This is a genomic window from Bacillus sp. AG4(2022) (genome assembly GCF_031844465.1).
GTDB classification, from domain to species: Bacteria; Bacillota; Bacilli; order Bacillales; family Cytobacillaceae; genus Bacillus_AB; species Bacillus_AB infantis.
This window is the reverse complement of the sequence record NZ_JAUZVH010000001.1, coordinates 111,713-227,055: the sequence shown is the minus strand read 5'-3', so window position 1 is coordinate 227,055 and position 115,343 is coordinate 111,713. Positions and strand designations below refer to the sequence as shown.

Below are 115,343 nucleotides of genomic sequence, written 5' to 3'. Positions count from 1 at the left end.
CAATGATTTCTCCATCCTTAATCAGGATAGAAGGCTCACCCAGAAAGAACCTGTTCCCGATTTGATTCAGGGTTAAGTAAGAAAAGCAGATATGAAGCACAACCAGGATGGCCAGGGAACCGAGGGTAGGCCAGAATTCTGTGCTGATCAAGGGTTCAGATGCGACCGTGCCGACAATGATAATGGCGACAAGGTCATAAGGTGTCATCTGGACAATGGAAGACTTCCCCATCAGCCGCATGATTGCGATCGTTACAAGGTATAATACCAGAATTTTTATAAACAGGAACAAAATGACCTCTCCCAACGCTAAAAAAGATAATGTCAGTTTTCCCAGTTTTAATCTGTTTAAGCCTTCTTTACAGTCCCTCCAGCAGTCTTTTGGCGATCCTTTCATAGTCATCCTTTGTAATGCCAGGTGCAAATTCTTCCGGAAGCTCATCAAGGTCAGGGACCGGGCCGCCCTCAGGCGTGCCGTAAATAACCTTCAATGGCTCGCCGTTTTCCGGGTTCGTCCCTTTCCATATCTGTCCTATTCCCTTGAAATCCGTGTCGCTCCATGTATAGAGGACATTGCTGAGCCCTTTTTCTTCAAACTTGCGCGCCGCATCAAAACGGGAATTGTTTAAGTCGGGAATTGGCAGCATCTTTGTTAAGTCGACGCCTGTCGCGATATCGAGCGCCTTAGCGTAGGCTAATATGTGCGTACCTCCCCTTACCAGAAGATAGCCGATCATTTCTCTGGCAACAGGATGGTCTGTCATTTCATACACCCGCATTTTATGGGTTCTGGCACCAACCTCCAGGAAAAAATTATGAAGAAGATCCAGCACGAGATTGCCGCTGCTGAACACATTGTCCCCGGTCCATGCCCTTCCCATTGAATCGCCGGGAAGACCTGTCTGGGCAGAGGCTATAAAATGATAGGTGTTCCGTGCATCTTTCCCGTTCTGCAGAGGTGCAATATCCGGATCACCAGGAAAGGTATTTCCTTTCGAGAGCAGATTAATTGCATTTGTCACAAGCTCCACATGGCCAAACTCTTCTGCGGTGATGCTGGCGACCAGATCGTAAAATGGCTTCAGTTTCTTTTTACTCCGGAAGTTAAAGGATTGAAACATATAGTTATTGAGAGTAGACATTTCGCCAAACTTGCCCCCGAGCAGTTCCTGGACGGCAGCTGCAGCATTCATGTCGCCATGAGACGGCTCAGGGAGTTCGATCGCAAGCCTGTTTATTCTTTTGAACATATTTTTCCCTCCACTGGGTTGTTAGCCTGGAAATATCCAGACAATCTGCTGAATGCGGATATAGAAAGGTGTATTGGCAGACTTGACTACCAGATGGTCCGGCAGGGCATTAATCAAGACGCCCCTTACTGATCCATGAGTTGTCTGCACCGTTATAGAATCTCCTATCAAAGAAAGGGCGGCCTGATATACATATGGATCAAAGCTTGAATTAAAAGAGACAGCTGTACCGTCCATCTTTTCAGCTCCTTTTCGCCAAAATCTATCATAAGCCTATGAGCGTCAATGAAGTTTCAGAATATGTCCGTGAAAGAAGGACAGGAGGGCGGAGGTTTTATTGGAATATAATTTTGTGTGAAACAAAAGGCAGTGGAGGAAAAAAAATCCCCCATGCCTTTCAGCAGGGGGGATAATGGTTATGCCTGATTCTTTTTTTTGGACCATTCTTCAACGTTCCAAGTCTTAGTTACCCAGTCTTCATAAAAGTCAGGCTCATGGCATACCAGCACAACAGTGCCTTTATAAGCCTTCAGCGCACGCTTCAGCTCTTCTTTTGCTGTAATATCCAGGTGGTTTGTCGGCTCGTCAAATAATAGCCAGTTGCTTTCATTCATTAGGAGTTTGCAAAGGCGGACCTTCGCCTGCTCGCCGCCGCTCAATTGATTCAGCGGGCGTGAGATATGTTCATTTTTCAGCCCGCATCTCGCCAATGCTGCACGGACCTGGTGCTGGTCAAGGCTTGGGAACTCGCTCCATACATCGTCGATCGGAGTGATGTTGCCAGCTTTTACTTCCTGTTCAAAATAGGAAGGGAATAAGAAATCCCCGCGCTCGATTTTTCCGCTGAGAGGGGAAATTTTGCCGAGCATTGTTTTCAGGAGCGTGGATTTACCCACTCCGTTGCAGCCAACGATCGCAATCTTTTCGCCTCGTTCAACTGTCATATTCAGTTTTGGAAGGAGCGGATCGGAATAGCCGATTTCAAAATCTTTGCCTTCAAATACATACCGGCTGCTGCTGCGGGATTCCTTGAATTCGAAGGCAGGCTTAACGGCAGTTTCCGGGCGGTCGATCCTTTCCATCCGGTCAAGCTGCTTCTGGCGGCTTTTTGCCCGGCCTGTTGTTGAATAGCGGGCTTTATTTTTAGAGATGAAATCTTCCTGCTTTTTAATGAACTCCTGCTGTTTTTCATATGCATTGATATGCTGATTTTTATTGATTTCAGCAAGCTCGAGGAATTTATCATAGCTGGCGGTATATCTGCTGAGCTTCGAAAATTCCAGATGGAAAATGACATTTGATACGGAATTCATGAATTCTGTATCATGGGATATCAGCATGAATGCATAAGGATATTCCTTCAGGTAGCCGGTGAGCCAGCGGATATGCTCTACATCAAGATAGTTGGTAGGCTCATCAAGCAAAAGGACCTGCGGCTGCTCGAGAAGAAGCTTGGCCAGAAGAACCTTTGTACGCTGTCCGCCGCTCAGTGCAGCAACATCGCGGTCAAGGCCGATTGCGTCAAGGCCCAGCCCCCGCGCAGCTTCCTCAATCTTGATATCAAGAGAGTAGAACCCGCCGGCATCCAGCCTGTCCTGGATTTCCCCCATCTGCTCAAGAAGCTCTTCAAGCTCTTCGGGTGCAGCGTCAGCCATCTTGGCTGTCACTTCATTAAGGGCTTTTTCCTGTTCGAATAATGGAAGGAATGCATCCTTCAGCACATCGCGCATGGTCCTGCCAGGAGTAAGGATTGTATGCTGGTCCAAATAGCCGTAATGCACATTTGGAGTCCATTCCACTTTGCCGCTGTCGTGGATCAGCTGATTGGTTATGATATTCATAAGAGTCGATTTTCCTACTCCGTTTGCGCCTACAAGTCCGACATGGTCTTCCTGCAGAAGGCGGAAGGACACATCTTTGAATAAAGTTCTATCGCCAAAAGTATGGCTTAAATGATCTACATTTAATAAACTCATCGTTTATATTCCTCGCTTTGCATGTATAATCCATTATTACATCATACTAAAAAACAATAGTGTAAACCAGGTGTGTTAGATGCCAATTATCATTAGAGGCAGTCCATTTTTCCCGGGTAAGGGGAAACAATGTTTTTGACACCCTTTATATGGCTGTTATAATAGAATGTGTTGAAAAATCCGGTATAGGGCTGCCTGCCGGAACAGAATCTTGCATTTGGTCTGGAAAGGAAAGAAAAAATCATGGATACACAATCATATAGAATTTTGCTTTATTACAAATATGTTCATATAGAAGATCCTGCGGCACAAAGAGAAGAGCACTTGAATTTCTGCAACGGCATCGGCCTTAAGGGGCGCGTGCTGATTTCTGAAGAGGGCATCAACGGCACTGTGTCAGGCACAGTGGAGCAGACACAGGCCTATATCGACATGATGGACAATCATCCTTTATTCGAAGGCACAGTTTTCAAGATTGATGAAGCAGAAGGGCATGCATTCAGAAAAATGCGCGTCAGAGTGAGAAAAGAACTAGTGAACTTGAGCCTTGAAGATGATGTCGATCCATTAAAGCTGACAGGGACACACTTAGAACCAAAAGAATTTTTTGAAAAGATGCAGGACCCTGATACTGTCGTCCTTGATGCACGAAATGACTATGAATACGACCTTGGACATTTCAAGGGGGCGATTAAGCCGGATATCCAAAATTTCCGCGACCTTCCTGAATGGATCAAGGAAAATAAAGATAAGTTTGAAGGCAAGAAGATCCTGACTTATTGTACTGGAGGCGTCCGCTGCGAAAAGTTCTCAGGATGGCTTCTAAAAGAAGGTTTTGAGGACGTCGGCCAGCTGCACGGAGGAATCGTGACGTACGGTAAAGATCCTGAGGTGCGCGGCAAGCTGTGGGACGGCCAATGCTATGTGTTCGATGACCGGATCAGCGTTCCTGTCAATCAGGAGGAGCATGTCATCGTCGGCCGCGATTATTACACAAACGAACCTTGCGAGAGGTATGTAAGATGCGCAAACCCTGAATGCAACAAGCAAATTCTGACCTCTGAAGAAAATGAGCATAAGTATCTGCGTAGCTGCAGCCATGAATGCCGGGTGCATCCGCGCAACCGCTATATCAGTGAACACGGCCTTACAGAAGAGGAAGTGTCTGAGAGAATGAAGAAGCTTGAAGAAGAAGCTGTTCAATCTTGATAAAAGACGTGCAGGAGGCTGCACGTCTTTTTTATATGGAAGTTAAGACTGAAATCCCCCGAATGTTTTAATATTCTTCACCTAAGGTCGACAGCCGCTGTTTTGCCTGGATAGTACTTTTTTTCATTTTCAGCTGCATTTTCTTTCGCAGTTATAATGTCAGGAATGATTTTAATGACGGCCGTCCTGCTTCCAAGCGAGGAGCGGTATTTTTCTAGATGGGCTTTTGGCAGAGGTGACTGGAAGTAGCCGGGTACATACTTGTCCAGCATGTTCTGCATAACCCTAGTTGCTTCATCTACATTGGCTAGCACAAATGCTTTCCCAAAAACCATTACACTCATATAAGCTGTATCTGTTTTTGCGGGGACGGGGTCGGTAAGTGTGCCAAAATCTTCGCTTACTGTAAAGCAGACATGAGGACTATTATTCAGCAGCTCCATTTTCCTTCCTTCTGAGGCTCCATGAAAATAGATACAATCATCCTGCCAAATATAATTAAGAGGCACCACATAAGGGTAAGAACTGTCATTGAGTCCAAGATATCCTGTTCTGGCCTGCTTAAGGAAGGTGCTGATTTTTTCAGGATCTTTGACTTCTAGCATTGATTGGCGCATTGGAAACATATACTCCACTCCTTAGATATTTATGGTATATTCAGATTAATATCAATTTGACCATCTTTAAAGTGACAGTTTCATATAATCTTAAAGGGTCAGATGGGAGTGTACGATGACGCCGTTTTTAGACAGGGAAAGCCAGCTGCCTTTATATGTGCAGCTATATCAGTATATCAAGTCGGAAATCGAGTCAGGAAAAATGAAGCCAGGGGAAAAGCTCCCTTCCATCCGCAAGTTTTCCCGATTTCTGGACGTAAGCAAAAATACAGTAGAAGAGGCGTATCACCAGCTGATTGCAGAAGGGTATGCCGAGAGCAGGCCGAAGAGCGGAATCGTTGTAAACAAAATAGATGAATTTCCCTTGAAACAGGTTAAAGAACAATTGCCTGTTATTTTAAAAAAAGAGCAGGCAAAACCAAAAATTGATTTTCAATATGGCCATATTGATGCAATTGCTTTCCCAGCCAGGAGATGGAAAAACGCCCTGTCTGAAGCAGCATTCGATCTCTCTTTTCTGCAATATGGAGACAAGCAAGGCCAATTGTCCCTGAGGACCGAGCTGACAGGGTATTTGTACAGATCAAGGGGGATAGAGTGCACTCCAGAACAAATCATCATCACTTCAGGAACGCAAAATAGCATTTCAGTGATTATGAGTATACTCGAGCTTCGCGGAGAAGTGATAGCGATGGAAAACCCAGGCTATGATGGGGTGAGGAAAGTGCTGATGCATCAGGGAGGAAAAGTAGAACCCGTCTCTGTGGAGGAAGATGGAATCAGTGTTGAAGAGCTTGCAGAAAAGAGGGCAAAAGCGGTTTATGTGACACCTTCCCATCAATTTCCGCTCGGTATGGTCCTATCAATCAATAAACGGCTGAAGCTGCTGAAATGGGCTGCTGAAACTGGTGGTTATATTGTGGAGGATGATTATGACAGCGAGTTCAGATATCAGGGACAGCCGATTCCGCCGCTTAAAAGTCTGGATCAAAATGATCGCGTCATTTACCTTGGGACTTTTTCAAAATCCTTTCTTCCTGCAGCCAGACTGAGCTTCATAGTTTTGCCGCCGGCCCTTATAGCTGGCTATAAAAGGGACTTCAGCCTGTACAGCCAGCCAGTCTCTCCCATAATGCAAGAAGCTGCAGCACGCTTCTTGAAGGAAGGAGACTTTGACCAGCATATCCGGAAAATGCGTGTCCTTTATCAGGCAAAGCATAAAGTGCTGCTGGAGTCGGTAAGTTCTATGATGGGAAATAAAGCGGCTGTGATTGGACAAAAGGCAGGGCTTCATATCCTCATAAAGCTGGAAGGGAGGAAAAGTGAAGAGCTTGCTGCCAAGGCTGCCAAAAATGGTGTGAAAGTGTATTCTGCGAACCAGTATTGGGCAAATGGAGATGGTGATGATTCGATCATGCTGGGATTTGGAGGACTTTCTGCCGAAGAAATTGCAGAAGGGATAAAGATTCTTACCGAGGCGTGGTTTGAATAAAGAGCAAAAGAAAAGGGCCATCCAGGCCCTTTTACAGTTCTCCTCTGACAATCGGCATACTCATACAGCGCGGGCCGCCTCTGCCGCGTGAAAGTTCAGAGCTCATGATCTCGAGCACCTCGATCCCATTTTGCCTCATCATATCATTGGAAACATAGTTGCGGTCATAGGTAACTACTACTCCAGGGGCGATTGCCAGGGTATTGGAGCCGTCATTCCATTGCTCCCTGGCTGCTGCAATGACATCTCCACCGCCGCATGGCAGGAGGACCAGTTCTGGAAGATTCAGGACTTCCTTCAGGGTTTCCACAAGGCTGTCCTTTTCTGTGATTTTCAGTTCACCAGAATTCCCCTGCTCGAGAATATAAATTTTCATTTTCCCGTCGCTGTTCTCAATCGCAGGATGATAGGTGAATTTATCATGATCAATCATTGTAAACACAGTATCCAGATGCATGAAGGCCCGTGATTTAGGAATCTCGACAGCTACTACTTTCTTAATATCCTCCTGGCGGGCAAACAATTCCCTTGCCAGCTTTTCAATTCCCTGTGCAGATGTCCTGGCACTGACACCTATAGCAGCAACTTCTCTGCTCAGCACCAGCTCATCTCCGCCTTCGAGTGTATAATGTTCATCCCGATTAAAGAAAACGGGAATATCATGCTCTTTAAAGCGAGGGTGGTGCTTGATGATATAATCCATGAAAATTGATTCGCGTCTTCTGGCCGGTTCATTCATATTGTTAATGGTTATGCCTTTGCCGATGACTGCTGCAGGATCTCTTGTAAAATATAAATTCGGCATTGGATCAAGGAAGAAAGGGTAAGAATCCGCCATGATTTCATGAAGGTGCACTTTTTCTTTTAAATCAATTTCATTCTTTCGTACCCCGGCCATCACTTTCCTCACCAGTTCATCAGCCGGCAATGAATTCAAATACTCAGAGACCGCCTCAAAAGAGCCATTTACATTGGATTGGCTTTCCATCAGGATCTGTTCCGTGAACCGGCTGCGGATTTCAGGCTGTGCAAGCGTCTCTGTCATCAGCTTATCAAGATAAAGAACTTCAATGCCCCGATTGCTCAGAACTCCTGCAAAATAATCATGTTCCTTTTGAATCGCCGGCAAATAGGGTATATCATCAAATAACAGCCTCTTTAAGTATTGAGGGGTAAGGTTTTCTACCTCCTTGCCGGGTCTGTGCAGAAGGACCGACTTTAATTCCCCTATCTCCGAAGTAACATTTAACGGATGCTTCATTTATATAACCTCCAAATATGTATACGAGCCAGTTTTGTCTGGTTTCATGTCTACTGTTCATTTTCCTTTAAAGCAATGTGAGTAAACTAATCAATTTTTTGTATGTTTATTCAAAAGTTGTTAAGCGAAAAGCCAAGATAACAGTGAAAATACTGCTTCTTTTGGTACCTGCTGCAGCAAAGATTGGCAGTTTAATGTCTGCTGGTGCGCTGTTTATAGGACTTTCTCATTATTTACCAAAAAATATATGTAAATTCTTGTTTATTTTTCTAATTCTCTATATTACTATTTAACTTTATGTATTATAATGTTGGAGAATAGAAGAAATTTGACAATCTTTTCTTCTTGATTCGACAGCAATCTTAGAAATAGAAATGAGGGTAATACAGTGGGCATTATAAATGAAGATCGTTTCATTGAAACAGTCCACATGAAAGGCTTGCAGATTTCCCTGATCGCATCTGGCGATGGTACAGAGGTTATATATCATAAGCTGCATGCCGATACGAGATGGGGCCTTGAACCACAGGAAGATTGGAATGCTATGGAATTTATACATATTCTTTCAGGAGAGCTGATTCTCCAATCAGATAATCCTAAGAAATCGTATAAAGCTGGAGATTCCTTTTATAAAACTCCTGTCAAGGAGCATTATTACTTTCAGGCTGAAGAAACGACAGAATTCTTATATGTTACATCCCAGCCGGTTTTCCACCATTACAGCATGATAACTAAAAACCTGATGGATCTGGCTGTATCAATAGAAGAAAAAGATGGATACACCGTTGACCACTGCAGCAGGATTAATAAGCTGTCTATGTTGTTTGGTGAATATTTGGGTTTTAATTCCAAACAGCTGATGAGTCTAAATATAGCCTCCTTTCTGCATGATGTTGGCAAGTTGAAAATACCTCTTGAGATCTTGAGAAAGCCAGGGAAATTGACTAATGAGGAATGGGAAATCATGAAAAAACATTCCGAGTTCGGGAAAGAAATTCTTGAGCAGACTGGCCTGCCAATCTTAATTCAGGCAGGAAAGATAGTAGAGCAGCATCATGAAAGACATGATGGCAAGGGCTATCCATACGGACTGAAAGGCGAAGAAATTTCCGTCGAAGCTTCTATTATAGCAGTTGTAGATTCCTATGATGCCATCATAAGCGATAGAGTCTATCGAAAAGGAAAAACAAAAGATGAGGCATTACAAGAAATACTCAGATGCAAAGGAACTATGTACAATCCGTACATTGTTGATATTTTCCTTAAAATGAAAGACAAAATTTAAAAAGGGGGAAAAATAATGAAAAAGATCAGCGTTTTGGTCATGGCACTATTAATTGGTGCAGTTTTCAGCATTAAGCCTGCAGAAGCAGCTTATCTGCCTGAGTACGACAAATATGTAGAGGTATCTTATGATGAAGCAAGAGCGATTGCTGATATGCTTGGATTACAGGGTATCGAGCTCGGAGAGGAAACAGCCCAAATTACTTTTGAAGCTCAAGAGAAAATTATCAAGAAGCTTGAAAAATTACTTAAAACTGAAATTGACCATTATTATGTATGGCTGACAGTTGATGGTGAAAAAGTTTTAGGATTTGATCCTCCAGTACCACAATACTAAGAAGAAACTTGCCTGATTTAATTTCAGGCAAGTTTTTTTTTAATATAAAATTAACAATTTAAAGAGACAATAAAACTAGCAGTTGAAAGACATATCTAATACAAAAATCATCAATTAGGTCAGGTAGAATTATTCATTCAAAGGGCAGTTTCCTAATCAAAAGAAGTTTGGTTTTACATAGAATAAATGTCATTAAAACCTGTTGATTGTAGTGGAAGGCACGAAGACTCCTGCGGGAAATAGCGGCAAAGCTGAGACCCCGCATGAGCAAAGCGAAGAGGAGGCTCAGCGCCGCCCCGCGGAAAGCGAAGTGCCTGTAACGAAAATCAGCAGCCCCATTTTTCAGCCAAAATTGAAGACAAATGGCATTTTGATCTGTCTTCAATTCTGAGGAAGCTTGAAGGTTTCCTCTTTAATTTACAACTAAGATTAATTCCTATTGGGAAAAATAAAAGCACCTTCTATATTGTCCTTTTCATGTGTACAATTCAATCAAATATGTTAAAGTAATCAGTATGGAACTCCTTGATATACAAGTCTTTTTCGAATGTCGAAATGTCTTTATGAGGAGTACAGATGTATATTTACAGATGACATTAAATTCTATATAAAGAGAGGGATTATTATGTCCAGCAAAACCTTGGATAGCTTTTTAAATGAAAATCTCGAGGATCTGAAAAGCAGGGGCCTTTATAATGTAATTGACCCGCTGGAAAGCCCGAACGGTCCAATGATCAAAATTAATGGAAGAGAATTAATTAATTTATCCTCAAATAATTACCTGGGCCTTGCTACAAGCGACAGGCTCAAAAATAGTGCCAAAAAGGCAATTGATACATACGGTGTAGGAGCAGGTGCTGTCAGGACAATCAACGGCACAATGGATATCCATATCAAATTGGAAGAAAAACTGGCAGAATTCAAGCATACAGAAGCAGCCATTGCTTACCAATCAGGCTTTAACTGTAATATGGCTGCCATCTCTGCAGTCATGGACAAAAATGATGCTATTCTTTCCGATGAACTGAACCACGCTTCCATCATTGACGGCTGCAGGCTGTCCCGTGCGAAAATCATCCGCTTCAACCACTCTGATATGGAAGATCTGCGTGCGAAAGCAAAGGAAGCGACAGAGTCCGGACAATATAATAAAGTCATGGTCATCACCGATGGAGTATTCTCCATGGATGGAGATATTGCGAAGCTCCCTGAAATCGTGGAAATAGCTGAAGAGTTCGACCTGATCACATATGTTGACGATGCACATGGATCTGGTGTACTCGGCAAAGGCGCAGGTACAGTTAAACATTTTGGATTATCCGATAAAGTGGACTTCCAAATCGGTACGCTCTCCAAGGCCATTGGAGTTGTCGGCGGATATGTGGCCGGGAAGAAACAGCTGATTGACTGGCTGAAAGTCAGAAGCCGCCCATTCTTATTTTCAACGTCCCTTACACCTGCAGATGTAGCTGCTTGCATCGAATCTATTAGCATCCTTATGGAAAGCACTGAGCTGAACGAGAAGCTTTGGGAAAATGCCGATTATCTGAAAAAGGGGCTGAAGGAGCTCGGCTTCAATATTGGAGACAGTGAAACGCCTATCACTCCTTGCATTATCGGGGATGAAGTGGCTACCCAGGAATTCAGCAAACGATTAAATGATGAAGGCGTTTATGCTAAATCAATCGTGTTCCCAACTGTTCCGCGGGGCACCGGGCGTGTCCGCAATATGCCAACAGCTGCACATACGAAGGATATGCTGGACCAGGCACTTTCGATCTACAAAAAGGTCGGCAAGGAAATGGGTATCATTTAAGAATCAAATATAGATATGAAACGACGGATTTAGGTGGAGGAAAACGATGAAAAAGATCTTTATTACAGGTGCTCTTGGCCAGATCGGTTCAGAGCTGACTGTCAAGCTTAGAAATATATATGGAACCGATAATGTCATTGCAACTGATATCCGCAGGAATGATTCTGAGGCGGCCCAGTCCGGCCCTTTTGAAATCGTGGATGTTACGGATGCTAAATCTATGTTTGATACAGCAAAGAAGCATAATGCTGATACAGTCATTCATATGGCAGCATTGCTGTCTGCGACGGCTGAGGCAAACCCGGTTTTTGCGTGGAACCTTAATATGGGCGGCCTGATGAATGCACTGGAAGCTGCACGGGAGCTGAATAGCCAGTTCTTTACGCCAAGCTCAATCGGCGCTTTCGGTCCATCTACGCCAAAGGATTCTACTCCGCAGGATACCATTCAGCGTCCAACGACAATGTACGGGGTCAATAAAGTTGCCGGCGAGCTCCTTTGCGATTATTATTTTCATAAATTCGGCCTGGATACGAGAGGCTTGCGCTTCCCAGGCCTGATCTCTTATGTGACTCCTCCAGGCGGCGGGACTACCGATTATGCTGTGGAAATTTATTATAAAGCGATCGAAGAAGGCAAGTACACCTCTTATATCGATAAAGGGACATATATGGATATGATGTATATGCCGGATGCCCTTGATGCTATTATCAATTTGATGGAAGCTGATGCAGGCCGGCTCAAGCACCGCAACTCATTCAATGTTGCGGCAATGAGCTTTGAGCCTGAAGAGATTGCTGAAGCCATCCGCCAGCATATTCCTTCATTTGAACTTAGCTATGAAGTGGATCCAGTCCGCCAGGCAATTGCTGACAGCTGGCCGAATTCAATAGATTGCACAGCAGCAAAAGAAGAATGGGGCTTTAAGGCTGAATACGATCTTGCTAAAATGACGGCAGATATGCTGGAAAAGCTGAAAGTTATAACCGTTTAATCAGGTGAAAAAAGCTGGCAGGAGACCATCTCCGCCAGCTTTTTCTATATGAAGCAATTATTCCGCTACTATTCCAAAGAACTCTTTTAGCGCCACCAGTTTTGAAGTCTTGTCTAAATCTGTTTTAGACTTTTCCCCGTTCTCTGTTTTTACCAGTGTGTGCCCTGATAGCGTGATTCTTCCGTTTACTGTGGCAATCGTAATAATATCATCTTTGGTGAATGGCGATTCTGCTGACGTTTGATTGAAGCTGCAGGAACCTTGGAAAAAATCCAAGTCTCTTTTTTCATCAGTAAACCGGTACTTGATGACCCATTCCCCGCTGGCATAATGCATCAAATCGTAGCAGCCGCCTCCCAGACTCCTGACTTTATATTTACCGCTCGCATCCTCCTTCTCAGTGCCATCAAGCGGTATAGGCTGCCTGGCAGAGTCCCCGAAGCCTACATCTGTCAAATACGGCTGGTCTAGATAGACCAGTATGGCAGCATGGCTGTTTTCCCTGGCCCATCCGCCCGGTGTTTTGACTGTACCGGAGATAAGGGCTGAGCTGTAGCCCATCTTGGAAAGAAGGGTTTGGAAAAGGCCGTTCAGCTCATAGCAAAAACCGCCCCTGTTGTTTTCCACTACTTTTTTGTAAAACTGATCCCTGTCCAAACTGATCGGGACCTTCCTGATAACATCCAGATTTTCAAAAGGTATGCTTAGCATATGCCTTTTTTGCAGATGTGCCAGCGCTTCCAGTCCCGGTTCCTTTATATCTGCCTTAATCCTGGCTAGATAACGGTCAATATTCATATATTTTCACCTTCTATGCTAAAAAAAATTAGATTTATACTGTATCGGGCTGGTCCCTATTACTATTCTAACATGCTGTCCGATATAAGGATCGTATACTGCCTGCTGTCTGTTTAGCCTTTATAAATCTAACAGCTCATGTTCTAAAAAAAGTATGCTGTATTTCGATTGCGCGAAGCCCATATTCCTCAAAAATGAAAATGAGAGAAAGACAGCACGGTTGCAGGCCCCGGGATGCTTGTACTACAATAAATACAAACTTGGCAGGAGAGGAGGATAATTGATGGCAAAGTATGAAGTGAAGGTAGAATTCTGCATGATGTGAAACTACGCACCAAAAGCCGCGAGTTTCGCGGAGGACCTATTTAATCATTTCCGGTCTGAAGTAGGAAAAATGGAGCTGGTCCCCAGTTCAGGCGGCGCCTTTGAAGTGACAGTGAATGGAAGCAAAATCTATTCAAAGCTTGAGACAGGCGTCTTTCCTAAAAGCCAGGAAATCATTGATAAAATGAAATGACAATAGGAACAGCCCCGCCTTCTTTTTGGAGCGGGGCTTCCGTTATATTTAACCTCTAAATGGCCGGTTATTGTACAGGCACCTTGCGATCTTTGCCGGAGCCTTTACTGGTTTTGGAAATGAATACTTCCAGTATGCCGCAGGAAAATCGGGAGGTAACCAGTTTTTCTGTTATAAGAAATGGAAAATCGACTTCCCGGCTGACTGTTTCTTTATCCTTTTCTGCCCTGATGATCAGCTCATGGCCGTTTAATATGACGGAAAGCATCGCAGCTGTGAAATCTGTCAGCAAGGCTTCCACAATATATTCCGCATCCGTCTCATAAATGTCGATCCGGAAAGCTGATTGATCAAGATAAGAAGTCAGCGGATCAAGAAAGAAATGCTCCATCCATTTTTCCATTTCCTTGAATGGATTATCTTCGCTGTTCTTTCCCATAATAATGCCCCCTTGTTGCGACCATTATATTCATTAGAACCGCACAGGGTGAAAATGATATAATACTTCTAATTAATATGCTGGAGGATTAAAAAAGTGAACAATATTCTCAGACAGATCCCCCCTGTACACGAGATGCAGAGGGATGAAAGGGCACTTAGCCTGCAGGAAAGGCTGGGGCTTGAGCACGGCCGTTTTGCCGAGCTGATCAAGGAGGCGCTTGACTCAGTAAGACAGGCGATCCTGGCAGGGAACTACAGCGGTCCCGAGCCGGGAAGCAAGGAATTTCTGATCCGTTTATTTAATAATATCGAAGCTGCCGCTGAGCAAAAATACAGCTTTGCCTTACAAAAAGTGATCAATGCAACAGGCACCATTCTTCACACCAATCTGGGAAGGGCAAGGCTTTCAGAGGCTGCTGTTGAACATATGTCCAGCATTGCCAGGAGCTACTCTAACCTTGAATACAATTTGGAAAAAGGCAGCAGGGGGTCCCGCCATGATCTCGTTGAAGGTTTGGTTAAGGAGATCACGGGTGCAGAAGCGGCAATGATCGTCAATAACAATGCGGCTGCCGTATTCCTCGTTCTGAGGGCGCTGGCTTCTGGCAGCGAGGTCATTGTTTCCCGGGGCGAGCTTGTTGAAATTGGCGGTTCTTTTCGGATTTCTTCCATTATGGAGGAATCAGGGGCCAGGCTGGTAGAAGTGGGAACGACGAATAAAACTCATCTCCGGGATTATAAGGAAGCAGTAACAGAGGATACCGCGATGCTGATGAAGGTACATACGAGCAACTTCAAGATCGTCGGCTTTACCAAAAGTGTTCCTGCCGGTGAACTGGCAGAAGAAGCCGCAAAGAGCGGGCTTATCTATTACGAAGATCTCGGAAGCGGGGTGCTGTATGATTACAGCAAGCATGGGATTGGGGAAGAGCCTGTGGTAAGCGAGGTTCTGAAAGCCGGCGCGAGCATTGTGTCTTTCAGCGGTGATAAGCTGCTCGGTGGGCCCCAGGCAGGAATCATCGCAGGACGGAAAGATTTAATCGATAAGCTGAAAAAGCATCAGCTGGCAAGAGTTCTAAGAGTGGATAAGATGACCTTGGCGGCTTTGGAAGCAACGCTTTCAGCATATGTAAAAGATGAGAAGGCATTAATGGAGATTCCTGTCATCCGCGATATGCTAGCCGGTGAGGATGACCTTAAGAAGAGGGCAGAAGCATTTGCTGCTGAAGTACGTTTAGGCTGCCCTGATTCCGAGGTGAGGGTGATGGAAAGCACCAGCATGGTCGGAGGGGGGACGATGCCGGATGTTGAGCTGCCGACCTTTGCAGCGGCGGTCAGGATGCCAGGCATTACTGCAGATGAGCTTGCCGTAAAACTAAGGGAGCAGGATGGGGTGCCGATCATAGCAAGGATTCGCCAGGAAGAAACGATATTTGATCTCCGGACCGTTTCTGAAGAAGAGGCAGGGATCATTGCTGCCTGCCTGAGCAAAATTGAAAAAGGCTTGTCTCCAGAGTAGGGGACAAGCCTCTTTGCCATGTTCTACATATCGTGCCCGGAATTATGCTTTTGTCTTGTATGGTTGCGGTTTTTCACTTTCTTAGAGCCGCTTAACGGTTCAGGCTGACCTGTATTGTCCCCTTTTGGGGCGTTTTTGTGCATATCTTTGCTGTCGTTTTTGTTCATTTGCCATCCCTCCTAACATTAGGATGTTTTTTGCAGTTGTTTTTATACCGAATATTTTCCCGGCCGACTGCACAATTTAACACTACATCTTGATTAACAGGAGTGAAAACATGCCATACCATAAAGACAAACAGCAGGCTTTTCAGGCGGCAGAGCAAGGATTCGCCGAAGCCAGCGGCTTATATAATGAAATCGTGCGCGACAGCGCAAGCTACGGCCATCAGCTGAAGCACCTGCAAAATGAGGTCAATGAAGCATTTGCACAAATCGAAAATGCTCTTGAAACAGCGAGTGAACATCAACGGGGCCAGCTTGAGCAATTTCAGCGCGATTTGTCAAGGATCATCCAGGAAGTCAATGCTGTTGACTAATCATCACGCAAAAACCCCTTTTCAAGGGGTTTTTTGTTGTTATATTTTGGGGACCAAGCCACCAGATGATGTCACTGGTTTTTCTTGCGTTTTTTATTGTTTTGTTTCTGGGCTTCTGTCAATGGCTCATTTGAATATTCCTCGTTAAAGCCGGCTCCCTGCCCCTGGCTTTTAGCTGCGTTCATGCCTGGACGTACATGGTTTGCTTTTCGTTTCGCCAAAATTCTCACCTCCGCATTCATATCTTTTGCCTGTAAACCAGCCCTCATTCGGTAAAAAATTGCTTTTTTGCAATAATATTTGTTTTAAAAAACCCCAAAAAGGTATATAGAAATTGACTCTGTTAGCTGTCCAATCCCGCCAAAATTAATTGCAATCAAAAATATAATAAGTAAAACTTATCAAAAACAATAACTTTCTTGTTATTTACTTATATAAAAGGTTGTATTAAGATAAGAATTGTGAGAAAAGTGGCGATGGAAATGACAATTCAAACTTTTCGACAATTATTATAATTTTGGTATATGATTATCATTAGAGGGGGTAATACATATGTCTAAAAATGATGTTTTTAATTCAAGGAAATCATTTGAACTAGACGGTAAACGCTATCATTACTATCAATTAGCAGCTTTGGAAGAAGCAGGAATCGGCAGCGTATCAAGGTTGCCTTATTCCATTAAAGTATTGCTTGAGTCTGTCCTGCGCCAGTTTGACGGACGCGTTATTACACAGGAGCATGTAGAGAACCTGGCAAAATGGGGATCTGACCAAGTGAAGGAAGTAGACGTTCCATTCAAGCCTTCACGCGTCATCCTTCAGGATTTCACAGGCGTTCCTGCGGTTGTTGACCTTGCTTCATTAAGGAAAGCAATGGCTGACATGGGCGGAGATCCTGACAAAATCAATCCGGAGAAGCCAGTTGACCTGGTTATCGACCACTCAGTACAGGTTGATAAGTATGGTACTCCTGATTCCCTGGAAGCAAATATGGTTCTTGAATTTGAACGAAATGCCGAGCGTTACCAGTTCCTTAGCTGGGCTCAGAAAGCATTTGACAACTACCGTGCTGTTCCGCCGGCAACCGGGATCGTTCACCAGGTTAACCTGGAATTCCTTGCAAACGTGGTTCAGGCAGTTGAAACGCCGGATGGCGATTTCGAAGCTTTCCCTGATTCACTTGTAGGTACAGATTCCCATACCACGATGATCAACGGAATCGGCGTACTTGGCTGGGGTGTAGGCGGAATTGAAGCTGAAGCAGGAATGCTTGGCCAGCCTTCATATTTCCCAGTGCCTGAAGTAGTAGGTGTCAAGCTGACTGGAGAGCTTCCTAACGGGGCTACAGCAACAGACCTTGCACTTAAGGTGACACAGGTTCTCCGCCAGCAGGGGGTTGTCGGAAAATTTGTCGAGTTCTTTGGATCAGGTGTAACGGCACTGCCGCTTGCTGACCGTGCGACAATTGCCAACATGGCTCCTGAATATGGTGCAACTTGCGGATTCTTCCCGGTTGATTCAGAATCACTTAACTACATGCGCCTGACAGGCAGATCTGAAGAGCAGATCAAGCTTGTTGAAAAATACTGCAGAGAGAATGGATTGTTCTTCGATCCTTCACTTGAACCGGTATACACTGAAGTAGTTGAAATCAACCTTGCTGAAATTGAAGCAAACCTTTCCGGCCCTAAACGCCCTCAGGATCTGATTCCTCTTTCTGCCATGAAAGAAGAATTCAATCAGGCGCTTACGGCTCCTCAAGGGAACCAGGGCTTCGGCTTAAGCAAGAAAGAGATCAATAAAGAAGTAACCGTTGATTTCCAAAACGGAGACTCAACAAAAATGAAAACTGGGGCTATCGCAATTGCTGCGATCACAAGCTGTACAAATACCTCAAATCCATACGTGCTTGTCGGCGCCGGCCTTGTGGCAAAGAAAGCGGTCGAGCTTGGCCTTGAAGTGCCTAAATATGTAAAAACTTCACTTGCGCCTGGGTCTAAGGTAGTTACAGGCTACCTGCGTGATTCCGGATTGCTTCCATACCTTGAGCAGATCGGCTTCAACCTTGTCGGTTACGGCTGCACAACCTGCATCGGGAATTCCGGACCGCTGAGAGAGGAAATTGAGAAGGCAGTAGCTGACAGTGATCTTCTTGTCACTTCCGTCCTTTCAGGAAACAGGAACTTTGAAGGCCGTATCCATCCGCTTGTAAAAGGAAACTACCTGGCTTCACCGCCGCTTGTAGTCGCTTATGCACTGGCTGGAACTGTCGACATCGATCTTCAAAATGAATCGCTCGGAAAAGATAAAGATGGAAACGATGTATTCTTCAAGGATATCTGGCCATCTACTGCTGAAGTGAACGAGGTTGTCAGCAGGACTGTAACACCTGAGCTGTTTAAGAAAGAATACGAGCATGTATTCAGCGACAACGAGCGCTGGAATGAAATCCAGACCAGCAATGAACCATTATATTCTTTCGATGAAAACTCAACTTACATCCAAAACCCGCCGTTCTTTGAAGGGCTTACGCCAAATGCGGATGAAGTCAAGCCGCTTAACGGACTGCGTGTAGTAGGTAAATTCGGCGACTCTGTTACAACTGACCACATTTCACCAGCAGGCGCGATCGGCAAGGATACACCAGCAGGCAGATATCTGCGCGAAAATGGCGTTGAGCCGCGCGATTTCAACTCTTATGGCTCACGCCGCGGTAACCATGAAGTTATGATGCGCGGAACATTCGCGAATATCCGCATCCGCAACCAGGTTGCCCCTGGCACTGAAGGCGGCTTCACGACTTACTGGCCTACTGGCGAAGTAACAAGCATCTATGATGCTTGCATGAAGTACAAGGAAGACGGAACTGGCCTTGCAGTTCTTGCAGGCAAAGACTATGGAATGGGCTCTTCCCGTGACTGGGCAGCCAAAGGCACAAATCTTCTGGGCATCAAGACAGTCATCGCTGAGAGCTATGAGCGTATCCACCGTTCCAATCTTGTGCTTATGGGTGTTCTCCCGCTTCAATTTAAAGCAGGAGAAAATGCAGAGGTCCTTGGCCTGACTGGCAAGGAAACATTCGATGTCCAAATCGATGAAAATGTAAGGCCACGCGATTTTGTTAAGGTAACAGCAACAGACGAAGATGGAAACAAGCTAACTTTTGAAGTGCTTGTCCGTTTCGACTCTGAAGTTGAAATCGACTACTACCGCCATGGCGGAATCCTGCAGATGGTTCTGCGCGAAAGACTTAAAAACTAATAAAAGTGTAGGCGCCGCGGCATTGCTGCGGCGCTTTTTTCTGTAAAAAAAATATATGCTTCATACATAATTCTTGCTACAATAGCTTGTAGCATCAGAAAAATTTGAATAGTCTTCGAGAGGGGAACAAAAATGGAACAGACATTCCTTCAATCCGTTACATATGATAACGGCACATTATATATATTGGATCAGACCCTGCTGCCATCTGTCACAGAATTTCTTGAAATCACCAAGGTGGAGGATGCCTGGGACGCCATCAAGCAGCTGAAAGTCAGAGGGGCTCCGGCCATTGGGATTGCCGCTGCTTACGGACTTGTACTGGCCGCCAACAAGGCTCCTGAGGGAGATTTCTCATCATTTTACAAAGAATTCAAAGAAAATCTTGAGTACCTGGCAAGCTCCCGTCCTACTGCCGTTAATCTTTTCTGGGCGTTACAGAGAATGGATGAGCGTGCCCTGGCGGAAAAAGACCAGCCAGTTGCCAGGATAAAGAAAAAGCTTGAGGAAGAAGCACACCTGATCAGAAAAGAGGATGAGGAAGTATGCCGCATGATCGGCATCAACGGGCTGGCCCTTTTGAAAGACGGGATGGGTGTGCTGACACATTGCAATGCAGGCGGCATTGCCACTGCAAGGTACGGGACGGCGCTGGCGCCTTTCTATCTCGCAAAGGAAAAAGGCTGGGAACTTAAGGTGTATGCAGATGAAACGCGGCCGCTCCTTCAAGGTGCAAGGCTGACAGCATGGGAACTCCAGCAGGCAGGCATTGATGTGACTCTTATCACAGACAGCATGGCTGCCATGGTCATGCAACAAGGCATGGCTGAAGCTGTCTTTGTCGGCTGTGACCGGGTGGCCGCCAATGGGGACACTGCCAATAAAATTGGGACATACGGGCTTGCCCTGCTTGCCAAGGCACATAACATTCCGTTTTACGTAGCAGCGCCTACATCTACCATTGACATGAAGACAGAATCAGGAGATGCTATCCCGATTGAAATGAGAGGCTCCGAAGAACTTACGCATGGGTTCGGCAAAGCCACTGCACCGGAAGGAGTCAAGGTTTTCAATCCGGCATTTGATGTAACACCTGCTGAGCTGATAACAGCCATCATCACCGAAAAAGGGATCATTCAAGGGAATTATCCCGAAGAGTTAAAGAAGCTTTTTCATTCATAATTTCAAGAAAGCAAGCAGCAATGCTTGCTTTTTGTCTGTGAGCTCTTTCTGCTCATATATTTTTCTGACGGGGGCAACGTAATAATGGAGACAATTGAATTAGGGTCGTTCAGCCTCAAGATTGACTTGCTGGTTTCTCTTCTTTCGCTGCTGATCGTCCATCTGTTTTTCCTCTTTCATCTTAAAAATAGACAAGAGTTTCGAAAAACCTTCGAGGACAAGCTTTTTACAGCAGTGCTGATTTGGTTTCTTATATATAAGTTTGGCAGGCTGCTTTTCCAGCCGTCACTTTTATGGACTAATCCCCTGGGCTTGCTTTATTTCAATGGAGGGGTAAAAGAAGCTGTTCTCGGTTTACTCGGTGCCGCTCTTTATTTTGCCGGACAGTGCAGGAAGCATGGCTGGGCTGGCAGGGAAGCGGTCTATTTGATTATCTATGCGCTCATCACTTTTTTATGCGGATTTTGGCTGTTAAGCATTCTTTACTTTTTTATCAAATAAGCTTTTAAAGGAGGAGTATTGGCTATGGCCAAAAAAGTAATGCAGCTGATGGCCTTCTTAGTTTTGTTCCATATATCAGGCATATTGCCGCTCGATGCTGCTAAAGCGGACTTGCCTGGTCTTGCAGCGGGTACTGAGGCACCTGATTTTCAGCTGAAGGATCTTCAGGGAAATATTGTTAAGCTCTCAGATTTCCGCGGAAAAAAGGTCATGCTGAATTTTTGGGCTCCATGGTGCCCTCCCTGCAAACAGGAGATGCCTGAGATGCAAAAATTCCATGAAGCAGCCGGGAATGAGATCAGCATCCTGGCTGTCAATATCGATCCGCAATATAACTCGGCGAAATTTATTGAGAAGATGGGAATCACCTTTCCAATCCTGCTGGATGCCAAGGATGAGGTTAATACCCAGTATAAAGTCATGACGGTACCTGCTACTTATTTCATTGATGATAAAGGTATAATTCGGGATAAATATTTATCAGCGATGGAAGCAGAAACCATGTGGGAAATGACTGAAAAAATGAAGCAAAAATGAGCATCCTGATGGGGTGCTTTTTTATTTAGGTATAGGATTTTTTACTGTCCTGATTAAATTTTCAAAAAGTTGTAATAATTGCAGGAATTTTTGGGCATATTAACTGTTAGAATAGGAAATAAGGAAGGTGAAAGAAATGAGAAAACCGAGAAAACAGACATTTGCAGAGCTTGTCCTTGAAAACAAGCGCCAGCTTCTGAAAGATCAGGCTGCTATAGATCGCATTGAAGTAAGGCTTGAAGAAAAACGTATGGGCAAAGCTGAATAAATTCCCATTCGTAACTCCCCCTCTTAAGGAGATATTAAAAGGGAGGAGGGATAAGCATGGGCAATCCGAAAAAAGACAGCAGCCAGTTTGTGCCGAACCACATAGGAACTAAATCAAGAGGATTCGGCGGCAACAAAGGCAAGAAAATGCAGGATACATCAGGCAAGCATGCTCAGGTTATTCAAACAAAAGGCGAATAAATGATAAATCACAGCCGTCCCTTATCGGGCCGGCTGTTTGTTTGTATGACCAGATATTTTTTCCTTATGTGCATATGCCAGGCCACCCTTTTACCCACTCATTTCCAACATGAAAAAACAACATATTCCGCAAACTAATCAGGCAACAATCCACTACCGCCAAGGAGGGTTCCGTTATGGCACACAACAGGCCAAATCCCGATGACAGAAGCGATAACGTTGAGAAGCTTCAATCGATGATAGTCCATACAATTGAGAATATGCAGGAAGCAGAGGCTTCGATGGAGTTTGCAAACGAAGAAGACAAAAAGCGGATCGAAGCTAAGAACGAGCGCCGCCGGGACAGCCTGGACGCTTTCCGTTCAGAGGTTAAGGACGAATATCGCGCACAGCAGGAAAACGGAATAGAATAATGAAGCCATTGGCCCGGGATATTCATCAGAACCCGGGCCATTTTCATACTCTGGCCAGTGCGGCAGATTACTTAGTACATACATGAATATATGGTAAAATGATAGCGGACGCGTAAGCGGAGAGTAAATAATTTTTGTAAAAGAAGATGTGATAGTGATGAATCAAAGGAAACAAAATGCTTCCCCTAACTTCGCCCGTATTGCGGAATGGGAAAAAGAGTACAGCGAGAACGGATATATATCCAATGAAGGCAGACTGTTAAGGCTGCTGAAGGAAATAAACAGTGATGAAGATCCCGGATCTGTTTCAGCCATTCTTACGCTTGCCGCTCTTTCAAGGCTTGGCAGAAATAAAGACGACAGCCTTGCCGCTGCCTGGATGGACAAAGCTTTAGAGCTGGATCCGCAAAATGGTCAGGCACGGAGATTTATGGCCCAGAGGGATTGGAAGAAGCATCGTGAGCTTCTTGATATGCTTGTCTTTCCCTCTATCAGGGAAACAGACAACCGGACAGCAAAGCGTAAAATCGCCGAGCAGTATATCAGCATTTCCCGCAGCTTCCTGGATGCATCTGAAGAAGAGAAGGAAAGGCTATCAGGCAAGAGGGAAGTGTCAGAGGAACTGACAGACAAGAAGTTTGAAGATATATACTCCAGCCTGATCAGCCTGCTCGATGCGGCTGTTGATGAAACAGCTTTGCTGCTGAAGGCTGCTGAAGAATATGAAGAGTCAATTTCAGGAGTTTTCCATACAGCAACCCATGTCAATGACATGAAAAAGCATATTGACCGAATTGCCGGACTGAAAGAAGAGTGGCATGCTTTATTCCAGACTGAAGAAGAGGAAACCGAAGAAATCAGTGCACTTGATAGTCTTAACAGTATGATCGGCATGGAAAAGGTAAAAAGCCGGGTCAATGATTTCTATAAATTCCTGAAATACCAGAAAAAAAGAAAGCAGCTGGGGTTTCAGATCAAAGATGAAATGAGCCTCCATATGATTTTGACGGGCAATCCGGGAACAGGAAAAACCACACTCGCAAGGCTGCTTGCAAAAATTTATCATGAACTTGGCGTCCTGCCGCGGGAAGAAGTGGTGGAAGCAGACCGCTCCCAGCTTGTAGGAGCATATGTCGGCCAGACAGAGGAAAACGTCCGCTCGGCTGTTGAGAGAGCGCTCGGCGGCGTTCTTTTCATTGACGAAGCATACAGTCTGAAACGGGAAGGCCAGACAGGGAATGATTATGGCCAGACAGCAATTGATACTTTAGTATCAATGATGACCGGGGCGGAATATGGCGGCAAGTTTGCAGTGATTCTGGCAGGCTATCCGGAAGAAATGCGGCAGTTCCTTGACGCCAATCCAGGTCTCAGGAGCCGCTTCCCTCAATCCAACCAGCTCCATCTTCCGGATTATACAGAGGATGAACTTGTGGAAATTGCTGATAGAATAGCGAAGGACAATGATTATATCCTTACTGATGAAGCAAAATCAGAGCTTAAAGGCAGGCTTGAGAAGGAAAAAGTGGATGACACTTTCGGAAATGCGCGGACAGCCAAAAATATCGTCCTCGACGCCATTTTTGAAAAAGGGGCGCAAACCGAAGCCACTGATCACCTGCTTCCTTATACACTGCTCGAAAAAGAGGACTTCATCCTTCACCAGGATGATGGGAAACGAAGTAACCCTGAGAAGCAGCTGGAAAGGCTTGTCGGACTTGAAAACATCAAAGAAGAAGTAGAGTCGCTGATATCGTTTGTAAAAATGCAGCAGTACCGCCGCGAACAGGATCTCCCATCAGTGCCTGTACAGCTTCATTCCGTATTTACCGGCAATCCCGGCACAGGGAAGACGACAGTGGCGAAGATTTATGCAGAGCTGCTTCATAAATGCGGGATGCTGAAAAGAGGACATCTCATCATTGCCGGCCGTTCAGATCTTGTTGCAGGCTATGTAGGCCAAACAGCGATCAAGACGAAGAAAATCATCAGGGAAGCATTGGGCGGTGTTCTTTTTATAGACGAAGCTTACTCCCTTTTAAGTGAATCGCCTGGGGATTTTGGCAAAGAAGCCATCGACACACTGGTTGATGAAATGACAAAGCATAATGAAAATCTGGTTGTCGTCCTTGCCGGCTATTCCAATGAAATGGAAAGGCTGCTGCAGAGCAACCCAGGCCTGAAATCCCGCTTTAAGAAGTTCTTTCATTTTAAAGATTATAATACAGAAGAACTTATCCAGATCATCAAGAATTACGCCGCTCAATATAAGTATGATTTGACTGCAGGAGCAATTGCTTATTTGGATGAAGCATTGCCCGGCATAAAGGCCGGAGGCAACGGGCGCCTTGCAGCCAATCTGGCTGATGAATCCATCCAGTTCCAAGCCTTCAGGCTCATGGAAGGCGATGAGAATCAATTGAAGGAGAATGCATCCCTTCTAGAGAAAGAGGATTTTGAGAAGGCGGTAAAGAAAATCACAAAGGGGAATAAAGATGCTGATATCAACGAAAGAAATTGAAGTCCGATATGCTGAAACCGATCAAATGGGTGTGGTATACCATGCCAATTATCTTGTCTGGATGGAGCTTGGCCGCACCAGGCTGATCGAGGAGCTTGGCTTCAATTATGCAGAGCTTGAAAAAGACGGAATCATTTCTCCTGTAATCGATATTGCCGCTTCCTATAAAAAGCCTGTCAGATATGGTGAAAAAGCTGTCATCAAGACTTGGATTGAAGAATATGACGGATTCCGTGTCACATATGGCTATGAAATATTGACAGAGGCCGGCGAATTGTCAGTAGAAGGCATATCCAAGCATGTTTGTGTGAAAAAGGAAAATTTCCGCCCCATTTCAATCAAGCGGAAATATCCTGATTGGCACGAAGCCTATGAAAAAGCGAAAAAAGCTCCTGAAGCGGCTGAGTAGGTGATCCAGTGGCATTTGGGATTGGAAAAAAAGAATTGAAAGAATGGAAAGATAAAATTGATAAAGGGGAAATTGCTTTCCTGACTCATTACTGGCTGGATGACCGCTTCCCCGGCTGCAAAACAGTGACAAAGGTAGGCTGCAATGATTTGGAAAAGCTGAAAAAATGGGGGATTTCCCATGGCCTTAAGCCGGAATGGATTGATATTAGAAAAGACGGCTATTCTCATTTTGATTTGCTGGGAGACAGGCAGAAACAGATTCTTGCCAAAGAAGGAATCCGCAATCCCCTGGACTGAATTGAAATAGAAAAAAACAGCCGCTTAGAAAGGCGGCTGCTTACTCTTCATATTTGAATACAGGCTCATTGGCCTTGTGATTCATTTCAACATACAGGTTTTGGTCATTAAAAAACCAAAGATCTTTTTCTTCAATAAAGAATAAGATGCCGTTTTTTTCTGTTACTGCACCTGCATTGACCGGCTCTTCATTGGCAACCCCGAGAGAGAATCCCTGCTGGACAGTGCTGCAGCCCCCGTAGCGGGCAAAGAAACGGAGATGGTCACCTTTTTCCAGTGAAAGTTCATCTTTATACCATTGTGCGGCATCGTCATTTATATGTATGTTCATGAGAAGTCTCCTTTCCCGCAATCTGTTTTCCATAATCATTATAAAGGACTATGCGGTGTAAAGCGAATAATTGAATCAGGCTGCATTAGTGAAACAGGCCTATTTATACTTTATGTTTTATTTGCAAAAAATACCCCTTATCAGGGTGATTTTCACAAGCTCTGCGATTCCTGCCAGGCCGTTTAACAGGTTGGAAGGGCAGGGTAAAGAAAAAATAAAGTGAAGGATGTGTCAGCTTGACTCAATATCGGTTAATGAATATGATCGGCATCTTTATTTTTGGCGGAATAGCGCTTCTTGTCGTTCTCCAGACAGATAAAGCAGAGAAGGCCATTGAAGCAGGCGCTTTTGCCGCTGTCATGGCTGTCATTTATTTTGTTCTTGCTGCAATCTGCGAGAAAAACCGGAACATTTTTATACCAGTTATCGGTGTGCTGGCAGTCTTGGCGGTCAGCATGATTTTTCTGCAGGGATACTTCTTCGGATCACATCACTAGAAGAAAACCGATACATTCAAATTACTGTAAAAGGGGGTGGCCCGATGTTTAAAATGACTGGAGCTGCAGCCGATAAACTGCTTGAGGCAGTAGAAAAGGAAAGAAAGACTGAGGATGAGAAGCTGTATGTACGACTTTCAATGGGGATCGGCTGAGGCGGCCCTCAGCTTAAGCTGTCTCTGGAAGAGCAGCCTATTACCGATGATAAAACCTTTGAATTCGGCGATCTTTCTGTTTTGATCCATAATAAGGATTTTGTCTATTTTGATCATACTAAACTTGATTATGTAAAAGATGTATTTGGAAATGCAAAGTTTCAATTGATTAAGTTATAGCTCTATAAGGGAAAAAAGCGCGTGTCTCCACCAGTAAACAGTCCGATCATGTGGAAAAACAAAAAAATAGCATTAGAAATCGAGCATAAAATCGCAAAGGATTTATGCTCGATTTTTTATTGACAGGTAAGTGTTATTCCTGTTTTCATTACCAGATTAACAAGTGAAATAGCCTATTAATCAGCATGACAATAGCTATCTTCATCCTATTGATTCGGGTTTCATTAAGATTGTATTTTTGCTATTAAAGAACAAGAGGATTAAAAACTTAATGTTAAAATATTTTTCAGCAACAAAGTAGGTCAAGTTTCATTAAAGAGCAGGTTATTGGAACAAGCGCTTTTTAAGGATTAATAAAAATAGGAATTTTAAGGGGAAAAGTTATGAAGCAAAAGGCGTCAGAGGAATTATTTAGAATAGATTGTGAAGATATTTATCTTCAAGAGTTTTCAATTGAAGATGCAATTCATATATACAGAATATCAAATCAGCCAGAAATATTTAAGTTCCTGCCTGACTGGAAATCAACCAAGGAACAAAGGATAGATTGGGTCACCAATTACGAGATGCCAGCAAATAAAGCATTTCTTGATGCAGCCAAAAGAACTGCCAACATTGAAGGTCACTTTTTAAAACTAGGGGTATTTATTAAGGAAACGAATGAATTGATTGGGTGGTGCTGTACGGGTATTAAAGATGAGCTTCCTATACCAAATAGAGAAATTATGTACGCCATTTCAAATGACTATCAAAGGAAGGGTTACGCAACCAAAGCGTCTATAGGTTTGATTGACTATTTGTTTACAAATACGAATGTAGGGATCCTTAATGCAGTAGCTTTAATTAACAACGTCTCATCAAATAAAGTAATTGAAAAATGTAAATTTACCTATCAAGGTCAACTGACGTTAGAAAATGAACGTTATAATCACTATATATTGAGTAAGTCAATGTGGAAGAAACATTAAGTAAGTGTTTGCTCTAAATTTATAGAGAGCTGCAATCGAAACATGTTCATAAAAAAAGACTAGCTCGGAGCAGTATGCTCTGAGCTATTTCCTTGCTGTCTATTGTATAATCTACCCTGCAGCTTTGATATTTTTTTCTCCACCATAACTGAACTGCTCTCTCCAGGAAGCATCTGCTTTATCTAGTCTTAATCTTGATACTCCATTGCGCCGGCAATTCTCACGGTTTGATTTGCGGCTGGGTTTATTTGCGACTCTCCAAATCAGCTTCAGGCTTCACCTCTTTATCCGTATCTGCAGTATCTGCAGGAAGAATAAGCTTCACCATTGTCCCTTCTCCCGGCCTGCTTGATATTTCAATGCTTCCGCCCAGTTCCTCGACAATTTTCTTGCAGACCGACATGCCGATGCCTGTGCCGGTTTCTTTTGTCGTATAAAACGGCTCATAAATCCTTTGCAGTGTTTCTTCCGACATGCCGCATCCATTATCCTGAATCGTAATGACAGCATGCTGGCTGCTGCATTCGACCTTTGCCTGGACAGAGCCGGCCGTGCTCTCGATTGTCATTGCTTCCATTGCATTTTTGAACAGATTGGAAAGCACCTGCTTCAGCTCACCGGGAACAGCCGCCAATGTGGGATCATCGGGGGAAGGTTCGAATAAAAGCAGGCTTCCCCTTAAAACGGCTTCGCTTTCGTAAAGCATTACAATTTCTCTGACAATCTGATTGATATGCACTTTTTTTATTTTGTTCTCGGAAGGTTTATTGGCATTCAGGAAACTGCCGATAATTTCATTTGCCCGGCTGATTTCCCCTAAAGCAATATTGGCATATTCCTCTTTACCGATCTCCCTGAGCTGAGGCTTAAGCAGCTGGAGGAAGCCCTTGACCGTAGTAAGCGGATTGCGGATTTCGTGAGCGATGCCGGCAGCCAGCTTTCCTAGATTCGCCTGAAATTCATAGGCGACTGCCATTTCCTGCACCTGTTCTGCGGTCTGTACAAGCTTTTCCTTTTTTTTCTGCAGTGCTTTGGAAAAAACAGCCGCTTTTTCCTCGAACTGGGCCAGAACTTGATCAATTTCCGCTGCCAATGGTTCAATAGGAAAGCAGAATATATGGATCGTTTCATTTTCGGGCCCATCAGCCCGGTAAATGCGGAACCAGCCTTCTTTAAAATGAAAATCAAGATATTCTGCATTCCTTCCAAAAAGGAATGCCTGAAGCTCCTGCACTTTCCGGCCGTCGGCAAGAAGTTCCGAAATATGCTTTTGGCAATGATGCTGCTGGTTACCTGAGGCCGAGATGATGTATAAATCATGGGTTAAAATAAAATAAGGAAAAGGAAACGATTCTTGAGATAAAGAGTTTACGGGTATCACAATATACCCTCCTTAAAACGAGTAATGTGTGTGTATTTTATCTTTTTTAAGCCGCCCGGCAGTCAGGGGCCTCACCGTAATATATGAATCTTTTTCCGTATTATGTGCGGAATTTGATAAAAAAGAAAGTTTTAAGTCGAAAAAGTGGGTAATTATGACTTTTATACTATTATACAAAACTGGTATGTACACTACAATAACGCACAATATTTTTCTTTTGCAGAACAGATTTTTTAGGGTGTTATTAGCATGTATAGCATGTGCTGAAGGAGCTGGGAGGAAAAAAATAAACGGCTTTCCAGCCGTTTATTTTTTGTTCTAAAGCCAGGAGATTTTTGGCTCTGTTTTATCTTTTATGCGTTTAATATTGGCCCTGTGCCTGTAGATGACAAAGAAGGCAAGGATGGATACAACTATAGTCAGCAGCGGATCCCATTCACCTACAAAAAGGGAATAGATTACAGCCGAAACAGCTGCCAGCATAGATGAAAGGGATACATATTTGGTTATGTATAAGCTGAGGAAGAAAATTACCACAATCACTGCAAACATAAGCGGTGCACATGCCAGCAGTACTCCTCCGGATGTTGCGACTGCCTTTCCTCCTCGGAAGCCGGCAAAGATAGGATACATATGGCCAATTACAGCAAATATGCCTGCCACGAGCCAATTGAAATCCGATCCCAGGAAATAGGGAAGGAGGGCTGCAAGAGTCCCTTTTAATATGTCTGCACTTGTAACGATGATGCCTGCCTTAACGCCAAGCGTCCTGAATGTATTAGTTCCGCCCAGATTGCCGCTGCCATGCTGGCGGATGTCTGTCCCGTAAAATGCCTTTCCGATCCAGAGCCCGGAAGGAATGGATCCGAGCAAATAAGCCAGTACAATGATAATGCCTGCTGTCATAACTTCTCTCCTTTATTCAAAATCCGCGATTCCCCACGTTATTTGACTGGAATCTGATTGTCTGATCTGGTATCAATTCAAAGAGGATTAGCCAGGTCTTTATATTGTACCATGTGAGGACAACTTAGCACCAGGTACTAATCCATGTTTATATATGCTTTACCCGGGAAAATGATCTATAGATAAGAGTTGAGCATTATTATTGATAATCGTAATCGTTTCGATTACAATAAGAATATCTTATAAAAGAGGTGACTGCAATGAGACAGGATATTCATCCGGATTACAGGCAGGTAGTATTTATGGACGTAAACAGCGGCTATAAATTTTTAAGCGGCTCTACGAAAAAGACGAACGAAACGATAGAATGGGAAGACGGCAACACTTATCCGCTGTTAAAGGTCGAAGTAAGCTCTGACACACATCCCTTTTATACCGGCAAACAGAAATTCGCCGATAAAGGCGGCCGTGTCGACCGTTTTATGAAGAAATACAATATGGAAAACAAAGAAAAATAAAAAGCAGCAGCCCGCCGGCTTCCCAGCCTGGCGGGCTTTTCTTATAAAAGCACAGTCCTCAGACTTTTTCTTTCTTATAGATCTGAAAGATCTTTTTAATTGCTTCCATGTGGAGAGCTTCATGGTAAAAACTGAAGAGAAAGGCTTCCCCTGCTGTATGGAAGGTTGTGCCGGCTTTATTGGTGAAAGGTTCTGGCAGCGTTTCTTCCAGGCGGCCAGGCATAAATTGGAGGATCCGGTCCTTTTGGTCAGCCATGATGCCGGCAATTTCCTTCAGGCTCGGCGGCTCCTGCTTCCATGTTCGCGGACTGGTGCCAGCACTGAAAAGCTCTTCATATGATGCCGGCAGTCCTGATTTTTCCTTCAGCAGCAAGAATGCTATTTTTTCCTGTATGTAGACAATATGTCCGAAATTCCAGCGGATGCTGTTATTGAAGCCGTCTGGAACAAAATCAGCTGCTTCCTCTGGCATGCGCTTAAGCGATTTTTCTGTAATATCCTTCACCGTCTCCATATGCTTGAAAATCAGATGCTCCATATAAGAACCCCCTATGTTTTTTCAGGCTGAGCCGGAAGCTGATGCCGGCCGGCCCATTCTATCAATAAATATACGCTTTGTTGTAAATATATTTCAAGAATCTTTCAATATGCTTTTCAGTGTTTCGCCTGGACCAAATCGGGTATCTATAGAACAGAAGCAACAATCATTTTACTTTAAAGGAGAGATTATCAATGGAACATACAAATGGTTCAGCAGAAACAAACAGCAAAGTAGAAAACAAACTGGAGAACATGGGATCTGAGAAGAAAGACGAAATTCTATCAAGCTTTGAAGGCTTCAAGGATTATTTAGGAGGCAAGGTTTCACTCGGCAAGAAAATGGGATTGAATGAAGAGCAGCTGGCAAATGCTGCGCAGAAGGTAGGCGACTATCTGGCGAAGAAGGAAGAGCCTCGCAACAGGGAGGAAAAGCTGCTTCAGGAGCTTTGGAAGTCCGGCAACGAAGAAGAGCAGCATGCTCTTTCCCATCTGCTGGTGAAGCTGGTAGGCTAATCTCAAAATAATCAGGAGCAAAGCAATCTATGCTTTGCTCTTTTTTTCTGTATAGGAATTTAAAATTGCAGACGTTGTCACAGGACGTGGCGTTCTTAGTCTGCGTTCCTTAAGGTGATCAAGGCGCTTGCGCTTTTGTTCTGATTGGCCATATGGTTTCTATTTTTGAAAAAAGGGTTATTATATAGGCATTCATCCGCTTGGCAGGAAAAAATGGGAGGAACAATTATGGGGCCGTTAAAAAAGAAAAGAGTATGGGTTCCGGCTGTGCTGCTATTTTTGATCATATACAGCGTTACAGTCATTTACCATACAAATAAAAAGCTGCCTGAGGGATTGTCTTATGAAGGGAAAGTCCATCAGGCTGAGGATTTGCAGCTGCTGACGGATTTATCATACGAAGACAAAAAAGGAAAAAGGCAGCATGATCAGGAAATTTTTGAAAGGATGCAGGAGGCGATCGAAGAAGCAGAGGACTTTATCGTTATGGATATGTTTCTATATAGCGGCTATTACGACAAGGAGGAGAAGTTCCCTCCGCTCAGCCAGAATATAACTGACAGGCTGATCAGAAAGAAGAAGCAGAATCCCGAGATGCCCATTATTGTCATTACAGATAAAATCAATACTACATATGGCTCCCATGAAGCACCTGAACTGGAGGAGCTGAAGAAGAGCGGCATTGAGGTGGTCATGACGAAATTAGAGCCGCTGCGTGACTCAAACCCGCTTTATTCTGGTTTCTGGCGGATGTTTCTGCAGTGGTTCGGCCAGGATGGCAAAGGCTGGCTGCCCAATCCGCTTGCCAATACTGCACCTAATGTCACAGCGCGGTCCTATCTTGATCTGCTTAACATCAAGGCCAATCACCGCAAGGTCTTCGTGTCTGAGAAAACAGCCATCGTTTCTTCAGGGAACCCCCATGATGCAAGCGGCTATCATTCCAATATCGCTTTTGAAGGAAGCGGCGGTCTCATAGCGGATTTGCTCAAAACAGAACAGGCTGTCATTGATTATTCCGGCTATGATATTCAGCTGCCAAAGTACCGGCAAAATGCAAAGGAAGGCGGACCCATCAGCCTGCAGGTTTTGACAGAAGGAAAGATTCTCAAACATATACTTCAAGAAATAGATGAAAGCCGGAAAGGCGATATCATATGGCTTGGCATGTTCTATCTTGCCGAGCGGGATGTCATCGGCGGCCTGGAGGAAGCGGCAGACCGCGGAGTGCAGATCAATCTCATATTCGACCCGAACCAGAATGCTTTTGGCTCGGAAAAGACAGGTCTCCCGAATATTCCGGTTGCTTCTGAACTTGAAAAGCTCGGTAAAGAAAACATTTCCATCCGCTGGTACAATACAGATGAGGAGCAGTACCATCCGAAGCTGATGTTCATTCAAAAGGAAGCTGATAGCGTTTTGATCGGCGGATCAGCCAATTTTACAAAAAGGAATCTGGATGATTTGAATCTCGAAACGGATGTTAAGATAGCAGCCCCCAATGATACAGAGGTCATTAAGGATGCTGATGCCTATTTTCAAAGGATATGGCAGAATAAAGATGGCATCTATACGCTTGACTATGGTACCCAGGAAGAGCTTCCGGTGTTCAGATATATCGTATACAGCCTTCAAAGGATGCTTGGTTTCACCACTTATTAATATATTTTCCAGCAAAAAAACCTTCCGGCACTCCTTTGCCTGGAAGGTTTTTTGCGGTGCCTTTAAGTGGAATGCTTTGAAACTTTTTACGTTTCCCAATCGTTAATATTAGAGAGTGCTGCAAGAAAAAACAGGCAGGATATTTTAGAAGATTCGTCCTTCCCTTTGCTGCATAGATTCGTTACGATAGTATCCGGGAGGAATTCATTTTATGGCCAATATACAATTAAATCAAAAGCCGGCAAAGAAAAGGGGCCTCGCTGCAGGAGTTATTCTCGTGCTGCTGGCTGTTATTTCCGGCATCCTGTTTTGGCTCTACCCCTTTGCATCACCCGTTAAAGAAGAGTATTTCTCAGGAGAGAACCCGATCATCTTTGAAGGAAAGCAGGAAGGAAATGCCTGGACTGATAACGGAAATATCTATCTGCCGCTGTCTTTACTCCAGGAAAAGCTGGACGATTCCATCGTGTTTGATGAGAGTTCTCAATCTATTATTCTGACTACCAAAAATAAAGTCGTCCAAATGCCGACGGATGCTTTGTCATATTATGTGAACAGCAAGCCTGTCGAACTGCAGCTGCCTGCCGCAAGGAATCAGTCAGGCGTCCTCTTTATTTCGCTCGATGAAATCAGGCGTTATTATCCTCTCGCTTATACAGTGCTTGAAGGCACAGGGGCAATATGGATTCAAAAGGACGGCGAGACGGTGCAGAAGGCAATCATCCGTGATCAGGACATCAGCAAGGAAAGGCTGCGGTTAAGGACTGATCCTGATCTCCAGTCACCTTATACAGCTGATGCCGAAGCGAATGAGGAACTGTATATCGAAGAGGAAAAAGGAGAATTCTATTTTGCAAGAAAGAGTGACGGAACTGCAGGATATATTAAAAAAGATTATGTCATTAAAGGAGATCAAACAGAAGTGTCTGCCAAAGTAGAGGGATACAAGCCTGAATTGAAGAAGATCGATGGCCCGATCCATCTGACATGGGAAGCTGTTTATTCGCAAAATCCGGATCATGCTGCAATCCCATCGATGCCGGGTGTTAATGTCGTCTCCCCTACATGGTTTGAGCTTGCAGGTGCGGATGGCTCAGTAAAAAACCTCGGTTCTGCGGATTATGTAAAATGGGCGCATGGAAGGGGTTATCAGGTATGGGGCCTGTTTTCCAATGCATTCGACCCGGAATTGACGCATCAGACATTTAAAGATTTTGAAACAAGGCAAAAGATTATCCGCGCCCTCCTGCATTACAGCCAGATTTATAAGCTGGATGGCATCAATCTCGACATTGAGAATGTGAATCAGGAGGATGGGCCGCTTGTGACTCAATTTGTACGGGAAGCGACACCTTATTTCCATCAGGCAGGACTGACGGTTTCAATGGATATTACATTCATTTCAAGCGGGAATTGGTCGGCGTTTTATGAAAGGGATAAGCTTGCCGGAATGGTCGATTATTTAGCAGTAATGGCATACGATGAACACTGGGCTACTTCGCCTGTTGCCGGAAGTGTTGCAAGCCTTCCTTGGGTGGAAAGCAATCTTCAGTCACTGCTTGAAGTGGTGCCGAAAGAAAAGCTTATACTGGGCGTTCCCCTGTATGCCAGGCTATGGGAGGAAAAGGATGAAGGCGGCATTTCCTCAAAGGCGCTGTCCATGAAGGAAGTGAAAGAGTGGCTCAATGAAACAGGAGCCGTGCCGGCTTATGATGAGGCATCCGGGCAAAACTATGCAGAATATTATTCTGAGAAAGATAAGGCAACTTATAAAATCTGGCTGGAGGATGAAATGTCCTTGAGGAAAAGAGCAGAGATAGCGGATCGTTATGGACTGGCCGGTGTCGGCAGCTGGTCCAGATATTTTGCGGATCAGTCAGCATGGGTGGCCCTTTCACCAGGTAAGGGCCAGGCTGCCAAAAAGTAAGAAGTCTCCAAAAACAGCATTCTATACTTTATAATAGGAAATGGCCGAAAAAGGGCCATTTTCTTTTTTAATTTCATTACGATTGGAGTCTTTTACATGAAAGTTGGTTTTTCAGCGCTGCAGTGGATGGCATTCATGGTTGCCGGGACGATTGTCGCACCCATCGCCATTGCCGATCTATTCGGGTTGAATCCGGCCGAGGCAGCGGGCCTCGTCCAGCGCACTATTTTTGTACTGGGGATATCAAGCCTCCTTCAGGGTTTCTTCGGGCACAGGCTGCCCATAAACGAAGGACCTGCTGGTCTTTGGTGGGGTGTGTTTGCCATATACGCAGGGCTCAGCACCTCATTGTTTTCTTCAGCAGGTGAAACTCTGCAGGCATTGGAGGGGGCGATGCTTGTCTCAGGCGCTGTCTTCATCCTCCTAAGCATCTTTAAGCTCATCGACCGGCTTGCCCTGCTGTTTACACCGGTTGTATCGGGAGTCTATCTGCTGCTGCTGATCCTTCAGCTCAGCGGTTCCTTTTTTAATGGCATGCTCGGAATCGGCTATCGCAAGGAAGGCGTCGACATGCCTGTCTTCTTTTTCTGTCTGGCGCTTGTCATTGCTGCGTTTTACTTGTCCAAACACAGGATCAGGGCGGTCAGCCAATATTCCATTCTGATCAGCCTTGCTGGCGGCTGGCTGCTGTTTTTTCTTTTCGGCCTGTCAAAGGAAGTGTCTATATCGGGAGGCAGTGTGATCTCCATGCCGGAACTGTTCGCTTTCGGGCCGCCGAAATTTGATGCAGGAATGACCGTGACTGCCGTCTTTGTGACACTGCTTTTGCTGACAAATATGATCGCAAGCATCCGGGTAGCAGACGAGGTGCTGAAGAAAGAAGGCGAAAAAACACCTTCTCCGCGGTTCAAGGCTTCCGGCTTTGTGTCAGGAGTCAACCAGCTTCTTGGCGGTGTTTTCTCTGCAATCGGACCTGTGCCGATTTCAGGCTCAGCCGGGTTCATTGCTACGACAAAGATCACTAAGCTCCTCCCATTCATAATTGGGTCGGCAATCATCACGGCAGCGAGCTTCTTCCCTGCCCTGATGTCTTTCTTTGCATCACTGCCGGCTCCTGTAGGATATTCTGTCACTTTTGTGGTGTTTGCCAATATGGCAGGCATTGCATTCGGAGAGCTTGACAAAGAAAAGGAAACGGGCCGGATACGCCTTGTGGCGGGCATTTCCCTCCTTGCAGGTGTAGGCGCTATGTTCGTGCCGCCTGAGGCATTTGAAGGGGTATCCCCGCTGATTACGTCATTTTTAAATAATGGACTAATATTCGGTTCTGTTATAGCAATAACAGCCGATCAGATTACAAAAAAGGTTTACGGACGGCAGACTGGGGAAAGCCGCTGATAGCCATGATGGCGGGTGCTTCTCCAGCACCTGCCATTTTTTCTTCATATCATGGACTTTATTTTTTGAATAATGATAAAATTATAGCAAATATACATAAGGAATTGATTCTATGCTAAAAACTATGCTAACGAAAGAGGATATATTTGAGCTTGCTGATTACGCGGCGGCAAAGAACAGGCAGCCGGATTCATTTGTTGGCTATTTGGGTACAGAGGCGCCGGATATTGCTGAAGATCTGGCAGACCTTTCTAAAGATAAAGATTCCGCCTGTTTTATTCATAGAGAGGACCCCTCAAAAATCACCGGATTCCTCGGGGTGGATGCCGATACGGAAAGAGGAGTCGGAGAATTGTGGGGGCCATTTGCAGATCCCCGCAGCTGGGATGACTCTGCTGCATATCTGCTGTCCTTAGCGGAAGAATATTTTGGGAACAGGCTGAACCAATGGCATCTTTTTATCGGCCGGAAAAATGAACGATGCAAATCGCTTGCTGAGAAGAAGGGCTTCAAGCTTGCTTCATCTCAGATGTTCATGGAGCTTACCCTTGAAAATCCAGTGGGCGGGGAAGCGCCATCTCTTTTAACAAAGGAGTTCTTTGCCGATTTTACCCATCTTCATGATTCACTGTTTCCAGCTACCTATTATTCCGGCAGCGAGATGCTCGAAAAATTCGATGAACAACATCTTATTTTTGCCATAACGAAGGACAACGAATTGTCAGGCTATCTCTATGCAGAACTGGACTCAGAAGAGAAGGCTGCGAGCATAGAATTTATGGGTGTTTCCCCTAATGAGAGAAGAAAAGGCACGGGAGCCAGGCTTCTCCTTATGGCAGCCAAGAAGCTGAGGGAAAGCGGGATTGAGAGGATAAAATTATGCGTTGACAGTGCAAATGAAAATGCCATTTCGCTCTACAGGAAAATGGATTTTAAAGAAACAAACACCCTTCTGTTTTATAAGAGGCTTTGTTAGTGTTCCATGCTGATTCATTTCATTTAGGTGAAACTCTTGTTTAACATCAGACTTATAAAAAGCAGTAAATCCATGATGAAATGAAGCCGGATGCATATCCTGCAGGATCATGCCGTAAAGCCACTGAAAGGTTTCAGACTCATCCCTTCAGGTTATAGGAATACTGGCGTATATAAAAAGAATATGAAATAATAAGGAGTGGTGAAATCATGTCAATTGAAAATCCGAGCCGGGAAGAAATCGGCAAAATACTGAAAAAAGCGAAAAGGGTTGCTGTTGTCGGCCTGAGCGGGAATCCGGACAGGACCTCTTATATGGTATCAAAAGCAATGCAGGATGCAGGTTATACCATCATCCCGGTAAACCCGGGCGAGGAAGAGATCCTTGGTGAAAAGGCTGTCGGGTCACTGAAGGAAATAGAGGGACATATAGATATTGTAAATATTTTCAGGCGTTCCGAATATCTGCCTGATCTTGCAAGGGAATTTGATGAAATAGATGCGGATGTTTTTTGGGCCCAGCTGGGTGTTGCTAATCAGGAAGCCTATGACTTTTTGAAGGAAAAAGGCTATACAGTCATTATGGATCGCTGTATCAAAGTAGAGCATGCAATGACAAAATGACGCAAAATGGAACCTAAAGCACACTAATACATCTGCTATTAGTGTGCTTTCATTTGCCGGGAAAGAAGGCTTAAAAAGGATTCCGCTCCTCTTTGTCAGCACCTGTGTCATTAATTCTTAATCTAAAAAAATTCAGAACTCATTTGCCAAAACCAAATAAATAGATACAATTAAGCATAGACGTCTTTTAAAAATATGGTAAACTTAAACACAGAACACTTGTTCTCATGCCGGTATTTCTGTGCCGGGGACAAGGATTATCATGTGAAAAGGCGAATACTTATAGTGATGTTCGACAACATAGATACAAAGGCAAGACGGTTGTGTGCAGCAATGAAAGGGGTATGTTTGTGGCAACAAATCAGCAGGCATTTGATTATAATGATGATGCCATACAAGTACTAGAAGGGCTGGAAGCAGTTAGAAAACGCCCTGGTATGTACATTGGAAGCACCGATGCGAGAGGTTTGCACCATCTCGTATATGAAATAGTAGATAACTCAGTGGATGAAGCACTTGCAGGCTATGGAGACCATATTATCGTCAAAATACATAAAGATAACTCCATCAGCGTGCAGGATAAAGGCCGGGGCATGCCAACAGGAATGCATAAGCTCGGCAAACCGACTCCTGAAATCATTTTGACTGTGCTCCATGCAGGAGGCAAGTTCGGCCAGGGAGGATATAAGACGAGCGGCGGGCTCCACGGAGTCGGCGCCTCAGTCGTGAACGCGCTATCAGAGTGGCTCGTAGTCAAAATCCGGAGAAATGGGTTCGTTTATGAACAGCGATTCGAGAATGGCGGCAAGCCCGCAACTACGCTCGAGAAGGTCGGAAAAACGAACCAGTCTGGAACAGTGATCCATTTTAAGCCTGATCCGGCGATTTTTTCAACGACTGTCTATAACTACGAGACGCTTTGCGAACGCCTTCGGGAGTCCGCGTTCCTGATGAAAGGCATGAAAATCGAACTGATTGATGAAAGGCACGATGCCCGTGACCTGTTCCATTTCGAAACAGGCATCGAAGCTTTTGTTGAGTATCTGAACGAGGAAAAAGACGTTCTGCATCCTGTTGTCAGCTTCGAAGGAGAGCATAACCAAATAGAAGTTGACTTTGCCTTCCAATTTAATGACGGATATTCCGAGAATGTCCTCTCCTTCGTCAATAATGTCCGTACAAAGGACGGCGGAACACACGAAGCCGGAAGCAAAACAGCCATGACAAGGGTCTTCAATGAATACGCACGCAAGGTTGCACTGCTGAAGGAAAAAGATAAAAATCTGGACGGCTCTGATATCAGGGAAGGCTTTTCTGCGATCATTTCCGTAAGGGTGCCGGAAGAGCTCCTGCAGTTTGAAGGACAGACAAAAGGGAAGCTGGGCACCAGTGAAGCACGTTCAGCCGTTGATGCAGTCGTGAGTGAGCATCTGTCGTATTTCCTTGAAGAAAATCCTAATATAAGCTCCCTTCTCATTAAAAAAGCCATTAAAGCCTACCAGGCAAGAGAAGCGGCGCGGAAGGCAAGAGAAGAAGCGCGGGGCGGCAAGAAAAGGAAGCGTTCGGAAGCGGTTCTTTCCGGAAAGCTGACGCCTGCGCAGTCACGCAATCCGCAGAAGAATGAACTGTACCTTGTAGAGGGAGACTCTGCCGGCGGCTCAGCAAAGCAAGGCCGTGACAGGCGCTTTCAGGCAGTCCTGCCGCTGAGGGGTAAAGTCATTAATACCGAAAAGGCAAAGCTTCAGGACATTTTTAAGAATGAGGAAATCAACACGATCATCCATGCCATAGGCGCAGGGGTAGGAGCGGATTTCAATGTGGAGGATGTCAACTACGAGAAGGTTGTGATCATGACTGATGCCGATACGGATGGCGCCCATATCCAGGTGCTGCTGCTTACGTTCTTCTATCGGTATATGAAGCCTCTCATTGAAGCCGGCAAGGTTTTCATTGCCTTGCCTCCTTTGTACAAAGTGAGCAAAGGGATTGGTAAAAAAGAGAAGATCGAGTACGCCTGGAGCGATGATGAGCTGCAGGGTGCCATGAAAAAGATCGGCAAAGGCTATATGATCCAGCGCTACAAGGGTCTTGGTGAAATGAATGCTGACCAGCTGTGGGAAACAACCATGGATCCGGAATCAAGGACGCTGATCAGGGTCAGGATCGATGACGCTGCAAGAGCGGAAAGAAGGGTTACGACCTTGATGGGTGATAAGGTTGAACCAAGAAGAAAGTGGATTGAAACAAATGTTGCCTTTGGCCTTGAAGAAGATGGGAGCATCCTTGAAAATGAAAACATCTCGGTTGCAGAGGAGGCGTCTGATCTATGAGTTCTTCTGAAAAATTCAGGGATCTTCCACTAGAGGATGTTCTCGGCGACCGATTTGGACGTTACAGCAAATATATTATCCAGGACAGGGCCCTTCCGGATGTCAGGGATGGGCTGAAGCCTGTACAGCGGCGCATTCTGTATGCGATGCATGTAGAAGGCAATACAAATGAAAAGGGCTTCAGAAAATCTGCCAAGACGGTAGGGAATGTTATCGGCAATTATCATCCGCACGGAGATTCTTCCGTATACGATGCAATGGTGCGGATGAGCCAGGACTGGAAGGTAAGAAATTTCCTTGTTGAAATGCACGGAAATAACGGAAGCATTGACGGAGACCCTCCAGCAGCCATGCGTTATACAGAAGCAAGGCTGTCGGCAATTTCATCAGAGCTTCTGCGGGATATTGAAAAGCATACCGTCGACTTCATCCCGAACTTTGATGATACTTCCAGTGAACCGACTGTACTTCCAGCCATGTTCCCGAACCTGCTGGTCAATGGATCGACAGGAATTTCAGCAGGTTATGCTACTGAAATCCCCCCGCATCATCTTGGGGAGATCATAGACGGCGTCATCTTGCGCATGGACAAGCCGGATTGTACGGTAGATGAGCTTATGGAGGTTATCAAAGGGCCGGATTTCCCGACCGGCGGAACCATCCAGGGGGCTGAAGGGATCAAGAAGGCCTATGAGACCGGGAAAGGCAAGATCATTATCCGCGGCAAATCTGAGGTTGAGGATATCCGCGGCGGCAGGCAGCAGATCGTTATCACAGAAATTCCGTTCGAAGTTAACAAAGCGAATCTGGTCAAGAAGATTGACGAGCTTAAGATGGACAGGAAAGTTGAAGGCATCAGCGAAGTCAGGGATGAAACCGACCGGACAGGCCTGAGGATCGTCATTGAGCTTAAGAAGGATGCAGACGCTGCAGGTGTCTTAAACTATCTTTATAAAAACACAGATCTTCAAATTCCGTACAACTTCAATATGGTCGCGATTTCAAACCGCCATCCAAAGCTGCTCGGGCTGCGTGAAATGCTTGATGCCTATATCGGACATCAGAAGGAAGTTGTCACCCGAAGGTCTCAGTATGAGCTGAAAAAGGCGCAGGACCGCCAGCATATCGTAGAAGGCCTTATGAAGGCACTGTCTATACTTGATGAAGTCATCGCCGCTATCCGTGCTTCAAAGGATAAACGTGATGCAAAGGATAATCTGATCAGCCAATTCGGTTTCACAGAGCCTCAGGCAGAAGCGATTGTATCCCTCCAGCTGTACCGATTGACCAATACAGATATTACGGCGCTGAGGGCGGAAGCGGAAGAGCTTGCCCAAAAGGTAGCAGAGCTGCTTAGCATCCTTCAGAGCGAGAAAAAACTTCTGAGCGTGATTAAAAAGGATCTTAAAGATGTGAAGAAGAGATTTGCGGACGCGCGCCGTTCTGTTATCGAAGCCGAAATCGAAGAGATTAAAATCAATCTTGAAGTGCTGATTGCCAGTGAAGATGTGATCGTTACCGTTACAAACGAAGGCTATGTCAAAAGGACAAGCCAGCGTTCCCATGCGGCATCAAACGGACAGGACTTCGGCATGAAGGATTCTGACAGGCTTATGTCAAAACTTGATATGAACACAACAGATGTCCTGCTTGTATTTACGGACAAAGGAAGCTATATGTATCTTCCTGTCCATGAACTTCCTGATATTCGCTGGAAAGATCTCGGGCAGCATGTCGCTAATCTAGTTCCGATTGACCGGACTGAGTCTATCATTGGCGCAATTCCGGTTAAAGATTTTGAGAATGACGCCTATTTAATGTTTGTCACAAAGAATGGCATGGTGAAGAAATCGGAGCTGAAAAATTACAAAGCACAGCGATATTCAAAGCCGCTTGTGGCCGTTAATCTTAAAAATGACGATATCGTAACAGATGTTTTCCTGACTGATGGCAAGCAGGATCTAATGCTTGCAACATCTATGGGATATGCCCTGTGGTTCCCGGAAGAAGAAGTCAGTGTTGTAGGAGCGCGTGCCGCCGGTGTGAAGGGCATCAATCTGAAGGACGGCGATTATGTGGTAAGCGGAAAGCTTGTCAGCAATGTCAAAGAGGAAGCTGTTGTCATTGCAACCCAGCGCGGGGCCATCAAAAAGATGAAGCTCGCTGAGTTTGAAAGGACTTCCAGAGCCAAACGCGGACTGGTTATGCTGCGCGAACTTAAAGCCAATCCGCACAGAGTGGTCGGTATGGTGCTGGCAAGAAATCATGACAAGATTTTTATCGAATCAGAAAAAGGCGTTATCGAGCAAGTGACAGCGTCTGACCTGCGCTTTAATGACCGCTATTCAAACGGATCGTTCATCCTCGACGAATCTGACAGCGGAAAAGCGAAAAAGATGTGGCAAGAGGCAGCCGAGATAACGGCTGATTAATGAAAAGCCCCTGTTGAACAGACAGGGGCTTTTTGCTGTGAAGAAAAATAAAAGTGAGCAAAAAGACCTGTTTTGCTATTTTACTATAAGGGTATAAAGATTACGATTACATAAGTTAATCTGTCAGCAAGGGCATGAAAGCATTTTCACCTTGTCCGCCAGCGAAACTTCTGATAGATTTAAGGGAGTTATTATTTCAAGATAACAATTTGCTGACAGACAGCCAAGGGGGAAACGAATGGAGACTTTTGTGAACGAGTTCCAGGAATATGTTGGCCTGGTAAATGATTTTGTATGGACATATATTTTAATAGCAGGATTGATTCTGCTGGGATTGTATTTCAGCTTCAAGACTAAATTTGTGCAGCTGAGATACTTTAAGGAAATGTTCAGGATCCTCGGCGATAAGTCGATGGTTTCTGCTGAAGGCAAGAGGGGGATTTCTTCATTCCAGGCGTTCAGCATCAGTGCTGCTTCGCGCATTGGCACAGGCAATATGGCCGGCGTCGCTACAGCCATTGCAGGGGGAGGACCGGGAGCAGTATTCTGGATGTGGCTCATCGCCTTCCTTGGAGCGGCTTCCAGCTTTGTTGAAAGCACGCTTGCCCAGATTTATAAAGTAAAGGATAAAGACGGATTCCGCGGTGGTCCTGCCTACTATATGGAAAGAGGCTTAAACAAACGCTGGATGGGGATATTGTTCGCGGTTATCATTACCTTCTGTTTCGGACTGGTATTCAACTCTGTCCAGTCCAATACCATCTCGCTGGCATTTAATCAGTCCTTCGGGATCAGCAGATTGTGGATCGGCATAGTGCTGGCAATCTTCACGGCTGTCATTATCTTTGGTGGGGTCAAGCGGATTGCCCATGTATCACAGGTGCTTGTGCCTGTCATGGCTGTTCTCTACCTGATTCTTGCTATTGTTATCCTGATTATGAATGTTACTGAAATACCGGCTATGTTCGGTTTGATCATTGAGAGTGCATTCGGCTTCAGGGAAGCAGCCGGGGGTGCCATGGGCGCTGCCGTCATGATGGGGATCAAGCGGGGGCTTTTCTCCAATGAAGCGGGTATGGGGAGCGCACCGAATGCTGCTGCTACAGCTGCCGTTACACATCCGGCGAAGCAGGGGCTTATCCAGACTCTAGGCGTATTCGTTGATACGATCCTGATTTGTTCTGCAACAGCCTTTATTATCCTTTTATCAGGTGATTATGCGGGAACAAATCTGACAGGGATCGAGCTTACACAGTCTGCCCTGGCAACGCATATAGGCTCATGGGCAAGCTACTTTGTGGCAATAGCGATCCTTTTGTTCGCATTCAGCTCTGTTATTGGCAACTATTACTACGGTGAAACAAATATCGAATTCATTAAAGAAAGCAAGACCGCTCTATTTATTTACCGGCTGGCAGTGATTGGAATGGTCATTTTCGGTGCGGCAGTCGATCTTGAAGTTGTATGGGGACTTGCCGACCTGTTCATGGGCATCATGGCCATCATCAACCTGATTGCCATCACTATGCTTGGCAAAATAGCATTTGCAGCGCTGAAGGACTACAAAAATCAGCGCAGGGAAGGAAGAGATCCTGTCTTTTATTCTGACAGCATCCCGGGATTAAAAAACATTGAATACTGGGAAACTAAAGAGCAGGCTTTAAAGAAGAAAAAATTGAACTAATGAGAATGGCTTCCCTGGGCAGGGAGGCCATTTTTATATAGCCGGAGACTCATTTTGCAGTATAGAGGAAAAAAACAGTGCCTGAACCATCTTGCATAAGAGACCCAGCAAGAGAGACAACAAGATTCCTAAGCACTGTTGATCGGAATGGAGGGCACGGAGACTCCTCATAAAATGCATGCGCATTTTCTTCGTGCGATGCAGATTCATGGAAGCTGATTCAAAGTCCTGCGGGGGCGCAGCGGTAAAGCTGTGACCCCACAGCACGCTAGCGCGAGGAGGTTCAGCGCCGCCCCGTGGAAAGCGAAGTCCCTCGAGTGCATCAACAGCCTCAGTTAAAAAGCATAAAAGAATTGTCTTTGAACAGGTACATAGATTTCCCATATCTGGACATAATACGAATAAAATTGTTCGGAAAGGGCGGTTTTTATGAGAAGGGAACTATTGTTCGCGTTCGCGGCATTTTTCTTTATGTCAGTGTCAGCCATTACTGGCGCCTATGCAGTTGAACAGGCTGACAAGGCAGAAACGGTCGAGAAGAAGAAAGAAGATATCACCGGAGATGGAGAAAAAGAAACCATTTATATAAAAGGAATTCCATATGAAGAAGGGGCAGCCTTTTTAAAGGAAGTCTACGTGATCATAGAGGCTTCGAATGGCCAGACTTACAGGATAGATTTAGAAGGGGGATATGAGCCTTCTGTTAAGTTCAGCGATTTGAATCATGATGGAGTAAAGGATCTATTCGCAACGGTTCCCACTGGGGGCAGCGGCGGACTCTCCAACTACTACTTGTATACCTTAAAAGACTTCAAACTTGAAAATTTGACTATTCCGGAACCTTTAGTCATCGACAGTGAATTTCTGGACGGCTATAAAGCCTCTGTTTCCATTCCTGCGACAGGCCAATCTTATACTTTTGATTTGGCAGAGAGAAAAGATGACTATGAACGCCTGGGACTCTATCATAACGGCAAACTGAATGAACCGGCTGAACTGATGGTCGACCCTTTTGGGACACTCATCCCAATCATGCTTAGGGAAGGAAAAATCGGCTTAAAGGGTGTACAGCAGATCAGCGGGGCATATCACGCTGATTCGATAGCATTTGCTGAATCTTCATGGATATATGAAAATGGCAGCTGGAAAGTGCTTGAAACCAAGCTGTATGAGACAGGGAGGGGTCATAAAAAGAGATAGGCCTTTGTCACCCTTATAAGACTAACTTCATATGTTATAGCAGGAATAACTTCTTTCCGAAGGGAGAGCAGCTTGCTATGAGTCAATTTGATCCTCAGAAACTAAGCGTCCGGTACCTGGCTCCGGCAACAGAGCAAAAGCCTGTCGATGCCAGGAAATACACGCTTACACATTCAGATGAGACCGGTGACCTGTTTCTTAGCATTGGTTGCGTTTATGATTACAGCACCGTCAATAATAAATTCAGGGATGAAGTTCTGGCTGAGTGGCTGCCTCAGATGGGGCAATATGTACTTAAGGCAGCAGTATATGTGAGCGGGGGAGAGTTTGACGAAAAATTCTCAAAGGTGCGGTTTATGATCTTTCAGCGGGAAATGGATTTAGCGCTTAAAGCGATCATATATGGAGACAGGAGCTTTTTCTCAAGCTATCCGTGGCTGCTGGATTCACCGATATACGTGCAGTTTGATTCCGTATTTCCGCAGTTCAGCAAGATCATATACTATGGAACACCAAGGCAGTATTTAAATAGCTTACAGCAGCCGGTTATCTAAAAATGACAGGAAACAAGCTCCAGGCAATGACCGGGGCTTGTTTTACATAAGCTGAGACAGATGCATGGGAGTAAGTGGAATATAAATATATTATGTAAAGTAAATGAGTTTTCCTGAAGCAGAGGCGAAGCTGAGCAAAAGAACCACTAAATAAATTTATAAATAAAGAGAAACTAATAATGAGGAAAAATAAATAACCGATATATATAAGGCTGCTGTAAGTATATAGATACCGATATCTATGATTGTAACTATACTGGAAGCCAGCAGCAAAGAAATTAGGATATTATAGATAACCATTATAGTGAATCAGAAAATCAAAAATAAAGATACTCGTATAAAAAATTTAAAAATCCCAGCAAGTTGGCCCAAAACTCAAATACAGTCAAAATCCTATAAAATTTTTATTTCGTCTCACTATCTTAAGTATACTTAACTATTGAGACTAGATATTCATATGTTTGTATGACTTCCTATAATATATATTATGTTCGGGGCGTAGTTTTAAAAAACAGGACAGCTTAAGCTGCCTACTCTATCCTGTGCTTATAACCGCTGTCTTTTGCTGACTTTATATCAATGTATCCTGCGCTGTACTCAATCACATCATTGATAAAAACATCATGTTTCTTGGCGAAGGTTTTTACCTGTTCAATCAGGCTGCTGTCATATGTAGTTTTGTACTGGATTCTGTCTTTAGGCCGATTTTTCTTATTGAAATCAATATAATCCTGCTCAAGGACTTTTTTGAGTCCTGTTTCGAGTAAATAATTCACATGGGTATCATGTTCATAAGCCAGTTCATTCAGGTTTTCAATCAACGCTTTGCTGATATTAGTCCTGAACTTTACCCTTGATTCATCTGTTCTTTGAATCAGTTTTCCGTCAACCTTTTTCCACATATTCATTCACCTTCCTGATAAGAAACTCTATATCAATCATTATAGCATGTGCTGTTTTTAGCGAAAAGAACATATGTTCTATGTCAGTAAAATTGTTCACTTTGTCATCTTTCTTCCATTTTTTAAGCCCTTTATATAAATTTCCTGTCAGATTTCCTCCCAAACCGAATGCTTTTTTATCCCTATCACTCCAATAATATATAAAATACCTTAAATTGGAGTGATCCTGTTGACGAACCTTTATTTTATGGAAAATGCAGTAGAGGCTGCTTTGGAGAATGCTGCTGCCCATCTGGGAGGTCCTTTTGGAGCGGTTGTTGTGAAGGATGGTACGGTGATCGGCACAGGCACAAACCGGGTCACTTCGCTTAATGATCCTACAGCACATGCAGAAATACAGGCGATCCGTGCTGCCTGCCTGCATCTTCAGGATTTCCAGCTGAGCGGCTGTGAAATCTATACCAGCTGTGAGCCATGCCCAATGTGCTTTGGCGCTATCTACTGGGCTCGCCCAAAAGCAGTATATTTTGCCTGTACAAAAGAAGATGCAGCCGCTGCAGGATTTGATGATCAGTTTATTTATGAGCAGCTCTCCCTCCCGCTTGAACAGCGCAGCATAGAAATGCGGCAGGTTAAAATGGATGAAGCTTTAATGCCGTTTAAATTGTGGGAGAAGTCTTTTTCTAAGATTGATTATTGAGATATAAAGTACTTCCTTTTTAGGAGGATAAAAATGATAAAAGAACGATTGATACGCCGGATTGCAGTGGCTGCCGGCAGAGAGCCTGCTGATTTGGTCATTAAAAATGGAAAGATCATAGATGTTTTTAACGGTGAGGTCATTTATGGGGATATTGCCATTGCAGACGGGTATATCGCGGGCATTGGCGAGTATGAGGGCCATAAGATTTTCGATGCAAAAGGAAGCTATATTTCTCCTGGATTCATTGACGGCCATGTCCATATTGAATCCTCCCTTCTGACCCCCGGGGAATTTGCCAGGGTGCTGCTGACTCATGGTGTGACTGCTGCTGTGGCAGATCCGCATGAAATTGCGAATGTATCAGGCATTTCCGGTCTGCAGTACATGCTGGATGCTTCTGAAGGACTGCCTTTTGATTTTTATTTTATGCTGCCTTCCTCAGTTCCTGCTGCTGATTTTGAATATGCCGGTGCAAGGCTGGATTCTCTTGATCTAAAGCCATTCTTTAGCCATCCCAGAGTTCTTGGGCTTGGAGAAGTCATGAACTACCCTGCTGTATTGAATGCACATACTGACATGATCGTGAAAATCATTGCAGCAGAATCTGCCGGGAAAAAAATCGATGGCCATGCTGCAGGCTTAGGCGCATCCGGGTTAAATGTGTATAGTGCTGCGGGCATCCGCACCGATCATGAAGCAATAACCGCTGAAGAAGCAAAGGAAAGATTGCGTAAAGGGATGTATTTGATGATCCGCGAAGGAACTGCAGCAAAGGATCTTGAGAAACTGCTGCCTGCAGTCAATCAGCAGAACAGCCGCAGATGTCTGTTTGTCACAGATGACAAGCATTTGGATGACCTGCTTGAGGAAGGAAGCATTGACCACCATATCAGGCTGGCAGTGAAGTCAGGCCTCCCTCCTATAACTGCCATTCAAATGGCGACCCTGAATGCAGCAGAGTGTTTTGGTTTGAAGGATCAGGGAGCGCTGGCCCCTGGGTATAAAGCTGATATGGTTTTCCTTGAATCGCTTGAAGAGCTGATCATTGAGCGGGTATTTAAAGAAGGCGTTGAAGTCGTTTCCGCTGGTAAACTTTTGCCAAAAGGCTGTTTTAGAGGCGTGCCTCCTGCTGCTATGCTCAAAAATACGGTTAAAATAAGCATTACCCGCCAGGAAGATTTAAAAATCAGAATGACAGGAAATAAAGCCAACGTCATAGAGATTCTCCCTGGAAGCCTGGTTACCAGGCATATAATTGAGGAAATTGATCTGGACAGCCAAAACAGCTTTCTTCCCTCCACATCAAGGGATCTTTTGAACCTGGCCGTCATTGAACGCCACCGTGCAGCTGGACATATCGGATTGGGAATTGTTAAAGGGCTCGGCCTTCAATCCGGAGCGATTGCCTCTACGGTAGCCCATGATTCACACAACCTCATCATTGCAGGCACAAATGATAAAGATATGTTAGCTGCTCTAAGGGCTGTGGAGGATATGCAGGGCGGCCTTGCTGTCATTAAGGAAGGCGAAATGCTTGCCTCGCTGAAGCTGCCTGTTTCGGGACTTATGTCCGATCAGTCTTATGAAGAAGCAGCGTCTATGCTGGCAGACGTCAATAACGCCCTGAAACATCTAGGTGCAAATAAAGATGTTAACCCTTTTTTGGCATTATCCTTCCTGGCTCTTCCTGTTATCCCGGAAATTAAATTAACTGCCTCCGGATTATTCAGTGTTTCTCAATCTGCTTTTATTCCAATTGAAGCAAACCACAAGCCGGGATTGACTTTTTAATGCGGTAAATGATTTTCAAAATGAAAAGCTGGACTAAAATCCAGCTTTAGGTCGGGCGTAATTAGTTTTTAAAATTTCAAGTATGGTTTAGCAGCTTCAGTATTCTTTTTAACTACAACATCAGCATCCCTTGTAAGCGACAGGCATCTTTCATTAAAGTCAAACGGGATAGCCTGCTGGTAATCCTCTGAAAGGATGTTTGCGTTCCGGTACTTGCTGTCAGATAAATCCAGAATTTGCCCACGCTCGTCTGACTGGCGTTTCAGGTGGCTGACAATCACTTTTCCAATATGTCTTCCAAGCCTCAGCCCTTCATCATTATCCGAAGGGAAGTGGACTCCTGCATATAGCCGGCTAATGGCGTCTTCTTTTGAGATCCTTTTAATCTTTCCTGCTTCTTTAGGGAAAAAATAGGTCAGCATGACTTCTGCACAGCCTGACATGACTGCATGCCCTGAAGGATAGGCAGGGAACCTCGGGGTGCACAGCAATGTTTCAAGTGTCTGGTCATACTGATTGGGCCTTGCTGCATCCCAAAGGTATTTTAAATGCCAGGTAACCACCATACTGTCATTTATAGCACCTTGAACAACAGCAAGAATCCTTGCCGCTTGGGTTGGACCGACACCATACGTATCGATCAGCTTGTCAATGACTGGTGTCCATTGCTTTGTCGGAACACCTGTACCATAATAAATGCCGATCTTCTTTTGCTGAGGTGTCAGGTTGTTCAATGTCCGCTGAACGATTTTTAATTCACGATGAAAATCGATATAGTGAGGATCTTTAATTGGTAAAACGATTCTTTTGTAATTGGGATCAAGAAAATGGCCGTCACTGTCCCTTTTTAAAAAGATCAGCGGCCAGGAACCGGCATATGGCGTAACACCTTCTGATGGCGGTTTTCTTTCTCCAGCATAAGGATGCTCAGACCATCGCAAATAATTTTCTTTCATTATTTTCACCTCCTTGCCTGATGTAACAGCTTATGAAATCGGTTTGCTTTGTGGATAGGCGTAATAGCAGAATTCTGAAAAAATAACAAAAAAGACGAACTTTCATGGTCTATGAAAGTTCGTCTTTCTCATTATTTTGCAGGATCAAAGGTCAATTCATAACCTTGCATATATCATTCGTAAACTCCACAGGATCGCTGATCGGCAATCCTTCAATCAGCAAAGCCTGGTTGTATAATAGATTGGTGTATAGTGCCAGCTTCTCTTTGTCATTTGCAAACGCATTCTGCAGTGAAGCAAAAACCTCATGATTGGGATTGATTTCCAGAATTTTCTCAGCTTGTACATTTTGGCTGTCAGGCATGCTGTTCAGAATCTTTTCCATTTCAATGGTCAGATCCCCTTCTGCTGCCAGGCAGACAGGATGGCTTTTCAGTCTCCTGGAAGCACGGACTTCCTTTACCTTCCCTGCCAGCACATCCTTCATGCTTGTGAACATTTCCTGATAGGCTTTTTCTTCGCCCTGAGCATTTTCCTCTGCTTCAATCCCCAAATCTGAGCTGGACACAGACTTGAATTCCTTCTCTTTGTAGTTCATCAGCATCTTGATGGCAAATTCATCGATATCTTCGGTAAAGTACAGTATTTCGTAGCCTTTGTCGGCGACAAGCTCTGTCTGCGGAAGCTTTTCAATCCGGCTGATGGATTCCCCGGCAGCATAATAAATATACTTCTGGTCCTCAGGCATTCTAGAAATATATTCATCCAGTGTGACTAGCTTGTTTTCTTTTGAAGAATGGAACATCAGCAGATCCTGGAGCATATCCTTGTTGCTGCCGAAATCGCTGTATACCCCGTATTTCAGCTGCCTGCCGAAAGACTCGTAAAATGCTTCGTATTTCTCCCGATCATTCTTCAGCATAGACTGCAGTTCGCTTTTAATCTTTTTCCCGAGATTCTTTGCAATCAGCTTCAGCTGGCGGTCCTGCTGGAGGATTTCGCGCGAGATATTCAGGGACAGATCCTCTGAATCAACAATTCCTTTCACAAAGCTGAAATAATCAGGAAGCAGCTCGGCACACTTGTTCATAATCAGAACGCCATTTGAATACAGCTCAAGCCCCTTTTCGTATTCTTTGGAATAATAATCGAACGGAATTTTCTCTGGAATAAAGAGCACCGCATTATAGCGGATGGTACCGTCAACATTGATATGAATGGACTTCAGCGGCTTATCAAAACCAAAATGCTTTTCTGCATAAAACTTTTCATAGTCTTCTTCCGTCAGCTCACTTTTATTTTTTCTCCAGATCGGCACCATACTGTTGATGGTCTGTTCTTCCGTGTAATCCTCAAATTCACCATCTGAGCCTTCCCTAGGCCGCCTGCCTGGCACATCCATCAGGATAGGATAGCGGATAAAATCGGAATACTTTTTGACGATGCTCTTTAGTGAATACTCTTCAAGAAATTCATCATAATTCTCTTCTTCTGTATTTTCTTTAATTTTCAAGATGATCTCTGTTCCTGTTTCTTCCTTGACGGCAGGCTCGATTGAGAAGCCTTCTGCTCCCTCTGACTCCCATTTGTATGCTTCTGTGCTCCCATGGGCCCTGCTGATGACAGTAACGGAGTCTGCAGCCATGAAGGCTGCATAAAAGCCGACCCCGAATTGGCCGATGATATCATAGCCGTCTTTTAGCTCAGTATTGGTTTTGAAATTCAATGAGCCGCTCTTGGCGATAACGCCCAGGTTATCCTCAAGTTCTTCCTTTGTCATCCCGATCCCGGTATCTTTAATGACAAGAGTGCGGCTTTCTTTGTCAGGGGTAATTTTTATGTAATAGTTTTCTTTGTTGAAGCTGATTGAATCATCTGTCAGTGCTTTGTAATAGAGCTTGTCAATGGCATCGCTGCTGTTTGAGATCAGCTCTCTTAAAAATACTTCTTTTTTGGAATAGATGGAATGGATCATCATCTCCAGCAGTCTTTTTGATTCTGCTTTGAATTGCTGCTTTACCATTTTATTTCTCCCTCCCTGAATATGTTGAAGTTACATTAGCACTCTTTGAAGCTGAGTGCTAATTTTTTAATATCATATAACCTTTTGCTCTGTCAACTATCCCTTGGATAACTGTGCATTTCTCTTGATTTCAAGAGGTATTCCGGTATAATTTTGAGGGTATGTATATACTACTGATTGTGTATGCTTTAGCGGCAGGCGGCTGTCAGTTTTTGCAGCAGAGAATCGGCATAAAAGGAGTGACACGATGAAGATTATTTTGGCTTCTCCCAATTTCCATCAGGAACGTGGAAATACAATTACCGTTAAAAGAATATCTGACGGCCTCCGCAGGCTTGGAGCAGATACAAAAATTGTTTCTTCAACAGAAAGACCCGCATTCCCCCTTCCACAGGGAGATATCGTCCATGGTTTTCATGCTTACCGCTTTTTCCTTTACAAGAAAGAGCTTGGTATGCCGATAGATAACTATGTGATCACAATGACAGGAACCGACCTGAATCAGGATCTTTTTCATCATGAAAGGCGGCAGGATATAATCAGGACGCTTCAGGAAGCAAAAGCCGTTACAGTCTTCAATGAACAGGCAAAGCAGCTTATCATTAGCGAAGTTCCCGAAGCTGAAGCAAAGGTCTATGTGATTCCACAAGGAAGAAGTCAGTTTGAAATGATGGAGCCTGTTTTTAAGAAAGAGCAAAATACATTTGTCTTCCTGCTTCCAGCCGGGATCAGGAAAATCAAGAATATCCCGTTCGCAATCGCATCCCTAAAAAAACTGCATGACAGGTATCCCCATATCCGTTTAGTGATTTCAGGTCCTGTCATTGAAGAAGAAGAAGGATCATACGTGAAAAAGCTGGCGGAACAGGAAGATTGGATCGACTATATCGGCCAGATTCCCCACAGTAAAATGGGAAGTCTTTACGAATGTGCAGATGCCCTCCTGAACACTTCTATTTCCGAGGGACAGCCGGCAGCCATCATAGAAGCGATGGATTGCGGATTGCCTGTATTAGTTTCAGCCAATGAAGGAAACATAAGTCTTGTAAAGCACGGAACCACCGGATTTGTTTATCAGAATGAAGTCGAATTTCTTGCTTATGCCGAGCGCTTGATCAATAATTACGAGATAAGAAAAAAACTTGGAGCTGCTGCTGAAAATTACATAGCAGAACACCACTCTAATGTATCTGAGGCCGAAAGTATGCTGAGGATATACAGCAGGGTGCTTGCCCCTTCCTGAACAGCTTGTTTGGGACAGCCCTTGTTTAATGAAAGGAGAGGAATTCATGTCCAGAGAAGAAATCATCAAATTGACTTCGCTATCAACAAAAGGCGGCTGAGGATGCAAAATTGGTCCTGAGGACCTGGCGCAGGTTCTGCGTCATTTGCCCAAAGCTGTACCTGATCCAAATTTGCTTGTCGGGCTTGATACTTCCGATGATGCAGGAGTATATAAAATAAGCGATGATGTTGCTTTAGTGCAGACGCTCGACTTTTTCACACCGATTGTGGATGACCCTTATATGTTCGGCCAGATTGCGGCTGCAAACTCATTAAGCGATGTCTATGCAATGGGCGGAAAACCGATCACAGTTATGAATATCGTCGGATTCCCTATCAGCACTCTTGATAAGAGCATCCTTGCTGACATCCTGGCAGGAGCATCAGACAAAGTCATGGAATCAGGGGCCGCCCTTGTCGGAGGACACTCGATCGATGACCAGGAGCCCAAATTCGGACTCTCAGTCACAGGTGTTGTGCATCCGGATAAAATCAGGGCCAATGCCGGCGCTAAGCCTGGTGACCTTTTGATTTTGACAAAGCCGATCGGTGTCGGCATCCTTACGACAGCGATCAAGCGGGACCTGCTCGAGAAGGAAGATATCGATCTTGTCATGAACGTAATGGCTGCACTTAATAAAGATGCCGCAGAAGCAATGGAAAGCTTCCAGGTGAATGCCTGTACCGATGTGACTGGCTTTGGCCTCCTCGGCCATGCGATCGAGCTTGCTGAAGGCAGCGGAGCCGGAGTTATCATCAACAGCGGTAGTGTACCGGTCCTTCCAAGGACACGTGAGCTCGCAGAACAGAATATCATTCCTGGCGGTTCAAGGAAGAACCACAAATGGCTGTCAGGGCGGATTGAGTACAATCCTGATATTGATGAAACAACCCAGCTGATTCTGTGTGATGCCATCACTTCAGGCGGGCTGCTGATTTCTGTGCCTGAGGCGGAAGCTGAAGCACTGCAAAAGGCCCTTGAAGAAAGAAATGTCACTTCTGCTATCATCGGCGAAGTAACAGATCAATCTCCCGGGAAGATTAAAGTATTGTAAAAGGACTCGATTAGAGTCCTTTTTTAAGGGGTATGGGATGTCAGGCAGATTTGCTTAAAGCTTATGCTGCCTCTCTGCCCATCCCCCCAATTATATTAATGAGGTGTTTTATTGATGAAAAAATGGCTAATGACTGCAGCTGCCTTTACGCTGATCATGATCCTTGCCGCTTGCGGTTCAGAGGAAGGCACAGAACAAAAAGAAAACAGCAATAATAATGAAGAAGCTTTCACAATCGGCGTCATACCGGTACAAACGGAAGGTGCAATGGAAACGGCCATGGACAAGCTTCAGTCGATCCTTGAAAAAGAGCTGGACAGGAAAGTGGATGTTGAGGTTTATCCTGATTATAATGGCGTAGTTGAAGCGATGAACTACGATAAAATCGATATGGCCTATTTTGGACCGCTTACATATGTGGTTGCACACGAAAAAAGCGGCGCTGAAGCAATCATCACCCAGCTGATAGATGGAGAGCCTTTCTACCATTCATATATCGTCACACATAAAGACAGCCCGTACAATAACATGGAAGACCTGGTAGCAGCAGCAGGAGAAATTGATTTTGCTTTTGGCGATATCAATTCAACGTCCGGCTCCCTTATCCCTTCCATTGAACTGCAGGATCAGGGTGTTTATACATCCGAGGATGACAATAAGTTCAAATCAGTCAGATTCACAGGTTCCCATGATGCTACAGCCCTGGCTGTCCAAAACAAGCAGGTGGATGCCGGTGCGATTGACAGCGCCATCTACAATCAGCTTGTAGATTCAGGGAAAATTGATGGAGAGCAGTTCAAGACAATCTGGGAATCCGAGAAACTTTTCCAATATCCTTGGGCAGTTCATCAAGATACAGATAAAGAAACAATAGAAAAGCTTCAGGAAACATTCCTGGCGATCGATGATAAAGAAGTGCTTGATGCGTTTGGCGCAACAGGTTTTACCGAGGCTTCCAATGAACAATATGAAAGCATCAGGGAAGCAGCTGTCAAACAGGGAATCATTAACGAATAGAGCTGATTATTGTGTGGTTTAAACAGCGTAGTATTTTTACTGTTCTTCTGCTGGCACTGGCTGTATATGCCAGTGCCCGTCTTACTGAGTTTGATCTGACTAAATTCCGTGATTTCCAGAATATGATCGACTTTTTATCGCAGTGGTTTCCAATGGATTTCTCGCTCCTGCCCCGGATGCTCCAGGACAGCATGGAAACATTGGCGATGGCATTTCTGGGGAGCTTCCTCGGCCTGCTGGCGGCATTGCCGCTCAGTTTCCTGGCTGCAAGGAACACTTCCCCATCGAAAGCAGTCTATCATGTGACAAGGCTAGGCCTCAGTTTCGTCCGCTCAGTGCCGGAGATCGTATTTGGGCTGATCCTTCTTACGGCCTTGGGCCTTGGGCCTTTTCCTGCTGTACTGGCCATTTTGTTCCATAATGCCGGTGTGCTTGGAAAGCTGATATCAGAACTGATAGAGTCCTCAGAGCGCGGGCCGCAGGAAGCCATGCGGGCAGTCGGCGCCAAAAGCTGGTTTGCCTCCCTGTTCAGCATCCTGCCGCAAATTTGGCCGAATGTGCTGTCCCAGTTTTTCTACCGGTTCGAGGTAGCGATCCGTACCTCTCTGATTCTTGGTTTTATCGGCGGAGGCGGAATAGGACAGAGATTGTTCAATGATTTCAAGACCTTCCATTATTCTGCCGTTTCTCTCGATGTGCTGATTATTATGGTCATAGTCGTAATCGTCGATTTGTTTGGAAGCTTTGTCAGAAATAAAGTGATTTAAAAGGAGGCTGGGCTTATGATCAAGCTGGAGAATGTTACCGTACGTTATCCGAAGGCTGACTCCCCTGCCCTGCATAACATAAACCTTGAACTGAACCAAGGCGAATTCATATGTGTACTTGGAAAAAGCGGTGCCGGGAAGTCTACACTGATCCGCTGCATGAATGGGCTCCAGAAGCCTTCTGCTGGGGAAGTATACTTTCAGGGCAAGCCGGTATCCGGCAAATCTGCCGAGGAAGAACGGCTTGTACGGAGGGAAATGGGCATGATCTTTCAGCATTATAATCTCATCCCCCGTCTGACAGTCATGCAAAATGTCCTGACAGGAATGTTTGGCTACAGAAACACTTTCAAAAATCTGATAGGCGCTTTTTCCAGAAAAGAAATTGGACTTGCCCGCAGTGTGATGGAAGATGTCGGCCTGAGTGAGTTTGCCGGAAGGAAAGTTGAACAATTGAGCGGAGGACAGAAGCAGCGCGTCGGCATAGCAAGGGCCCTGCTCCAGTCTCCCAAAGTGTTTCTTGGTGATGAACCTGTGGCAAGCCTTGATCCCGGGACATCAGAGAGGATTTTCTCGCTTCTTCAGTCCCTTCACAGAGAGCATGGCCTTCTGACCATCATTAATGTTCACGATGTTTCCCTCGCAAAGCGCTATGCAACACGCATTCTTGCCTTAAAAGATGGCAGCCTCATTTTTGACGGGAAACCAGATGAATTCACAGATGAATTGTATAAACAGACCTATGGGGCTGAATTCATTCCGGTCTGATCCGGGGAAGGAGAATACTTATGACAAAAAGTCCTTGAGTGGTTGATGAGACAAGAGTCGTGTACGACTCAGCAGATAATGAAGTGTTATCAAGATTACAGCCCGGTGAAAAGCCGTCAGTGGTTTTAACCTTTGATGATGGACCTGGCAGGCATTTGCATTCCATTTTGGACAGCCTGGCAGCGGAAAATGCATATGCCGCTTTTTTCTGGCAGACACGGCTTCTGTATCCTGAAAGGCCATGGGAAAGAGTGCTCGATGAAGGGCATATCATTGGAACCCATTCATCCCGCCACAAAAATATGGCTGCTCTCTCCTCTGAGGATCAATATAAGGACCTGGAAACCAGCAAAGAGAAGATCCGCCGGGTTACCGGAAAGGCGCCTGTATTCTTCCGTCCGCCTTTTGGCCAGTATAATGAAGCTACCCTTAAGGCGGCCAATGAACTCGAATTGACCCCTGTAATGTGGCGAATTGCATCCCTTGATTGGGAGCTTAAAGGAAACCCGGAAAAAATCATTTGCAATGTAACTGATCATCTGGAAGATGGAGCCATTATCCTCCTGCATGAACTAAAGCAGACTGCTGATATCCTGCCTGAGTTATTAAAAGAGATCAAACTCAAAGGATATAGCTTTGCCTCCCTCCAGCCAGGAAAGAACGAAAGGAAAGCGCCCGGAGCATAACCCTCCGGGTGCTTTTTGCTTTTAGTGGTTGATTAGCATAACTTTAAGCTCTTCGAGTACAAAATTTTCCCTTTTTAGCCAAGTATGATTTTTTATTTTCCCGATGGCTTTCTTATTTTCTTCTATTGCTTCATCAATGGCCACCCATTTGGGTATGAATCCCAGCTCTGCTTCATATGTATCCAGCTGCTGCGCTGCCAAAGCGAAATCATTTAATTCACAGATATAAAAATGTGAATTCATTTGAAAAATGAAGCGGTCATCATATTCGTCGATACGCCTTTCAACGACTTCCCCAGCCTTTTCTTTAATCCTGCAGCTTGTGTAGCCTGTTTCCTCTGCAACTTCCCTGATCAGTGCTTCCGTGCAGGTTTCTCCTTCCTCTACCCCTCCTCCGGGAAATTTATTGCCTCCTGTAATTGTCTGCAGAAGAAGGATCAGATCATCTTGTATAATGATTGCCCTGACCGCTTCCCGTATTTTAATTTGCCTGTCTATGTTTGTATCAGATAGGCCCAAAAGTTTGTAAAAAGCCAATCATACCCCCACCTTATCATCTCATTAGGTTAATTTTACCATTAAAAGCAAAAATAAATAGGGCTGCATGACAGCATGCAGCCCTATTTATACAAGAATTATTGCGCAACCGGCGATTGTGATAGTACGTACTCTTCTATCTTTTGGGCAGCATCCTCGATATTTGCGGCTTGAATAGTCACGATCCTGTCTTCCGGATACATTTTAGCTGTATGCGTATAACGGGGATCATAATAATATTTAAGGAGCAGCGCAACCGCTGACCCATACTCTTCATCAATGAGATTCTGTTCTATTTCGGAAGCAATCGGTGTGTGGATCCTGTTTTTAATATGGCTGAACGCATTAAAGCATGCTTCAGGATGATCCCATGGCTTGTAATCCTCCAGGATATGGCGGACTCTTTCTTCCATCGGCATCTCAATGAACAGCTGGATCCCCTGTTCCTTCTTTTCAATGATAGATTCAGGGAGCACCACCTTCCCGACCCTTTTGCTCTCAGCTTCAAAAAAGACAAAAGGAGAATCCTGCACCTCGAGCACCTTCCTCAGCAGCCTGCTATCGAACATTTTCTGATTGCTCGGTTCAAGGCCGATATGGCCAAAGATGGAACCGCGGTGCCTGGCAAGTCCCTCGAGATCGATCACACTATAGTCCTTTTCTGCCAGCTTCTCTAGAATGGCCGTTTTCCCTGAACCTGTATAGCCGTTCAAGACGAATGCTTTGGGCTTAAGCTTGAGTCCTTCAAGCGTTTCGACAACCCATCTGCGATGCGCTCTGACACCGCCTTCGAGCCGGTATGTGCGTATGCCCATCAGATCAAGGAGGGTGGCAGAGGTTCTGCTCCTCATCCCGCCTCTCCAGCAGAATACGGCTTTGTCGCCTTCAACGGCATTAAATTCCCTGATAAAATCCGGAAGCTTGGCCGAAACGATTTCCAGACCGCGTTCTTTGGCAGCTTCAACACTCACCTGTTTGTAAATTGTGCCGATTTCAGCCCGCTCTTCATCATTGAACAAAGGTATATTGATGCTTCCCGGTATCGTGCTGTCCTTATACTCAGAAGGAGACCTTACATCTACCAGTACAAGCTTTCGTTTATCCTTCAGTTCTAAAAGTTTCTCAATTCCTACATCCTGGAACAATTTTTATTCCGCCTTTCCTGCTGTTGCATTCTAAGCTTATCTTTACTGCTATCACATAGAAAAGCTGATCACTCGCAGGGAGGATCAGCTGGAAGAACATCTTACTTCAACTGAGGGACTTCAGCGGATGAACATCCTGCCCTTTACCTATTATAAAACATTTCGCGGCTAAAAGCATATTTTCAGATTTTCCCCCTGAGCCTTTTCCGGTGTTCAGCTTTAATCGAAATCCCAGGTAAGCTGTTCTTCACTTTCAAGAGCTGCTTTTTTACTTTTAAGTATGTCTTTAGGTTTCTGATCTTTCTTCTGGTCCGCTATTTGCCTTTTTGCTTGCTTAATTGCTTTCCGTACATCACAAATGGGAGCTGGGTATCCAAGCTGAAAAAAACCAGGGTACAGCCAGGGTTCGTGTATATATGCCGCATCCACATCCTTCAGCTCCGGAACATACCGGCGGATATAGCTTCCATCAGTATCAAGCTCTTTTCCCCATTTGACCGGATCGATGATTTTGACGGTTTTTGAGCCGTTTTTACCGGCAAGAATGCCCATCTCTTTCATGTGAACAGCAGGCTCGTGGTCAAGGAACAAAAGGGCGAGCTCCAGTGCAGCCTTCTCCCAATCTAATAGAAGTATATTACAGGCAAAGCCTGCCAGCATCCTTCTGCTGCTGTAATTGAGCCAGCCGGTTTTGCGCAGGCAGCGCATACTCGCATCAACCGAAGGAATTCCGGTATTTCCTGTCCGCCATTTTTCAAGAAGCTCTGCATCATGCGCTCTGGCGGAATTACTATCGGCTGCATTTGCTTGTGTTTCTTTTTCCTGCCACTGCAATGCCTCACTCCGCTCAAGCAGCTTTGATTGAAAAAGGCTTAGCTGCTGCTTCTCAGTTTCTGTACAGTTTTCCGCCTTCTTTGCGGCTTCATGGTAGGCGAGCCTTGGTGAAATATTACCGTATGCCAGGTACGGGGAAAGCCTGCTGGATGAGAAAGAAGAAGCGAGCGGTTTTTGATAGTTTTTTTCATAGTTGGCGAGCTGTTCCCCTATGAAAAATTCCAGTGTTTCTATTCCCCTTTTTTCCCCGCCATTTTGTCCAAACCTGATGGCCTCTCCTTTAACTTTCATGCCTAATGCCTTCTGAACAGAAAGATTAAGAAAATCCGGCACCTTTTCCGGAACTCTGACCGCAGCCGGAGGATCTGTCAGCTCCTCAAGCATTGACTCCTGCCAAAGCTTTCTGAACCTGCTCTTGCTCTTTGGTTTTTCCAGCTGGCCTGGAGGATGGAAAGGATAGAAAGACAGTCCTTTAGACCCCATCCACTCCGCAGCCAGTCTGTCAGTATCCGTATCGTATTCCAGGTGGAAAAAAAGGGAGAAATCGCCGTATCTTTTCAGTAGCTCTTCGAGTATATCGATGATGGTGCCTTGAGCGGCAAATAATCTTCCTCCAAGACCCCTTAAGCCCTCATCCAGCTGCTCAAGCCCCTCTGCGGCAAATTGGATATGGCGTCTTGAGACTTCCTTCCGGCCTGAAAGCGGTTCTGCTATATATAAAGGGATAACCTCCTCCGCTGAAGCACATGCCTCTGCAAGCGGCCGATGATCATGAATCCTTAAGTCTTTCCTGAACCATACAATATTCATAAGAAATCACTCCGAAACTAGAATAGCGTCTCTATCCATTATACTGAACTAAGAGGGAAAAAGCTGGGTAAAAGGAAAGCGGAAGCGGATTGACGTAATCAGGAAATGCCAGCAATATAAATAGCCCGGCATTTGCCGGGCTTATTTAAGCATCTTCCAGTATTCAGTCTTACACTTTCGCTGCGGCCGGCTTCTCCACCTTCACCGTCCACCCGAAAGGATCCGCAACTCTGCCATATTGGATGCCAGTCAGTGTATCATACAGCTTCCGGCTCAGCTCCCCGGTTTCTCCATTGTTGATGACAAGCTTTTCATCCTGCCATAGAAATTCGCCGATCGGGGAAATGACTGCTGCAGTCCCTGTGCCAAAAGCTTCTTCGAGCTCCCCATTCCGGTAAGCCTGTGCCAGCTCCTCGATGGAAATCCTTTTTTCCGTAACCTGGTGCCCCCATTCTTCAAGCAGGGCAATGATTGAATTCCTGGTAACCCCTTCAAGAATGCTTCCATTCAAAGCCGGCGTGATGATTTCTCCATTCACTTTGAAAAAGACATTCATGCTCCCAACTTCTTCAATATACTTTTTTTCTTTTCCATCCAGCCATAATACCTGGGCATATCCGCCTTTGCCGGCACCCTGCTGGGCTTTCAGGCTTCCGGCATAGTTGCCTCCTGTCTTGGCATTGCCGGTGCCGCCTGGGACGGCCCTGACGAATTCCCGTTCTACCGCGATTCTGACGGGATTGATCCCTTCCTTGTAATAGGCACCGACAGGGGAAAGGATGATGATGAACTGATAGCTTGCAGAAGGAGCCACTCCCAAATATGGTTCTGTGGAAATGACAAAAGGCCTTATATAGAGGGAAGTGCCTTCAGCAGAAGGAACCCACTCTTCTTCGATCATCAGCAGTTTTTTGAGGGCTTCAAGCGCCAGGTCCTCGTCAATGTGCGGTATGCAAAGCCTGCTGTTGGATCTGTTCAGTCTCTCCAGATTTTTTTCCGGCCTGAATAAAAGGATTTCCTGATCTTTTGTCCGGTATGCTTTAAGCCCTTCAAAGACGCTCTGGCCATAATGAAAAATCATGGCTGCCGGATCCAATGTGAGCGGCTGGTAGGGAATGATGCGGGGATCATGCCAGGCTAACCCTTCCTTATAGTCCATCACGAACATATGGTCAGTGAAATTTCTGCCGAATTCCAGTGCCGCTGCTTCCGGCTTGACCTTTTTTTCGTTCCTTAAAGTTACGCTGATCTGGCAATCTGTCATTTTTGAAAACTCCTTTTCTGCTATTATGCTTTGAAGTGCTGAAGGGAATGGGTGAAAAAGAAGCAAATGATGTGAATGCGGTATCGCACCATATCATTTGCACCCTCCCTTGCTTACTTTTCCAATAAATAACCATTAATAATATTCTTAATATTATGGCAATCCTTTAATTAAATGTCAAGAACTTTATCCTTGCTGACTTTGTGCACCCTCAGCAAGATTAAATAGGAATCCATATACAAGACTGTAAGCTTCCCCGACTGACAATCCGCCATGAAAACCAGGAAGAGCATCGAGGGAAAAATTTAAATTCCAGATGCCTTCACCTGAATCAAACATCAGATCATAAGCGTCCCCGCTGCCTTCAAGCCCTTTATCCAGACTGTCTTTGAGGTATTTCTGATACTTCTTCTGCAGTTTTAATCCAAGCATAATATCGTAGTTGCCGAACACATCATCCACTTCAAGAGAGACAGCATCTGCACCAATGACATCAAACCATTTGGACTCCATGTATACAAACTCGCGTTTATGCTCACGGAAATAGGAAATGGGCTTTTCCAGAAAATCTGGCGATTCTTCAGCAAGGATTTCTTCTGTTTCCTTATCGCCTCTTTCCAAATAAGCCTCCCGGAAGCGGTCTCCCTCATTGCCGATTGTGAATCCATCAGCTGAATCAGAGTCTGTCATTCCGAGATATTCTTTTTCTTTTTCAAAAATCAGGGCAGTCCCTTTCTGTTTTTGTTCTTTTTCTATGTATGAAGCAAGATTTTCTTTTAGCATGAGTATTCTCCTTTTTTAGCGGTTTGCGGATTTCTTTCCGGAATTATAACCGGCTTATAAGCAGTATACCATTCCTTTCTGGCTTCACATAACACTATAATCCGGGGCAGGGCAGAGCCCCCGGGGAATATAGCTTTATAGAGTGCCTTTATGATGTTCGTCCAAAAGGTCCATCTGCACTTCAAGTGCTGCCCTGCCCCCGCTCTCTACTGCTCCATTCATATAGCCCTGATAAAGGATGGATGTATGCTCCCCGGCAAAATAGCAGCTTCCTTCCTTCTCCATCTCAACTCCTGCAAAACCGGTGTGCTGGCCGACCTTCCTGAAGGAATAGGAACCTCCAGTCCAGCTGCCGGCAATCCAGTAGGATATCAAATCCCTGCCATTAAAATGGTCTGCTGCACCTGTGAACAGCCGTGACAAATCCTGCAGGAATCTCCGCTTATGCTTTTCCTTGCCTTCTTTCATTAACCGAACGGCTTCCTTTCCGCCTGCATAATGTACAAGGATTCCGGCATCCCCCTTTTGTGCCCGGGTAGCTTCAAAGGCAGATTGGAACATATCATTGGTATAGATTGTTCCGGTGCTGGCAAACTTCTCCCAAAATCTGCTGCTGAATTGAAAATGTGCTTTTAAATTATGACCCATGCCAAGCTCTTCTATTGCTTTTGCTTTTAGAGGGCTGAAGCCGCTCTTTGTGTAATCTGTTTGTTTTAAAACAGTAAAGGGAATGGCCATCACGACTTTGCCTGCATAGACTTCCTTCCTTTTCCCAGCCGATTGAAATCCAAGGTGATATCCGCCCTGCCCGAGGGATCTGATGCTTGTAAGCTGGTGGTCATAAAGGATAGACCCGTCCAGTTTTTGCTTTAATTTCTCAATGATCAGGTCGTTCCCGCCCCGCACCCTGTATCTTTCATCAGAGGTGCCGAATACATTGAAATGCGATCCATTCAGCCCTCCTACAAGGCTGATGAGATTAAGGGCGCTCTGTTCAGCACAATCTGCCCCATATTCGATTGTGTATGCATCGCATAAAAGCTGGCCGAACTCAGAGCCAGTTCCTCCCTCTATATTTTGATTGATCCAGTCCACAATCGACATGCTGTCCAGCTCTTTTGCGCGCTTAGAATGCCTGTTATACAACGGAGGGAATTCGCAAAGCCTGTATTCTTCTCTGACAGTGTCAGCTATCCGGCTGTAGAGATCCTCGATCTTTTCTCCGGGGATGCTTGTTCCATTAATAAGATAAAGCGGCTTTCCCCCTTTTTTTTCGAAGCTGGTAAGGTCATCTGTCTGCAAACCGAGTTCAGAGATCAAGCCCAGTATTTCTTTATGGTTGGAATCAATGAACTCTCCTCCGCATTCAGCAAACTGCCCTTCCGCAAAAATAGCCCGGTCTGTCCGGCATCTGCCGCCTGCGTCTGCCTGTGATTCAAATACCACAGCTTCGATTCCTGCCTGCTTCAGCCGGAAAGCACAGGTAAGACCTGCGAGTCCGGCACCGATGATGGCAATAGCATGCTGTTTCATTTCAAACCTGTCCATAATGTCACTCCTGCTGCCAACTTGAAATTGCAAAATATAGCATTCCCTCAATGTCTGTTCTTGAATCCTTATTACTGATGAGATTAAGTGTAAATCCTGCATAGAAAACAAAAAGAAACAGAGCAGCCTGAGGGGAGGTCTGCTCTGTTTCTTCTGTACAGCTATCCTTCAATCACATTGCCTTCTGCTGGGATGGGATGGTTTTTCAGCAGACTGGCAAAGTGGAATAAGTTATAGGCCAGAATTTTAGCGTGCTGTTTAGTAAAGCTGTTTTTATAGCCTTCCGCCTCGATGAATGAAGGGCCCGGGCCTGCTTCCCCTACCCAATAGGCATCCACATTCGGCGGGATGGTAAAGCCGATATGTGATAAACCGTAAATGATGGATTTGGAAGCGTCCTTTGCTCCGTCTTCATTGCCTGTGACAACAGCTCCGCCTACTTTATTATAATAAAGATATTGCCCCTTATCATTTGTCATGCTGCTTGCGCCGTATAGCCTCTCGATTGCCAGTGTGGCAATGCTGCTCTTTTCCCCGAGCCAGATCGGCGTGCCAATGACCAGGATATCCGCTTCTTTGACTTTCTCAAAGATTTCCGGCCATTCATCCCCTTCTCCTTCATCGGCGGAAATCCCATAGGAAATGTTGAAATCTGCAAGCCTGATGGTTTCTGATTCTACTCCAAGGGTATCAAAGTGACCGATTACCTCATCCATCAGCCGCTGGGTATTTGAGGGCTCTGCCCCTGCTTTTAAACTGCAATTCAGGAATAAACTCTTGATTTTCATAACGGTAGCCTCCTTACGTTCTCTCCTGTTATATATCCTCACAGCAATCCGGCAAACATGGAGATGTGCAGAAAAGGCCTTTTAAAAAAAGAACAACATCCTTTGATTACATTAATATAATGTATTACAGCACCTTTAGACACTTGGGTGTACGGTTAAAAAGAACCCGGTATGCCCCGGATGCACGGGTTCTTTCCATAAACCAACTGAAAAGCGGTGATAAAGAGTGAAAACTGATTCGCTTTCTACTTTCAGCTTTCAGAACCTGCAGGAGCATGATCTTACCTTTGAAAAGGTTTTTGAACGCATCCTGCGCTTTATGTCCCGGCAGCCTGCAGGCAATTACAGGCTGATGGTCGGTACAGATTCACAGGTTCATCCCGAGTCGACCCGTTTTATAACGGGGATCGTTATTCAGAATGAAGGAAAAGGGGCCTGGGCCTGCATCAGGAAAACGACTGTTCCCCGGAAGATGCAGCAGCTCCATGAAAGGATTTCGTTCGAAACCTCCCTGACCGAGGAAGTTGTGGCCCTCTTTGATGATGAGAAAAAGAACAGGATGATTGATATCGTTCTGCCACATGTCTACAAAGGAGCTACTTTTGCGATAGAAGGGCATATCGATATCGGCGCCGGGCCGCGGAACAAAACAAGGGAGTACGTAAATGAAATGGTTGCAAGGCTGGAGTCTATGGGTCTTGAGCCAAAAATAAAGCCGGAGGCCTTTGTGGCATCCAGCTATGCAAACCGTTTTACTAAATAGGCAATTTATAATGGAGTCTTGATTTTTCTGTTATAATTTTCTTCAGCTTTCCGGGCAACCGCCTCTGTAAGCTCCACCGTGATGGAAGGCAGGGATGAACTCAATATGCTGTTGGCCATCTTTGCCATAAGGCCCTCGGCCCTAATGGTCAGGCAGCCGGTCATGATATTGGTCCGGTTCTCTTTTTTTGCCCAAAAATAGCCTTCACCTGAAATTTTTTCGTTGATTCCCTCAAGATTGAAAGTGACTTTTTCAGGCTCCTGCCAGGTTACGATCTCCACCTTCAGCTGTATCTTCTTCTTCATGATGCCCACTTCTGTATAAAAGCTCCATGTCGATTCCCGATCATTGATGATCGTATGGTCAATATATCCCGGCACAAGCGGGGCCCAGCGGTCAATATTGCTGACGAATTCCCACAAAGATTCTATCGGTATTTTTACTTCTGCCTGGTGGCTGCAGCTGGCCATATATCAAACTCCCTTTTCTAAATAGGTTCTATTCCACATCTTATTCTGTACCATTTTTCCTTATGCCAGAAAAAACCGGGATGAAGCCGTTCACAAAATACTTTCCAGCGCATCCTTAAGGGTCCCGATAACAAGTTCAGCATCTTCTTCTTTTATGTTGAGGGGCGGCGACAGTGCAAGGACGTTATTGTAGCCTGCCACAGTAGCTCCATTTTTCCCGATCAGCACTCCTTTTTCACGGCAGGCGGCTATGACTTTATTGACAAGGGCTGCCTCGAGAGGCTCTTTCGTTTCTTTGCTGCTGACTAGCTCAATTCCGATCAATAGCCCTTTCCCTCTGACATCGCCAACAAAAGGATGATCCGCCAGGCGGGAGGCAAGATTTTCTTTCAACTTTGCGCCAAGATCGGCCGAACGTTTATAGAGGTTTTCCTTTTCAAGAATTTCGAGGTTTTTAAGCGCCAGTGCGCAGGCAGCCGGATTGCCGCCGAATGTATTGATATGCCGGAAATAGTCGTATTCCCCGCTTCCCTTGAACGCTTCATAGATCTCTTTCTTCACAGCAGTGGCTGACAGCGGGAGATAGGCGCTCGTGATGCCTTTTGCCATTGTGATGATATCGGGCCTTATACCGTCATGCATAAAGCCAAAAGGCTTCCCTGTCCGGCCAAAGCCGCAGATCACCTCGTCAGAGATCAGCAGGGCTCCGTGCTTTTCGCACACCTCTTTGGCAGCCTTCATATAGCCTTCCTGGGGAGTGATGATTCCCCCTCCGGTGATGATCGGTTCCATAATCATGGCAGCAATCGTTTCGCTCAGTTCCCAAGTCATTGCCTGGTCAAGCGCTTTGACTGCGGGCAGATCAGAAGGGCTGCCGCTGTGGACTTCATCTCTGTAAGAGTCTGGCGGCTGTACATGTATGAATCCCGGGGAGAGCGGCTCATATTTGTATTTTCTTTGCGCCTGCCCTGTCGCGGCGAGCGATCCCATAGTATTGCCATGATAGGACCGGTAGCGGGACACAATTTTATAGCGCCCTGCTTCCCCGCGCTGCTGATGATATTGCCTGGCGATTTTAAAGGCGGTTTCATTTGCTTCCGATCCGCTGTTGGAAAAGAAAATAACATATTCTCCGCCAAGCAGTTCATTCAGCTTCTCAGCAAGCCTGATGGCTGGAGCATGGCTTTGGGTCAGCGGAAAATAAGGCATCTCCTTCAGCTGTACATATGCAGCCTCGGCAAGCTCCTTCCTGCCATATCCCGCATTCACGCACCACAGGCCAGCCATCGCATCTAAATAGCGTTTCCCGTCACTTGCAGTTATCCACGAACCCTCAGCCTTTTCCGCGACGATGGTCGACTGCGGGCTGTAGGGCTTCATTGAATGCCATACATATTGATCATCCTGTTCAAGCAATGATTTATTTCCGTTCACTGACTGTGCCATCCTATCTCCTCCTCGTTGCTGCTAAGTGATTTCAAAGTTCAAAACGAGATGTGACCATTTTCTTTTTTGTATAAAAATTCAAGCCATCTTTGCCATTGACATGAAGGTCCCCATAGAAGGAATCCTTCCAGCCTGAAAAAGGGAAGAATGCCATTGTAGCCGGAACGCCTACATTGATGCCGAGCATTCCGGCATCCGCCTCTTCACGGAATTGCCTGATGCTCCTGGCATCGTTTGTATAGATGGTTGCTCCATTCCCGTATCTTGACCTTCGGATGAAGTCCAGCGCTTCATCAAGGCTTCCTGCCCTGAGCAGGCTCAGTACAGGTGCAAATAGCTCTTCCTTTGCGATCGTCATATCGCATGTCACCCTATCAAAGATCGTTGCACCAAGAAAGTTCCCGGCTGGGTGCCGCTCCATCTCCGTGCGGCCGTCCCGTATCAGCTCAGCCCCTTCTTCTTCTCCTTTTTCAATGAGTCCGAGGACTTTTTCAAGATGCTCCTTGCGGATGACGGGCGTCAGGAGGGTATCTTCTTCCATCCCGCTGCCGACCTTGAGCTCATCGGCTTTTTTCTTAAGCTCATTAATGAAGCTGTCGTTTTCTCCCACCACGACAACGGCACTGCATGCCATGCACCTCTGGCCGGCACTGCCGAATGAGGAACTGATGATATGCTGGGCCGCCTTCTCAGCATCGGCATCAGGCATGACGATATGGTGATTTTTAGCACCCGAGAGTGCCTGTACCCGCTTTCCTTCAGAAGCGGCCCGTTCATACACATATTTTGCAACCCGCTGAGAACCGACAAATGAGATGGCGGCAACCTCTTTATGTTCAAGCAGTGCATTCACAACATCATGTGCGCCGTGTACAATGTTCAGGACTCCAGGAGGGGCGCCCGCTTCGGCAAACAGTTCAGCAAGGCGCGCTGCCAGGATCGGCGTCCTTTCAGACGGCTTCAGCACAAAAGTATTCCCGCAGGCAACAGCAAGAGGGAACATCCACAAAGGGACCATCATCGGGAAGTTAAAAGGAGTGATCCCCCCAACCACGCCAAGCGGGTAACGGAACATCTCAGAATCAATATCCTCAGCGATCCCTGAAAGCGACTCACCCATCATTAAGGTCGGTGCACCTGCGGCAAATTCCACACACTCGATGCCTCTTTGGACCTCGCCGAATGCTTCTTTGAAGGATTTTCCGTTCTCTTTTACAATCAGCTCAGCAAGCTGTTCATGATGCTGTGACAGCAGATTATGATATTTGAAAAGGAGCCTTGCCCTCTTTGGGACAGGCACCTTCCTCCACGAAATAAACGCCCTTCCTGCTGCCTGGACAGCAAGGCTGACATCTTCTGCACTGGAGGCAGGCACCCTCGCGAGCACTTCATCATTGGCAGGGTTGATGACTTCAAATGTATCTGCAGAGGAAGCTTCTACCCAATTGCCATCAATAAAATTTCTCAAAACCTCTGTTTCATGCCTGATCGCCATATGCTCCATCTCCTTCATATGAAATATCCACTTCAGATTTTTATAAGACTTCGATAGAAAGCTGCACATGAAGGCGAAGGATCAGCGGCAAATAATGAAATGCGCAATCCTTCGCTCTATCACAGCTATTTTTGTTCTGCAGAATGCTCTTTCTGCTTGAGCAGAAGCCCGCTGAAATATTTCCGTGCTTCTGCTGTCCCAACATGGATTGTTTCCTGGATCCCGCTGGCCGGATTGGCAAACAAGATGGCCGCTCCATCCAAGCTTTCTTTCACCTGAAGGATTCTGAATCCTTTTTCGATATAAAAATCGATTTTGTCTCTTTCATGCAAAAAGAACTGGTAGTCTGACATACTCTGACCTCCTGAAAATAGTCAAGATTTCATGGAATCAGCGGCTTTTTCCTGATCATCGTCCAAAATCCAGTCGCGCCCCACACTGATTCCGAGATATTTGCTGTCATCCGGATCATTGATTTCGGCCTGCTGATATTTGCGGAACCACCAGTACCGGGCAAGAAGGTAATAAGAGCCTGCTCCTGCCAGGAATCCGGCAAGGAATGAATAGTTGGGAAGCCAGTATGCAACTGCGGCACCAATGACCCAGCTGATGAATCCTGCAAGGTTGATTCCTCCCCAATACCTGAACTGCCCATGGTCCTCGTATAATTCAGGTACATTGACGCGCCTTTTTCTCAGCAGATAATAATCAGCAAAAAGGATGCCGACAATCGCAGACAGGATGCCGCCTACAAACAGGAGGACAGGGATGATGACGCCAAAGAGATTCCATGGCTGGACGACTGTCCCGACAATTCCTGCTGTAATAACGCCAGCCCAGAAAGGAAATTTCGGCCCGCCAACATTAGAAAATATCGTTGCCGCCGGAACGACATTGGCCGCCGTGTTGGTGGACCATTGCGCCAGGATGATCATCAGAAGCAGGACGCATAGGACGAGTCCTCCTGCCGCTTCCTGAAGGGCGATGACAGGATCGTAATTCAGGACGGCAATATAAGCGATCCCTCCTATGATAATCATAAAGGTCTGTGTCAGCGGCATGGCGATCAGGTTGCCGATCAGCGCCCCTTTATTGCGCTTAAACCAGTTTTTTTCATTCACGGGCGCCTTGATGAACCGGGAAATGGAAGGAATATCAGCACTCAAGGTCGCCCAAAAGCCCATATTGCTGAAGATCACAACAAGGAAAGCAGTAAATGCATCGGTTCCCGCTGCCGGATTTTCTGCCCATGTCCAAATATTCCTTCCTGCCTCTTCAGCCGTATCGGATAAAGATAGGTACATCCAGACGGAAATCAGGATAATGACCGGAGCTGCCATGTCAGCAAAACGCTCTATCGCTTTTATCCCAAGGCTGGTATTAATGAGCTGTGCAGCTGCGAAAATAAGAAAACAGATAAACCAGTTATTGAAACCGAATAAAATATCAATGATGCCATTCATGGCAGTGGCACCGAAGTAGGTATTGATTCCAAACCACATAGAGGCGGTGACGCCCCTCGTGATTGAGGGGATATGAGTCCCGATTGTGCCGAAAGGGGCGCGCATATAGACCGGGAAGGATAGGCCATGCTCTATCCCGATGTCTGCAATCAAACTGATGAATAAGCCGATTCCGAGGCAGCCGATCACCGTTGCAATAATGACAAGCGGCAATGGGAGGCTCATAACCCCGGAGCCTCCGATGGCAAAGGTGGCGAGTACCACCACCATGCCCACCCACATAAATGAATAGCCGAGCGAGGTGATATTCCTGTCCTTTTGCTGGATCGGATAAAGGTCAGGGGATTTCAGATGGCTTCTTTTCATACGTACACATCCTGTCCGGTTAATTTTTGTCAGGCCGAGAAGCTGATTGAAACCGAAAAGCCGGGTTAGTGCATGCCATCATCCTGTTCACTGAAACAAAGCCGGGGTAATTCATCTCCGTCCACAGCCAACCCTCTTAATCTAATAAGCAGGAATCACGTTATTATGGGTTTTGTGTTTAAAATATTTTGCTCTTTTTAAATATTGCCCGCTGCCCGCTTTTCCAGTGAACTGGCGGTCTTTAATCACATACTCTCCCCTTACGAGCACAGTGACAGGCTCTCCTTTGACTGATAATCCTTCAAATGCGCTGTAATCAACAGCCAAATGGTGGGTGCCTGCAGAAATGGTTCGTTCCTTTTCAGGGTCAAATAGGACAATATCGGCATCAGAGCCTACAGCAATCGTCCCTTTCTGAGGGTAGAGGCCAAATAGCTTCGCAGCACGGGTCGAAGTGATGTCGACAAATTGGTTGAGGGTGATCCTTCCCTTTGCCGCCCCTTCTGAAAAGAGGATCGAGAACCGGTCTTCAATAGTCGGGCCTCCGTTCGGTATTTTGGTAAAATCCTCCCTGCCGAGATCCTTTTGCCCCTTAAAGTCAAAAGAGCATTGGTCAGAGCCGATCGTCTGGAGCTGTCCGCTTTTGAGGGCATTCCATAAAGTGTCCTGATTCCATTTTTCACGGAGCGGCGGGGACCACACATATTTTGCGCCTTCAAACTCAGGCTTTTCGAGGCTGGTCTGGTCAAGAACAAGATACTGCGGACAGGTTTCCCCCCAGACATCGATGCCCCTGGAGCGGGCTGCGGCAATTTTTTCTGCTGCTTCAGCGCAGGATACATGTACTACATACAGCTGGGAGCCTGCCAGGCCGGTCAGCTCAGCCGCACGCCCCGTTGCTTCCCCTTCCAGCTCAGGAGGTCTTGTAAGCGCATGGTAGATGGGTTCTGTATGTCCTTCTTCCAATGCCTTTTTCGTAAGATAATCGATGACATCCCCGTTTTCTGCATGCACCATGACAAGAGCCCCGAGGTCCCTTGCGGCAACCAGCGTCTTGAAAAGCGTTTCATCATCAGCCTGGAAGACATTTTTATAGGCCATGAAGACTTTGAAAGAAGTAATTCCCTCAGAATCTATCACTTTCGGCAGCTCCGCCAGTACTTTATCATTGATTTCCCCGATCATGAGGTGGAAGCTGTAATCGATGGCAGCCTTGTCTTTAGATTTTTGGTGCCATTCATCAATGCTTTCCTGGAGAGGCCTTCCTTTAGATGTCAGGCAAAAGTCTATGATGGTCGTCGTGCCCCCAAAGGCTGCGGCAATCGTGCCTGACTCAAAATCGTCCTTTGTCACAGTCCCGCCGAATGGCATATCCAGGTGGGTGTGCGGGTCTATGCCGCCCGGAAAAACGTAAAGCCCTGCAGCATTGATGATTTCCGCCCCGGTATCTTGCAGATCCCTGCCAATCAGGGCGATTTTTCCTTCTTCTATTAAAATATCAGCCTGAAAAGTATCTGATGCTGTCACTATAGTGCCGTTCTTTATTATTTTCTTCATATTCAGCACCCCTTTACCGTTTAGATAGATCCAATTCGCATGCCTGTGCCCCGGCTATCGCGGCCTGTCGTTCATTCCAGGTCATAGGCGGCTGTGTGTGCGGAAGCTCTACCATTGAAATGGCCCCTTCCTCCGGGCAGACAATAGAACAGAGGTTGCAGCCGACACAGTCTTCTTCGCGGACTTTCAAATATTCTTTTCCGTTTTCATCAACCAGCATATCAATGCATTGATGCGAGGTGTCCTCACAGGCGATATGGCATTTATTGCAGTTGATGCAGATATCAGGGTCGATCCTCGCGGCAATATTATAGTTAAGGTCCAGATTGCCCCAGTCCGAATACCTTGGTACAGATTTTCCGATAATGTCCCTGACTGACCGGATGCCTCTCTCGTCCAGATAATTATTCAAACCATCCATTAAATCTTCAATGATGCGGAACCCGTGGTGCATAGCAGCTGTACAAATCTGTACGCCGGAAGCGCCCATCAGCATGAATTCAACCGCATTCTGCCAGTTCGATATCCCGCCCATGCCTGAAATCGGTACAGATATTGCTGGATTCCTGGCGCACTCAGCGACCATGTTCAGTGCAATCGGTTTGACTGCCGGGCCGCAATAGCCTCCATGTGCTCCCTTCCCTCCGACATGCGGAATCGTATTCCAGGTATCAAGGTCCACCCCGGCAAGGCTGTTGATCGTATTGATCATACTGACAGCATCTGCACCGCCTTTTACCGCTGCTTCTGCTGTTGCTGTAATATCCGTTATATTGGGGGTAAGCTTCACGATGACTGGTGTCCGGGCCGCTTCCTTCGCCCAATAAGTCTGTTTTTCCACCAGCTCTGGCACCTGTCCGGATGCAGATCCCATTCCCCTCTCTGCCATCCCGTGCGGGCAGCCGAAGTTAAGCTCAAGTCCATCTACCCCAATCTCTTCGACCCGTTTGACAATTTCATGCCATTTCTCCTGTTTCGGCTCAACCATCAGTGAGGCAATGATCGTGTTGTTGGGAAACTTCTTTTTCGTTTCATAGATTTCCTTCAGATTGACTTCAAGCGGCCTGTCTGTAATCAGCTCAATATTGTTAAAGCCTGCGACCCGCTGTCCATTAAAGCTGACAGCAGCAAATCGGGAAGAAACGTTTAAAATAGGCTCACCCAGCGTTTTCCAAACAGCTCCGCCCCATCCGGCCTCGAAAGCACGCTGAACCTGATAGCCTGAATTGGTAGGTGGTGCAGAGGCAAGCCAGAAAGGATTGGGGGACTTTATGCCTGCCAATTCTATGCTTAAATCAGCCATTTGCTTCTCTCCTTTCTTCCTTCATCATCAGCTTGTGGATCGCATGGGCTGCTTGTTTACCCTGCTGGGCAGCAGTGACGACCATGGCTTCCCCTTTTCCTTTGCCGAAGACAATATCCCCGCAGGCAAACACTTTCGGATTTGAGGTCTGGCATGTCTCAGGATTGATTTCTACAACTCCCCCATCGTGAGCAAGGCCGAATTGATCGATGAGGCTTTCGTGCCTTTGCTGCCCGATGGCTTTAATAATGATGTCAGCCGGGAGCAGATGCTCAGATCCTTCAATGGGTACGGGCCTTCTCCGACCATCCGTATCCGGCTCGCCAAGCATCATTTGGATGCACTCCAGTCCTGCTGCTTCCCCGCGGTCATTGCTGATAATCCTTTTGGGTGCCGTCAGCCATCGGAACTCGACTCCATCCTGCTTCGCAAACTCATATTCAAAATCATAGGCAGTCATTTCTTCCTGTGTCCTCCTGTAAAGGATTTTCACATTCCCCGCCCCGAGCCTTGCTGCACAGGTTGCCCCGTCAATTGCTGTGTTGCCGGCGCCGATTACAATTGCTTTCTTGCCTGCCACATCTCTCCTCAGTTCACCGGTTTTTGTCTGCTTCACAAATTCAATCGCATCAAAGACACCTTCCAGATTTTCACCTTCAATTCCAAGGTCCGGCACTTTTGACATGCCTGCAGCAAGAATCACAAAGTCATATCCGTCCAGCAGTTCTCCGGCTGTAACATCCCGGCCGATCTTCGTTTTTGTCCTGATGTCTACATTCATCCGCCTGACCTGTTCTGCTTCCCAATGGGCAATCTCCTTCGGCAGACGGAATGAAACGATACCGTAAGTGTTCAGCCCTCCGGCTTCCTCCTCGGCTTCATAGATGACAGTCTCATAGCCGAGACGGGCCAGCTCCCTGGCAGCCGATAATCCCGCAGGTCCGCTTCCGATGACCGCTGCTTTTTTGCCGTTGGCCGCGCCTGGGAAAAATAAGTCCTTCCCGCTTTTTATGGCCCAGTCAGTCGCATGCCTCTGCAGTTTGCCGATCAGAATAGGGCTTTTTGTTGAATTCAATACACACGCCCCTTCACAGAGCTCTTCTGTCGGGCAGACCCTTGAGCAGCTTGCGCCGACAGGATTGGCATCCATGATGGTTTTGGCGGATCCCAGCATATTTCCGCTGCTGATTTTTTTTATGAATGAAGGGATATCTATTCCAGTTGGACATGCTTTAATACAAGGGGCATCATAGCAATACAGGCAGCGGCTGGCTTCATGGGCAGCATCCCTGCTGGACAGCGCAGGCTCCGCTTCCCTGAAGTTCTGTTCCAGGTCGGTGTGTGAGATTCGCTTTGGTTTTGCATCGATCACAGCGTTCCCTCCTATCCTGCCTGTGCCAGGCAGGCAATTGAAAAGCTTATTTTCACATAAAAGCCCCTTACGGAAGAAGGGATGTCATTTCACTGTATGTTTCCGGCCTGCGGTCGCGGTAAAACTGCCAGGTGTCCCTGACCTCCCGGATCAGCTTCTTGTTCATTTCACCTATGATGACTTCATCCTTATCCCGGCTGGCAGAGGCAACGAAGCTTCCTTTAGGATCCACCAGGTATGACTGCCCATAAAATTCTCCCATATTCCATGGACCCTCATAGCCGACGCGGTTGATGGCGCCAACATAATATCCGTTGGCGACTGCATGGGCAGGCTGTTCGAGTTTCCATAAATATTCGGACAGGCCGGCGACCGTGGCCGATGGATTGAAGACGATTTCTGCGCCATTAAGCCCCAGCAGCCTTGCCCCTTCCGGGAAATGCCTGTCATAGCAGATATACACGCCGATTTTGGCATATGCAGTATCAAATACCGGATAGCCCAGGTTCCCTGGTTTAAAATAATATTTTTCCCAGAACCCGCAGCCGTTTCCTCCTGCCGCAACATGCGGAATATGCTGCTTCCGGTACTTTCCCAGATAAGTTCCGTCTGCATCCAGGACAGCAGCTGTATTATAATAGGTAGCTATCCCTTCCCGTTCATAAATCGGAAGGACAATAACAATCCCAAGCTCCCTTGCCAGCTCCTGGAAAAGCTTTGTTGTCGGGCCGTCCGGGATTTCTTCTGCAGCGTCATACCATTTCGTATTCTGCTCGGAACAGAAATAAGGACCATAAAAGATCTCCTGCAGGCATACAATCTGGGCGCCCTTTTCTGCCGCTTCCCTAACAAGCTTTATATGCTTTTCGATTGCCTTCTCCTTATGAACTGCAACTGGCTCGCTGCCGTCCACATCATGAGATGCTTGTATCAAGCCGATCTTCACATTGTCTGCCATCTTTACTCCCCCTCTAAAATAAAAAGAATCATCCTTTGCAGAACCGGGCTGTTTCGTACCAGGGCAATCCAGCAGCATGGTTCAGAATGTTCCGTTAATCTAACATACGCAGAAAGGGCAAGTTGTAAAACTTAATTTAAAGAGAGTAGAAAGAAAAAGGCTGGAAGAAACCCAAATAATGCTAATCCTCTAGCAAAAACACAGTGTGAAGGATATCTGCATACAAAAAAGACTGCAAATGGCCCCATAATGAGAGGATCTTTGCAGTCTCATGCTACCTTAATAAAAAGTATAGAAATTAATTTTGCGAGGAAATATTGGTGCCATAAAAGATTTCGTCCATCTCTGTTTTAAGTCGGTCGGTGATTTCTTCCGCTTCTTCTGAATCCAGCTTCTCCTTAGTAAAGCCAAACAGATAATTATTCAGGTCGAATTCCTTCAGTTTGCATTTTGTGTGGAAAATTTTTTCCTGATAGATATTCACATCGATCATATCATACAGGCCTTTTGCTTCATCTGGTATATAGTTCTGTATAGAGTTAATATCATGGTCGATATATAGCTTTTCACCGTTGATGTCCCGTGTAAACCCTCTGACGCGGTAATCAATCGTCATTACATCCGTCTCAAAGGAGTGGATCAAATAATTCAGGGCTTTTAGCGGTGAAATTTCCCCGCATGTGGAAACATCAATATCTGCCCTGAAGGTGCTGATCCCTTCTGTCGGATGGAATTCAGGATAGGTGTGGACTGTAATATGGCTTTTATCAAGCTGCAGGACCACATTGTCAGGGAGCGGTCCAGGAGATTCCTCCAGTGATTCTTCAGGCACTTCGACAACAGGGCCTTCTGATACGAGCATGGTCACACTGGCTCCCTGCGGTACATAGTCCTGCTGGGCGACATTCAGCACGTGTGCCCCGATGATATCGGACACATTAGTCAGAATGTTGGTGAGCCTCTCAGCACTATACTGTTCATCAATATAATCAATATAAGCTTCCCGTTCTTCTTTTGTTTTTGTATAGCAGATATCATACATATTAAAGCTTAACGTTTTAGTCAGATTATTAAAGCCGTGCAGCTCGATCCGTTGCTCTGGTGTCAGTTTCATGTGCAAAATCCCCTTTAACTCTGTTAGTCTGTTGCCCCTATCACCAGCCCTGGCCACTTCTATGGCGAGCTCTTGAGAGAGTGATTCCAAGCTGGTTAGGCTGATTACTATCTAGAGTACCCTTTATAAAAGGCAAAAAAACGGGTTTTTCCTAATTGTGTCCTGCTGAGGCTGAATCTAAAAAAGCCTATCCGTTTTGGATAAGCTTTTTGAGTACATCATTATGCATTAACGAGTTTATTCTTTTTGAATTCTTCCCTGATGGATTGAAGCAGTTCTTCGCTTGAGAGGATTTCATAACCCGTCAGGGCCATTGCCTTTGCCCCTAAGATCATTGCCTCCTGTGCCTGGCTGCTCATGGCCGCTTCGCGGAACTCATGGGTATGGCAGGCGAAATCTTCGTCGCAAATCTTGATATATGGGTGAATGGAAGGCACAGCCTGGCTGACATTTCCCATATCGAGCGATCCTGATCCATCGCGGTCCTCGTGGATTTCACCTGGATCTATTCCCAGCCCGATCAGCTCGTTAGTGAATGCATCCGATAATTGCTGGTTTGTTTGCATGTCATCATACGAAAATTCATAAAAAGAAGCTTTCATTTCTGCACCAGTCTGAAGCGCAGCACCCTGGGCGCATGCTTTCACTTTTTCAACCAGTTCATTCACATAAGATCGGCTTGATGCTCTTACATAGAACTGGGCAGACGCATAGTCAGGAACTACATTGGCCGCTTTTCCTCCTTCAGGGATGATGCCATGGATTCTTGCATCAGAAGTGATATGCTGTCTGAGGGCATTGATGCTGTTAAAAGTCTGAAGCACAGCATCAAGAGCGTTGATCCCTTTTTCCGGACTCGCAGCCGCATGGGCACTCTTGCCGAAGAATTCAAACTGGATCGCATCCATGGCAAGTGATCTGCCGCTTTTCAAATACTTGGACAAAGGATGGACCATCATCGCAACATCCAGTTCATCGAAGATCCCGTTCTCCGCCATTGTCACTTTCCCGCCTTTTGTTTCTTCAGCGGGAGTTCCGTACACAATCACTTTTCCGCCAGTTTCTCCAACAGCCTTGCTCAGGCCGATCCCTGCAGCAATTGCCATTGTGCCTATGAGGTTGTGCCCGCATGCATGACCTACCTCAGGAAGTGCATCATATTCAGCCATCAGCCCAATGGCTGCTCCCGCAATGCCGCTGTCATAAACAGCACGAAAAGCAGTCGGAAGTCCGCAGGTTCCCTTCTCTACATTAAATCCGTGCTTTTCCAATGTTTCAATCAAAATCGCCGAAGATTTGAACTCCTCATGCCCGAGCTCAGGATTTTCTCCTATGTACGTGCTGATATTGACAAATTCCTGCTTAAGCTTATCTATTTCGTTCTGAATTATCTGTTTCATTGTATAACCATCCTTAGTGGTGAATTTTTATTCCTTTTTATTAGAATAACAAATAATTCGGTATTCGAAAATAATTATTTTTTAGTTCCTGCTGATTGCCTATTCCTGAGGGAAAAGGTATGCTCAATTTAATCATTGAATCAAGCTGAAAGCAGGTGATCGGATTGCAGCAAAACATCTTAACTGAGACGCCAGCAGAAGAAATAAAAAGGCTGCTTGCCGCCCAGAAGAACTTTTTTGCGACCCAGGGAACAAAGCCCGCAGCATTCAGGCTTGCCCGGCTGCAGGAGCTTAAGGATAGTATCAAAAATAATGAACAGCAGCTGATCTCTGCGTTAAAAGAAGATCTTGGAAAGTCTGAACTTGAAGCATATTCAACGGAAATTGGGATTTTATATGAAGAAATCGGCTATACATTGAAGCATCTGAAAAAGTGGATGAAAGCAAAGAAAGTGAAGACGGCCATGACCCATATCGGCTCCAAGGGCTATATTATCCCTGAGCCATACGGAGCGGCCCTCATCATTGCCCCATGGAATTACCCGGTCCAGCTCGCCCTGTCCCCGCTCATTGGGGCAATTGCTGCCGGGAATACGGCTGTCATCAAGCCATCGGAGCTGACCCCGAATGTATCACATGTGCTCTCAGCGCTGATCAAGGAAGTCTATCCGGTAGAGTATATTTCAACTGTTGAAGGCGGTGTGGAGACCAGCCAGCAGCTGCTTGAGCAGCCTTTTGATTATATATTTTTTACAGGAAGCGTCCCTGTCGGCAAGATTGTGATGGAGGCAGCCAGCAAAAGACTGATTCCTGTCACCCTGGAGCTTGGCGGAAAAAGCCCGGTCATTGTCCATGAGGATGCAAATATCGGCCTGGCGGCGAAGAGGATTGTTTTCGGCAAATTTACAAATGCCGGACAGACGTGCATTGCCCCGGATTATCTGTTTGTCCATGAAAAAGTGAAACAGACTCTGCTGGAAGAGATGAAGAAGTGCATCAAGGAATTTTACAGTGATAACCCTCTTGGTAATGAGGATTATTCCAAGATCGTCAATAACCGGCATTTCAGCAGGCTTGAAGCGTATTTGAGCGACGGACCAATTCTTTTCGGGGGAAGGGTGAATGGTGAGCTTAGAAAAATGGAGCCGACACTGATGGATGCCCCTTCTTTTAATTCGCCTGTTATGCAGGATGAAATATTTGGCCCGATCCTGCCGGTATACGGGTATGCAGCCTTGGATGAAGCCGTCTCCTTTATCCAGTCACGCCCGAAGCCGCTTGCTTTGTATTTGTTTACGGGAAGCAAGGATATAGAAAATAAGGTGAATGGTACGATTTCTTTTGGAGGCGGGTGCATTAATGATACTTTAATGCATATCGCGACGCCGTATCTTCCTTTCGGAGGTGTCGGGGAGAGCGGGATAGGGAGTTATCATGGGAAGAGCAGTTTTGGGACGTTTTCGCATGATAAAAGTGTGCTGAAGCAGACTACGCTGTTTGATTTTTCGTTCCGTTATCCTTCTGCTGAGAATGGGCTGAAGCTGATTAGGAAGCTGATGAAGTGATGTGAGCCTGGACCGGTTTGGTTCAGGCTTTTGTTTTTTTATGGATTTGTATAAATTTGCTAAAATTAGTTTAGCTTTAAAATGTAGGCTCCTGATCTGCACTGCAGGCACTTCGCTTTCCGCGGGGCGGAGTTGAACCTCCTCGCGCTTACGCGCTGCGGGGTCTCAACATTTCCGCTGCAATCCCGCAGGACGTTGAATCTTCTTCCTGGAATCTGCATCGCACGAAGAAAATGAGCATGCATTTTATGAGGAGTCTTCGTGCCTTCCGTTCCGGTCAGCAGGGCTTTGAGAAAAAGATTCCTAAGCAACGACACCCCCTAATTGGTTTCTTCATCCGTTGTTGTGTTCTTAACTTGGGCTGATGGTTTCCGTTCCAGACACTTCGCTTTCCGCGGGGCGGCGCTAACAGGAAAATGGGCAACTTCGCTTCGCTTAACCGGAGATTCTCCGCTTATTTACACCCATCCGTGCCATATTCAGCCGTCTAAGAGGAGAATCTCCGCTTATTTTGAGGCTTGCTGCTCAAATCGGATAATATTATACTTCTTTTCTCCAAAAAGCCTTCCATCACTAAAATGTCCCATTAACTGAATAAGCCTCCATATATAATAACCTAAATGTAAACTGTCCCTTTTTATATTCAAATACAATAATCTTTACATAAAAACTTTATAAAAACAATTCAGCCAATAATTCCAGATTCCTTGCTCTGTCCTTGAAACTATAGGTATTATTGATGGCCATGATTTCATCGGTACCGTATTTTTCACTGATCTTGAGGAGCTGATTTCTCACTTTTTGAGGATTGCCTATGACCATTCTGCTTCGGTTGTGCTGAATCTTTTCTTTTTCGGCTGCCGTCAGGGTTCTTTTTTGGGCTTCCTCTGGTGAGATGATTCTTGTGTCGGCTCCTTTTTCGATGTCCAGGAGCCAGTGGTCCTGACTGGCTGCGAGGTGTTCGGCTTCTTCGTTAGTCGGCGCGCAGATGACGAATACACAGACGTTTGCCGAAGGCCCTTTCAGCATAGCAGACGGCTGGAAGTGACGGTAATAGTATTGGAATGCTTTTTCCCCGTTTGCCGGTGTGATGAAGTGCCCATAGGTAAATCGCATGCCGTTTTCAGCTGCCGCTCTAGCGCCGCGTTCGGTAATCCCCAATAGCCATAATTCCGGCAGAGTTTGCAGATCCGGGTAGGCTTTTACCTCCCTAAAAGGATGGTTATCCGGCAGAGTGTTGGTTAAAAAGCCCTGGAGATCTCTCAGCTGGCCGGGGAATTCATTCATGCTCCTCCTGATGCCGTCTGTCAGAGCCAGTCTTGTGTCTGCACCGCCGCCAGGTGACCTGCCGATACCGAGGTCAATCCTGCCCGGATACAGAGCTTCCATCACTTTAAAGGTCTCTGCAACTTTATACGGGCTGTATTGAGGTAGGAGGACCCCTCCAGAGCCTACCCGTATCTTTTTGGTTACTGCTGCTATATGGGAGATCAGGACATCTGGTGAAGATCCTGCCATCCCATTGGAATTGTGATGCTCAGCGGTCCAAAAGCGGGTGTATCCCAGATTATCGGCAATTTGCGCCAAGTGGGAGGTTTGCTTAAGTGCATCTCCCGGAGAATCTCCTTTTCGAATGACAGCTTGATCCAGTACGCTTAGTTTCATACTTCATCCCCTCTTTTAAATGAAAAACCCGCTGCACCATCCACAGCGGATTATTATAGCATTTGTTCAGCAATCAGTCTGTATGAATGCAGCCTGTCTTGATAGTCGGTTGTCAGAGTGATGATCATAAGTTCATCTGCCCCTATCCTGCTGGCCAGGCTTTCAAGCTGTTCAGCAGCCTGAACAGGATTTCCGATGATCATTTTTTTCTTCATGTCCTGCAAGAGTTCTTCTGTGTTTAAGGACTCCTGTTCCAGCTGCGCTTCTTCCCCGCTCAGCAGATTCCTCCATGAGCGGCTTTTTATAGCCAGCTCCTCTGCCTGTTCTTCTGTTTCTGCACAAATCACATTAACAGCGGCTATGCAGTATGGGGCAGAGGCCATTTTAGAAGGAATGTAATTATTCTTATAGAGTGAAATAATCTCTTCGGGATTCTGGTCGCTCATAAAATGCCCGAAGCAGTAGGCTGTTCCCTTTTCGGCAGCCTGTATGGCGCTTTTCTTGCTGGTTCCCAATATCCACGGAAGAGGAGCAGAACGGGGTACAGGTGCAGGCGCCACTTTGGAGTACATATGGCCTTCAGGATGGCTGCCCACCAGAAAGTTTAAGAGCTCAGTGATTTTATCAGGCATTTCAGCGACGCCTTTTAAAAAGTTGTCAGATAGCGCCATGGATGTTTCGGCAGATCCGCCTGGCGCCCTTCCGATCCCTAAATCAATTCTTCCGGGAAAAAGGGTGGCAAGCATATTATAGGTTTCCGCCACTTTGTAAGGTTTGTAATAAGGAAGAAGAACGGCTCCGCTTCCAATTTTTATATGTGAAGTCTGGGCGCCTATATAGGGAAGCATCACTTCAGGGGCAGAGCAGGCAAGCCCTGTCATATTATGGTGCTCTGCAATCCAATAGCGGCTGTAACCGAGCCGTTCCGCTTCCTGTGCAAGCTCGAGTGAGGCTAAAAGGGCCTCATGAGCCGTTCTCCCTTCAGGAACAGGAGATTGATCAAGTATACCGAGCTTCATCTTCCTGCCTTCTTTCTATTATTGCTGTAACAGCACAGTTTTAATATTTCTTATTCATTCTGCCTTCGCTTGAAGGAAATGTACCGCTGCCGGCTGCATGTTCTTTTTTTTCAATGCCTGCCTGTTCAATACGATTCAGTGCATTTGAGAGCTCCATAAACCATTCCTTGTCCCTTGTAAGCAAAGCTGTGTCGATAAGGGAGCGAAGACCGTCGGCAGAAGGAAGAAGATCGTTTTTCATAGTCTCTGCCTTTTTCTTTTCAATATGGACCTTCCTGCCGATCACTTCCGGGTTGTCGCTGTCGACAACAAAAACTGTCACAAATTCACGCTCTGGCAATGCCGCTTCCACGAAGCCCTGAACAAGCTCCCCATTCCGCGACTTCCCTGTGATCCATCCGCCCATTTTAATGTCTTGATTGTTCATATCATAACACCGCCCTCAATAGATTATTTATTTTTTATGTTCAATACATTTAAGATCTTAGATTCAGGGCCGGTTCTTTTCGGCCGTATACTGTATCATTACCCGTAAATTCTGTGTGATAACGCAAACTGCATATAGGCTTTTCATTGTATATCTGAGCAGCTGGTTAATACCGGGATATGTCCTGCTTATACTGTAATAATAAAAGATACAGTTTGGATTGTCAATGAAAGGGCAGGCAGCTCACGGGCTGCCTGCCCTTTTTAGTCATCTCCTGAAATATGAAGGTTTTCTCCTGGTCCTGAACCCGCCCTCATGGCATTCGTCGCATATCGGATAAGGATGCTCCCATGAAAGCTTCTTGCCGCATCTGCGGCATTTTTTAGTCATTTTCTGAACATCTGTCTTCAGCTTTTCATGGACCATTGTCCCCAGTTCATCCCGGACCCTTTCCCAGTATAAAGCTTCTGTCCTCTGGTCGAGCCTGTAAAGAAACAGCAGATGCAGACCGACAGATTTATACGTGAGCTCCAGGTCCTCAAGGGTCCTTTTGCGGATTGAAGGCTCAGGAAGGTCTTCGTTATGCACCGATGCCATCACCGACATCCTCCATTGCCTGACGAGTTCCGGCTCCCTGGCTGAAAAAGGCAGGTGCAGGAATCCATACAGGTCCCCGAGGCTGAGCCTGGCTTCCATTTCTGTTCCCTGGACGAGCTCATAAAGCTCCTTCTCTTCGGCAAGGGACGCTTTCACTGTTCCAGGTGGACTTTCGAATTTGTCCCAAAGTTCAAAGAAAGTTCCCAGATCATGATAGTATTTCTGGAAGCGGTCAAATACTCCGCTGGTTGGCGCAATCGAAAATGTATGGACCGGATCATCTTCCTGTTCCAGCAGGGAACCCATTTCCTTGATGTTTTCCATAAATGCGACCCGGCCTGTATTGTAGAGGCCTTTTCTGCCGGCCCTTCCGGCAATCTGTTTGACCTCCTGGGAAGTGAGCTGCCTCCTGCTGACTCCGTCGAATTTTTCATTTTCAAGAAAAACGACCCTGCGGATAGGAAGGTTCAGACCCATGCCAATTGCATCTGTACTTACTATAATATTGGTCTCGCCGTCGATGAAGCGCTGCACCTGTTTTTTCCTTGTTTCAGGCGGCATGCTGCCATATATCATGCTGACAGAGCGGCCATCATTCTGAAGCCGGGAAGCAGTCTCCAGCACTCTTTTCCTTGAAAAGCAGATCAGGGCATCCCCTTTTCTGCTGTGCTTCAGCCTGAATTCGTCAGGTTCGACGATAAGCGGTGTATCTCTATGGTATTCATGTATCTCCAAATCTGTCCCCTCCAAAAGCTGAAGGAGGATTGACTGAGAGCTTTTGCTGCCAATGATATGGACTTCACTTGCATTAGCCTTCGTTATGGCCTTATACCATGAGAACCCGCGGTCTTTGTCAGTGATCATCTGTGCTTCATCAATGACTGCTATATCAAAACGCTCTTTTTCACTGAACATCTCGACAGTGGAAGCAAAATGGCTTGCCCCGGGAGTCACTTTTTCTTCCTCCCCTGTCTTAAGTGTACAGGGTATAGCTTCCCCGTTCAGCTTATCGTATACCTCGAGTGCCAAAAGCCTTAAGGGGGCCAGATAAATTCCACTGTCCGCCTTTTTCATGCTTTCGAGCGCATGGAAGGTCTTGCCTGTATTCGTATCGCCGATATGAAGGACGTATTTGACGCTCCTGTCCACAGAAGGGCTGTATTCCCGGCCAAATATCTCATCGAGGATCCTGGCTTCCTCCTGCTTTCTCCGCGCTTCTGCTGCTCGCGCTTCTGCCTCTTTCCGCTCCCGGTCCTCAAGATCCATCTGATATATTTCCAGATGCACGGCTGGTTCCCATGGAAAAGAACTGAGGCGGAGCAAGTCCTCCAGGAATTCATTTTCAATTTCCTCCAGGAATTCTCCGGCGAATTCCTCTGACGGCCATTCAGTCATGGAATGGATGGCTGCTTCCGGGTCGTTTTCCGGATGGAGCGATTTGTATTGTTCAAGCATGGAAGGATCCATTAGTTCCAATACGGTCTCAGGAACAATATCTTTCATAGAATCCATCAAAAGCTTTTCATATTTAAAATAATAGGTTTCATATTCAAAATACTGTCTGCCCCAATGGTTTGTTGAATGGATGCCGCCAGTCAGCTCTTCAAAGAACTCGGCAGCGAGTGTATAATGCTCCGGGTTAAAATGTCCTTCCGGCCTGAGCTTTTCTTCAAGTGCAAATGTATCCGCCTGCCCGTATTTGGTTCCGCTGCTGAAGTCCTTCTTTAATTGCCGGGCAGCCTCATATCTTGCCCTCAAATAAAACAGCCGGCTATGCTTCCTCATGATTTTCCCGGCAGCCTTATCGAGTGCTGTGTAAGCCTTGGCAATACGCTCGGCATTTTCCTCATGCTGAAGCTGAAGCAGATACTTTTCCCTTGCATCCCGATATGTCTGTTCCCATTTGCCTGGATCATGGGAATAGAGGGAAAGCAGCCATTTCTCTGCATTCCATGGTGAATAGTTCTTTACTTCAGATCGGAAAAGGCTGTTGATGACCTTCTTGTCGATTCCCTCTGTTGAAAATCCCTTTTCCTGAAGATATTCCTTTTTTAATTTCCGCGCCACTTTATTGTTGGTCATATTAAGCCAGACATTTATCCAAATCTGTTCATAATACAGCTTCCTGTCCTGAAAATATTCTTCAAAATCGGGAAGAGAATCTTTCGTTGATAAATAATAGTGAATATCCTCTAAAAATTTTGCTTTAGCTTGTTCTACTGCAAGAGGATAGAGAGTTTCCAATGCTTCCATGGAAAATCCCCCCTTTGAATATTAATCGGCGCCTTTTAAGGAGCCTGTATATTATATTATCATGTATTGGCCAGCACCCTATCCTTTAAAGTTCTCCTTAGAACTTTAACACAGAAAAGTTTTTCTTAACGAAATGGAGGTTAGTTGATAATATAATATTAGCCTTTTGAATGAGGAGTGAAACGATGAGTGTGCACCATGCTTTAACCGAACATGCCAAGAAATTAAACACAAGGATCACCCGCTTTCTTGAGCTTGACGCAAAAAGAGAAGCGTTTATTGAAGAAGCATTATCTCTGTCTAAAGCAGGAAAAGCTTTTTCTACAGAAAAAATCAATGAAGTGACAGAGGAAATCAACCAGCTTGCCAGACAGGGAATTGTTCCTTCCAGGAAGCTTGTGACCGCTGAAATGGTTGAGGAATATGCAGGGCGTACGAAATAAACCGTTATTATTAAAAAAAGAAGCAGGCAGACTCCCTATTGAAAGGAATCTGCCTGCTTCTTGGCGTTACGGCTGTTCTGCCAGAAGGATTGCAATCTTATCTTCTATAATTTTTGCCTTGCTGTCATCCTTCAGATTATTGAGGACAATGCTGAAAATGAGCTTTTCACCGCTTTTGGTTTCTGCATATCCGGAAAGGGAGCTTACGGTGGATATGGAACCTGTCTTGGCTTTAATCTTTCCTTCTGCTGCCGAGTTCTTCATTCTGTTGCGTAGTGTGCCGCCAATTAATCTGTCCTGGGCTCCTGCCAATGGGAGTGATCTCTCAAATGAGGGGTACCATTTCTCAGACTGTACGCCGTATAACAGCTGTGACAACTCATTAGGCGGAATAAGGCTGACATGGGATATGCCCGACCCGTCACGGAGGATCAGGGTGTCTTTATTGACTCCCCAGCTGGCAAGCTGTTCTGAGACAACTTCAAGGCCTTTTTCCCAGCTTCCTTCATTCTTCACCTTTTTGCCCATTTCCTTGACCAGTACTTCTGCATGGCTGTTGTTGCTGAGTTTCATAAAAGGTATCAGCAAGTCCTTCAATGCAATGGATTGATGTGCCAGAAGCAGAGAGCTTTTCTCTGGGGCTTTCCCCAGCTCCAATTTTCCGGTTACGCGTATCTCATGTTCCTTCAATGACTGGCTGAACAGATCAAGCGCATATCCGGCCGGCTCCCACACGGCAATCCATTCCCTGGACCTGCTTGCCTTTTCAGGTATTGTCCCGGTAATGCGGATCGTGTTCGTGCCATGGTCCCGTTCAATGGTGATGTCCTTTTTGCCGTCAGCCGGGACGGTCGCTGCCTCGTTGATGATTTTTACATAGCCTGTTTCAGGGGTCAGAGTGACTGCCGGTAGTTCTCCTGCTGATTTCCCCGGATTCACCTCTACAATGACCGTGCCTGCATCATAATCTTCATTTGGCGACGCTGTCAGTGCTGATACCTGGCCGCCGTAATAGTAGGACTCGTCGCTCCAGGGCAGATCCTTTGATAGCCTTATGTCATCATACCAGCTGTCATCAGCAATCAGGCTGCCATGAATCGTTTTAATGCCCTTTTGCTTTAACCCGGCTGCCATCTTGTCAAAGTCGCTTTTTAATAGGGTCGGATCGCCTTTGCCTTTCAAATATAGATTTCCATGAAGATTGCCTTTTTTGTGCAGTCCATCTGTCAGTACCTCAGTAGTAAACCGGTATTCTTCGCCAAGAACCTGAAGAGAAGCGGCGGATGTGAGCAGCTTCATATTAGAGGCCGGCCTAAGACGGATCCCGCCGATATGGTCATACAGCAGTTCGCCGGTCTCTGCATTTCTGATGCTTACTCCCGCAAGCGCTCCAGAGAGGATAGGATCATTATTCAGAAGCTGATTCAGGTCTCGGGTCAGTCCTCCTTCTTCAACCGCCGAAGCCTGGCGGGATAGTTCATAAGCGTATGGAGAGGCTGAAATGAATAATAAAGCTGTTATAAGGATGACAATTTTCCACTTTCTCAACAAGCAGCAGCACCTTCCTGTGGCAAAAATTAAATTCAGATCCAAAACCAGAAGTTAAGCTTTGCCAGATTTAAAGTATTAACAGTTACTTCGCTTTGAATGCTGCTTTTCCTTTATTTTCATTGTGAGGAAAAAGTAGTGTTTTTGAAAGGTGCCGGCCAGCCAGTGGTTATGTCAATGAGACAGCTATCAGTTCCCCCCCAAGCCTGCCCTTCAGCATCGGAGCTTGCAGAGGCTTGAAAGCAATCCCTTCAAGAACGATATTGGCGTATAAAAGATCCTCAAATCCGCGCAGTATTCCTTCTGCTTCAGAGGTTGTATCGATCTGCAGGTTAACTCTTTTGTCGATAGGAAGCTCCAGCTTTTTCCTTAAATCCTGTATTCCTCTGATAAAGTCCCTTACATAGCCTTCCCTCTTCAATTCCTCAGTCAACTCTGTTTTCAAAAGAACTGTCATATTTCGTCCGCTGCTTTCCGCGTAGCCTTTCTTTGGGAGCTTTTCCACCGTTGTATCACTATTTTCGACCTTCAGCAGTTCATTGCCAGCCTGCAGAACGAGGCTTCCTGTTTCCAGCAGCTGGCGGATATCTGTTTCAGAGAGCTGCTGCAGCGACTGATGAACGAGATTGGCATTCTTTCCGTACTTCTTTCCTGCTGCTTTGAAGTTCAGCTTCAGCCGGCAGAAGTATTTATCCTGCAAGCTTTCAGCCCATGAGATATCTTTTACATTCAGTTCTTCCTTGAGGATCCTGCTGAAAGCTTTTAATTTCTCTTCCTTTTCTTTGCTGCATTGCACAAGCATTTCGGCCAGCGGCTGCTTTGTTTTCAGCTGCTTTGAATGCCGGATGCTTCTGCCCAGCTCAACCAGATCCATGACTTCAACCATATTGTCCTCCAGCTCCCTGTCAATCAAGGCGGTTTCAGCCTCCGGGTAGTCTTCAAGGTGGACGCTTCTGCCTGTCAGGTCTAAATAGACGCTTTCAGCTATGAAAGGCACGAATGGTGCCAGCATGCGGGAGATATTGTCCAATAGTGTATACAGTGTCTGGAATGCAGAAATTTTGTCGTCTTCCATGCCCTTCGCCCAGAACCTTTCCCTGTTTCTCCTGATATACCAGTTGCTGACCTCTTCGATCAGCGTGCCTGCTGCCCTGGCGGCATTTGTAGCCTGGTAGCTGCCCATCTCCTTGTTTACCGTTTCAATGACACTGTGCAGCCGCGAAAGAATCCACCGGTCCATGATGTTGCCGGAAGTTTGAGAGCTATCTGGCTCAAAATGATCGATTGTACTGTAGAGGCTGTAAAAATGGTGAATGCTTGCTAGCGAGTCGACCAGCTTTGATTTTGCCTCTGCCGCATTTTTTCCGGAAAACTTCTTGGGCTTCCATGGACTGCTGTCTTCCACCAGCGCCCATCTTAAAGCATCTGCTCCAAATTCAGTGATCAGCTTTGCAGGATCAAGGGCATTTCCTTTGCTCTTAGACATTTTCTGTCCATTTTCATCAAGGACATGCTCAAGGGCGAGGACATTTTTATAAGGCAATTGCCCCTTATATAAGACTGAAACCGCGAGCAATGAGTAAAACCAGCCCCTGGTCTGATCCACACCCTCTATAACTGCATCTGCAGGAAATAGCCTTGAAAATTCCTCTTTATGTTCAAAAGGGTAATGAAGCTGGGCATATGGCATGCTTCCTGAGTCAAACCAGACATCGATGACCTCCGGTGTCCTGGCCATGTAACCATCACAGTCCTGGCAAGGGATTTTCACTGCATCGACATAAGGCTTATGATAATCAGTGAGCTTTCCATTTGCTTCTGAAAGCTCCTGCAGCTCCTGAAAGCTTTTTGGGGCTTTCTCTGCCCCGCAATTTTCACAGACCCAAACATTGAGAGGCGTGCCCCAATAGCGGCTCCGGCTGATATTCCAATCCACCAGCCCTTCAAGGAAGTTGCCGAAACGGCCATTCTTCATGTGGCTTGGATGCCATTCTGCCTGGCTGTTGAGCTCAAGAAATTTCTCTTTCAGGGAAGAGGTTTTGATGAACCAGCTGTCAGCTGCGTAATAAAGGAGCGGAGAGTCGCACCGCCAGCAAAATGGATAGCTGTGTTCATACTTTTCTTTGTGGAATAACAGGTCCATGCTTCCCAGCATTTTTAAGATATCAACATCACAGTCTTTGACGAACTTCCCTGCAAGCGGCGGAAATTCATCAGTATAACAGCCTTTGGAATCAACGATATTGATAAAAGGAAGCCCCCTTTCCTTTATGGCCCGGTAATCGTCTTCTCCGTAAGCGGGAGCAAGATGGACGATACCAGTGCCGCTGTTTTCAGTAACAAATTCAGCTGCAATGACTCTGTGCGCACCTTCCAGCCCATCAACTTGAAAGGGAGGCTCATATTCCATTCCCGTGATCTCTTTGCCTTCAATCGTTTCAAGGATTTCATCAAAGCTGCGAAAAAGGTCTGCCACCCTGTTTTCAGCCAGAATAAAGATTTTGTCTCCATTCTTTACTCTTGCATAACGTACCTGGGGATGGACAGCCAGTGCAACATTGGCCGGAAGTGTCCATGGCGTTGTGGTCCAGCCTAGGATATATTCATTTTCCCTTCCTTTCAGCCTGAAGGTGACAGTGGCGCTTAAATCTTTTACATCCTTGTAGCCCTGCGCAGTTTCATGGGAACTCAAGGAAGTCTGGCAGCTTGGACAGTAGGGAGATACCCGGTGGCCCTTGTAAAGCAGCCCCTTTTCGTGGATTGTCCCAAGGATATGCCATACCGACTCGATATATTCATTGCTTAATGTCATATAAGGGTCATCCATATCCGTCCAGTAGCCTAGCTGCTCTGTGAATTCCCTCCACTGTTTTTCATATTGGAATACACTTTCCCGGCATTTTTCTATAAAAGCACCTACACCATAATCCTCGATTTCCTTCTTTCCTGATATGCCCAATGCTTTTTCCACTCCCAGCTCAACCGGAAGCCCATGTGTATCCCAGCCGGCTTTCCTGATTACCTGCCTCCCTTTCATCGTCCAGTAGCGGGCTGTCAGATCCTTGTATGTTCTCCCAAGAGCATGGCCGGCGTGGGGCAGCCCATTGGCGGTCGGAGGCCCTTCATAAAAAACGAAAGGAGTCCTGCCTGCACGATTGGAAACGGATTTGGCAAAAATATTTCCTTGCCTCCAATACTCTCTGATTCTGTGTTCTCTTGCCTGAGTGCTTTCCATTTCAGTACCTGCCTTTCTTTTTAATTTTTAGGGAAATAAAAAACACCCGCCCCTGTATAAGGGACGAGTGTTATACCCGCGTTACCACCCAAATTCTATTGCATAAACAATAGCGCTCATCAACGTACCATCATACGCGTTCCTTTTAACGGCGGACACCCGTCAGGACTTACTGGATTTCAGCCCTGCATCTCAGAGATGATGTTTCAGAAAGATCGTTTCCGCTGGCTCTCACCATACCCAGCTCGCTGAAGGAACTTTCCCTTTCCTACTTGTTCTCGTCATAGAATTTAAGAATTTTTATTATCATATCAAAATCAGGTATTATTATCCAGCCCTTTTTTTGGCTCATGCAGAAAATTTTCAAGCCTGATTATTCCTTTGACGTCTACAGTGATGCCCTCCGCTTCAAGGAGAAATCTCTGTTCCTCCCGGAGCATAGGATCTTTCATGCTGATTTCGCCCATTTTGCTGATGACTCTGTGCCATGGAAGCTTCTCCTGCCTGCTCAGGGAATGAAGAATCCTGACGACCTGCCTGGCTGCGCGTGGGCTTCCGGCAAGGGCTGCTATCTGGCCGTATGTCATCACCTTTCCGGCAGGTATTTCTTTAATAATTTTTATCGTTCTTTGTGTAAAAGGCTGCATAAGGCTAAAAACAGTACCTCCGGAATTTTATTAATTTGAATCAGTCATTTTCCCTGCAAGTGCCGGAAAATCAATGAATGGATTGCGATTGCCCTGCAGCTCCTCAATTGCGGCATTCCTGTGCTTTTCATAAAGTGATACAGGAAATTCAAGATGCCATTTTTGAAGGAGACTGCAGCTGATTCCGTGTTCTGCAGGCTTAAAATTCTTATACCTCAGGAAAAAGTAAAAGCATGCCCGGGCTGCAATTCCTTTGCCGTATTCCGGCTCAAACTTCCCTTCTTCAGCCATGCCGCAGCCGCCTCTTATACCGAAAGCAGAAGCTTCCGGCTTATAAGAGGGGAAGTCTTCATAAGGAAAATTGCTCCTCATGCTATTGCAGGCGGGCTCACAGGCGAACAAATGATGGAGGTCCCCCTTCATCGGCTGCTGTTCACTGAACCAGGACTGCGGAACTACATGCTCGCAATTCAGCTTTGTCCGCGTGTCTCCAGTCCGGTTCCGCTCCAGCAAGATCTCCGCATCATGTTTAATGCTTTCAGCCGGATCCATGCTGCCGCCTGAATAAAGGCTTTTGAGAGCAAAGTTCTCCTGCAGGTCCACCCAGGGATATAAATAGAGATGAGGGGAATATTTCAGAATGGTCTTGTGGGTTTTCTCCACAAGCTTCTGAAGATCTTCTTTGGCCTCCGCTGCCTCAAAGTCGATTGAAGCATAATAGGCTTTGCATTTCTCAAGGTCAGCAGCTTCATCATAGTAGATCCGCTCCGCACTTTGAGTCTGCAGGTTTGCCAGTGCCGCCTCCTGTTCAGCAGCGAGCTGTTCAGCCAGGCTGTTCATGATTTTAAGACCATCGGCAGAACTTTAGATGTGAAAATATCTGAAAGATGTTCAAGCAAAGTTAGATAAACAAGGCCATTGCCTTCAAGCTTGGCTGAATTGCCAAGCGGAACGGTGCGTCTGATGAGCTGGGCGAAAAGCTCTGCCTCGGAAAGATTCCGGTCAAAGTTTTTGTTGGCCACATTCTTAATAAGCGCCATCGCACCGGATACATGCGGGGCAGCCATGGAGGTGCCGCTCAAAGTGGCATACTTCCCATTTAAATAGGTTGATTGTATTTCTTCCCCTGGTGCAACCAGGTCGATTTCATTATGTGAATTGGTAAATTGTGAAGAATTCCTGTCCAAATCGATTGCACCTACACTGATCACTTCGTTATAGCAGCCCGGATAGGCGAACTCATCAGTTGATTCTTTTCCGTCTCCTTCATTACCCGCTGCACATACAACAGAGATGTTGTTCCGTACGGCTTCCTTTATAACTTCATGAAGCTCAGGCATGTCATTCGGGCCGCCGAGCGACATGGAAATAATATCGGCTTTTTGGTCGATAGCGTAGCGGATTCCTTCAATAATCCAGTCATACTGGCCGGAGCCGTTTCTATCAAGCACTTTGACAATGAGCAGCTTTGAACCTGGCGCAACGCCCGATATGCCGGGCTCTTTGCCTTCTGCTGCAATGGTCCCCGCAACATGGGTGCCATGGCCGTTATAGTCTTTATAAATATCCGGATTTCCGGAATCATCGCCAGTAAAATTCCTGCCGCCGATGATTTGATTCTTTAAATCAGGGTGGCTGATGTCGCAGCCTGTATCGAGTACAGCGATTGTAATGCCTTCTCCCCTTGTTTCTTCCCAGATTTTTGGCGCCTGTATCAATCCGATGCCTTCCGGAATGCCTGATACCGCCTCTGATTGTTCAATTACCTGATACGGGATCACACGTACACATTCTTTCATTATTTTCCCTCCTTCAGAGTAATTCAGGATGCAGAAACAAGATGTATCTCCATTATACCAAAATCGAAGGAATATTCAGATAAGGAGATAGGCTTGATTTTCTTTTTTAGAACCGAACAAAAAAGCGAACAAAGACCCATAAGGCCTAATTCTGCTGCAATTTGTCCCTAATGTTACCAGCCATGACGGATAAAGCATCCTTCATCCTTGATTCTTCCATCTGTTTCAGTATGCTTTCCCTGTGTTTACTTAAAAGGGCAATATACCCGGCTAAAGATGCGGCTGTCAGGTCTTCTTCCTGCAAGGTCAATGAATAGCCTTTTTCCTCAAAGCTTTTTGCATTCAGAATCTGATCGCCCCTGCTTTGTTTCCTGCTCAATGGAATGATAAGCATCGGAATACGGAGGGCAAGGAATTCAAAAATAGCATTAGAGCCTCCTCTGGTTACCATTAAATCTGTACAGGCAAGTACATCTGAAAGTTCACTGTTCAGGAATTCAAATTGCCTGTATCCTGGCAGGCCTTCCAATGCAGGATCAAGATTTCCTTTTCCGCAAAGGTGCACGATTTGAAACTGGCCGCCGATTTGTTCAATTTCCTGCCGCACTGCTTCGTTAATCTTCTTTGCCCCTAGGCTGCCACCCATAATGGCAAGAACCGGCCTGGTTCTGTTAAAACCGAGGAATTCAAGCCCCTTCTCCTTGATGCCAGAAAGGATTTCCCTCCTGATTGGCGAGCCGATTGCCTGTGCTTTTCCATTTGGAAGGTACTGCAGAGTTTCTTCAAATGAAGTATAAATCTTTGAAGCAAACCTTTTTGAAATCCGGTTAGCCAGGCCCGGTGTTAGATCGCTTTCATGGATGAATATCGGAATTCCGCGGAGCTTTGCTGCCGCGATGACAGGTACGGATACAAAACCCCCTTTGGAAAAAACGAGGCCTGGCTTGAGCTGTTTAAGAATCCAGAGCGCTTCAGTACATCCTTTTGCCACTTTGAACATATCCTTTACATTTTCAAAGTCGGCGTACCTCCTTAGTTTCCCGCTTGAAATCGAATGATAGGGAATGGAAAGCCCGCTGATAAGCTCTTTTTCAATGCCCTCTTTGCTGCCAATATAATGGATGTCTATATTTTCCCCCTCAAGTTCTTTAATCAAAGCCATATTGGGGGTAACATGGCCGGCTGAGCCCCCGCCCGTCAAAACAAGTGTCTTTTTCATAAAACCTTCCTGTCATGGCAGTTCAGGCAGGCAGACTCTCCTGCCTCCTTCACTGCGCCTATTTTTATGCTGATTCCATTATATACAGAAAAAAAGCCCTTTATCATCTAAAGGGCCATTTCGAGCATGATCGGGCAGTGATCGCTGCCCATGATGTCACAATAAATCTTTGAATCTAGTATCTGCACTTTCAGTTTATCAGATACTATAAAATAGTCGATGCGCCATCCGATGTTCCGCTCCCTAACCTTGGCCATATAGGACCACCACGTATAAGCGCCTTCCTGCTCTGGATAAAGGTATCTGAAGGAGTCTACAAATCCTTCTGACAGAAGAGATGTCATTTTTCCGCGCTCTTCATCCGTAAATCCGGAATTTCCTCTGTTAGACCTGGCATTTTTAAGGTCTATGTCAAGATGGGCGACGTTTAGGTCCCCGCAGAGTATGACTGGCTTCTTTTGTTCAAGCTCAAGGATATATTCCCGAATCTCATCCTCCCATTCCAGCCGGTAAGGAAGCCCTGCCAGGTCCCTCTTAGAGTTAGGTGTATACACATTCAGAAGGTAAAAATTTTCAAACTCAAGAGTCAGGCTCCGTCCTTCTGGTTCTGTTTCTCTTCCGGCTATCCCATAGGATACATAGAGGGGCTTTTCCTTTGTAAAAACGGCGGTCCCGGAATAGCCTTTTTTCTCGGCATAGTTCCAGTACTGGTGATAGCCATCCAGATTGAGTTCAATCTGTCCCTCCTGAAGTTTTGATTCCTGAATGCAGAAAATATCTGCATTTTCTTCCATGAAAAAATCCAGGAAGCCTTTTTTGACGCAGGCCCGGATTCCGTTAACATTCCAAGATACTAATTTCATTCTATATTCCCCCGTATTTTCCTTTAGCTGTCCTCTCCATGCCGGGAGGGTGCCTGTTCATACACGATGGCAGGCAATTCTTTATATATATCAATCACTTCGTCCATTTTCATCCGCACCAGTCCGCTGGAAGAAGGAGCTGCAAATTCAATAACCCCTGGAACAACAGAAATGTCCTGGCGTCCCCATGGTGCTTTTTTGCTGCCGCTGTACTCCAGGTAAACCCCTTTGCCGACAAAACAGACTGCCTTTGGCTTCAGCTCCGTAATGAGTGAGATGAGCCTTTCTCTGCCTTCTTTATATTCTTCCCTGGTTATTTTGTCTGCTGCTTTGGTCGGCCTCGGGACGATATTGGTCAGCCCTATATTCAAATCCAGCAGCAGGCTGTCTTCTTGAGGGAGAAATTTTTTAGGAGTGATGCCCGCTTCATAAAGGATTTTCCAAAACCGGTTATTCGGATTGGCGAAATGATGTCCGGTCTCAGCTGACCGGATGCTGGGGTTGAAGCCGACAAAGATGATATCCAAGCCTGGCTTGAGATGGTCTTTTATTGGTTTTAGCATACCTGCTCCTTTCTTTGAACAAAATCGGCCTGGTCATATTCCAGCCTGAAGAAAAGCTTTGTGAAAGTAAAAAAGAGCCAGAGGCTCTTTTTTACTGATTAGGCGTCGTATACTTCAACTTTTTCCATAACATCGCCGTTTTTCATCGCTTTAGCAGCTTCAAGGCCAGATGTTACTTTACCAAAAACAGTATGGACTCCGTTCAGGTGAGGCTGAGGGTCATGTACAATAAAGAACTGGCTTCCGCCTGTATTTTTGCCTGCATGTGCCATTGATAGAGACCCTGATTCATGCTTATGAGGGTTGCCTTCTGTTTCACAATTGATTGTGTAGCCAGGTCCGCCAGTCCCAGTTCCATTCGGGCAGCCGCCTTGGCTCACGAATCCAGGAATCACGCGGTGGAAGTTCAAGCCGTTATAGAAGCCTTCGTTTGCAAGCTTTTCAAAGTTAGCAACTGTGCCCGGAGCCTCATTAGGGTATAATTCAAACTCGATCTTCTCGCCGTCTTTCATTTGTATGTATCCTTTTTTCGCCATTGAAATCATCTCCTTGGGTTGATGGCCAGCTGTATCCTGACTGGGTTCAGTACCGGCTGATGTTCCGGGGAACCAGCTTTGATTAACAGCATCGCCAAGATTTAAAAATCATTGATTATCATATCATTTTTTGCGGAGGAAATAAAATAACTTGGCTTTTTTTCCCCTTTTGATTTTCCATAAAGCATATGTTAAGCTTAAAAAGCCCTTTCCGGACATTCGCTTGTTGCGGGACACTTAACCACTGTACGGACGGAAAGGGCTGGCGGCTGCTTTTGCGGCCGCCATTTTTCTTTCCTATAAAGTCAAAGTCAGTCCGGAAAGCATATCAGATGATGCAGCAACCTGGCCTGAAGCTTCTCCTATGTCAATAAATACTAAATTCAAATCCTCCATTTCCTTCACGATGGCCAGATTCTTTTCTTTTACCTGCCGCATTGACTCAAGGATAAGAGAGAAGTATTCATTAACTGCCTTGGACTGAACAGAGCTGGAATTGATATTTACGCCAGCCTCTTCGATGGATTGAGCCATGATGCCTGAACGGGTTTCCATTATCACCGATTAATCCTGAAACTTCTGAAACAGCATTTTTTGTATTCTCCGCCAGCTTTCTCACCTCATCAGCCACTACCGCAAAACCTTTTCCATGTTCACCTGCCCTGGCAGCTTCTATTGCTGCATTGAGAGCCAGAAGGTTCGTCTGATCGGCAATAGAAGTGACAATCGCAGCAATCTGCTCGATTTGTTTCGAACTGTCAATCAGCTGTTCCATGTTCTGGCTGATGCTGGCAATTTTGCCCTCGGCCTGAACTAAAGTCCTGCCAAGACCGATAAGCCTATTCATTCCTTCTTCCGATTTCTCCTCTGCAACAACAGCTATATCGGAGCCAGACTTTGTATCAGCCCTAATATCCTCTGTTCTTTCGGCTGCCTTCTGGATCGCGGCGCTTGTCTGTTCGCTGATGGCCGCCAGCTCTCCAGCTGCTTCTGTAACCTGATGCTTCAGCTGCTCTTTATAGCTTTCAGACTCTTTCCTGATGCGGCTTATTTCCTGTTCATAAGCTTCAAGCACTATCTGCTGCTCAAGGCTGATGATCTTTGAAACAGCCAGCATCGCCCCGGTGCACGGGCCCTTCTCTGAGATTGTATCTATGATCATGCTGCATAAGGACAAATAAAGATCCTGAAAGGCACACATATACCATTTTGGCTGCAGTCCGATTTTTACATGGACATGAGCAATGACAGAACGCTGCTGAATGAATTCTGTATCTATTTTTCCGCTGAACATCTCATAAATGTGGGCGCTCAAAGTATTTTTCAGCCTCTCAACTGAACTGTTATCGTTGATAATTTTCGTCAGTGTTTTTTCATTTTCTAAATTCTTATAGAATTGTTCTATGATAGCAGGGAGATTTTCTTTCACATAGGGCTGCAGGGAAAGTATATAGTTCAGGTCACTGTCCTGAAGGCCAATCATATCAATTTGCCTTAATACCTCTTCACTAAGAGACTGATCGATTCCAATATTCCCGTTATCATTAAGTTTGAAAGAATGCTCTTGCCTGTTTCTGCTTTTTTTAAATAAAGTGATTTCCATGTGATTCTCCTATCGGAATATTTTTACATACCTTTGTATTTTAGTTTAAAAGAATCTGCGAAGGCTCACAATCTATTCATGGATAAAGTAGTAGGTATAAATACCTATAAAGGAATGATTTTTAGACAAAAAGTTGAGAATAGAAGCCTTCAAATAAATAAAAAAAGGAATCTGCTTCATCAGCGGATTCCTTTATTCAGCTTCCAGAAGATTATCGATCTTCTTATCAAGCCTTCTAAGGCTTTCAAGGGCCCTTTCTTCATCAACTTTTCTGTAATGGTGGGCGCCGCCAGGTTCTTCATCAAATTCGTCGGCCAATTTTACAATTGTTTGAAGAGGCGTGCGGATGACTTCCCCCCCAGGAAGAAAGGAATCTGTATGAAAAAGAATAGCAAGAGCTATTTCTTTTGCTTTAACAGGATTTTCACCCAGCCTGATCAAAAGTTTATGTGCCCTTTCTGCACCTTTTATCGCATGTATATCATTCTTTTTGTAGAGATCATAATCCCACTTTCCATTTTTATACCAAGTGTAATGCCCCATATCATGAAGGAGCCCTGCTTTAGCAGCCATGTCAGGATCAGCGCCTCTTTCAGCCGCAAGCTTAAAACTGTGATTGGAAACCGCAACTGCATGGGCCACCCCGGATCGTGTCAAATACTTTTGGGCGATTCTGTGTTTGAAAATCTGTTCTAAAGTGACATCTCTCAATAAAACCATTCCTTTTAATTATTTCTATGAGGTACTTGCCTGAGATCGGCAAAGGGACTCCCTGAAGAAGTTCTAATTATTTTTTCCAGATTCAAGCAGTTCAAAACATTTAGTTGTCTTTTAAAATTTTCGGGCATTTATGGATTTCTGTTTCTTCATCACTTCATATGATTTTTCAATAATATCAGCAAGCACGTCTGCTTTGTATATTCGGCCAATCTTAGTGTTTTCCTGATAATATTCTACAATTTCATCCAGCTTCTGCAGCGTTTCTTTCTGTAGCCGGACATTTAATTGTGTTCTTTGTTCATTCTGCAATGATAGCACCTCCTATTTATAGGATAACATACAGATATCAAATAGCTACTCATTTGCTAGCAGTTTGATATACCCCCTGCTGCGCAAGAGTTTCGGAGATTGTCGAATAAGATCATGTGATATAAAAATTTGCCGAACAGAAAAAGGAAAACATTCGATGATGTTTTCCTTTTAGATCAACATATTGATTATATAAGTGATAGAACACAGCTAACTTCCAATTTTGTCCCAAATCTCATTTAGTTTTTCTTCTGTTTTATCGAGCAGCTCCCGTGCATCCTGCCATTTTTCTTTCCATTCCGGCAAATCTTTCTTCAATCGCTTGCTGAATTCCTCAGCCCGCTCCTGAAGATCGATATCAGGTTCAGCTTCTTCTGCGAGCTGATCATTAACTGACTCTGTTCCAAAATCTTTCTGTTCTGTATAAGGCAGCACCTGCTCCATGATGCTTTTGAAAATAGGCACTACAGTTTCAGAGCTGCTTGTTGATAAATAATGCTCCCTGTCTGTTTTATCATAGCCTAGCCATACAGCACCTACCAATGAAGGTGTATAGCCTACAAACCATTGATCCTTCGTGCCGTCGATATCATTGTAAGGCAGCTGTGTGGAGCCGGTTTTTCCCGCTATCTGTACTTCCGGAATCCTGGTCCTTTGGCCGGTTCCGCTTTCGACAACATTAAGGAGCATGGATGTCATCTCCCTTGCCGCTGCCTTGGAAGTGACTTTGACCGTTTTTTTCTTTCTTTCAGCAATAACATTCCCTGTCGGTCCGACTATCTTGGTAATAAAGTGGGCATCATGCCTTTTTCCTTCGTTAGGAAAAGCGGCATATGCTTGTGCGAGCTGCAGCGGCGAAATTCCTTTTCTCATTCCGCCAAGAGCGATGCCAAGCGCTCTGTCTTCCTTCTCAGTCGGGATTCCAAAGCGCTTTAAAGAATCCATGCCTTTATCAATCCCGATTTCATTGAGCAGCCAGACAGCAGGAATGTTAAGCGATTCTTCAACTGCTTTATACATCGGCACCTCGCCGGCATACGTCCGCGAGAAATTTTCCGGCTTATAATTCCCGAATGTCATCGGCTCATCCTTCAGGATAGATGAAGCATCATAGCCTTCTTCTATAGCAGGTGTATATACTGAGAGCGGTTTTAAGGTGGACCCTGGCTGAGCCTTTATATGTGTCCCTCTGTTAAAGCCTCTGAATACATGCTCACCCCGGCCTCCAACAATGGCACGGACACCGCCGGTCGACGGATCTAATAGGACTGAGCCGCTCTGCACCAGCTGTCCTCCTCTGCCTGCAGGGAAAAGGGAATCTCTGTCATATACCTTTTCAAGGCCGGATTGTATATTTTGATCCAGTTCTGTATAAATGGTATAGCCTCTTGTAAATATCTCCTCCTGAGTAAGGCCATACTTGCTTGTTGCCTCATCAAGGACTGCATCTACATAATAGGGATACTTTCTTGCTTCTGTGTTTGAACTTCCATCTTCCAGGACAATTTTCTCCGCGATAGCCTTTTCATATTCATCCTTTGAGATGTATCCAAGTTCCTGCATTTTTCCAAGCACCGTGTCACGCCTGCTTATGCTCCTGTCATAATGCTGGTAAGGATCTAATGCTGATGGAGACTGCAGCAGTCCCGCAAGCAGCGCTGCTTCGCTGATGGTGACTCCGCTTATCGGTTTATTGAAATATGTTCTTGCGGCCCTGTCAATGCCCCATGCCCCGCTGCCAAAATAAACCTGGTTCAGGTACATCAGCAGGATATCTTCTTTTTTGTAATTCTTTTCTATTTCGACCGCCAGGAAAATCTCCTCAGCTTTTCTTCTGTATGTTTGTTCCGGCGACAGCAATGCATTTTTGGCGAGCTGCTGTGTGATGGTGCTGCCGCCGCCAGTGATCCTCCCTGCAAACAAATTACTGAAAAAGGCCCTTGCAATCCCTTTTATATCAAAGCCATTATGCTTGTAAAAACGCTCGTCTTCAATACTGACGACAGCTTCCTTCATATGGTCAGGCAACTCTTCTATTTTTGCTCCCCCGGTCCTGTTGGCGGCAAGCTTTCCGGCCTCATCTCCGTCTTTATCATAAAGGACGGTCGACTGCTTCAGGCCATCCTTCAAGGATTGGACATTGGCCGTGGCTGCAAGGTAGGCAAAAAACAAGATGGCGAGCAGCAGGGCCGTCAGGGCGGCAAGCAGCAGGATCTGTGTGATATGCTTTCTCTTCCAAAAGCGTTTGATATATTCCCAGACCTGTTTGAGTCTTTCCATTTTAACTTTCTCCTTAAAAAATCATATTCAATACTCTATTTTAACCAACTTATACAGAAAAAAGGAAGGAAAATTAAATTTTCCTTCCTTCTGCTAATACTTTTCTTTTAAGTGCCTGATGGCTGAATCAAGCTGAGAAAATGTTTCGATTCCTTCCAGCCTGATTCCGGCCTGTACTGACTGTACTGCAATATCCGGCCGTATGCCTGCAAATACAACTTCAATGCCAATCATCCTGAACCCCTGCATAAGCTTTACAAACCCTGCAGCATTGGCAAGCAATTTAATAGTAAACAGTTTAGACATATCGAGAACCAGGGCCCTGATCTGCTTTTGGCTTGCTGATTGCATGGCTTTAGCAGTAAGGTCTGCCATTTTGGCCGGTGACACATCATAAGGCAGCGCATGGAGAGAAAGCATTCCAATCTTATCATCTACAAGAATGATGTTTACTGTGCTTTCCTCGATGAAGTTTTTATATTGCTCCTCCATCTTGTGCCGCTCTGTGATGTCTTCAAATTCAACCATAGCACCTTTTATCTGGTTATTATCGTCCTTGAGCAAGGTGGAACGCTGGCTCAATGTCAATTCGTATTTACCCCAAGTATATGGGAACACATCGTATCGGAAGTTCTTTCCCTGTTCAAGGGTGTGCTGAACGGTCCTGGTAAATTCAGGCGGATGGCCAAAAAATTCGTCGATATTCTGCCCAAGCGCTTCTTCAGGATCTATTCCCAATATTTCCTTGCATCTTTTATTGGCTACTTTAATAGTAAAATTTTCGTCAATTGCCATGACAGCAACCGACAAATGATCCAAAACAATAGAATCCATCAGTTATCTCCCTAAATTTGTTAACTTCATCTTAACATAGCAGGAAAGAAAAGGAGATAATTATTTCAGTATAAAATACTGCCGGGTTTCTTGTTTGTCAGAAGCTGATTGAGCCGCACCAAAACTTAAAGAAAATTACGAAGACTGTCGATTGCGTGCCCAAATGATAAAAGAGAGCACAAAACAGGCGGATTCCGCCTATCTTCCTGTATCGAGAGGCTTCAATTTAGCTTCTATCTCTTCTCTACGGTCTTCAAAATAAGGCGGCAGAGCAAGATTCTGCCCCAGCTCTTCAAATGGCTCATCACTTTCGAACCCTGGTCCGTCAGTCGCCAGCTCGAACAGAATGCCATTCGGCTCCCTGAAGTATAGTGATTTAAAATAATAGCGCTCTACAAATCCAGAGCTGGGGATTCTTTTTTCTTTCAGGAGGGCAACCCATTTATTCAGCTCTTCCTGGTTTTCAACACGGAAAGCTACATGGTGCACGCTTCCGCGGCCTGGCCTTTCCTTTGGCAAGTCATCCCGAACAATGATGTGTACCTCGGTCCCTGATCCTCCCTTTCCTGTTTCATACACATGTGCTGTATGGCCGCCAAGCGCAGATGCGGAATAAGAATCTTTCTTTCGGAAACCTAAAAGGCTGACAAGGGTATCTTCTGTCCGGCTCAGTTCGGCGACAGTCAGGAATACGGGTCCAAGACCTATGATTCCATGCTCTGCGGGAACAGGGCTTTGCTCCCAAGGGCGCCCTCCTTCTTCCCCGGTGTTCGCTTCATCAGAAATAAGTGCAAGTCTTTGATCTTCAAAGTCAGTGAAAAAAAGCATGTTTCTACCGCTGTCAGAAGTAATGGCTGTATATTCGACCCCGTGTTCCTTAAACCGGTCCTGCCAATACTCAAGTGAGCGGTCACTCGGAATTCTTAGGGAAGTGAGGCTGATGCTGTTGGTTCCGGGGTAGGTGTGCCCTGCATTCGGTATTTCAAAAAAGGTTAAGTCAGTTCCCGGGTTTCCCCTTTCATCTGCATAAAACAAATGGTAAACAGAAGTATCATCCTGGTTCACCGTCTTCTTTACGAGCCTCATGCCTAAAGTGTCAGTGTAGAATTCATAGTTCTTTTTTGCGTTTGCTGTGATGGCAGAAACATGGTGGATGCCTTTCAATGCTAGCAAATTCATCATATGCACTTCCTTTTCAAGAAAAAATCTTTACTTCGAGATAATTTTACTTCTTTTTCTGTTTTTATGAAACCTATATGTTTGTATAATAGACCCTGTGGAAAAATTTAATCTTGCATCAGCGGATGATTGGTGATATATTTATTGAGCGATGAGCTAATTGAATAAGCCGGCGGGCGCTCCTTTATTGGAAATGCACGATGTGGCGTGCAGCCTGCCGCCTCAATACGCAAGACCCCCTGTTTCAGGGGGTCTTTTTATGTTTAGTTGGCTTGCATGTACCAGGCTTTTTCACAGAAATTGCGATTCAACGAAGCCGGCAATGTTTTCCGATAGAAATCTGACAGCAATATATGGAGGCCTGATGCCTTCATGTCTGCAAAAAGGCATTCCCAGCCATAAGATGCTGCTGTCAATGCTGATGAAAGGAAACGGTACATCTTTTTGAACGAAAGCGGCATGCTTTAACGTCTCATGCCTTTTGTCTGAAATCAGCGTGACACTGGCTTTTCCAGTCATTCCGTTCACTATTTTTGTCCATTCTTCGTCCAATGCATGGGTGGCTGGCAGCGAAATGATGATGGCTGATTTGGCCTGTAATAAATCATTTTCAACTTTGCCGGTTTTCCTGCTGTGAATCCATTGCAGAGCGTGGTGCTGGTTCCTGATCCATCTTCCGATACTGGAGGGAGTAACAGCCTGATCCATCTTGAGCTGGTGTTCTGCCAGTTTCCGCCATGTTTTTCCTGTATATACTTTTTCTTTGATAAAACGGATATCCCCTACCTGTATGAATTTTCCCCTTGTCCTTGTTACGGCTACATTGATCAGCCTTTCACTGTCTTTTCCAGTCATAAGCATCCCAGCTTTTTCAAAAGGAAAGCTGTCAACGGTGTCAAAGACCATTATATCTCTTTCGCTCCCCTGGAAACGATGGACGGTTGCCGCAATAATGTCTGCAGCAGCAGCTTCAGAGCTGTATACCTCTTCCATGAACTGTTCCATCAATGAAGCTTGAACCCTGTAAGGTGTAGCATAACCTATTGACCTGGCCCCATCCAGATATGCCTCGTGGATCAGCTGGAATGAAAGCGCAAGATGAAGAAGGTTGCTTCTGGATCCGCTGTTATTATCTTTAATTCCGTACTTTCCCATCTCAGAGCTGTCAACCATAATAGATGCCATGTTTTTGAACGGATTTAATTTGGAAATACCTGCCCGCAGCTCGGCTGTGCCTTCAAAATCAGTCACAAGGGAATGGTAAACATGTTTATTGGTAAAAGCAGAAATATCCGGATGCATCCTCCTTTGTTCTTTCAGCAAAAACAAATGGGGATGCATCTGGCCATTCCCGACCGCAGAAGCTGCCCCTGAATGGTGGAAAATATCCTCTTTCAGCCATTTGACTGCCAGTTCGCTCCTGGAGGCGGCTATAGGCGGAAGCTGTTTGAAGTCTCCGCAAATGATGATCCTTTTACCCAGAGAGGCAGCAAAGGCAGCCTGCGGTACATAAGCCATGCTCGCTTCATCCACAATGACAAGATCAAATTGGCTTTCATAAATCGCCGGATCGCCTGCTGCCCTGGCAAGAGTGGTTCCAATGATGCCTGCATCCTTAACATATTCAATTTCCTTTTTGCGGATCTTCTCCAGAACGGCTGCGAGCTTAGTTTCAATTTCAACCAGCTTTTCAGAATCCCTTTTACTGAAAGAGCGCCCCAAATCAGATTTTAACAGCCTTTTTTCTTCCATCAGCTGAGATTTTTTATCTGCCAGATCCGGGTGGTGCTTTTCAATGAGCCTGTCGGAATGAAACAGCCCCCCTGCATGTGCTTCACTGCTGCTTCTCGTTCCATACCTGAGAATATCCCCGTCTTTGGTTTCGGATTTGCGGGACGAAAAAGAGGCAATTTCGGCCATCAGTACATCAACCGCCTGGTTGCTGTGTGATAGAACAAGCACCTTCAGTTTTTTGAAATATTTATTAGCTGCTGTCCGGGCAAGCGTATATGTTTTCCCAGTCCCCGGGGGACCCCATACAAATGTAACCGGGTTATATTTGGATCTCAAAATAAGTTCATGGACAGGGGATTTTGCCTTTCCTCCCGGATGGGCTGCCGGCATGGAGGGATCCATCAGTTTTTTGATCCGCAGCCTCTTCGTTTTGCTTTTTTTTATATCATCAAGCCGCTGTATGAGCTGATCGATCAGCTCCCAGGGATCATGGTGCAGGGATGCATATTGCAGTTCCTCACCCAAATACTGGTCCGCAGAGACAATGATATTCCGGCCTTCAGAAGACAGGATCCTTCCTTCAGCTTTTTTATGCCCCCAGCTGATTTTCACCTGTGATCCGATAGGCACATGCAGTGCAGATTCTGTCTCAAAAAAATAAACAAACCCTTCATGGCTTGATATCAGAATGCCATTGTGAAGGGAATATTTACTGCTTCCATAATTTTTCATATGCTGTATTTCTGATTGAAGGGCCTTTTGCCATTCTGCTATATATCTTTTTGTGCTGCTCATCGTATTTCTTCCTTTACTCAACAATCACCATTTGCTTCTTCTTTGGAAGAAGCGCCGGCCATTTTAATGAAAGATAATATAACACGGCTATAGCCAAAAATCCAATCTGGTTAAGCACTCCCCGCTTCCTGCTGATTTTTCGTCCTGGCAAATATGTATGTACGTACCATGATCAATAGCGTCATTACGATCAGGATGCCATGGAAGGATGCTGCAAGCACCGGCAGGCTGGTACTGTCAAGGACAGCTGGAGCCAGAATAAATCCGCATGCGAAACCGAGCGACTTCAGGAGCATGCCTACTCCAAATATCCTGCCCCTTATATGATTGGCCGATTTTTGGAGGATGGTTGCATGCAGGGTCGTAAAAGCTGCGTCAAAAATACCGGTTAGAAAAGCAACCAGTAATATTGCAGGGATATAGCTGCTTGATAAAAAGATGATAAACCCTGATGACATCAGGATGGCAGAAATGAAGCACGCAAGATAAATTCTGCTGCCCCTTGCCCACCGGAGCCTCGGCAGGAGGAATGCAGACAGAATAGACCCGATTCCCCATGTACTCCAAATCAACCCATAATAAAAGCTTTGTCTGTCAGGATTAAGGGCCTCTGCCAAAATCGGAATCCCAAGGTTATGGGAGCTTCCGGCAAAAGATCCTGCGAGGAAGACAAGGTTGACGAGCATAAGCATCGGAGCCAGCTTTAAATAGGCATAGACCTCTTTTATATCAGAGAAAATTGAAGACAGCTTCCCTTGAAGGGTCGATTGAACACCCGCTTTCCTGCCAGGTGCCGATTCCCATTTAAGCATCATCAACACAGCAGCAGACAGGAAGTAGGTAGCTGAATCGATAATCAGTGTAATATGGTAGCCTATAATATCTGTCAGGATGCCAGCGGCCAAAAATCCGGCGACCAGGCTGGCGGAAGTGAGTCTGGAAATAAGAGCATTTGTCTCAAGCACCTTATTTTCGCCAAAGATCTGGGGGATTTCCGCATTAAAGCTGACCATAAAGCTGCTGTTGGAGAACCCAATAGCAAAGGATACGAGTATGATCATATAGGGTGATGGAAAAGGGATCAGGGACAAAATCAGAATGCCCCTTGCCAGGTCGCTGATGATCATGATCTTTCTTCTGTCGAACCGATCTGCCAGTATGCCGGAAAAAATGCTTGAAAACACACCGCCGGCTGTCCTGAATGCCATAGCGGCAGCCATCCATCCTGTGCTCCCTGTAGCAGCATAAATGAGGACGTTGAGTACAATTGTATCCATAAAGGTGCCAAAATCTGAAAAAGCTTTTACATATAATATTACTTTTCTGTTCATTCCTTTACTCCAGTGCAGTTTTTGTCTATTTTATCCGGTATCTGAAAGTTTCGCAATACGAAATTTTCAGGCAAATAAAAGAAGTGCCCATGAAAAGCACTTCTTTTCTCCTTCTATTTTCCAATGAACATTTGTGTCCAGTAATTACCTTCGCCTGTATGCCCTACTCCTATATGGGTGAATTTGCTGCTGAGGATATTCTTGCGATGCCCCTCACTTTTCATCCAGGCATCGACGACTTCCTCTGCAGATCTTTGTCCCATGGCAATATTCTCACCTGCTGTTGAATACTCCACTCCAAAGTCCCGCATCATATCAAATGGGGAGCCATAAGTTGGACTAGTATGGGAAAAGTAATTCTTCGCCTGCATATCATCTGATTTTTCCTGGGCAACCCCGCTCAGAGAGCTGTCAGATTTCAATGCAGCAAGGCCGTTCTTCGTTCTTTCTGCATTAGTCAGCTCGATGACTTTGGATTCCATATCGCTGATGCTTTGGTCAGTGTCTCCTGCCTTTTGCTGTCCCTGTTCCTCAGCGCCATTCTGCCCCTGGTCACCCTGGCCGCCAGGCGCTGTTCCCTGGCCTGCCCCATACTGAGTGCCAGGCTCCATGCCTGCTCCCTGTTCTGCTTGATTCTGTCCTGGAGCTGCCTGCTGTCCTTCCTGTCCTTGCTGCCCTCTTTCTTCACCCGTATAAAAACGGAACATGCCATTATCCTGCTGTTCACCATGCGGGAATTCTTCGCTTGGCATGCCAGTGCTGTAAGCATTCGGATCAATCGTAATAAATCCATTGTTGATTTCCTGAAGGCTTTCCATCATTCCTTTTGACTGCTGGCTGCTGCGGTCATTTAAAAAGTTGGTCTGGCCCTGTCTGCCATTCCCGGCATTCAGTGTGTTGAGGCCGCCTTGCCTGTCATCTGCAGCATTATTAGAGGCGCAGGCAGACACCAGCATCACTGCAAAAACTGCTGGCAAAAAGCTGAATTTCATTTTACTCATTCTGTTAACCCCTTTTCATAATAATGTAACGGTCTTATTTTGCACTGCATGACCGATCTATTATGAATGGAATTATTTACAGCAGAAACAATAATAAACCTCCTATTCCTTCCGCACGACATGATAGCTGTTATAAAGGGCGAGCCAGCTTTGCGGGGCACGGAGGCTGATTTGCCAGAAAGTGGTGCCCAGTAGCTGATAACGGTCCATAAGAAGGTATTTCTGCATATAGCTGCGGATATCATCAAACCAGACGGTATGGAGCTGCCCCTCATCGTAATAAGTAAAGAATGGTGCTGCCCTGTTGCTGTCATACTGGATATTAGCGCCTTTTTCTATTGCCCGGTTCTGTGCCTGGAGAACTGACAGAGAGACAGTTTTGTTGTCCGGTCCGAATTTGTCATACCCGTATAAGGGCAGGGCAATCTGCAGCTTACGCGGAGGAATCTGGGTAACGGCGTACTTGACTACATCCTCCATCCATGGCAGCGGTGAAACAGGCTCAGGCGGCCCGCCGGGATAACCGTAATCGATTGTCATGACGGCAACAATATCTGCAGCAGCACCGATTGCCTCATAATCATAGGCGCCAATGATCCTGTTTGAAGGAATATCCTCTGTTTTTGCATGGACATTGACATGAAGAATCAGATTTCCAAGGGCAAGCTTCAGCTCAGCAAGAAATCGGGAAAAGCTGTTCCTTTGCGGCGGAGGTATGAATTCAAAATCAATGCTGACGCCGCTGTAACCCTTCTCTTTAGCCAGACTGGCAATACTGCTGACCAGATTGGCTGTATACCTTCTATTTCCCAGCACGCTTCCGGCCAGTTCCGGATCAAAGTCGCCATTCTGATAGTTGCGGATCATGAGCAGCGGGAGGATGCTCAGCTCTTTGCTTTTATTGATAACAGATGTGTCATCAAGAAGCCTGTAGGCAGTTCCCTCTGCCCGGAATGAATAGGCAGTGATGGCAAGATAGGTAAGGAGGGGCGAAATTCCTTCCAGTATGGGGAAAAGAGCCTCAGTATTGTAAGGCAATATAAAACCAAGCGTCTGAATGCCGTATTTAAGTGGTGAAGGAATGAATATGTTCTGTCCTTGCTGAAGATTATATGGATTCAAGCCGGGATTTGCTTTAAGAATAGAATCAATTTGTGTCTGATAAAAAAGAGAAAGCCGATAAACGGTGTCTCCCTCCCTTATTATATGAGAGCGGACAGGCAGAGTGTCCAGAGGGATATACAGCGCCAGCCCGGGCACTATTTCATTGGCGTCCTTCAATCCATTAAGAAGTAAGATGTCGGCTGGGGAAACAGAATATTCATTGGCAATCTGCCATATGGTGTCACCGTATGATACAACATGAATTCCCATTTCAGCACCTCAAATAGGTTTTTATACCATCATATGGATCTCCAATGAATAATAGAATATAAGATAACATCCAGGTCTCTTTTCATAAGAAAAACACAGGGCTTTAGGCGCCCTGTGTTGATCTATCCCTAATTTTTGCTGTAGTCATCCGTATCCGGTGAAACCATTCCGCCCGCCCCGGAAGTGTTAACATCCGGTGCAGCGCCTTCAGGCTGGGAAGGAAGCTTATGATGTTTATATTCTTTGTTGTTTTCATCTGCCAAAGGTGTCTGGCTGTGATCTTTCTCATCTATAGAAAGAATCTCGAACTCAGTCCCCTGCAAGTATCCTTCCAGCTTTGTCCTCATATCATCTCTATCTATCTTTCCTTCAAAGCGCAGCTCTGCATTAACAGTTATCATGAACGATCCGTCCTTTCGTTAATTAAGTTATTTTTGCTTAATTTATCACGAAGATGTGCCGGGGGTTGTTTCACCCTTCAGGGTTTCCTTTGCTTCTTCGATGGTTGTGAAAACGAGTACTTCCGTTACCTGCTGCCCATCATGTGATACTGCAAGGAATCCGTCTGCAAGCTGATGGATGTCAGCCAGCGTCCCTTCCTCGCCGCCATCAAGCTTGACCGATTCTTTAAATTCCAGCTGGCCTTTTTCAGCCCATGACTGAACCTCTGCTGAATAGGTCCCATAATCCATTCCTTCTGTGATGCGGTCATCCAGTTCTCCTGCGCTTAACTTTTCCTCCTCTCCTTCCGTATTTGTCTGTTCGTTATACCCTTCTGTCGTATTCTGCTCATCTGAAACGGTTTCTTGGTCATCCTCGGCACCGCAGCCTGAAAGCACTATGGCTGCAGCGGCTGCCAGGGTGTATATCTTTTTCACCGGCTCCACTCCTCTGCAATTGGTTTTGTTACAATGTTAATACCCGTTTCTGCAAAGAACATTCGTCATAAATAAGGTTCTTTACAGCGTAAGGTTCAATAATACTCTGTAAGTGTTATGTGCTGATCCGGCATTTCTGTGAATTGTTGCTCCATATGCCGTTCAGGTGCCCTGAATGTGTGGCTAAGTGAGCCCTTAATCAGCAGCGGCGCTTAACACACATCGCCAAGTAAGAATTCGTTTGTATATATGGAAAAATATTTCCTTTCCTAAAACCGTGAATTCAACTATAATGAACTGTTAGGAAAGGAGGGTGTAAAATGGCTGAACTGACGCAATATGTTTTTTTTGACTTTGAGATGCTCTGTTCGAACAAAGGGATGCTGTTTGAAGATATGGAGGCAATCAGGCTTGGTGCAGTAAAATATGATCTGATTACAGAGAAGCTTTCATTTTTCGATGAGTATATAAAGCCGGAAAATCATAAGCCGCTCAGTATGTTCTGCAAAAGGCTGACCGGCATTGAAGATAAAGATCTCAGGGATGCAGACAGATTTGCTGATGTATTTTCCACTTTTCTTTACTGGGTTAATGGAGTGAAGAAAACCAGGTTCTATTCATGGTCCAAAAGCGATCTGTCCCGACTGAATGCTGATGCAGCCAGACATGGGATCCCGTCTGCCACAATTGAAAAAATCAATTCCAGATATGTCGATTTCCAGGAAGTGTTTTCAAACCGTGCGGCTAATAATACACCCTCTGTTGAAAACGCCCTGGCACTGTATGGGCTGGATTTCGTCGGAGAAACGCATAACCCGATGTTTGATTCTTATAACACACTGCGGATATTTTTTGCATTTGAGCGCAATCCCCAGCTCACTGAAAAAATCATGGCTGAAAGATTTATACTGCCGGGGAGAACACTCACAGTGGATCAGATAAATGTAGAGGTGAAAAGCCAGTTCGCCAAGGATATGGAAGAGTTTTTTTCCAGTCTGCAATGGATCTACAAAATGAAGGAAGCGCAGCAGCTTGTCAAAAAAGCGAAAAGAATTTGCAAAAGGTATAAAAATGTCGCAGGCAGCAGCTCCGGCATCTTTGATGAAGAAATTCGAAGCGATACTAAAGACTTTATGCTTTTTTACGAAGGCCTTAAGAAGAATTACTTGGAGCATATAACCTATTCATCCCGCATACTGATTCTGGATGAAGAGAACTTTTCCTACAGGAAGACCCTTTTGGCAAGAGCCTCCCTGGATGGACAAGACCGTCAGGCCGTTTAAGGCTTTTCGGATACATATTTATTAACTTTACTCATGAGGAGCTGTATAAAATGGAAAGAATAAAACTGAATGAGGATTTATCTTTTTCACGGATCATCCATGGTCTTTGGAGGCTTGCTGACTGGAAACAGTCAGACCAGGAAACACTTTCGCTTATAGAATACTGCCTGGAGATGGGCATCACAACCTTTGACCATGCCGATATTTATGGTGGCTACACCTGTGAGGATCTGTTTGGGAAAGCGCTTGCTCTGAAACCTGAATTAAGGGAAAAGATGGAGATTGTCACTAAGTGCGGAATCGTCCTCCAATCACCCAACAGGCCGCAGCATAAATCACACCACTATAATACCAGCCGTGAGCATATTATAGAGTCGGTCAATTATTCTTTAAAGAATTTAGGGACAGACTATCTGGATGCACTGCTTATCCATCGTCCTGATCCTTTCATGGATCCTGAACAGACCGCACAGGCTTTCATTGAACTGAAGAAAGCGGGAAAGGTCAGAAACTTTGGCGTTTCCAACTTTAAAAACCACCAATTTGATATGCTTCAATCTTATCTGCCGTTTCAGCTGGTCACAAATCAGATTGAGCTTTCTGCTTATCATCTTGAAAATTTCGAAGATGGGACACTTAATCATTGCCTGGAAAAAAGAATTGCTCCTATGGCCTGGTCCCCTCTCGCGGGAGGAAGGATCTTTTCCGCTCAGGATGAAAGGGCAAAAAGGCTTCAGGCTGCCCTGAAAAATATAGCAGGGGAAATAGGAGCGGGTGACATTGATGAGGTTCTCTATGCATGGCTTCTGAACCATCCGGCACGGATTATGCCGATCATTGGATCAGGCAAAAAGCAAAGAATTGAAAAAGCAGTTAATAGCATGAAACTGAAGCTGGACAACCATCAGTGGTTTGAAATCCTTCAAAGCTCCATGGGTCATGATGTTCCATAACTGAACAAACCGAAAGGCCGGCCACAAGTGTGGACCGGCCTTTCTGATGCTGCTAGAATTTCATTCTGATTATTGGAACATGCCTTTGAAAGCTGGAGTAGAAATATCAACACCCTCAAAGACCTTGGTCATGCCCGCAATATACTCTTCTTTGAATGTCTCAGCTTCAGCAAGGTCCTCTGACCCGGCCTTAAGAAGTTCGCCTTTTTTTGTGAAATATTGAACGAGGCTGTCAGATGCACCTTCGATATCTGCAGAATAGTCGCTCAATTCTTCAGGGATTTCAATTCCGTCTAAACCAGGTTCAAAAGCAGAAGCTGCTTCTGCAGGATCTTTGCCTTCTTCTGCAAAAGATGCCTCAGTACTGCGGATCAGCTTGGTGACTTCAGATTGGTAGCTGAGGAGCGCAGATTTTTGTTCTTTGCTGCTGTCAGCCTGTTCAGCTGTTTCAGTCTCGGCGGCTGAAGTGTCCTTTTCGGTGTCAGTCTCTTTAGACGTGTCATCGGAACACGCTGCCAAGCCGGCAGTCATAAGGGAAGCCATTAATAAAGCCATAAATTTTTTCATTCTTCTCTCTCTCCTTTTTCTGTTGACCCTTTTTTTAAAAATAGGTTATTTACTGACAATTTATAATTTAACTAGTTTTCATACTTTTTTCAACCTTTTTTTGTTCGAAAGTCGAAACAAAAAGATATTTCTAAATAATTTTTAAATATTATGAATAGAGTAAATATTTAATATTTAAATACAAAAAATCCTGTGTTAGTGTACCTTGTTGATTTTGGGCTCATTCAGCTGTGATGAAATGAGCCCAAAATCAACAAGAATGTTTAACAAAAAAAGACCTCCGCCTGGAGGCCTTATCTAGCTGGTTCTTCTTCCTTTGATAAGATTGATGACGAGCAGA

The 115,343-nt window shown here is 45.5% G+C and carries 106 protein-coding genes, 3 pseudogenes and 1 other annotated feature (2 of these 110 running past the window's edge); of the genes and pseudogenes, 46 read left to right on the top strand and 63 right to left on the bottom strand.

Annotated features, from left to right (window positions below):
* The 4 genes from Q9R36_RS01155 to Q9R36_RS01140 all read right to left on the bottom strand — a co-directional run.
* Nucleotides 1-292 carry the beginning of a DUF421 domain-containing protein gene (locus Q9R36_RS01155; RefSeq protein WP_101547680.1) on the bottom strand. 398 nt of this gene lie to the left of the window's left edge, so only the first 292 of its 690 coding nucleotides appear in the window; its start codon is at nucleotides 290-292; the stop codon falls past the left edge of the window.
* A 67-nt stretch (nucleotides 293-359) separates the two neighbouring features.
* Entirely contained in the window at nucleotides 360-1,250 is an 891-nt protein-coding gene (locus Q9R36_RS01150; protein ID WP_101547681.1) for a manganese catalase family protein, read from the bottom strand.
* A gap of 21 nt (nucleotides 1,251-1,271) precedes the next feature.
* Nucleotides 1,272-1,487, bottom strand: a complete 216-nt coding sequence (locus Q9R36_RS01145) for a YuzF family protein (protein ID WP_101547682.1) — start codon at nucleotides 1,485-1,487, stop codon at nucleotides 1,272-1,274.
* Nucleotides 1,488-1,666: 179 nt separating this feature from the next.
* Nucleotides 1,667-3,226 (bottom strand): ABC-F family ATP-binding cassette domain-containing protein, encoded by a 1,560-nt coding sequence (locus Q9R36_RS01140; RefSeq protein ID WP_101547683.1) that lies wholly within the window; start codon nucleotides 3,224-3,226, stop codon nucleotides 1,667-1,669.
* Between the two features lie 243 nt (nucleotides 3,227-3,469).
* On the opposite strand from Q9R36_RS01140, the gene trhO reads away from it, so the two are divergent.
* Nucleotides 3,470-4,435 (top strand): oxygen-dependent tRNA uridine(34) hydroxylase TrhO, encoded by a 966-nt coding sequence (gene trhO / locus Q9R36_RS01135; RefSeq protein WP_101547684.1) that lies wholly within the window; start codon nucleotides 3,470-3,472, stop codon nucleotides 4,433-4,435.
* 77 nt (nucleotides 4,436-4,512) lie between these two features.
* Here trhO and Q9R36_RS01130 read toward each other — a convergent pair whose 3' ends face one another.
* Nucleotides 4,513-5,061: a pyridoxamine 5'-phosphate oxidase family protein gene (locus tag Q9R36_RS01130; protein WP_101547685.1), complete on the bottom strand. Its 549-nt coding sequence runs from the start codon at nucleotides 5,059-5,061 to the stop codon at nucleotides 4,513-4,515.
* A 106-nt stretch (nucleotides 5,062-5,167) separates the two neighbouring features.
* Here Q9R36_RS01130 and pdxR point away from each other — a divergent pair, with 106 nt between their 5' ends.
* Complete coding sequence (gene pdxR, locus Q9R36_RS01125) at nucleotides 5,168-6,544, top strand: MocR-like pyridoxine biosynthesis transcription factor PdxR (RefSeq protein ID WP_101547686.1); 1,377 nt, start codon at nucleotides 5,168-5,170, stop codon at nucleotides 6,542-6,544.
* A gap of 31 nt (nucleotides 6,545-6,575) precedes the next feature.
* Here the strand turns inward: pdxR and arcA are convergent, their stop codons facing one another.
* Nucleotides 6,576-7,805, bottom strand: coding sequence for an arginine deiminase (arcA, locus tag Q9R36_RS01120; RefSeq protein ID WP_101547687.1), 1,230 nt, complete (start codon nucleotides 7,803-7,805; stop codon nucleotides 6,576-6,578).
* 388 nt (nucleotides 7,806-8,193) lie between these two features.
* On the opposite strand from arcA, the gene Q9R36_RS01115 reads away from it, so the two are divergent.
* The 4 genes from Q9R36_RS01115 (at nucleotide 8,194) to Q9R36_RS01100 (ending at nucleotide 12,236) form a co-directional block, all read left to right on the top strand.
* Nucleotides 8,194-9,090, top strand: coding sequence for an HD domain-containing phosphohydrolase (locus Q9R36_RS01115; RefSeq protein ID WP_101547688.1), 897 nt, complete (start codon nucleotides 8,194-8,196; stop codon nucleotides 9,088-9,090).
* A gap of 15 nt (nucleotides 9,091-9,105) precedes the next feature.
* Nucleotides 9,106-9,426: an 8-amino-7-oxononanoate synthase gene (locus tag Q9R36_RS01110; RefSeq protein ID WP_165352537.1), complete on the top strand. Its 321-nt coding sequence runs from the start codon at nucleotides 9,106-9,108 to the stop codon at nucleotides 9,424-9,426.
* Nucleotides 9,427-10,051: 625 nt separating this feature from the next.
* Nucleotides 10,052-11,242: a glycine C-acetyltransferase gene (locus Q9R36_RS01105; RefSeq protein WP_101547689.1), complete on the top strand. Its 1,191-nt coding sequence runs from the start codon at nucleotides 10,052-10,054 to the stop codon at nucleotides 11,240-11,242.
* A gap of 46 nt (nucleotides 11,243-11,288) precedes the next feature.
* Nucleotides 11,289-12,236, top strand: a complete 948-nt coding sequence (locus tag Q9R36_RS01100; RefSeq protein ID WP_101547690.1) for an L-threonine 3-dehydrogenase — start codon at nucleotides 11,289-11,291, stop codon at nucleotides 12,234-12,236.
* Nucleotides 12,237-12,293: 57 nt separating this feature from the next.
* Here Q9R36_RS01100 and Q9R36_RS01095 read toward each other — a convergent pair whose 3' ends face one another.
* A complete protein-coding gene (locus Q9R36_RS01095; RefSeq protein WP_129612248.1) occupies nucleotides 12,294-13,034 on the bottom strand; it encodes an arylamine N-acetyltransferase family protein in 741 nt (246 codons plus the stop codon).
* Between the two features lie 337 nt (nucleotides 13,035-13,371).
* Here Q9R36_RS01095 and Q9R36_RS01090 point away from each other — a divergent pair.
* A pseudogene (locus Q9R36_RS01090) lies at nucleotides 13,372-13,551 on the top strand (Rdx family protein); the annotation flags it as partial.
* Nucleotides 13,552-13,618: 67 nt separating this feature from the next.
* On the opposite strand, the gene Q9R36_RS01085 reads toward Q9R36_RS01090, so the two are convergent.
* Nucleotides 13,619-13,990 carry an Hsp20/alpha crystallin family protein gene (locus Q9R36_RS01085; protein WP_101547692.1) on the bottom strand — a complete coding sequence of 124 codons (372 nt, stop codon included), beginning with the start codon at nucleotides 13,988-13,990 and terminating at the stop codon, nucleotides 13,619-13,621.
* Nucleotides 13,991-14,086: 96 nt separating this feature from the next.
* Here Q9R36_RS01085 and selA point away from each other — a divergent pair, with 96 nt between their 5' ends.
* Complete coding sequence (gene selA / locus Q9R36_RS01080) at nucleotides 14,087-15,511, top strand: L-seryl-tRNA(Sec) selenium transferase (protein WP_101547693.1); 1,425 nt, start codon at nucleotides 14,087-14,089, stop codon at nucleotides 15,509-15,511.
* A gap of 23 nt (nucleotides 15,512-15,534) precedes the next feature.
* Here selA and Q9R36_RS01075 read toward each other — a convergent pair whose 3' ends face one another.
* Complete coding sequence (locus Q9R36_RS01075) at nucleotides 15,535-15,678, bottom strand: small acid-soluble spore protein P (protein WP_101547694.1); 144 nt, start codon at nucleotides 15,676-15,678, stop codon at nucleotides 15,535-15,537.
* Nucleotides 15,679-15,788: 110 nt separating this feature from the next.
* Here Q9R36_RS01075 and Q9R36_RS01070 point away from each other — a divergent pair, with 110 nt between their 5' ends.
* Nucleotides 15,789-16,049, top strand: a complete 261-nt coding sequence (locus Q9R36_RS01070; protein ID WP_101547695.1) for a hypothetical protein — start codon at nucleotides 15,789-15,791, stop codon at nucleotides 16,047-16,049.
* A 71-nt stretch (nucleotides 16,050-16,120) separates the two neighbouring features.
* On the opposite strand, the gene sspO is transcribed toward Q9R36_RS01070, so the two are convergent.
* The gene (sspO, locus tag Q9R36_RS01065) at nucleotides 16,121-16,270 is read right to left on the bottom strand and encodes a small acid-soluble spore protein O (RefSeq protein WP_101547696.1); all 150 of its coding nucleotides are present in this window, start codon (nucleotides 16,268-16,270) and stop codon (nucleotides 16,121-16,123) included.
* Nucleotides 16,271-16,601: 331 nt separating this feature from the next.
* On the opposite strand from sspO, the gene acnA reads away from it, so the two are divergent.
* The 10 genes from acnA (at nucleotide 16,602) to Q9R36_RS01015 (ending at nucleotide 25,640) form a co-directional block, all read left to right on the top strand.
* Entirely contained in the window at nucleotides 16,602-19,310 is a 2,709-nt protein-coding gene (gene acnA / locus Q9R36_RS01060) for an aconitate hydratase AcnA (RefSeq protein WP_101547697.1), read from the top strand.
* A gap of 132 nt (nucleotides 19,311-19,442) precedes the next feature.
* A complete protein-coding gene (gene mtnA, locus Q9R36_RS01055; RefSeq protein ID WP_101547698.1) occupies nucleotides 19,443-20,492 on the top strand; it encodes an S-methyl-5-thioribose-1-phosphate isomerase in 1,050 nt (349 codons plus the stop codon).
* An 84-nt stretch (nucleotides 20,493-20,576) separates the two neighbouring features.
* Nucleotides 20,577-20,993, top strand: a complete 417-nt coding sequence (locus tag Q9R36_RS01050) for a hypothetical protein (RefSeq protein ID WP_101547699.1) — start codon at nucleotides 20,577-20,579, stop codon at nucleotides 20,991-20,993.
* A gap of 24 nt (nucleotides 20,994-21,017) precedes the next feature.
* Nucleotides 21,018-21,530 carry a peroxiredoxin family protein gene (locus Q9R36_RS01045; protein ID WP_101547700.1) on the top strand — a complete coding sequence of 171 codons (513 nt, stop codon included), beginning with the start codon at nucleotides 21,018-21,020 and terminating at the stop codon, nucleotides 21,528-21,530.
* A 136-nt stretch (nucleotides 21,531-21,666) separates the two neighbouring features.
* Nucleotides 21,667-21,798, top strand: coding sequence for an FbpB family small basic protein (locus Q9R36_RS01040; protein ID WP_022543828.1), 132 nt, complete (start codon nucleotides 21,667-21,669; stop codon nucleotides 21,796-21,798).
* Between the two features lie 56 nt (nucleotides 21,799-21,854).
* Nucleotides 21,855-21,998 carry an acid-soluble spore protein N gene (locus Q9R36_RS01035; protein ID WP_009790921.1) on the top strand — a complete coding sequence of 48 codons (144 nt, stop codon included), beginning with the start codon at nucleotides 21,855-21,857 and terminating at the stop codon, nucleotides 21,996-21,998.
* Between the two features lie 176 nt (nucleotides 21,999-22,174).
* Nucleotides 22,175-22,411: a small acid-soluble spore protein Tlp gene (tlp, locus tag Q9R36_RS01030; RefSeq protein ID WP_101547701.1), complete on the top strand. Its 237-nt coding sequence runs from the start codon at nucleotides 22,175-22,177 to the stop codon at nucleotides 22,409-22,411.
* A 157-nt stretch (nucleotides 22,412-22,568) separates the two neighbouring features.
* Nucleotides 22,569-24,932: an AAA family ATPase gene (locus tag Q9R36_RS01025; RefSeq protein WP_311224405.1), complete on the top strand. Its 2,364-nt coding sequence runs from the start codon at nucleotides 22,569-22,571 to the stop codon at nucleotides 24,930-24,932.
* Nucleotides 24,907-25,341, top strand: coding sequence for an acyl-CoA thioesterase (locus Q9R36_RS01020; RefSeq protein WP_101547703.1), 435 nt, complete (start codon nucleotides 24,907-24,909; stop codon nucleotides 25,339-25,341). The genes Q9R36_RS01025 and Q9R36_RS01020 overlap by 26 nt, the downstream gene beginning before the upstream one ends.
* An 8-nt stretch (nucleotides 25,342-25,349) precedes the next feature.
* Nucleotides 25,350-25,640 (top strand): hypothetical protein, encoded by a 291-nt coding sequence (locus Q9R36_RS01015; protein WP_101547704.1) that lies wholly within the window; start codon nucleotides 25,350-25,352, stop codon nucleotides 25,638-25,640.
* Between the two features lie 40 nt (nucleotides 25,641-25,680).
* Here Q9R36_RS01015 and Q9R36_RS01010 read toward each other — a convergent pair whose 3' ends face one another.
* Nucleotides 25,681-25,971: a HesB/YadR/YfhF family protein gene (locus Q9R36_RS01010; RefSeq protein WP_101547705.1), complete on the bottom strand. Its 291-nt coding sequence runs from the start codon at nucleotides 25,969-25,971 to the stop codon at nucleotides 25,681-25,683.
* A gap of 236 nt (nucleotides 25,972-26,207) precedes the next feature.
* Here Q9R36_RS01010 and Q9R36_RS01005 point away from each other — a divergent pair, with 236 nt between their 5' ends.
* Together Q9R36_RS01005 and Q9R36_RS00995 are read left to right on the top strand one after the other, a co-directional pair.
* Nucleotides 26,208-26,468 carry a hypothetical protein gene (locus Q9R36_RS01005; RefSeq protein ID WP_129612246.1) on the top strand — a complete coding sequence of 87 codons (261 nt, stop codon included), beginning with the start codon at nucleotides 26,208-26,210 and terminating at the stop codon, nucleotides 26,466-26,468.
* Nucleotides 26,469-27,186: 718 nt separating this feature from the next.
* A complete protein-coding gene (locus Q9R36_RS00995; RefSeq protein ID WP_311224404.1) occupies nucleotides 27,187-27,771 on the top strand; it encodes a GNAT family N-acetyltransferase in 585 nt (194 codons plus the stop codon).
* A 244-nt stretch (nucleotides 27,772-28,015) separates the two neighbouring features.
* Here the strand turns inward: Q9R36_RS00995 and Q9R36_RS00990 are convergent, their stop codons facing one another.
* Nucleotides 28,016-29,152 carry a two-component system sensor histidine kinase NtrB gene (locus Q9R36_RS00990; protein WP_311224403.1) on the bottom strand — a complete coding sequence of 379 codons (1,137 nt, stop codon included), beginning with the start codon at nucleotides 29,150-29,152 and terminating at the stop codon, nucleotides 28,016-28,018.
* 318 nt (nucleotides 29,153-29,470) lie between these two features.
* Nucleotides 29,471-30,058: a glycerol-3-phosphate 1-O-acyltransferase PlsY gene (plsY, locus tag Q9R36_RS00985; protein ID WP_253616882.1), complete on the bottom strand. Its 588-nt coding sequence runs from the start codon at nucleotides 30,056-30,058 to the stop codon at nucleotides 29,471-29,473.
* 260 nt (nucleotides 30,059-30,318) lie between these two features.
* Between plsY and Q9R36_RS00980 the strand changes: the two genes are divergently transcribed.
* Complete coding sequence (locus Q9R36_RS00980; protein ID WP_101547710.1) at nucleotides 30,319-30,576, top strand: type B 50S ribosomal protein L31; 258 nt, start codon at nucleotides 30,319-30,321, stop codon at nucleotides 30,574-30,576.
* 58 nt (nucleotides 30,577-30,634) lie between these two features.
* On the opposite strand, the gene Q9R36_RS00975 is transcribed toward Q9R36_RS00980, so the two are convergent.
* On the bottom strand, nucleotides 30,635-31,114 hold the full coding sequence (locus Q9R36_RS00975; protein ID WP_311224402.1) for a DinB family protein: 480 nt from the start codon (nucleotides 31,112-31,114) through the stop codon (nucleotides 30,635-30,637).
* Between the two features lie 194 nt (nucleotides 31,115-31,308).
* Between Q9R36_RS00975 and Q9R36_RS00970 the strand changes: the two genes are divergently transcribed.
* The 11 genes from Q9R36_RS00970 (at nucleotide 31,309) to Q9R36_RS00920 (ending at nucleotide 46,415) form a co-directional block, all read left to right on the top strand.
* Nucleotides 31,309-31,629, top strand: a complete 321-nt coding sequence (locus Q9R36_RS00970) for a DUF3243 domain-containing protein (protein ID WP_009790936.1) — start codon at nucleotides 31,309-31,311, stop codon at nucleotides 31,627-31,629.
* A 228-nt stretch (nucleotides 31,630-31,857) separates the two neighbouring features.
* Nucleotides 31,858-33,291 (top strand): phospholipase D family protein, encoded by a 1,434-nt coding sequence (locus Q9R36_RS00965; protein ID WP_311224401.1) that lies wholly within the window; start codon nucleotides 31,858-31,860, stop codon nucleotides 33,289-33,291.
* Between the two features lie 211 nt (nucleotides 33,292-33,502).
* A complete protein-coding gene (locus Q9R36_RS00960; RefSeq protein ID WP_311224400.1) occupies nucleotides 33,503-35,218 on the top strand; it encodes a glycosyl hydrolase family 18 protein in 1,716 nt (571 codons plus the stop codon).
* 96 nt (nucleotides 35,219-35,314) lie between these two features.
* Nucleotides 35,315-36,616, top strand: a complete 1,302-nt coding sequence (locus tag Q9R36_RS00955; protein ID WP_311224399.1) for a purine/pyrimidine permease — start codon at nucleotides 35,315-35,317, stop codon at nucleotides 36,614-36,616.
* Nucleotides 36,617-36,728: 112 nt separating this feature from the next.
* Nucleotides 36,729-37,592, top strand: a complete 864-nt coding sequence (locus Q9R36_RS00950; RefSeq protein WP_311224398.1) for a GNAT family N-acetyltransferase — start codon at nucleotides 36,729-36,731, stop codon at nucleotides 37,590-37,592.
* Between the two features lie 209 nt (nucleotides 37,593-37,801).
* Complete coding sequence (locus Q9R36_RS00945; RefSeq protein WP_253616889.1) at nucleotides 37,802-38,215, top strand: CoA-binding protein; 414 nt, start codon at nucleotides 37,802-37,804, stop codon at nucleotides 38,213-38,215.
* Nucleotides 38,216-38,565: 350 nt separating this feature from the next.
* Complete coding sequence (gene parE / locus Q9R36_RS00940; RefSeq protein ID WP_311224397.1) at nucleotides 38,566-40,545, top strand: DNA topoisomerase IV subunit B; 1,980 nt, start codon at nucleotides 38,566-38,568, stop codon at nucleotides 40,543-40,545.
* Nucleotides 40,542-42,977, top strand: a complete 2,436-nt coding sequence (gene parC / locus Q9R36_RS00935) for a DNA topoisomerase IV subunit A (RefSeq protein ID WP_257990911.1) — start codon at nucleotides 40,542-40,544, stop codon at nucleotides 42,975-42,977. Before parE ends, parC begins: the two co-directional genes overlap by 4 nt.
* Nucleotides 42,978-43,215: 238 nt before the next feature.
* The gene (locus Q9R36_RS00930) at nucleotides 43,216-44,661 is read left to right on the top strand and encodes an alanine/glycine:cation symporter family protein (protein ID WP_253616895.1); all 1,446 of its coding nucleotides are present in this window, start codon (nucleotides 43,216-43,218) and stop codon (nucleotides 44,659-44,661) included.
* A 429-nt stretch (nucleotides 44,662-45,090) separates the two neighbouring features.
* Nucleotides 45,091-45,861 carry a hypothetical protein gene (locus tag Q9R36_RS00925; RefSeq protein WP_253616896.1) on the top strand — a complete coding sequence of 257 codons (771 nt, stop codon included), beginning with the start codon at nucleotides 45,091-45,093 and terminating at the stop codon, nucleotides 45,859-45,861.
* 77 nt (nucleotides 45,862-45,938) lie between these two features.
* A complete protein-coding gene (locus tag Q9R36_RS00920) occupies nucleotides 45,939-46,415 on the top strand; it encodes a staygreen family protein (protein ID WP_253616898.1) in 477 nt (158 codons plus the stop codon).
* Nucleotides 46,416-46,945: 530 nt separating this feature from the next.
* Here the strand turns inward: Q9R36_RS00920 and Q9R36_RS00915 are convergent.
* Entirely contained in the window at nucleotides 46,946-47,323 is a 378-nt protein-coding gene (locus tag Q9R36_RS00915) for an rRNA methyltransferase (RefSeq protein WP_232217716.1), read from the bottom strand.
* A 241-nt stretch (nucleotides 47,324-47,564) separates the two neighbouring features.
* Here Q9R36_RS00915 and Q9R36_RS00910 point away from each other — a divergent pair, with 241 nt between their 5' ends.
* Together Q9R36_RS00910 and ade are read left to right on the top strand one after the other, a co-directional pair.
* Entirely contained in the window at nucleotides 47,565-48,017 is a 453-nt protein-coding gene (locus Q9R36_RS00910; RefSeq protein ID WP_035402596.1) for a nucleoside deaminase, read from the top strand.
* 33 nt (nucleotides 48,018-48,050) lie between these two features.
* Nucleotides 48,051-49,811 (top strand): adenine deaminase, encoded by a 1,761-nt coding sequence (gene ade, locus Q9R36_RS00905; RefSeq protein ID WP_311224396.1) that lies wholly within the window; start codon nucleotides 48,051-48,053, stop codon nucleotides 49,809-49,811.
* A gap of 68 nt (nucleotides 49,812-49,879) precedes the next feature.
* Here the strand turns inward: ade and Q9R36_RS00900 are convergent, their stop codons facing one another.
* Together Q9R36_RS00900 and htpG are read right to left on the bottom strand one after the other, a co-directional pair.
* Complete coding sequence (locus tag Q9R36_RS00900) at nucleotides 49,880-50,767, bottom strand: vanadium-dependent haloperoxidase (protein ID WP_311224395.1); 888 nt, start codon at nucleotides 50,765-50,767, stop codon at nucleotides 49,880-49,882.
* A gap of 151 nt (nucleotides 50,768-50,918) precedes the next feature.
* The gene (gene htpG / locus Q9R36_RS00895; RefSeq protein ID WP_311224394.1) at nucleotides 50,919-52,790 is read right to left on the bottom strand and encodes a molecular chaperone HtpG; all 1,872 of its coding nucleotides are present in this window, start codon (nucleotides 52,788-52,790) and stop codon (nucleotides 50,919-50,921) included.
* Nucleotides 52,791-53,037: 247 nt separating this feature from the next.
* On the opposite strand from htpG, the gene Q9R36_RS00890 reads away from it, so the two are divergent.
* From Q9R36_RS00890 to Q9R36_RS00865, 6 genes are all read left to right on the top strand, one after another.
* A complete protein-coding gene (locus Q9R36_RS00890) occupies nucleotides 53,038-54,033 on the top strand; it encodes a glycosyltransferase (protein ID WP_311224393.1) in 996 nt (331 codons plus the stop codon).
* Nucleotides 54,034-54,079: 46 nt separating this feature from the next.
* Nucleotides 54,080-55,129: a selenide, water dikinase SelD gene (gene selD / locus Q9R36_RS00885; protein WP_311224392.1), complete on the top strand. Its 1,050-nt coding sequence runs from the start codon at nucleotides 54,080-54,082 to the stop codon at nucleotides 55,127-55,129.
* A gap of 114 nt (nucleotides 55,130-55,243) precedes the next feature.
* The gene (gene phnD, locus Q9R36_RS00880; protein WP_148949488.1) at nucleotides 55,244-56,146 is read left to right on the top strand and encodes a phosphate/phosphite/phosphonate ABC transporter substrate-binding protein; all 903 of its coding nucleotides are present in this window, start codon (nucleotides 55,244-55,246) and stop codon (nucleotides 56,144-56,146) included.
* An 11-nt stretch (nucleotides 56,147-56,157) separates the two neighbouring features.
* Complete coding sequence (phnE, locus tag Q9R36_RS00875; protein WP_311224391.1) at nucleotides 56,158-56,913, top strand: phosphonate ABC transporter, permease protein PhnE; 756 nt, start codon at nucleotides 56,158-56,160, stop codon at nucleotides 56,911-56,913.
* 15 nt (nucleotides 56,914-56,928) lie between these two features.
* On the top strand, nucleotides 56,929-57,681 hold the full coding sequence (gene phnC / locus Q9R36_RS00870) for a phosphonate ABC transporter ATP-binding protein (protein WP_009793894.1): 753 nt from the start codon (nucleotides 56,929-56,931) through the stop codon (nucleotides 57,679-57,681).
* Nucleotides 57,682-57,764: 83 nt separating this feature from the next.
* Nucleotides 57,765-58,367, top strand: a complete 603-nt coding sequence (locus Q9R36_RS00865) for a polysaccharide deacetylase family protein (RefSeq protein WP_311224390.1) — start codon at nucleotides 57,765-57,767, stop codon at nucleotides 58,365-58,367.
* A 21-nt stretch (nucleotides 58,368-58,388) separates the two neighbouring features.
* On the opposite strand, the gene Q9R36_RS00860 is transcribed toward Q9R36_RS00865, so the two are convergent.
* The 7 genes from Q9R36_RS00860 to Q9R36_RS00830 all read right to left on the bottom strand — a co-directional run bounded on the left by Q9R36_RS00860 (nucleotide 58,389) and on the right by Q9R36_RS00830 (nucleotide 66,076).
* Entirely contained in the window at nucleotides 58,389-58,904 is a 516-nt protein-coding gene (locus Q9R36_RS00860) for an NUDIX hydrolase (RefSeq protein WP_311224389.1), read from the bottom strand.
* Nucleotides 58,905-59,002: 98 nt separating this feature from the next.
* Nucleotides 59,003-60,049, bottom strand: coding sequence for a tRNA 2-selenouridine(34) synthase MnmH (mnmH, locus tag Q9R36_RS00855; RefSeq protein WP_224951964.1), 1,047 nt, complete (start codon nucleotides 60,047-60,049; stop codon nucleotides 59,003-59,005).
* A 219-nt stretch (nucleotides 60,050-60,268) separates the two neighbouring features.
* Nucleotides 60,269-61,693, bottom strand: coding sequence for an FAD-binding domain-containing protein (locus tag Q9R36_RS00850; RefSeq protein ID WP_311224388.1), 1,425 nt, complete (start codon nucleotides 61,691-61,693; stop codon nucleotides 60,269-60,271).
* A 169-nt stretch (nucleotides 61,694-61,862) separates the two neighbouring features.
* Nucleotides 61,863-62,957, bottom strand: coding sequence for a branched-chain amino acid aminotransferase (locus Q9R36_RS00845; protein WP_311224387.1), 1,095 nt, complete (start codon nucleotides 62,955-62,957; stop codon nucleotides 61,863-61,865).
* 186 nt (nucleotides 62,958-63,143) lie between these two features.
* The gene (locus Q9R36_RS00840) at nucleotides 63,144-63,740 is read right to left on the bottom strand and encodes a branched-chain amino acid aminotransferase (RefSeq protein WP_094769259.1); all 597 of its coding nucleotides are present in this window, start codon (nucleotides 63,738-63,740) and stop codon (nucleotides 63,144-63,146) included.
* Between the two features lie 135 nt (nucleotides 63,741-63,875).
* Entirely contained in the window at nucleotides 63,876-65,288 is a 1,413-nt protein-coding gene (locus Q9R36_RS00835) for a flavin monoamine oxidase family protein (RefSeq protein ID WP_311224386.1), read from the bottom strand.
* Between the two features lie 161 nt (nucleotides 65,289-65,449).
* Nucleotides 65,450-66,076, bottom strand: coding sequence for a flavodoxin family protein (locus Q9R36_RS00830; protein WP_094769261.1), 627 nt, complete (start codon nucleotides 66,074-66,076; stop codon nucleotides 65,450-65,452).
* 226 nt (nucleotides 66,077-66,302) lie between these two features.
* Here Q9R36_RS00830 and Q9R36_RS00825 point away from each other — a divergent pair, with 226 nt between their 5' ends.
* Nucleotides 66,303-66,839: a ribonuclease H-like YkuK family protein gene (locus Q9R36_RS00825; protein WP_101547732.1), complete on the top strand. Its 537-nt coding sequence runs from the start codon at nucleotides 66,303-66,305 to the stop codon at nucleotides 66,837-66,839.
* 5 nt (nucleotides 66,840-66,844) lie between these two features.
* Here Q9R36_RS00825 and Q9R36_RS00820 read toward each other — a convergent pair whose 3' ends face one another.
* The 11 genes from Q9R36_RS00820 to Q9R36_RS00770 all read right to left on the bottom strand — a co-directional run bounded on the left by Q9R36_RS00820 (nucleotide 66,845) and on the right by Q9R36_RS00770 (nucleotide 79,783).
* Complete coding sequence (locus Q9R36_RS00820; protein ID WP_101547733.1) at nucleotides 66,845-67,309, bottom strand: SRPBCC family protein; 465 nt, start codon at nucleotides 67,307-67,309, stop codon at nucleotides 66,845-66,847.
* A 90-nt stretch (nucleotides 67,310-67,399) separates the two neighbouring features.
* A complete protein-coding gene (locus tag Q9R36_RS00815) occupies nucleotides 67,400-68,755 on the bottom strand; it encodes an aspartate aminotransferase family protein (RefSeq protein ID WP_009793882.1) in 1,356 nt (451 codons plus the stop codon).
* A 31-nt stretch (nucleotides 68,756-68,786) separates the two neighbouring features.
* Nucleotides 68,787-70,259, bottom strand: a complete 1,473-nt coding sequence (locus Q9R36_RS00810) for a CoA-acylating methylmalonate-semialdehyde dehydrogenase (protein WP_374703146.1) — start codon at nucleotides 70,257-70,259, stop codon at nucleotides 68,787-68,789.
* A gap of 116 nt (nucleotides 70,260-70,375) precedes the next feature.
* Complete coding sequence (locus Q9R36_RS00805) at nucleotides 70,376-70,603, bottom strand: hypothetical protein (protein ID WP_009793880.1); 228 nt, start codon at nucleotides 70,601-70,603, stop codon at nucleotides 70,376-70,378.
* Between the two features lie 21 nt (nucleotides 70,604-70,624).
* A complete protein-coding gene (locus tag Q9R36_RS00800; RefSeq protein WP_101547735.1) occupies nucleotides 70,625-72,079 on the bottom strand; it encodes an NCS1 family transporter in 1,455 nt (484 codons plus the stop codon).
* A 141-nt stretch (nucleotides 72,080-72,220) separates the two neighbouring features.
* Nucleotides 72,221-73,636, bottom strand: coding sequence for a dihydropyrimidinase (gene hydA, locus Q9R36_RS00795; protein ID WP_101547736.1), 1,416 nt, complete (start codon nucleotides 73,634-73,636; stop codon nucleotides 72,221-72,223).
* A 13-nt stretch (nucleotides 73,637-73,649) separates the two neighbouring features.
* Entirely contained in the window at nucleotides 73,650-74,939 is a 1,290-nt protein-coding gene (preA, locus tag Q9R36_RS00790) for an NAD-dependent dihydropyrimidine dehydrogenase subunit PreA (RefSeq protein ID WP_094769266.1), read from the bottom strand.
* Nucleotides 74,932-76,311: an NAD(P)-dependent oxidoreductase gene (locus Q9R36_RS00785; protein ID WP_009793876.1), complete on the bottom strand. Its 1,380-nt coding sequence runs from the start codon at nucleotides 76,309-76,311 to the stop codon at nucleotides 74,932-74,934. The genes preA and Q9R36_RS00785 overlap by 8 nt, the downstream gene beginning before the upstream one ends.
* 67 nt (nucleotides 76,312-76,378) lie before the next feature.
* Nucleotides 76,379-77,269, bottom strand: coding sequence for a nitrilase-related carbon-nitrogen hydrolase (locus Q9R36_RS00780; protein WP_101547737.1), 891 nt, complete (start codon nucleotides 77,267-77,269; stop codon nucleotides 76,379-76,381).
* A gap of 298 nt (nucleotides 77,270-77,567) precedes the next feature.
* The gene (gene speD, locus Q9R36_RS00775) at nucleotides 77,568-78,383 is read right to left on the bottom strand and encodes an adenosylmethionine decarboxylase (RefSeq protein ID WP_009793874.1); all 816 of its coding nucleotides are present in this window, start codon (nucleotides 78,381-78,383) and stop codon (nucleotides 77,568-77,570) included.
* A 221-nt stretch (nucleotides 78,384-78,604) separates the two neighbouring features.
* A complete protein-coding gene (locus Q9R36_RS00770; RefSeq protein WP_009793873.1) occupies nucleotides 78,605-79,783 on the bottom strand; it encodes a M20 family metallopeptidase in 1,179 nt (392 codons plus the stop codon).
* Between the two features lie 155 nt (nucleotides 79,784-79,938).
* Here Q9R36_RS00770 and Q9R36_RS00765 point away from each other — a divergent pair, with 155 nt between their 5' ends.
* Nucleotides 79,939-81,348 carry an aldehyde dehydrogenase gene (locus Q9R36_RS00765; RefSeq protein WP_129612227.1) on the top strand — a complete coding sequence of 470 codons (1,410 nt, stop codon included), beginning with the start codon at nucleotides 79,939-79,941 and terminating at the stop codon, nucleotides 81,346-81,348.
* A gap of 672 nt (nucleotides 81,349-82,020) precedes the next feature.
* Here the strand turns inward: Q9R36_RS00765 and Q9R36_RS00760 are convergent.
* The 4 genes from Q9R36_RS00760 to Q9R36_RS00745 all read right to left on the bottom strand — a co-directional run bounded on the left by Q9R36_RS00760 (nucleotide 82,021) and on the right by Q9R36_RS00745 (nucleotide 87,309).
* Nucleotides 82,021-83,013: an LLM class flavin-dependent oxidoreductase gene (locus Q9R36_RS00760; RefSeq protein WP_129612226.1), complete on the bottom strand. Its 993-nt coding sequence runs from the start codon at nucleotides 83,011-83,013 to the stop codon at nucleotides 82,021-82,023.
* A gap of 53 nt (nucleotides 83,014-83,066) precedes the next feature.
* The gene (locus tag Q9R36_RS00755; protein ID WP_009793869.1) at nucleotides 83,067-84,032 is read right to left on the bottom strand and encodes an LLM class flavin-dependent oxidoreductase; all 966 of its coding nucleotides are present in this window, start codon (nucleotides 84,030-84,032) and stop codon (nucleotides 83,067-83,069) included.
* Between the two features lie 40 nt (nucleotides 84,033-84,072).
* On the bottom strand, nucleotides 84,073-84,459 hold the full coding sequence (locus Q9R36_RS00750) for an IDEAL domain-containing protein (protein ID WP_101547740.1): 387 nt from the start codon (nucleotides 84,457-84,459) through the stop codon (nucleotides 84,073-84,075).
* A gap of 267 nt (nucleotides 84,460-84,726) precedes the next feature.
* A complete protein-coding gene (locus tag Q9R36_RS00745) occupies nucleotides 84,727-87,309 on the bottom strand; it encodes a DEAD/DEAH box helicase (protein ID WP_311224385.1) in 2,583 nt (860 codons plus the stop codon).
* Between the two features lie 185 nt (nucleotides 87,310-87,494).
* Between Q9R36_RS00745 and Q9R36_RS00740 the strand changes: the two genes are divergently transcribed.
* On the top strand, nucleotides 87,495-87,752 hold the full coding sequence (locus Q9R36_RS00740; RefSeq protein WP_022543845.1) for a YpbS family protein: 258 nt from the start codon (nucleotides 87,495-87,497) through the stop codon (nucleotides 87,750-87,752).
* A 66-nt stretch (nucleotides 87,753-87,818) separates the two neighbouring features.
* On the opposite strand, the gene dacB is transcribed toward Q9R36_RS00740, so the two are convergent.
* The 22 genes and pseudogenes from dacB to Q9R36_RS00630 all read right to left on the bottom strand — a co-directional run bounded on the left by dacB (nucleotide 87,819) and on the right by Q9R36_RS00630 (nucleotide 112,200).
* Nucleotides 87,819-89,303 carry a D-alanyl-D-alanine carboxypeptidase/D-alanyl-D-alanine endopeptidase gene (gene dacB, locus Q9R36_RS00735; protein ID WP_165352536.1) on the bottom strand — a complete coding sequence of 495 codons (1,485 nt, stop codon included), beginning with the start codon at nucleotides 89,301-89,303 and terminating at the stop codon, nucleotides 87,819-87,821.
* Between the two features lie 166 nt (nucleotides 89,304-89,469).
* Nucleotides 89,470-92,535: an isoleucine--tRNA ligase gene (gene ileS, locus Q9R36_RS00730; protein WP_129612224.1), complete on the bottom strand. Its 3,066-nt coding sequence runs from the start codon at nucleotides 92,533-92,535 to the stop codon at nucleotides 89,470-89,472.
* Between the two features lie 56 nt (nucleotides 92,536-92,591).
* Nucleotides 92,592-92,829: a binding site (T-box leader), on the bottom strand.
* Between the two features lie 23 nt (nucleotides 92,830-92,852).
* Nucleotides 92,853-93,182, bottom strand: coding sequence for an MGMT family protein (locus Q9R36_RS00725; RefSeq protein WP_094769035.1), 330 nt, complete (start codon nucleotides 93,180-93,182; stop codon nucleotides 92,853-92,855).
* A 30-nt stretch (nucleotides 93,183-93,212) separates the two neighbouring features.
* A complete protein-coding gene (locus Q9R36_RS00720; RefSeq protein WP_094769034.1) occupies nucleotides 93,213-94,022 on the bottom strand; it encodes an endonuclease I family protein in 810 nt (269 codons plus the stop codon).
* Nucleotides 94,019-94,981 (bottom strand): S8 family peptidase, encoded by a 963-nt coding sequence (locus Q9R36_RS00715; protein WP_094769033.1) that lies wholly within the window; start codon nucleotides 94,979-94,981, stop codon nucleotides 94,019-94,021. The genes Q9R36_RS00720 and Q9R36_RS00715 overlap by 4 nt, the downstream gene beginning before the upstream one ends.
* A 145-nt stretch (nucleotides 94,982-95,126) precedes the next feature.
* The gene (locus Q9R36_RS00710; protein ID WP_311224384.1) at nucleotides 95,127-96,200 is read right to left on the bottom strand and encodes an undecaprenyldiphospho-muramoylpentapeptide beta-N-acetylglucosaminyltransferase; all 1,074 of its coding nucleotides are present in this window, start codon (nucleotides 96,198-96,200) and stop codon (nucleotides 95,127-95,129) included.
* 107 nt (nucleotides 96,201-96,307) lie between these two features.
* Nucleotides 96,308-97,063 (bottom strand): exodeoxyribonuclease III, encoded by a 756-nt coding sequence (locus Q9R36_RS00705; protein WP_311224383.1) that lies wholly within the window; start codon nucleotides 97,061-97,063, stop codon nucleotides 96,308-96,310.
* A gap of 23 nt (nucleotides 97,064-97,086) precedes the next feature.
* Nucleotides 97,087-97,626, bottom strand: a complete 540-nt coding sequence (locus Q9R36_RS00700; RefSeq protein WP_311224382.1) for a mismatch-specific DNA-glycosylase — start codon at nucleotides 97,624-97,626, stop codon at nucleotides 97,087-97,089.
* Nucleotides 97,627-97,724: 98 nt separating this feature from the next.
* Complete coding sequence (locus tag Q9R36_RS00695) at nucleotides 97,725-98,162, bottom strand: peptidylprolyl isomerase (RefSeq protein WP_094769030.1); 438 nt, start codon at nucleotides 98,160-98,162, stop codon at nucleotides 97,725-97,727.
* Between the two features lie 597 nt (nucleotides 98,163-98,759).
* Nucleotides 98,760-99,009: pseudogene (locus tag Q9R36_RS00690) on the bottom strand (methyl-accepting chemotaxis protein); the annotation flags it as partial.
* Nucleotides 99,010-99,225: 216 nt separating this feature from the next.
* Nucleotides 99,226-99,765, bottom strand: a pseudogene (locus Q9R36_RS00685) (protoglobin family protein); the annotation flags it as partial.
* Nucleotides 99,766-99,957: 192 nt separating this feature from the next.
* A complete protein-coding gene (locus Q9R36_RS00680; protein ID WP_022543848.1) occupies nucleotides 99,958-100,476 on the bottom strand; it encodes an HD domain-containing protein in 519 nt (172 codons plus the stop codon).
* Nucleotides 100,477-100,596: 120 nt separating this feature from the next.
* The gene (locus tag Q9R36_RS00675; protein WP_009793851.1) at nucleotides 100,597-100,794 is read right to left on the bottom strand and encodes a hypothetical protein; all 198 of its coding nucleotides are present in this window, start codon (nucleotides 100,792-100,794) and stop codon (nucleotides 100,597-100,599) included.
* A 210-nt stretch (nucleotides 100,795-101,004) separates the two neighbouring features.
* The gene (locus Q9R36_RS00670; RefSeq protein WP_311224381.1) at nucleotides 101,005-103,074 is read right to left on the bottom strand and encodes a transglycosylase domain-containing protein; all 2,070 of its coding nucleotides are present in this window, start codon (nucleotides 103,072-103,074) and stop codon (nucleotides 101,005-101,007) included.
* Nucleotides 103,075-103,167: 93 nt separating this feature from the next.
* Nucleotides 103,168-103,908, bottom strand: a complete 741-nt coding sequence (locus tag Q9R36_RS00665) for an STAS domain-containing protein (protein ID WP_009793849.1) — start codon at nucleotides 103,906-103,908, stop codon at nucleotides 103,168-103,170.
* A 198-nt stretch (nucleotides 103,909-104,106) separates the two neighbouring features.
* Nucleotides 104,107-105,087: a ring-cleaving dioxygenase gene (locus Q9R36_RS00660; RefSeq protein WP_311224630.1), complete on the bottom strand. Its 981-nt coding sequence runs from the start codon at nucleotides 105,085-105,087 to the stop codon at nucleotides 104,107-104,109.
* Nucleotides 105,088-105,378: 291 nt separating this feature from the next.
* Entirely contained in the window at nucleotides 105,379-107,616 is a 2,238-nt protein-coding gene (locus Q9R36_RS00655; RefSeq protein ID WP_253616928.1) for an AAA domain-containing protein, read from the bottom strand.
* Nucleotides 107,617-107,726: 110 nt separating this feature from the next.
* Nucleotides 107,727-108,947 (bottom strand): MFS transporter, encoded by a 1,221-nt coding sequence (locus Q9R36_RS00650; protein WP_224950295.1) that lies wholly within the window; start codon nucleotides 108,945-108,947, stop codon nucleotides 107,727-107,729.
* Between the two features lie 113 nt (nucleotides 108,948-109,060).
* Entirely contained in the window at nucleotides 109,061-109,948 is an 888-nt protein-coding gene (locus Q9R36_RS00645) for a CAP domain-containing protein (RefSeq protein WP_009793844.1), read from the bottom strand.
* Nucleotides 109,949-110,050: 102 nt separating this feature from the next.
* Nucleotides 110,051-111,322, bottom strand: coding sequence for a glycosyl hydrolase family 18 protein (locus Q9R36_RS00640; protein WP_311224380.1), 1,272 nt, complete (start codon nucleotides 111,320-111,322; stop codon nucleotides 110,051-110,053).
* Nucleotides 111,323-111,450: 128 nt separating this feature from the next.
* Complete coding sequence (locus Q9R36_RS00635) at nucleotides 111,451-111,723, bottom strand: hypothetical protein (RefSeq protein WP_009793842.1); 273 nt, start codon at nucleotides 111,721-111,723, stop codon at nucleotides 111,451-111,453.
* A gap of 45 nt (nucleotides 111,724-111,768) precedes the next feature.
* The gene (locus tag Q9R36_RS00630; RefSeq protein WP_022543852.1) at nucleotides 111,769-112,200 is read right to left on the bottom strand and encodes a hypothetical protein; all 432 of its coding nucleotides are present in this window, start codon (nucleotides 112,198-112,200) and stop codon (nucleotides 111,769-111,771) included.
* Nucleotides 112,201-112,520: 320 nt separating this feature from the next.
* On the opposite strand from Q9R36_RS00630, the gene Q9R36_RS00625 reads away from it, so the two are divergent.
* Nucleotides 112,521-113,483 (top strand): 3'-5' exonuclease, encoded by a 963-nt coding sequence (locus tag Q9R36_RS00625; RefSeq protein WP_009793840.1) that lies wholly within the window; start codon nucleotides 112,521-112,523, stop codon nucleotides 113,481-113,483.
* A 50-nt stretch (nucleotides 113,484-113,533) separates the two neighbouring features.
* Nucleotides 113,534-114,436 carry an aldo/keto reductase gene (locus tag Q9R36_RS00620; protein WP_009793839.1) on the top strand — a complete coding sequence of 301 codons (903 nt, stop codon included), beginning with the start codon at nucleotides 113,534-113,536 and terminating at the stop codon, nucleotides 114,434-114,436.
* Nucleotides 114,437-114,505: 69 nt separating this feature from the next.
* Here the strand turns inward: Q9R36_RS00620 and Q9R36_RS00615 are convergent, their stop codons facing one another.
* Both Q9R36_RS00615 and Q9R36_RS00610 read right to left on the bottom strand, forming a co-directional pair.
* Nucleotides 114,506-115,003 carry a hypothetical protein gene (locus Q9R36_RS00615; RefSeq protein ID WP_224950305.1) on the bottom strand — a complete coding sequence of 166 codons (498 nt, stop codon included), beginning with the start codon at nucleotides 115,001-115,003 and terminating at the stop codon, nucleotides 114,506-114,508.
* A 297-nt stretch (nucleotides 115,004-115,300) separates the two neighbouring features.
* Nucleotides 115,301-115,343 carry the end of a lmo0937 family membrane protein gene (locus tag Q9R36_RS00610; protein ID WP_022543853.1) on the bottom strand. 104 nt of this gene lie beyond the right edge of the window, so the window shows 43 of its 147 coding nt (coding positions 105-147); its start codon lies off the right edge, out of view; it ends in the stop codon at nucleotides 115,301-115,303.

What these genes read in the sequence shown, in the direction of transcription:
- Q9R36_RS01010 (WP_101547705.1), bottom strand. Translation starts at nt 25,971, where the DNA reads ATGAACATACATATAAATGACGATGCCGCACAATGGTATAAAGATGAA.
- Q9R36_RS00920 (WP_253616898.1), top strand. Translation starts at nt 45,939, where the DNA reads ATGAGTCAATTTGATCCTCAGAAACTAAGCGTCCGGTACCTGGCTCCG.
- mtnA (WP_101547698.1), top strand. Translation starts at nt 19,443, where the DNA reads ATGGAACAGACATTCCTTCAATCCGTTACATATGATAACGGCACATTA.
- Q9R36_RS00705 (WP_311224383.1), bottom strand. Translation starts at nt 97,063, where the DNA reads ATGAAATTAGTATCTTGGAATGTTAACGGAATCCGGGCCTGCGTCAAA.
- Q9R36_RS01075 (WP_101547694.1), bottom strand. Translation starts at nt 15,678, where the DNA reads ATGAACAAAAACGACAGCAAAGATATGCACAAAAACGCCCCAAAAGGG.
- parC (WP_257990911.1), top strand. Translation starts at nt 40,542, where the DNA reads ATGAGTTCTTCTGAAAAATTCAGGGATCTTCCACTAGAGGATGTTCTC.
- Q9R36_RS00965 (WP_311224401.1), top strand. Translation starts at nt 31,858, where the DNA reads ATGGGGCCGTTAAAAAAGAAAAGAGTATGGGTTCCGGCTGTGCTGCTA.
- Q9R36_RS00710 (WP_311224384.1), bottom strand. Translation starts at nt 96,200, where the DNA reads ATGAAAAAGACACTTGTTTTGACGGGCGGGGGCTCAGCCGGCCATGTT.
- Q9R36_RS00625 (WP_009793840.1), top strand. Translation starts at nt 112,521, where the DNA reads ATGGCTGAACTGACGCAATATGTTTTTTTTGACTTTGAGATGCTCTGT.
- Q9R36_RS01130 (WP_101547685.1), bottom strand. Translation starts at nt 5,061, where the DNA reads ATGTTTCCAATGCGCCAATCAATGCTAGAAGTCAAAGATCCTGAAAAA.
- Q9R36_RS00945 (WP_253616889.1), top strand. Translation starts at nt 37,802, where the DNA reads ATGTCAATTGAAAATCCGAGCCGGGAAGAAATCGGCAAAATACTGAAA.
- Q9R36_RS00620 (WP_009793839.1), top strand. Translation starts at nt 113,534, where the DNA reads ATGGAAAGAATAAAACTGAATGAGGATTTATCTTTTTCACGGATCATC.
- Q9R36_RS00900 (WP_311224395.1), bottom strand. Translation starts at nt 50,767, where the DNA reads ATGAAAGAAAATTATTTGCGATGGTCTGAGCATCCTTATGCTGGAGAA.
- Q9R36_RS00815 (WP_009793882.1), bottom strand. Translation starts at nt 68,755, where the DNA reads ATGGCACAGTCAGTGAACGGAAATAAATCATTGCTTGAACAGGATGAT.
- Q9R36_RS00810 (WP_374703146.1), bottom strand. Translation starts at nt 70,259, where the DNA reads ATGGAGCATATGGCGATCAGGCATGAAACAGAGGTTTTGAGAAATTTT.
- Q9R36_RS00650 (WP_224950295.1), bottom strand. Translation starts at nt 108,947, where the DNA reads ATGAACAGAAAAGTAATATTATATGTAAAAGCTTTTTCAGATTTTGGC.
- Q9R36_RS00615 (WP_224950305.1), bottom strand. Translation starts at nt 115,003, where the DNA reads ATGAAAAAATTTATGGCTTTATTAATGGCTTCCCTTATGACTGCCGGC.
- trhO (WP_101547684.1), top strand. Translation starts at nt 3,470, where the DNA reads ATGGATACACAATCATATAGAATTTTGCTTTATTACAAATATGTTCAT.
- Q9R36_RS00960 (WP_311224400.1), top strand. Translation starts at nt 33,503, where the DNA reads ATGGCCAATATACAATTAAATCAAAAGCCGGCAAAGAAAAGGGGCCTC.
- Q9R36_RS00755 (WP_009793869.1), bottom strand. Translation starts at nt 84,032, where the DNA reads ATGAAGCTCGGTATACTTGATCAATCTCCTGTTCCTGAAGGGAGAACG.
- Q9R36_RS00695 (WP_094769030.1), bottom strand. Translation starts at nt 98,162, where the DNA reads ATGGCGAAAAAAGGATACATACAAATGAAAGACGGCGAGAAGATCGAG.
- Q9R36_RS00720 (WP_094769034.1), bottom strand. Translation starts at nt 94,022, where the DNA reads ATGAACAGCCTGGCTGAACAGCTCGCTGCTGAACAGGAGGCGGCACTG.
- Q9R36_RS00670 (WP_311224381.1), bottom strand. Translation starts at nt 103,074, where the DNA reads ATGGAAAGACTCAAACAGGTCTGGGAATATATCAAACGCTTTTGGAAG.
- tlp (WP_101547701.1), top strand. Translation starts at nt 22,175, where the DNA reads ATGGCACACAACAGGCCAAATCCCGATGACAGAAGCGATAACGTTGAG.
- pdxR (WP_101547686.1), top strand. Translation starts at nt 5,168, where the DNA reads ATGACGCCGTTTTTAGACAGGGAAAGCCAGCTGCCTTTATATGTGCAG.
- htpG (WP_311224394.1), bottom strand. Translation starts at nt 52,790, where the DNA reads ATGGTAAAGCAGCAATTCAAAGCAGAATCAAAAAGACTGCTGGAGATG.
- Q9R36_RS00890 (WP_311224393.1), top strand. Translation starts at nt 53,038, where the DNA reads ATGAAGATTATTTTGGCTTCTCCCAATTTCCATCAGGAACGTGGAAAT.
- Q9R36_RS00930 (WP_253616895.1), top strand. Translation starts at nt 43,216, where the DNA reads ATGGAGACTTTTGTGAACGAGTTCCAGGAATATGTTGGCCTGGTAAAT.
- Q9R36_RS00850 (WP_311224388.1), bottom strand. Translation starts at nt 61,693, where the DNA reads ATGAATATTGTATGGTTCAGGAAAGACTTAAGGATTCATGATCATCGG.
- Q9R36_RS00800 (WP_101547735.1), bottom strand. Translation starts at nt 72,079, where the DNA reads ATGAAAAGAAGCCATCTGAAATCCCCTGACCTTTATCCGATCCAGCAA.
- Q9R36_RS00955 (WP_311224399.1), top strand. Translation starts at nt 35,315, where the DNA reads ATGAAAGTTGGTTTTTCAGCGCTGCAGTGGATGGCATTCATGGTTGCC.
- Q9R36_RS00715 (WP_094769033.1), bottom strand. Translation starts at nt 94,981, where the DNA reads ATGAAAGAATGTGTACGTGTGATCCCGTATCAGGTAATTGAACAATCA.
- Q9R36_RS00750 (WP_101547740.1), bottom strand. Translation starts at nt 84,459, where the DNA reads ATGAACAATCAAGACATTAAAATGGGCGGATGGATCACAGGGAAGTCG.
- Q9R36_RS00830 (WP_094769261.1), bottom strand. Translation starts at nt 66,076, where the DNA reads ATGAAAATCAAGAGTTTATTCCTGAATTGCAGTTTAAAAGCAGGGGCA.
- speD (WP_009793874.1), bottom strand. Translation starts at nt 78,383, where the DNA reads ATGAAACTGACACCAGAGCAACGGATCGAGCTGCACGGCTTTAATAAT.
- Q9R36_RS00805 (WP_009793880.1), bottom strand. Translation starts at nt 70,603, where the DNA reads ATGTCAGACTACCAGTTCTTTTTGCATGAAAGAGACAAAATCGATTTT.
- Q9R36_RS00950 (WP_311224398.1), top strand. Translation starts at nt 36,729, where the DNA reads ATGCTAAAAACTATGCTAACGAAAGAGGATATATTTGAGCTTGCTGAT.
- Q9R36_RS00740 (WP_022543845.1), top strand. Translation starts at nt 87,495, where the DNA reads ATGAGTGTGCACCATGCTTTAACCGAACATGCCAAGAAATTAAACACA.
- Q9R36_RS00780 (WP_101547737.1), bottom strand. Translation starts at nt 77,269, where the DNA reads ATGGCAGACAATGTGAAGATCGGCTTGATACAAGCATCTCATGATGTG.
- Q9R36_RS01040 (WP_022543828.1), top strand. Translation starts at nt 21,667, where the DNA reads ATGAGAAAACCGAGAAAACAGACATTTGCAGAGCTTGTCCTTGAAAAC.
- Q9R36_RS01110 (WP_165352537.1), top strand. Translation starts at nt 9,106, where the DNA reads ATGAAAAAGATCAGCGTTTTGGTCATGGCACTATTAATTGGTGCAGTT.
- Q9R36_RS00635 (WP_009793842.1), bottom strand. Translation starts at nt 111,723, where the DNA reads ATGATAACTGTTAATGCAGAGCTGCGCTTTGAAGGAAAGATAGATAGA.
- phnD (WP_148949488.1), top strand. Translation starts at nt 55,244, where the DNA reads ATGAAAAAATGGCTAATGACTGCAGCTGCCTTTACGCTGATCATGATC.
- Q9R36_RS01025 (WP_311224405.1), top strand. Translation starts at nt 22,569, where the DNA reads ATGAATCAAAGGAAACAAAATGCTTCCCCTAACTTCGCCCGTATTGCG.
- Q9R36_RS00995 (WP_311224404.1), top strand. Translation starts at nt 27,187, where the DNA reads ATGAAGCAAAAGGCGTCAGAGGAATTATTTAGAATAGATTGTGAAGAT.
- Q9R36_RS01020 (WP_101547703.1), top strand. Translation starts at nt 24,907, where the DNA reads ATGCTGATATCAACGAAAGAAATTGAAGTCCGATATGCTGAAACCGAT.
- plsY (WP_253616882.1), bottom strand. Translation starts at nt 30,058, where the DNA reads ATGACAGCAGGCATTATCATTGTACTGGCTTATTTGCTCGGATCCATT.
- Q9R36_RS00645 (WP_009793844.1), bottom strand. Translation starts at nt 109,948, where the DNA reads ATGAGTAAAATGAAATTCAGCTTTTTGCCAGCAGTTTTTGCAGTGATG.
- preA (WP_094769266.1), bottom strand. Translation starts at nt 74,939, where the DNA reads ATGGCTGATTTAAGCATAGAATTGGCAGGCATAAAGTCCCCCAATCCT.
- ade (WP_311224396.1), top strand. Translation starts at nt 48,051, where the DNA reads ATGATAAAAGAACGATTGATACGCCGGATTGCAGTGGCTGCCGGCAGA.
- Q9R36_RS00970 (WP_009790936.1), top strand. Translation starts at nt 31,309, where the DNA reads ATGGAACATACAAATGGTTCAGCAGAAACAAACAGCAAAGTAGAAAAC.
- Q9R36_RS01050 (WP_101547699.1), top strand. Translation starts at nt 20,577, where the DNA reads ATGGAGACAATTGAATTAGGGTCGTTCAGCCTCAAGATTGACTTGCTG.
- Q9R36_RS00700 (WP_311224382.1), bottom strand. Translation starts at nt 97,626, where the DNA reads ATGCTAAAACCAATAAAAGACCATCTCAAGCCAGGCTTGGATATCATC.
- arcA (WP_101547687.1), bottom strand. Translation starts at nt 7,805, where the DNA reads ATGAAGCATCCGTTAAATGTTACTTCGGAGATAGGGGAATTAAAGTCG.
- Q9R36_RS00835 (WP_311224386.1), bottom strand. Translation starts at nt 65,288, where the DNA reads ATGGACAGGTTTGAAATGAAACAGCATGCTATTGCCATCATCGGTGCC.
- ileS (WP_129612224.1), bottom strand. Translation starts at nt 92,535, where the DNA reads ATGGAAAGCACTCAGGCAAGAGAACACAGAATCAGAGAGTATTGGAGG.
- Q9R36_RS01105 (WP_101547689.1), top strand. Translation starts at nt 10,052, where the DNA reads ATGTCCAGCAAAACCTTGGATAGCTTTTTAAATGAAAATCTCGAGGAT.
- Q9R36_RS01140 (WP_101547683.1), bottom strand. Translation starts at nt 3,226, where the DNA reads ATGAGTTTATTAAATGTAGATCATTTAAGCCATACTTTTGGCGATAGA.
- Q9R36_RS00925 (WP_253616896.1), top strand. Translation starts at nt 45,091, where the DNA reads ATGAGAAGGGAACTATTGTTCGCGTTCGCGGCATTTTTCTTTATGTCA.
- Q9R36_RS00980 (WP_101547710.1), top strand. Translation starts at nt 30,319, where the DNA reads ATGAGACAGGATATTCATCCGGATTACAGGCAGGTAGTATTTATGGAC.
- Q9R36_RS01070 (WP_101547695.1), top strand. Translation starts at nt 15,789, where the DNA reads ATGCCATACCATAAAGACAAACAGCAGGCTTTTCAGGCGGCAGAGCAA.
- Q9R36_RS00910 (WP_035402596.1), top strand. Translation starts at nt 47,565, where the DNA reads ATGGAAAATGCAGTAGAGGCTGCTTTGGAGAATGCTGCTGCCCATCTG.
- Q9R36_RS00745 (WP_311224385.1), bottom strand. Translation starts at nt 87,309, where the DNA reads ATGGAAGCATTGGAAACTCTCTATCCTCTTGCAGTAGAACAAGCTAAA.
- Q9R36_RS00760 (WP_129612226.1), bottom strand. Translation starts at nt 83,013, where the DNA reads ATGAAACTAAGCGTACTGGATCAAGCTGTCATTCGAAAAGGAGATTCT.
- Q9R36_RS00975 (WP_311224402.1), bottom strand. Translation starts at nt 31,114, where the DNA reads ATGGAGCATCTGATTTTCAAGCATATGGAGACGGTGAAGGATATTACA.
- Q9R36_RS00655 (WP_253616928.1), bottom strand. Translation starts at nt 107,616, where the DNA reads ATGAGCAGCACAAAAAGATATATAGCAGAATGGCAAAAGGCCCTTCAA.
- Q9R36_RS00640 (WP_311224380.1), bottom strand. Translation starts at nt 111,322, where the DNA reads ATGGGAATTCATGTTGTATCATACGGTGACACCATATGGCAGATTGCC.
- Q9R36_RS01045 (WP_101547700.1), top strand. Translation starts at nt 21,018, where the DNA reads ATGGCCAAAAAAGTAATGCAGCTGATGGCCTTCTTAGTTTTGTTCCAT.
- Q9R36_RS01035 (WP_009790921.1), top strand. Translation starts at nt 21,855, where the DNA reads ATGGGCAATCCGAAAAAAGACAGCAGCCAGTTTGTGCCGAACCACATA.
- Q9R36_RS00660 (WP_311224630.1), bottom strand. Translation starts at nt 105,087, where the DNA reads ATGAATTTGCTAGCATTGAAAGGCATCCACCATGTTTCTGCCATCACA.
- acnA (WP_101547697.1), top strand. Translation starts at nt 16,602, where the DNA reads ATGTCTAAAAATGATGTTTTTAATTCAAGGAAATCATTTGAACTAGAC.
- Q9R36_RS00665 (WP_009793849.1), bottom strand. Translation starts at nt 103,908, where the DNA reads ATGGATTCTATTGTTTTGGATCATTTGTCGGTTGCTGTCATGGCAATT.
- Q9R36_RS00845 (WP_311224387.1), bottom strand. Translation starts at nt 62,957, where the DNA reads ATGACAGATTGCCAGATCAGCGTAACTTTAAGGAACGAAAAAAAGGTC.
- Q9R36_RS01085 (WP_101547692.1), bottom strand. Translation starts at nt 13,990, where the DNA reads ATGGGAAAGAACAGCGAAGATAATCCATTCAAGGAAATGGAAAAATGG.
- Q9R36_RS01095 (WP_129612248.1), bottom strand. Translation starts at nt 13,034, where the DNA reads ATGAATATTGACCGTTATCTAGCCAGGATTAAGGCAGATATAAAGGAA.
- Q9R36_RS00820 (WP_101547733.1), bottom strand. Translation starts at nt 67,309, where the DNA reads ATGGCCAGCTGCAGCCACCAGGCAGAAGTAAAAATACCGATAGAATCT.
- Q9R36_RS00770 (WP_009793873.1), bottom strand. Translation starts at nt 79,783, where the DNA reads ATGAAACAGATAATTCAGAACGAAATAGATAAGCTTAAGCAGGAATTT.
- Q9R36_RS00725 (WP_094769035.1), bottom strand. Translation starts at nt 93,182, where the DNA reads ATGCAGCCTTTTACACAAAGAACGATAAAAATTATTAAAGAAATACCT.
- Q9R36_RS01145 (WP_101547682.1), bottom strand. Translation starts at nt 1,487, where the DNA reads ATGGACGGTACAGCTGTCTCTTTTAATTCAAGCTTTGATCCATATGTA.
- Q9R36_RS01100 (WP_101547690.1), top strand. Translation starts at nt 11,289, where the DNA reads ATGAAAAAGATCTTTATTACAGGTGCTCTTGGCCAGATCGGTTCAGAG.
- Q9R36_RS00915 (WP_232217716.1), bottom strand. Translation starts at nt 47,323, where the DNA reads ATGAATATGTGGAAAAAGGTTGACGGAAAACTGATTCAAAGAACAGAT.
- Q9R36_RS00840 (WP_094769259.1), bottom strand. Translation starts at nt 63,740, where the DNA reads ATGCTAAAAGAAAATCTTGCTTCATACATAGAAAAAGAACAAAAACAG.
- Q9R36_RS01150 (WP_101547681.1), bottom strand. Translation starts at nt 1,250, where the DNA reads ATGTTCAAAAGAATAAACAGGCTTGCGATCGAACTCCCTGAGCCGTCT.
- hydA (WP_101547736.1), bottom strand. Translation starts at nt 73,636, where the DNA reads ATGAAGAAAATAATAAAGAACGGCACTATAGTGACAGCATCAGATACT.
- phnC (WP_009793894.1), top strand. Translation starts at nt 56,929, where the DNA reads ATGATCAAGCTGGAGAATGTTACCGTACGTTATCCGAAGGCTGACTCC.